The organism is Paenibacillus sp. Negev47 (genome assembly GCF_058313655.1).
On record NZ_CM177754.1, the window covers coordinates 519,045 to 634,387 of the forward strand.

The following is a 115,343-nucleotide window of genomic DNA, read 5'->3' on the forward strand; positions in this document are numbered from 1 at the left end:
CCTGTGCTCATGCCGAGCGGAGGAATAAGGATTTTGCGAATGGTCACCGGTCTGTGACTGGCTTTCATGCGGATGAAGATGGCAAGCAGGGCCATGACGAGCATACCCACGGTTGCCCCGATTTGCAGGTAGTACGGACTGATTTGAGCCACGTAGAACTCCCTCTTTCTGGAATAATATGTTATCCGGAGATCCGGAAACCAGTACGAATTGCCGGAATTTTCAGTTCCTATTATATCACAAACGCAGAAAGCCGATAGAAAGCTTAGTGTATCATATACCCGATCTATATTCACAGGGTGTATTTGAAAATTTTGTATTATTGTGCCCGTTGTAAGGCCGTTTATTCGATTAAGGGGAAATCGTGCAATGATTGGGCAAAAATGGATATCTATTAAACTCATCGGTTCACATCATAGAGGGATTCTGGGTATTCAAAAAGAACCGGGTTATGGAAGTCGGCGTTTACAAGCGCCATGACCAAGAACAGCAGAAATGGATTGGGCTGATCTATCCGCCGATCCTGGCAATATACCTTGGAACAGAGCAAGGAGGAAGGTGCTTCATGAAAAAAAATTACAGGCCAGTCACGATGTGGACGTTGGCTTGTTTTACAGTGGTATCGGTGGTGCTGGTTGTCCCCTGGATTATGTGGCAATCCCAGGCCCCGGTTCCGCTTAATATCATGATTATTGACAAGAGCAGACCGGACTTGTCCTATCAGGGACACAAGGGATTGGTCTGGCTTCTGAATCAACAGAAGATCGTACAACATACAGGGGAACACTACTCGTATGAAGAGGATTATTATGGCTATGACATTCAGGATGGACTTATTCAGATGAAGCGATTGCTGCCTGATGAGGTGACGGACACGGATCTGATCTATCTGACGGCGAATCGGAGTAGCCTGTCTACACCGAAGAATGAACGGAGACAAGATGCAATCTATGAAGGATTAACGATATATGATGTGCAGAAGATTCGCGAAGCGGCTTATAAAGGTGTAACGATTGTCGCCGAATACAGCGCATTAGCGAATACAGCTTCCAAGATGACAAGGGAGCAATTGTATCCCACCTTGGGAGTGGGTAGCAGTGGATGGCAAGGAAAGTCGGTATCTAATCTGCAAAGTAAGGGCGAAGTACCTCGGTGGGTTCGGACGAACTATGAGAAGCGAGAGAAGAAAAAGTGGCCTTATCACGGGGCTGGCATTCTGCTGGCGCATGTGGATGGACAGGTCATGGTGCTGGAGAAAGGCCCAGATGTGAAGACAAGCAATATACAGGTTGCATTTACACCGGAAGGCAGAGATTTGAGCGGCATAACGCAGGATATTCATTACACTGGCTGGTTCGATATCATTGTGCCGCAAGAGAAGAATTCCATACTGGCCTGGTATAAGACCGATCTGACGGAGACAGGCAAGCAGAAGCTGGGGGATGCTGGGATACCCGCGGAATTTGCTGCACTTGTCCGATCCGATGACTATAATCGATCGTACTACATGGCAGGGTCCTTCGGAGAGATGAAGCATTATTCTTTCTGGCGCCGAATCCGAGGCTGGGATGTTATCCGGGCCAAGCTTACGCCAGATCAGAAAGATATTCCTGACATGTTCTACTGGAAGGTGTATGTGCCAGTGATGAAGCATATTTTGCAGGAGGTAGAGGAAGGTCGGCAGCAGTGGCCGTAGGGTGGTTGTAGAGAAACCGTTCCGATGGAGAGGAACGGGAGATGTACATAATAGAGAAGTGCGTAGTTGTGAGTGGCAGGCGACAGACGCAAGACGAATAACAGAAAACGGATAATAGATATCAAATAACGAATATCACAATCGATTTGAATGTGAGGAAGATACAACATCTGGGACGGTTATGTAAAAAGGACTGCAGAGGAGCTGCAGTCCTTTTCGTGATGCAATGCTTGCCTTATTAGTCTTCGTGGAGATGATGGAGTCCATGCAGAAATGCAGATACGGTCAGACGTAGACTTTCGTCTGGATCAAAGTTCATGCCGAAGCCGCCTTGTGCCTCAATGGAGGCAAACCCATGGCAGAGGCTGCGCAAACCACGAACGGCATGCAATGCTTCCGCTTCGGTTAGCGGGTAGGGCTGCAAGGTATGAAGCAGCAGTTCCAGCGTGGCTGTGCTGGCCGCGGCGAGTTGTGGCTCCTCGCGGTCCGGGGCATGAAATGAGGCTTCGTACAGCCCAGGGTGCTCGCGGACGAAGCCGATGTATGCCGCGGCGACGTCCTGAATGGCTTCGTCGCCGGTACGGTCTGCCTTAGCCGCCGTTAGTGCACGGCTAAGCTGTTGTACGGACATCAGCGCCATATCCTGGCGAAGCCCGGGCAGTCCGCTGATGTGGTTGTAGAGCGACGGCGAGCGCACATCCAGCCGCTGGGCCAACGCGGCCAGTGTCAGAGCCTGAAAGCCGTCGCTGTCAGCAAGCTGGGCGGCGGCGCTGAGCAGAGCGCCGCGATCCAGCCCTTGCCGGGGGCTCACAGTTGCCCCCCGGCAAAGCCGAGCCGCTGCTGTGCATCAGCGGTTGCCGCGCGCATGGCGGCAGCGGGCTGGCGCAGCATCCGTCCGTGGCCTACCGCCAGCACGGACGGTTCCAGCTCCGCCAAGCGCTTCGCGCTGGCCAGAGCCGCTTCGCGGTTCCACGTCGCCAGCGCGGGGAACGGGAAGAGCGGGCGCACGCGGCCGGATACAGCAAGGCCGCCTTGCAGCTGGTACGCGTCGCCGGCGATCAGCACGCGGCTGCGTGTATCCATGAAGGCCATGTGCCCCGGTGTATGGCCTGGTGAGGCAACGGCAACCAGTGAACCAATCCGGTCGCCTTCATCCAGCAAGTGGTCCGGCTGGGTCCGAACCGCTTGAGGTTTGGGCACACCGCCGCGCACCCGGGTCTGTGGCTCACCTGGGAGCAGGGAAGGATCTCCCGCCAGTAGCCGGGCATCCCGTCTGGAGATGAAGACTTCCGCTTGGGGGAGAGCCTCTTTAAGAAGGTCCAGTGCACCGATATGGTCGCTATGAGCATGAGTTAGAATGATTCTGGTGATGGGTTTGCCAAGGGACTGGGCAGTTGCCAAGATCCCCTTGAAACTAAAGGGCATTCCGGCATCAATTAAGGTTAATCCATCTTGCTCTTCAACAAGATATACGTTCACAGGGAAGAGCTTTGGAAGGAATGTAACTTGAATGACATCAAATTCTCGGGTAATGCGCATCGATAAACCCTCCTTAAAACTAATGATATTAGTATTATAACTAATGGCATTAGTTTTAGCAATACCTGTTATTCTTTTTGATCGAATAAAAAAAATTTTAAATAATGATGCACTTTACAAAAAAAGCGTTTTCAAATTGAAGATTACCGATTATAATAATCACGTAAGCCCTTTCATATGTCTATCTTATTGGAGCCCTTCGCGTAGCGAAAGGCTCACTTTTTTGTTCTTTTTAGGTTGAAATGGCGATAGGATGTGTCCTCTTGGCTTGATTTTGTAGAGGGCTGTAAGTATTGGTATAACAGGAAAAAACACGTGTGATTCCATCTTGAGTGAAAGTTGACAAACATAACTGTTATTCATATAATGACAGTTATACTTACCTTGGGTCGAAGTCCATCGGTGTAGTATGCCGGGAAGGGAGTAAGTTATGAACAGTGAATTTACCATTGCGGTGCATTGTCTTGTTTTTCTCTCAATGAGAGATGAGTGTATGGCCAATAGTGAAGACTTGTCCCAGAGTGTGGGTACGCATCCGGCCAGAGTCCGCAAGGTACTTAGTGTTCTGCGCAAGCATGGTTACCTCACAACGAAGGAAGGTGCTCATGGCGGGTACTTGCTTAGCCGTCCAAGTGAGGAGATTAAGCTTGGAGAACTGTACAGACTCGTTGCTGGCGGTTCACTTGGTCCGAACTGGTGTTCAGGGGAGTCCGGGTCATCGTGCGTGGTATCTTCCAATATGCAGGCCGTGATGGGGAACATTTACGACGGAGGCGAAGAGGCACTGAGCGCCTATTTTGATCGTATATCCATAGAGGATGTGAAGCAGCGTATAGGTCATGGAGAAGCATGTAACTTGTCGCTGGATGGATTGCCTGGCAAAGAGAAGTCCTGACAGATTCCACAACCAATGGTCCTCTCTGATGTGACCTTGGTTTAGTCAGGCATGGTGGACAGGTTCGTGATCGACTGGTTATGGAATGGGCGTATGCTCCGGTGAAAGATCCATTGAATGGTTTCAAGCGATTCCGGGCATAACGTGAACACAGATGAGGAGAGGTCGTCTGCGCTGATGTTATTTTCGGAAGGCAAGTCTTTGGTAGAGTTGGTATCAAAATCGCCTTGCGAATGTAAAAGAGAAAAACAAACAAAATAGAGTCTGGGGAGTGGAACACATGTCAGGCATTGAAAAAAATGAAACACTTCGCGTTATTAGCGAACGTCATGCGGTCAAAAAATACGAAAAAGGTTTTGAATTGCCTGAAGCTGATCTAAACGCAATCTTGACAGCAGCTGGGGAAGCACCGTCTTCATGGAACCTGCAACATTGGAGATTCCTCGTGATTGAATCCGAAGCGGACAAAGCTAAATTGCTGCCAGTTGCTTATGGACAAAGTCAAATCACAGACAGTTCCGTTACAATTGCTGTTCTCGGAGATCTCGAAGCGAACCGTAACACGGTGATCTATGATCAAGCTGTGGAAGCTGGCGCATTGACTGCTGAGATTCGCGACGCATTGGTTGGGCAGATCAACGGTGCTTACCAAAGCCCGCAAACGGCTCGCGATGAAGCGATCCGCAATGCTTCCTTTGCATCCCAAAATATTATGCTTGCTGCACGCTCCCTGGGTTACGACACTTGCCCGATCGGTGGATACAATCCGCAGAAATTGATTGAAACCTTCAACATTCCAGCACGTTTTGTGCCAACATTGTTAATTACGGTAGGTAAAGCTGCACAGCCAGCCCACCCATCAGGACGTTTACCGTTGTCCGAAGTTGTAGTTAAAGGTTCTTTCTAAGTTAAAAAGCTAATCTGATGATTACATCAGTCATATAGGTATAATGCAAACAGCCGCACATTCCTGTTAAAGGAAGATGCGGCTGTTTGGCATAGGAGGGTTCTACCGAAGAGGCAGCTTTTTCATAGAAATATTACTTCTCAGGTGTTTCCGGGATTTGCGGTGCATGGAAAGATTCCAGATACTCGATTGCGTTATACATCATAACGGCTGCTTCGGCACGAGTAATCGTTTGTTTGGGATTGAAGTTGCCGTCGGCATCCAGTGCATTGATTTTGAGAACCAGAGAGCGCTGTATGGCACCTTGATACTCTGGCGTAAGTTCCTGTTCGTCGTTAATGTCCACAGGTTTGATATTAATCATCGGCAGACCGCCTTTGGCTTCAATGCCTTGCATCAGGAACAGGGTGTACTGTTCACGAGTGAGCGCTTTGGACGGATCAATATCCTGTGACATCTGAATTCCATTATATTGGGCGCGGATAAATGCATCACTGTACCATACGCCATCTTTTACATTAGAGAAGTGGTCACTTGGGAGCGGCTGTTTGATAAAACGAATGGTGTCCAGATTCAGATTCAGTCCGTCCGCAATCAATTGGATGCCCTGAGCGGTATTTAACTCCTGTTCAGGCTTGAACAAGCTGTCGCTCACGCCTTTGATGAATCCATCCTGATGAAGCGATTCGATTTTGTCCGCTCCTGCCACGCCTTGAATATCCGTAAATTGGGCTGGCGCCGCGTTCATTGGTCCTGCACTTAGAGAGAGCGTGAGCAGAGCTCCGGCAGTTAATGCAGCAATCATATTTTTTTTCATGATAGGTTCGCCTCACTTTTCCAGAGATAATCCCTTTATATAAAAGTTATTTGCTCCTATAGACGACCCTTCTGTACAAAAGGTTGCTGCAATTTTCCAACTGAATTCATGAGCATTCAGAAAGGGTTAAGTGAAGGCACGGCCTCTAACCTTTGGATTTATTTCGATAATCCGTGGGTGAACGTCCCATCATTTTGCTGAACAGACGGGAGAAGTAGTAGGGGTCCTTGAAACCAAGCTCGGAACTGATCTGCTTCACGGTCCAATCGGTAAAGTCCAGATAGCGGCAGGAATGCTGGATCTTGAGCCGCAGAAAATAATCGATGGGCGAATGACCGGTAGCTTGCTTGAACAACTGTGAGTAATGAGGGACAGACAGCCGCGCGTGTGCCGCCAGTTCCTTGAGGGTGATTCCGTTCTCCAGATGCTCCAGCATATACTGAACAGATTGTTCAGCCGCACGTTTGCTGCTGACGACCCCGCCATCTGTTCCTGTCGTTTCCGGCCCATAAGCAAGCATACCAAGCATATAACCAATAATCTGGGAGGCATAAGTCATTGTCTGTATGGAGTAACCCGTCTCTAACGCGCCGTAACATTCATGGAAAAGCTCAAGCCATTTCTGAGCCTTGGCCGGTGGCATAGTAGAAATATGATGGGTCAACAATGGTTCTATGTAGGATAAAGCGTGATCGCCGCGTAGATGAATCCAGAAGATGCTCCATGGTTCAGCTGCGTTGGCACCATACACATGAGGAATATGTGCTGGCAATATGGTGAGGTTTCCCGGGCGGACTTCATACGTCTTGCCGCCATCTATCGTATACCAGCCTGTGCCTTGGGAACAGTACATCAGAATATGTGATTCACAACCATCGGGACGGTCACGGTAATGATGTTCTGCTTCGTGAAAGTAACCGATATCCGTAACGTATAACCCCGACGTGACTGGATAAGCTGCGGCTTCTTGCAGCAGCGGGTCCGGAAGCACAATGAGTTTTTGCATACGAAATCCGTCTGATTTACGCAGTAGGGGTGGTCTGTTGTTAGGTCTCATACTCTGTATTATGGTGAGAGGGGATAAGGGAGTCAATGACAGAATGAGAACGCTCACTGGTTATGATCTAATTTAGAAAGCCACGTTACAGGAAGTGAAGCAGTTGCCCGTGAATTGGGTAAGTACATACCAGTGGGAAGAATCAGACCAATGAAAATACAGGATAAGGGAGAGATTAGATATGGAACCAGTCACAACTCAGGAAACGTTTTTCTATACAGGTACGTATGCTTCAGCGGATGAACCGGGCATATTCCTATGTGCGCTGAATACGGATACAGGAGAGATGCGAATCGTGAATCACATGGAGGGTGTGAGCAATCCTTCTTATCTGGCGCTATGCCCGGACGCAAACTGTCTATATGTGGCGAGTGAGACAGACGAGGGAGAAGTGTTGGTTTATCGGAGAGATGCGGCAACGAGTGAACTGCACCTGATGGATCGAAAGCAGACCAGAGGGGCTTCCCCATGTTATGTGTCTGTCTCGAAGGATGGTCAATGGGTATTCACATCCAACTATAGTAGCGGCAGTGTCAATGTATTCCCGGTAGGCGATCAGGGGACGCTCGGTGAGATGAGTGCATGGGTGGAGCACACGGGAAGTGGAATCAACGAAGAACGCCAGGAAGGGCCACATGCACACTCCATCCAGCCAGATCCCTCCGGACAGTATGCTGTCGTGTGTGACCTTGGCCTGGATCAGATTATTGTGTATCGCTTGGAAGAAGGACGTCTGGTTACGCATCGTGAGACGAATCAGCGGCCAGGCGCTGGCCCAAGGCATCTTGTGTTCCATCCCAACTCCAAGTGGGCTTATGTAATCAATGAATTGGACAACACGGTTACGGCATTCCTGTACGATGAGCGCAGAGGTGAGTTCACTACGTTGCAGCACATCTCGACACTTCCAGAAGGGCATAAGGGAGAAGGTACGGCCGCAGACATCCGTGTATCTCCATGTGGTCGTTTCCTGTATGCATCGAATCGGGGAGATGACAGCATCGTGCTCTATCACATTGATCAGGAGAGCGGTAAGTTGGAAGCCGTAGAGTGGACGTCCACGATTGGGCAGACACCGCGTAACTTCAATCTGCTTCCAGGTGGCATTCTAGTGGTGGCGAACCAGGATAGCAATAACCTCGTAGGTTTCCAGATCAGTGAAGAAGACGGGCGTCTGACGCATAACGGGTTCAAGCTGGAACTGCCTCGTCCGGTATGTATTGCGCCTGTGGTATGAGTTGTAATACGGTGAATTGAGAAGTGTAAGTGGAATATTACATCTGAAAAGTGATCTATAAGCTGTGAAATCATGGAGGAACGCATGGTTTTACAGCTTTTTTTAGTATTTTTAAGGGATTAACTTGAAAATAGTGGCAATTATCACATTTTTTTATTGACCATCGTTCGAACGTTCATTATGATCAGAATATATGGTGATGAAACCTAAAATCTGGATGTTGCACGAAGGGTGGTGCTTTCCTTGGAACCTGCAAATTCAATTCGGGAGCAATTAACCCAGTTTATCGATAAGAACAGCATGACGCTCTCCCGATTCTCAGAAGTATCTGGCATTAATACAGGCACAATTAGTCGTATTTTACATGGGAATCGTCCCATATCCGTGAGCCAGTTAATAGCGATCTCATCAGGAATGGGCGTGGCAGCGGATCATTTTTTTGCCGACTATGTGGAAGAATGTTTCGCTTATTCTGTATCCATGCGGCGGATCAGACCGTTCATTCTCCGAAGTGCCGAACTGAATCGGCTGGACTGCATTGAGCAGATTCTCCATCGGCTACTGGACGACTTGGATTATGCGACAGAACTATTTGAGATGGCAGAACAATTATTTGAACGAAATCAGTGGTCTAGCGCGGCATTGTTATATAAGAGTGTGAGTGAGGTTGAGAAATATCAGCATTCCGAACGGCTTGCCATGTGTCAGTATCGCATGTTTTTAATTGGACAAGGTGAGAATCTGGAGGAAAATCTAAGGATGGCTATCTTGTTCGAGCCCTATGTGGATCGACTGGATGAGTCGTATCAACTGGATGCGCTGAAACATTTGATTCATGTGTTTATGGCAGTTCATAAATGGAATAAGGTTAGCGAGCTTTCTGACAAGATGTTGCTTTTAGCCCAGATACAGTATGAGGCAAGTAACAACCGTAAACGTAAGAATCAGGAGATGAAACGGACAGAGCGTCCCCTATATTTTTATATACTATACTCCTGGCTGATCCAATCCACTGTATATGAGGAACACAGGGACTATGTTCGAGCACTCGACTTTGTGAAGTTATATGCTGACGGACAAAGCTGGGTGAAAGAGGACGATGAAGAATCCCGTCGTATCTTGAAGCAGTTTGAAGAGTGGGCTGTAGCCAATACGTATCTCTATCGTTTAATGTCTGGAGAAGTGGATGTTATTCCCGATTATGCGAATTATATTGAGGGACGTAAAGACGAAATCTTCATGGCCCTTCGATATATAGTACGAGCTGCAAATAAATTTGGCGTAAACATTGATCACATTTTGGATCGTTTCTCCGACTATATCCCCTTACGTACATACAAGACTGAATTTGGGGAGTACAATCATTCAATTATGGGCGAGAGTTACGCACAGTTTTTAAGTGATTTAGGAGTATATAATCTTACAAAACATCGTCATGATGCAATTAATCTAATTTTGGAAGGTTTGCATTTTTCAGTTAAAATAAATAGTGATCGGAATATTATTACGTGTATGACCTTGTTTGAGCAATACAGGGATCGGGCCGATTCAGTTGCAAAACAAAAATTCAAATTATTATCAAGCGAGGTGCAGCGGATCAATGCAGAAAAAAGTATCGTTTTTGTTGACTCTATGTAGTGTTTCAATCGTAATGAACCCAATAATCTATACATTAATGGGACATGGAGCAGGTGGCGGCTAATTGTAGTAGTAAATGAAAATCGTGTATTCAAGGGGTTTAAACAGCATTCTCAAATTTATTGAGAGTGCTGTTTTTTATGAAAATCTATTATTTACATCAAATTATTCTTTAAATTACTAAATTAGACCTATAGATGGAATTAAATGTTTAATTTAAAATGGATGTATTAAAGCGCTTACATAAAAGATGGCGCTACAAGGGCATCGGGCTTACCAATACAATTGGGGAGGCAATTGTTTATGGGAAATCGATCATCACTGTGGAAGCGCGCATTACGTACAGCCGGAGTATCGTTGTTGAGTTCCGCGTTGTTGGTTACTTCGCTTGGCCTGGGCAACACGCCAGTAACACATGCAGCGGGTGCAAGGCAGATGGAATTTCTGGATCGCGGTGTGGTGGCTATAAAGACCGGGACAGGTGTGTTTGTCAGTTGGCGACTCTTGGGAACGGAAGGTTCGAATGTATCGTTTAACGTCTATCGGGATGGAACCAAGGTGAACGCATCGCCCATAACGAACAGCACCAACCTTCAGGATGCAAGCGGGACAAGCAGTTCCAAATACACGGTTCGCGCTGTAGTCAGTGGAACGGAGCAGGCTGCTTCAACGGCAGCGAGCGTATGGGGCAACAACTATCTGTCTGTACCGCTTAATGTACCCGCAGGTGGGACAACGCCCGATGGAGTAGCCTATACCTACAGTGCCAATGATGCCAGTGCAGGTGACCTGGATGGTGATGGTGAGTATGAATTGATCGTGAAGTGGGACCCCTCCAACGCCAAGGATAACTCCCAGAGCGGTTATACGGGGGAAGTGTTTATCGATGCCTACAAATTGAACGGAACACGCCTCTGGCGGATTAGTCTGGGCAAAAATATTCGCGCGGGTGCTCACTACACCCAGTTTATGGTCTACGATCTGGACGGTGACGGCAAAGCCGAGGTCGCGATGAAAACAGCCGATGGCACCAAGGATGGCACTGGCGTGGTCATCGGGGATGCAAGCAAGGATTACCGCAATTCCAGCGGTTATGTATTGTCTGGCCCCGAATTCCTGACGGTATTCAATGGGCAGACTGGCAAAGCGCTCTCCACGGTGAACTACGAACCGGCGCGTGGCAATGTATCCAGTTGGGGAGACAACTACGGCAATCGGGTGGACCGATTCCTTGCTGCCATTGCTTACCTTGATGGAGAGCGTCCAAGTCTGGTGATGGCTCGCGGGTATTATACGCGCAGTGTGCTTGTGGCCTATAACTGGCGGAATGGACAGCTGACCAAACAATGGACATTTGATTCCAATACATCTGGCAATTCCGGTTATGCTGGGCAAGGCAATCACAATCTGAGTGTGGCGGACGTAGATGGAGATGGGAAAGACGAGATCGTCTATGGTGCCATGGCGGTGGATGACAACGGCAAAGGATTGTACACGACAGGACTTCATCATGGCGATGCCATGCATCTGAGTGACCTGGACCCGGATCGCCCCGGACTTGAGGTATTTCAGGTTCATGAGACGCCATCCAATGCCGGAGTAGAATTCCGTGATGCAGGTACTGGCCAGTTAATCTGGGGAGTCAAAACAACGAAGGATATTGGACGCGGCATGGCGGCGGATATCGATCCAAGATATAAAGGCGCCGAAGTATGGGCAGACGGCAGCCTGTACACGGCCAAAGGGCAGAAACTCGGAACAACCCTACCTTCTTCCACGAATTTTGGTATCTGGTGGGATGGTGACTTGCTCCGTGAACTGCTGGACAGCAACCGAATCGACAAGTGGAACTATGCCAACAGCACGACGGTGAACCTGCTCACTGCATCCGGCGTATCTTCCAATAACGGAACCAAGTCTACGCCGAATCTGCAGGCCGATCTGTTCGGGGACTGGAGAGAGGAAGTGGTATGGCGGACGAATGACAGCTCAGCGCTGCGGATCTATACCACAACAGCAGTTACGGACAAACGCATCTACACGCTGATGCATGATCCAGTGTACCGTCTTGGCGTCGCTTGGCAAAATGTAGCCTACAATCAACCGCCGCACACCGGCTTTTATCTCGGAGAAGGAATGAGCACACCACCGGTACCCAATATCCGGTATGCGGGCAGATGAGGAATGGACTAGGCGTGGCAGTCCAATTCCGTTCATGTTTACAATAGACAGTGAAGGATAAGAATCGCTGAGGGGATCAACGGACGTTGGTTCGTTGTTCCTCTTTTATTTGCCAATGGTGCAAAAATCCGGTAAAAATCGGAAAAAACGTTTGACAGGTATATAGACTGCCTTTATTATACATATATAACTTACTAAACAGGTAGGAATAATAAAAATGAATCTGTTTTCATTGTGAAAGCGGTCATTTTACAGACACATGCAACAATGCAATCTGAACAGAATAACGTTCTCACCGTATAGACGGAGGAACACCGCAGCGCATCCTTTCCGGATGGAGCATGCACGGCCTTAAGCCGGCATGACTTTATGGGGAGAAGTGCGCGGGGGTTCCTCCGTCTTCTTGTTTTTATATGGGGCGTTCCATCCTGTTCAGCCGGCCTGAGGTAGTCATGCAGATCTATATCGGGGGAGTGTTATTTAATGAAAAAGAGAATTCACAAGGGTATTCTGGTTGGTCTGGCACTGGTGTTAACAGGAGTTCTGGCAGCATGCGGATCGGATAGCGGCGGGTCCAGTGCGGCAGGAACATCAGGGGGAGAGGAAGGCGGCACAGAAGGGGCCAAGGCCATCGAACTGCTGAATGTTTCCTATGACCCAACGCGGGAACTCTATGAGCAATATAACAAAGCGTTTGCGGCGCATTGGCTGAAAGAGAAAGGTCAGGAAGTGACCATCAAGCAATCCCACGGGGGCTCGGGTAAGCAGAGTCGTTCTGTCATTGACGGACTGGATGCGGATGTGGTGACGCTGGCATTGGGATACGACATTGATGCGATTGAAGATAAAGGTCTGATTAACGAAGGCTGGCAGGATAAATACGAGCATAACAGCGCGCCGTATACCTCTACGATTGTATTCCTTGTACGTAAAGGCAATCCAAAAGGCATCAAGGACTGGGATGATCTGATCAAAGGGGATACACAAGTCATCACCCCGAACCCCAAAACGTCCGGTGGAGCACGTTGGAACTATTTGGCGGCATGGGGATATGCCCTCAAGCAAAACAACAATGACGAAGAGAAGGCGAAGGAATTCGTTGGAGAATTGTTCAAGCATGCGCCTGTACTGGATTCGGGTGCGCGCGGGTCTACGACGACGTTTGTTGAACGTGGCATCGGTGATGTGCTGCTTGCCTGGGAGAATGAAGCTTTCCTATCGGTAAAAGAGTTGGGTCCGGACAAATTCGATATTGTTGTGCCTTCCGTCAGTATTTTGGCTGAACCACCGGTTGCGATTGTGGACAAAAATACAGACAAAAAAGGAAGCCGCGACGTGGCGGATGCCTATCTGAAATATTTGTACAGTGAAGAGGGACAGACGATTGCTGCTGAAAATTATTACCGCCCAACGCTGGATAGCGTGGAGGAAAAATTCAAGGATCAGTTCCCGGCGCTTGAACTGTTCACATTGAATGATGTATTTGGAACATGGCGGGATACCCAAGCCAAACATTTCAATGACGGTGGTATCTTCGACCAGATCTATGTTCCAGGCAGCTAAGGTTGCTCTGTTCAATGGACACCTGATCAATCGCGCTGTGAGCGGCCAACCAGCCTTACCGGCTGAAGGCAGAGAGGATGAACGTGCATGAGCAAGGTGATGGTGGCGCGGAGACGCACATTGCCGGGATTCGGATTAACGATGGGTTACAGTGTACTCTACCTGAGCCTGGTTGTACTTATTCCATTGGCTGCGCTGTTGTTTAACTCCACAGGGCTGACGTGGGCAACCATGATTGAGGTTGCGACCAACCCCAGGGTGCTAGCTTCCTTCCAAGTCAGCTTCCTGACCGCAGGTGCAGCGGCCCTGATTGATCTCGTGCTGGGGCTACTCCTGGCATGGGTGCTTGTTCGGTATGAATTCCCGGGCAAAAGGCTGTTTGATGCGGTCATTGATCTGCCCTTTGCCTTGCCGACGGCAGTAGCAGGGGTTGCCCTTACGGCGATCTATGCCGGCAATGGCTGGATTGGACAATTTGTAGAGCCTTTGGGTATTAAGCTGGCCTATTCACAGGCCGGGATTACGCTGGCACTGATGTTTATCGGAATTCCATTTGTGGTACGTACAGTGCAGCCTGTGCTGGAGGAACTGGAGGCGGAGGTAGAAGAGGCGGCTGCCACACTGGGAGCAGGGCGATGGCGGATATTCCGTACCATTCTGCTGCCGGATCTGATTCCGCCGCTGCTGACCGGGTTTGCTCTGGCTTTTGCCCGGGGCATTGGCGAATATGGCTCCGTTGTATTTATCTCAGGCAATATGCCGATGAAAACGGAAATTGCCCCCTTGCTGATCATGGCCAAGCTGGAGCAGTTCGATTATGCAGGTGCTACAGCTGTTGCTTTGCTGCTGCTGATGGTTTCTTTCATCCTCTTGCTGATTATTAATTCCTTGCAGCGTTGGAGCCGGAAGGCGGGCAGAGCATGACGATGAAGCAAGATGGAATAAGGGTACAAACAGATGTCACTCACCCAAACCAAAGGAGGTGCAGCATATGGCGGGTTCCGTCCCACTGAGCCCTGTTCCACCCATAAAGACCAGCCGTGGAACGAACCGTGCAACGACGGAAGCTCCATGGGTCAAATGGTTGTTAATCGGATTGGCAAGTCTGGTGTTGATATGGCTGTTGATTCTACCGTTGGTAATCGTGCTCATGGAGGCGTTGAAGCAAGGCTGGGGCGTATATATCGCGGCTCTTACCGAACCGGATGCCATGTCTGCGCTGAAGCTTACGTTATTGGTTGCGGCGATTACGGTACCGTTGAATACGGTATTTGGCGTGGCCGCTGCCTGGGTCATTACCAAGTTCCAGTTCAAAGGCAAGGGGCTCATGATCACCCTGATTGATCTTCCCTTTTCGATTTCGCCTGTGGTGGGCGGGTTGATTTTTGTATTGGTCTTTGGTTCGAATGGGTGGTTTGGGCCGTGGCTGTCCGAGCATGATATCAAAATCATTTTTGCGCTGCCGGGCATTGTCATTGCAACGTTGTTTATTACCTTCCCCTTCGTAGCGAGGGAGCTGATTCCACTGATGGAGGACCAGGGAACCAGGGAAGAGGAAGCAGCGGTTACGCTGGGTGCTTCCGGGTGGCGAATCTTCTGGAGTGTAACTTTGCCCAACATCAAATGGGGGCTGCTGTACGGTATTATTCTGTGTAATGCCCGTGCTATGGGCGAGTTCGGAGCCGTATCTGTGGTATCAGGACATATCCGCGGAGAGACGAATACGCTGCCGCTGCATGTGGAGATTTTGTATAACGAATATCAATTCTCGGCTTCGTTTGCCGTGGCGTCCTTATTACTTATTCTGGCTCTCGCCACGTTGCTGCTCAAGAGCTGGCTTGGACACAAAGCGGTTTCAGAAAAGTGATTATGAGAAGAAGAAAATACAGATTGACAGCTACTGGAAGCCCTGCTAATGTATAAACCAAGTATATAGGTTGGATAAGAATGAATTATAAATCAGTTGGATGACAACGCATCGAGGACTATAGCGGGCAGTAGCCCGAGAAGAGGAGGCGGCTCTATGGCTAAGCCGTTAAAAGTGGATGAGGTATGGTTGGACCGAATTGCCGGACAGCTGAATGACATGGAGTTTGGTTCATTGCACATCGTGGTACACGAAGGTCAGATTGTGCAGATGGAGCGGACCGAGCGCAAGCGTTTTGAAAATACGCCCTCAGGTAGCACCTCCAAATCCGGCAGCACTGCACGAAGCACTTCACCCCGATCCCTGCGCGGATCGAATGCGAGTGCGAAGGGATAGAGAGTGACGTCGCTTCCAATACGTCCCGCCTATTGGGCAGGATTTGTCTCCAAATTCTCCTTAGACCATTTATTCGCTTCAAGTAGCACCTGTTGCCCACCTGCATCCATGAATTCTTCCACAAAGGTATCGAAATACCCCACAGGCTGATCGCCAGTGATGATGGAGATGTACGCTCTGTCTCTCATGCGAATCAACTCAGATGAATATTGAATCAGAGCAGGGGTTGCAACCTCCAGGCGATTATAGATACCATGCTCCGTCAACCCTGCAGATGCAGCCCACTGTTCACGTTTGTCCGAAGGCGTACCTGGAACCATCATGCCGATACTTGAGCCAATCATATTGGTGTAATTCTCCATACTGCTATATGGAGGAAGTAAATGAAATGATCTTGATGGTTCAGCGCTCCAGTCCCAGTGCTTTCCTGGAAGGCCATACTCCATTTTGATCTGCTCGACCGGATCGGGGTTGGCACTTACATAATCCAGTATCTCCAAAATTTTCTCCAGTTTCCCCGGCTCTTTCGCAGCCTCAGCTCCAATAGCAATAAAATTCATCAGCAGATTATTTCCTTTAGAACCGCTATGTCCATCCGGACCAATAACAGGAGAACCAAATACAATCTCTGCAGCTGCGTTCTTCTGTAGCAGCTCATTCACATTAAACGAGGCTTTCACTGGGGTTTCTTGGCCATTTTCGTTGGGGACACTGTAATCTCCTGCTTGATTCCAATGATAGTAGTTACCCATCGAGGTCATCCCAATTTTGCCATTAATAAAAGCATGGGATAGATGCTTATAGCCGCCTTTATTCTCGCCGGTTATAAATTCAGGGTCGATAATCCCGTCCTGATACCACTTTTGCATATAAGTCAGGGCCTTTTTCATCTCAGGCTCCAAAGCACCGATTACGAGTTGGTTGTTTTTCTCATTAAAGTACAGCTGCTCGGTAAAAACGGATTGTCCAAACGCGCCAAATACAACATTTAAGCCCTCCTTGGATAGGCCATACGTATCCTGTTTACCATTTCCGTCCGGATCATCTTTGGCAAAAGCATACATAACCGTTTCGAATTCATCTAATGTCTTCGGAACGTCCAGACCAAGCCGCGTAAGCCAGTCCTCTCGGTATACGACAGGGGTTTGATAGATGTTAGTCTGATTGATGACCGGAATCCCATATAATCTGTCGTTTATTTTTCCATACTCCAAGTAACGTGAATCATAATCGCGAATTCGCTTTACAATATTCGGTGCATGTTCTTCAAGAACATCCGATGGAATTTCTGCTAATACCCCTTGCATCTGATACTTGAGCAGATCATGCGGCTGTCTGATTCGGAACAGATCCGGTATCTTCCCTTGAACCAGCTCCAGTTCCATCAGCTCTTCATAGCGCTTGTTCTCAAGGTTCCACACCTCCAGATTGACATCAAACTGATCCTCAATATAGGTAATCATCTCAGCGTTCTCAGGAACAGGGACATTTTGATGCATGGTCCAGGAAATCGTGTATTCCGGTGCTGTGTCCTTCTCAGAGCTTGCTGAATGTTCCTGCTGTTGCACTTGTGCTGATTCCCTGTTTAGAACGGTACAACCGCTCATCAATCCAATAAGAATAGATGTAGCAAACAATAGATATAGTTTTTTTGAAAGGTTGAGGTTCATAGCAGTTCCTTTCTTAATTATAAATTGAACCTATATAGATCCTTGTTCCATTAGACTGCGCATGAAGTTTTTCGGTGTACAGCCGTGAATTTCTTTGAACTTCTTAATGAAATAAGCAGGGGTACGGTAACCAACCGTATTTGCGACCTGCTCAACCGTAATTTCGCGTTGTGTCATGAGTTCCCGTGCACGTTCCATCCTCTGGTTCGTAACATATTCGGAATAGACAATCCCGGTTTCCTCCTTGAAGAGTTTACTGAGATATTTAGGGCTGATGAATACTTGTTCTGAGACATGATCCAGCGTGAGATCGCCCGATAAGTTCTCGTGAATATAGGCTTTGACCGCCGAGATGGTATCCACACTCCGTACCTCGCTTCGCTTCTCCATATGCATCACAAATTCGGTCACGAGATGGATCATCCATTTCGAATAGCGGTTGATATTGTAGAACGATGCAAATTGCTTGTACAAATTCAATGAGCTGGCATCGGTGGGTTGCCAACGCACCTGACTGATACACTCAGAGTAAATGGAGACCGTTTTTAGTAATATGATCCGACTGTATTCGGCTGAATACATGCCTTCCTTTATCGTCGCGACCAACTCCTGAATGGCCTGAACTGTGCCGTGCACATCACGAGTCTGCAATTTTTTCTCAAAGTTTACGAGGTATATGTCCGGAATTTCCAAGCTGCTGGTTTCCCTGTTCAGAAGATCAAGATCCTGAATGGCAGACTGATCGGGAAAGAAATAGCTGTATCGAATCAAGGTATTCGCCTGATGATAGCTGGTGTGGATCTTCGTGAAATGCTCTACCCATCCGCCCAGTGATAATACGAAATCCAGACCGAACCTGTTTCTTGCCTCAGTGTGAATAAAGTCCACAATGTGATCAGAGAGAGGTTCTTCGGGTTGGTTGGTACAGATGATTACTGCTATTTTGTGATCCTGCAATTCCTCTGCCAGCAGTTGAGTTCCGTCCATTTCTGCGATCTCCAGTTGCTGGATCATCGTATACAACGTATGCTGCAACTGTCGTGGCTGCAGATCCTTCCATTTCTCATTGACGGGGTCAATGATGATGCAACGGAAGCGAGAGTAGGTCATTGAAATGTGAACAGACTGCAGTTGCTCCGTAAGTTCCTCGGGTGTGAATCGATTATTTAACATATTGAGCATGATGCTATGCTTAATCATTTTGTGATTGGCTTGCAGTGTTTCCTCCAGACTATCCACTTTGTTGGACAGACTGTTAATTGCCGTATCAATGAAGCGATATTCATCCTGTTTGAGGCTGGTGGGGCTATCCATCCGGCTCTTGATATTATTCAGGATTCGCTTTAGAGGACTATAATTGGCGGTCGTAAAGATGGACGACATCGCAATCCCAACCGCGATAGCTAACAAGCAAAGAAGAATCGAGATTTCCTTCAAACTATCCAATTTATTATAAAAACTTTTATTGGGTGTGGTGGTGTAAATCCGCCATCCATTTCCTTTGAATTGATCTTGGGACACGACATAAGATCCATGGTTAAATACAGGCGTGAAGCTCTCATTTGAAGAATGAATGGAGAGCAACGACTGAGATAAATTCTCCTCCGTGGAGCTACCTAACAAGGATTTGTCTGCGGCAGAAATGACGGTCCCGTCCTGATCTACGATTAATGTACTATCATAGTCAGAAGGAATCATATTTTTAATGATCTGACTGATCGCTGATTCTTTGATATCAATTGCTATCATGACCTTACTGTCTTGTCCAGAAGATTGAAACGGGTAGCTGTGAACATAGGAAATCAAAGGGCTCACGTTGGTCTGCTCAGGCGATTCAATATACGCATCCTGAGGAACCATGCGAGTTTGCATCCATAAGGAGCTTTCTTCAGTCTCTTTCATCGCAACAATCCAATCCGTAGTATGATCCGCACTCGAAGGCGTGTCCTCATAGAGCAACAGCCCATATACAGATGAGATCATCCAATGGTTCTTCGCATCGTACACATGAATGGCTTCAATGAGGTCGGAATAATTTTGCACCTTACTTTTGAGTAATTGTTCGATGTCCAGAATCTTGCCATGGTTTCCTTTTATGCTATCTAAATCAATATTGATGGAGCTACCCAAAGCCAGAGACAGATAGACCTGATTCACCTTCTGGATGACGGAGCTTTCAATATAATTGACGGTATTTTTCAGCGACAGCTGATTATTGATTCGAATTTCTTTGCTGTATTGATGGGAGAAGAAGAGATATAAAATGGAACCGAAAAGAAGCGAGATGACAAGGACGACAGCGAGATAGGAAAAAACCATCCTGGATCTCACAGACTGAAATGGCTTACGCATCTTTTTTCCCCCTTCACTTCTCATGTCTAAACAACTTCATCATTATATAGTAGGCCGAGGACTAGAAATCATGTTGACCGAAATTTAACAAACTTAACCTGAATAATTTACTTTCAGTTAATGAAACGTTTACAAAAAAAGATATTCTAATTGACGAATATAGTATTCCCTCCATTTTTCTTGGCATAAAAGCTCCAGAACGTACGATTTTGATATAAAACGGAATTTGTTCTATAGATACCAATCGCCCCCTAATGCTACAGTAACGGCAGATCAGACATCTGGATAGAGACTTTCTTACTCATTTGCTGACGCAGAAGCAAAAAAATTAATTTACGATAATGGGAGCGTGTATTTGCAAGCCATGAGAAAACCACTTAAAAAGTCACTGGCACTACTTCTAATGTTGTCTATGGTAGGTCCGACGTTTGCAGAGAAAAGTTTTGCAGCCGATCAGAAGATTCAGTTCTCTGATATTAAGGGACACTGGGCGGAAGCAAATATTCAAGCATGGGGTGATGAAGGATTAATTCGAGGCTACCTGGATCGTTCATTTAAACCGAACACGTATATCACCAGAGCAGAATTTATGAACTTGGTAAACGGTGCTTTTGGATATTCAGGACAAGCTAAAATTACCTTTAACGATGTGTCTGAGAGTGCATGGTATTACGAAGCAATTTCTATTGCAAATGCGAATGGATATATAGATGGATACACCGATGGCACAATGAAGCCGCAAGATCCGATCACACGTCAGGAAGCAGCTAAAGTGATCGCTGGCATTCTTAATTTGGAGTTAAATGAAACAGCAGCGAATGTGTTTAGTGATTCATCCTCTATTGCGGCGTGGAGCAAGGGAGCTGTAGGTGGAGCGGCAGCAGCGAAAATTATCGCCGGATATGCAGATGGAAGCTTCAAACCGCTTAATTCAATTACTCGTGCCGAAGCAGTGTCTGCACTCGTTAAGGCTGTAGAAACAGATTCTACGACAGCTGCCAAACCAGCTAAGCCAACAGGAACGGCAACCGTACTGAATGTTAATCCCCTAGCAGATGAAGCTCGTTTATCTGCCGTGGAGCATGGAGCCAATGCTGGAGACGACACCTTGAAAAATATTGCGGAAACCAATCCGTTTATTGATATTTTGGACGGTTTCGAACAAGTATGGTCCATGAACCAACCGGAATGGAGAGATGGAACAGCGGCAACTACACCTGGAGTTAATGATAAGGTTGCAAAGTATGGCGATGGACCGTCCCCATATTATGACGGCTTTAAGAACGATCCAACAGTAGCAGTTGCCGATCAGAAAACATTTGCGAATGCAGAGATCCGAAATAAAGCGACTTGGGAAGCCAATATCAAATATGTAGAAGATGTCACGCAAAACCGCACGGGTGAAGAGGCTTTGGCAGCCTACTACGATGACCAAAGAGATAAGATCTATAGCATGATCGAAGCCTTTGGTCCGTTGGCTAACACGTATGTAGATATCGTTAAGCCACAGACAAACGTTGAACGAAGTGTGGAAGAGATGAGTATTTTATTGACAGAAGAAACGACGGAAGATGAAAGTCAGGGTATCGGAAGCGACTGGGCTAAAACGGAGCTTGCAGACATGGTCGCTTTAGTTGATCTGGTTCGATTCAAAATCCCTGCTTCATCTAACCCTGCGAAATACTTCTACTCTTCCCCAAGACCATGGAGAATGAATTCAAACGGAGAAGTGAAAGAGGTTGTTGATAGCAAAGGACTGCCTGTGTGGGAAACATTGGGTGAAGGTGAGACGAAAGAAGTACCTTTGGCTTCGGGAGGAAAGAAAACAACAGGTGAAAAACAGTACCAACAATATGAAACGAACGTTGAACTTATTCCTGCATTAAGCTATGTCAAACGAATCGCTGAGGATGGAAGAGGAAAAGACGGCGGATATCCAAGCGGTCATACAAGTGCATCATACTTATCCGTGCTTCCTTTTGCTTATGCTACGCCAGAACGATTCTCTGAATTCTTAACCAGAGCAGCTCAGATGGGTGAGAATCGAATTGTAGCTGGGATGCACTCACCGCTTGATGTGATAGGTGCAAGAATACAAGCAACAGCGATGACTGCATTTGCATTCAATCAGGCCGACAACAAAGAATTGTTAGAGAAGGCCTATGAAAATGCAGGAGAGGTATTTGGAGCAGAAGCCAAGGAAAAAAATATGAGTTTGTATGAATATGCACACACGGTAACAGAGGATTATAATTTCAAAAGTGCATACGATGAGAATAAATGGGAAGATCACGACGCCAATAAAGCCTTCTATAGAGAAAAGCTGACGTACGGTCTACCACAAACAGGAACCAAAGGTTTGGCTCCAGTTGTACCGCAAGGAGCAGAAGCTCTGTTAGAAACACGACAACCGTATTTAACAGATGAGCAACGCAGAGAAGTGTTGTATACAACATCCATTGATTCCGGTTATCCTGTCTTGGACGAATCCAAAGGTTGGGGTAGATTGGATCTGGTATCAGCAGCGGATGGATACGGTGCATTCTTGAACAATGTAACTGTAGATATGGACGCTTCCAAAGGGCGCTTCAATGCACAAGACTGGTGGAGAAATGATATCACTGGTACTGGAATGCTCACGAAAAAAGGAACAGGAACACTTACATTGACAGGGAAAAATAGCTACACAGGCGGAACATTGCTGCAAGCCGGAACGCTGGTAGCAGAATCTGCAACTGCTTTTGGTTCGGGTGATCTGTATGTAGAAAATGGAACGGTTGTCGTCGATGTCGACGGAGCATTAAACTTGAATAGAAACTTTACTATGGATAAGGGTACGTTGGAATTGGTTGTGGCTGATGGCAACAATCAACTGAATGTCGGCAGAAAACTCTACATTGATGGAGGGAGTCTGAATCTGGACTTGTCCAACTATAAGATTGAAGGTTCCAAAGATATTACGTTAATCACGGCTAATGGAATTACAGGTGAATTCGACAGTGTAACTGCAGAGGGTTATGACGTTAGTGTCACGTACGAAAAGGGTCGTATCATTGCACATGTTGTAGCCAAATAAGTGAAGTAATTATCCATTATATAAAATGAACTCAAGACCGTTACACATGCCACTTCGATGACAGAATAACCTTCCGATCATTCTTCGCAAGAAAAGATCAGTATATAGAAAAGGGCTGAACTACATTGTAGTTTCAGCCCTTTTTTACGTGGTAAGAGACACGCAGGATATAATTAATGAAAGTCCAGCCTCTAAAGTCAAAAAATGGAGGTGCTAAGCATAAGTTATTCACCAGTATGATTACCTGGTTTACGTAATGGACTCACTACAATCTCCGTAGAGACTTCCTTCGCTGGTTCCAGTTCGGTATGCCCTACATAAGGGCGATCACTGCGAGAACGGGTTCCAGTCAGTCCGAAACCTGTGGTGAATAAAATCAGTTGTAGTCCAAGGGCATAAGGGGCGGCAACAAGTCCAATCAGATGGAGCAAGGAGCATAGCGCAATTAGCAAAGAAAGCGTTTTGGTGATTGTACCCGATGTATCCTGACGTGGGCTGGCCCAGAGCAGATATCCATACATTATTGTGATCATCAGGGAAACCGCGCGAATCCATGGCAAGATGCTGTCCCATGAGTCCACAGGAACGTCCAACATCCGCTGACGAAATAACAGATCTGCGACCAGAAACCCTGTGGCTGCTACTGCCGCTGGTTCGGCTATGGGCCGAAGGATCGTCCAGATTGCTGTGCCCCAATGGTCTGCTTGTGTATCCCGGCTGAGTTCATCTGATAATACGGTGCATTCTCGTTCCAGTGCTCTGTGCATGAGTCCGAGTTTGGCAGGGTCATGTTCCTTGATACAGTCACGGATCTGATCCTGTAGTTGAGGGGATAGGTAAGATGCAGCTTTGCAGGCTAACATTGCCGTTATCAGACCGTTATGTTCATGTTCCGACTGTTCATATTTCCGATTTTCCTGGATGGTAAGTTGTCCCAAGAGGGCTGTACTTATGTATAATGTATCTCGTATCCTTCTCATTCGCCTTTCGTGGCTACGGCGAACTTCAGTGGCAGACCATATGTATATCCCCAGAAGCAGAGCTATAATTCCGATTAGCACAGCCACAGCACCTGAGTTCGATGTTAGATCTTCAATCCAGCGTTGTAACACACCTTTTCCTCCTTTGCACCAACTTCACGTATCATGAAACACGCTTCACGTAAGCTTTCTCTCACTATTACACAGGAAGTAGATGAATTCAAGCAGAAAGGGGCACAATTCATGGATCATGTGAATATTGAACACACACCACCCGCAGCAGTGGAGTATCTTGCCCTGCGGCAGATTGCCGGCCTAAGTCCAATGAGCAGGGAGGGGGCTGAGATTGGTCTACCGAATAGCCTATTTGCCGTATGTCTGCGTGAAGAAGATATGCTGGTAGGCATGGGGCGAGTGATTGGAGATGGCGGTTGTTTCTTTCAGGTCGTCGATATAGCTGTACACCCGGATGTTCAGGGAATGGGGTATGGAAAACTAATCATGAGCGAGATTATGAACTACCTACGTGAAGCAGTACCTGCCCGTGGTTTGGTCAGTCTGCTGGCGGATGTTCCGGCTGATCGCTTGTATGCTCAATTTGGATTTGAATACACCAGCCCAAAATCGGAGGGCATGTGGTGGAGGCAGGGAGAAGAAGGATCGACTACCTAGCGAAACGGAAACTGAATTATTGGTGTGAGACTAAATTGCATATCATTATGAAATCATCTCAGTATAGCCGCATTAGCGGCTTTTTTTCATGATCCATGTTGCTTGATTGTGGGGAGAGGGATACTTCTGAGTGTCGGTGTTTCATCCGGTAGAGAAGTGAAGATTGGTTTTCTACATATCAGCTGTAAGAGATAGGTTTACAAGTTGTTCACATCCGGTTTAAGATGGCGTGAGCCGTTTAAGGTATATAACAATAGGATTAAGTATTAAAATAACGGTAAGTTGATGAGATGATATTTACAGAAAAGAGGGATTTAATATGAAAGTTGCAATTTTTGGAGCAACCGGAGCGATTGGCAAGACGATACTTTGGGAGTTGATGGATCGTGGTCATGAAGTGACTGCGGTAGTACGTGATCCGTCGAAGATTGAGATGGTACATGAGCGGTTGCGTGTAGAACAGGGAGATCTGCTTAACCCGGATCAGGTGGCAGATTTTGCAGCAGGACAAGAAGTGGTAGTGAGTGCGTATGGACCGAGGTTCGGTGGAGAAGAAGAGATGCTGGAAGTAACACGTTCATTAATTGAGGGTGTGCGCCGTGCAAAAGCAGGACGTCTGGTTGTGGTTGGTGGAGCAGGAAGCTTGCTGACTGATTCCGGTGATATGCTGATGGATACGCCGGGATTCCCGGAGGAAGTCAAGCCTCTGGCGAAAGCTCATGCAGAAGCATATGATCTGATTGAAGCATCGGATATTCAATGGACGTATATGAGTCCTGCTGCAACGATCACAACAGGACGGCGGACAGGCCAGTTCCGGGTTGGCATGAACCGGGTGATTACGGATGATATCGGGGAGAGCTCCATTTCCGTTGGTGACTTTGCAGCGGCTTTGGTGGACGAACTGGACGATCCGCAGTTTATCCAATCGCGATTTACGGTCGGTTATTAAGCGTAGACAGGCTTTGGAAGGTTGAATGACTAGGTCTCATATACGGGGATCGATAGAGCTTCCAATGATACATGGAGCGTATCATGATAACTGGATGTGGCAAGGTAAAGATGGCGATACACGTGTAGGATGCAGCGTTTAGGTGCGAAGTTGTTGCTTTTAGATATTAGATGAGCTTGCCTCCGGGGAGGGATGAACGTTGTTTATCGTAACGGCTGAACAGATGAGGGCTGTAGACGAGTATACCATTCAAAAGTTGGGTATTCCTGCTGCGAGTCTGATGGAGAATGCAGGTCGGGCCATTGCTGAGGAAGTGATCAAGCTGTGCCGGGAAGAGCAGGAAGAAGGCTGGCTTTCGGATTCAGGGCATATTGGCTATAGCAGCAAGACAGATGTGCGGCGGGCACACACCGGGCCCGGCGATCGGCAAGGTTATGGTGGCGACATCATCGCCGATCCGGCGCTGGTGATGGAGCGCCCTGGTGATCAGCAGTGGTACATGCTGATCGGCAAGGGCAATAATGGCGGCGACGGACTGGTGGCCGCGCGCCATTTGGTTGAAGCAGGGCTTGGCGTGACATTGGTCTACGCCGATGCCCCGGAGGCACTGCGGGGCGAAGCCGCTGTGCAACGGGATGCCGCTGCGCAGCTCGGCATCCCTGTTGTTGTCCACGGGCGCGAAGCCGTGGACTTCAGCCGGTGCACAGGCATCGTGGATGCGCTGCTGGGCACCGGCTCGCGGGGGGCGCCGCGAGGAGCTTACGCGGCGCTGATTGAGGCGGCGAACGACAGCGGCAAGCCGGTCGTGTCCGCCGATGTGCCAAGCGGGCTGAACGCCGACACTGGAGAGGTGTACGAGCCCTGCATTCAAGCCCGGGTGACCGTATGCCTTGCGCTGCTTAAGCGCGGGCTTGTGCAGTACCCGGGCGCTTCTGCCGCGGGGCGCATCGTAGTGCGCGCCATCGGCATTCCCGCGCGCCTTGCGCCAGAGCATGGCCCCTCGGTCCGTCTGCTGACGGACGAGGTGCTGCGCGGTGCGCTGCGCGTGGACACAGGCCGTCTCCGGGCACCGGACGGCCACAAAGGCACCTACGGCCACGTATTGCTGGCCGCAGGAAGTCTGCCGATGAGCGGCGCAGGCCTGCTCTCGGCCGAGGCCGCGCTGCGCGCAGGCTGCGGGCTCGCCACATGGGCGCTGCCCGCGGCACTGTTGCCGCATGTCATCGGCACCGTGCCCGAGCTCATGCTGGCCGCCGCCGCCGATGGCGACAGCGGCGAATGGAACGCGGCTTCCGCGGGCGTCGTGCTGCGTCTCGCGGAGAGCCGCGACGTGCTCGCGACCGGCCCGGGCCTCGGCCGCTTCAAGGGCGACACAGACTGGCTGCGCCGTCTGTGGCAACAAACGGATCGTCCGCTCGTCATCGACGCGGACGCCCTCAACATGCTGGCAGACGCTGGCCCACATGGGCCTCGCGACTGGGGCCAGCGAAGTGCGGCGACAATCCTGACGCCGCACCCTGGCGAGATGGGCCGACTGCTGGGCATGTCGACCCCGGAGGTGCAGCGTGACCGGATTGGGCACGCTGCAAGATACGCCCGCGAGCAGGGCGTGACCCTTGTGCTCAAAGGAGCACGAACGGTCATCGCAACGCCATCCGGCGAGGCGTACATCAACACCACCGGGCACGCCGGCATGGCGACGGGCGGTGCCGGAGACGTATTGACCGGCATCATCGCCGGTCTGCTTGCCCAAGGGCTCAGCGCGGAGCAAGCCGCCGCGTTCGGCGTATATCTCCACGGACAGGCTGCCGAACGAGCAGCCCTGCTGCGAGGCGATCCATCATCCCTGCTGGCTGGAGACATTATCGACGCACTATGAGGACGGGCAGGTATTGGACAAGCTCTCGGTTTTGGGCTGCTTCCTATGACGATTCATTTTCAAACTGCAAGTTATCCAACGAACCAGCGCACCAAAAATTGATGAGTGAACGTTGTCCATTGTTCATTGTTCATTGCTCAGTACTCAATGCTCAATGCTCTAACGAACCTGATACACCTTATGCCACGGTTTACATCGAGGAGCAAAAGCTAACGAATCTCATCCACCTTATTTCTGTGTATTTCAGATAAAACACCTGAAAAACCGGGATGAATTAGGGAATAGAGTGCCTGAGATTCGTTAGTTTTTATAATCTGCAATTAGTGGCCCAATAAGATTTGCTCAGTTCGTTAAACGTTTGGATCTGAAACGCTGATGCCTTGTTATCAACTTTCGTGTCTGGTTACCGACTTGTGCGTGTCTTGGGGACAATGGTTAGATGAAACAACGATTAGTTACTGAAAAAGGGAGCCCTGTCATGATTCATGACGGAGGCTCCCCTTTTATTTGTTGTATGTTCATGCTGCCTGATCTTGGCTAGCCTATAACCTGTATCTAACCTGCATCTAAACTACATCCCAACTACGTCCGGCCCGAAAATTCTCCGGTATCCTGCTTACAGCCGGAAACGCAGCAATTCCTGATGCATCTCTGCACTGATATCACGCAGTGACTTGACCTTAATACTCGCATCGGCGAAGGAACGTTGTTGTTCCGCCGTGGAGGCTGTAATCTCTTCACTGCTGGCGGCTGACTGCTCAGTGATGGCACTGATATTTTCGATGGCCTGCTGCACCTGTGTACTGAGCTCGTTCGAATGCTGCATATCCTCCGCAAGCTGGTGGATGCCGGTGCTAATGCGCTCTACACTTTCACGAATGGCGGAGAAGGATTCCCGGGTCTGGCCGGTAGCTTGTTCCTGTTCGCCGAATAGCTGCATGCTCTGCGCTACCGAGTTCTTCACCTTGTCCATGGAGGTTGTAATCTCGCCAACAGCCGCATAGATATGCTTGACCGATTGCGCAGACTGTTCCGCGAGCTTATTTACCTCTCCTGCCACGACAGCGAAGCCGCGCCCGGCTTCTCCGGCACGAGCAGCCTCAATGGAGGCATTTAACGAGAGCATGGTCGTCTGCTTGGCAATTTCCGATACATATGCGGTCATCGTGGTGATTCGAACCGCGCTGTCTTCCAGTTCCCGGACCGTCTGCTCCACCTCTGACATCGCCAGACGGTTCACTTCGGCCAGGCGGAGTTGTTCCGCGACGGCTTTATTACCTTCTTCAACGGTAGTTAATACTTCACGACCATCGATCACGGATTGGGAAGTAGCCTTCAGATTACTATTGAAGGTAGATTGCATCTTGTCCACAACGATGACCGTTTCACTCAGGTCCTCGGCAATCTTCTGACTGCCAACCGCAAGTTCCTCGGTTGTACGGGATACTTGCTGCACAATCGCTTGAGACGTATCATTCCCACGGTCAATGTCTTGCGCCATCAGATCGACACGATGACCGGCTGCGCCAATCGATTGAATAATGCCCCGGATATTATGAGTCATGATACGGAATGAACGGCTCAGGTCATCGAGTTCATCTTTGCCCCGAGCTTCCGGTAATTGCAGGGTAAGGTCACCATCCGCAATCTGTCCTGCGGCGTCTTTGAGCGTGCGAATGCGCTTGGCGATCTGACGTGAAGTATACATATTGAACAACATCACGGCGACGAGCAGCACGATGGCTCCGCCGAGAGCGACTTGCCACGTTTGCTGGATGTCACGCTCCAAATCGACGGTATACTGATCATATCGATCTCGCGTTATTTCATCCAACGAATAGATATCGTTCTGTATGCCCCGAACCCGAGTGCTGTAACGTTTGGCTTCCGCACTGTTCATTTTGGTCATCGCTTCGGTGGCTCCCTGGTTCAGAGCTTGTAGTTTCGTCTGGATGGACTGAATCAGCTGCAACTGCTGATCCGTTTCCAGCAATCCATCCGTAAGCTCCTGGATCATCGTTTGGCCTTCATCCAGCAAGCGGAGTACGGCGTCCTGATTTCCTGCTGTCATGGAGAATGAATAGACGTCCAGTGCCTGCTGGGTCTGAATCTGATTGGCGTTCAGTTCACTCACCTTGAGCATGGCAGGGACCAGATTTTGATTTTTGGCATTCATACCGAGCAACTCCATGATGATATAGGCTACCAGCGCAAGGCATAGAAGTAGCGAGATCAGAGCATTAAGTATCAGTTTTCCCTGTAGTTTCATATGCGTACCTCCTCGAATCCGATGGGTTATTGATCAAGCATAATTGTGATTTGACCGGAAGAGATCTGTGTTTTCAGATCATCGAAGGTTTTCTGTTGTTCATCACTAAGCGTAATATTATGTAGAGCGGTCAGACCTACGGCGTTCTCTGCCAGCCCCTCCACGATTTCCTTTTGAGGGAAGGTGTGATTGTTTTGAATGAACGAGTTAACGGCATTATAGATCGATACATCCACATTTTTCAGCATGGATGTCAGAATGGCTTTTTCCGCTAAAAAGAACTGATCGGTATCTACGCCGATGGCGTATTTCCCTAATTTCTGAATCTCCGTCAGTGCGCCCACGCCTGTGAGACCGGCAGCTACGTAGATCACGTCAGCCCCTTTTTCCTGAATCATCTGTGCAGCGAGCTGTTCACCCAGATCGGCATTACCGAAGTTCCCTGCGTAGACGACATCCACTGTTGCATTCGGCTTGACAGCGAGGACACCTTGCTCAAAACCCTGCTCGAAATTGCGAAGGACCGGTATCTCCATGCCACCCAAGAAACCGACACGATCTTCTGTTGAAGCCATAGCGGCAATAACGCCTGCCAGATAACTTCCTTCTTCCGCCCGGAATGAGATGGAAGCAATATTGGGTAACTCGGACTGACTGTCAATCAACAGGAATTGCCGATCGGGATATTTGGCAGCGATCTTCTCCATGTCGGCTTGGACCGTATCACTCAGACCAATAATCAGATCGAATTTGGCTACCGCAAATTCCTCAAATGCAGCTTCAGCAGATCCATTCTCTCCCGGTTCGCGATAGTCAAATACAATACTTTTCTCGTCTCTGGCCTGAACCAGCCCATCAAAAGCAGCATCATTAAAGGAGCGATCACCCAGGCCAACCTCCGTAAGAACAATACCGACTTTCGTTCTGGTATCTGTTGTCGTTGTTGTATTATTGGCTGAACAAGCCCCCAGCATCAGCACCGTCAGGATCATCATTAGAGTGAGACCTGCGCGGGTGCTCTTGTTTGTTTTCATGTGTGTTGTATACCCTCATTTCTGTAGTTGCTTTTTGCTAATTTGAAATGTTCTTCAGATGTGGAGAAATACGCATATATGGGTGACATATGTGGTGAGATTCCCCTTTATCTTTATCGGACAGAAGGGTACTGTGATTTATGGTTTACATTGAAAATTTACGCAAATCTTAATATGTTTCATGAATTGTACATGGGTTTTACATTTATCTGGTTAAAGGGGGCGCATATGACTTCAGTCTGTTGTTTGCCGATGTTCAAAATAAAAAAGACACAGCAGAGATGATTCATCTCTGTTGTGTCTTTGAATTTGAATAGCAGATACGTGAAGCACATCGGGATATTTTTAACCGTCCTTATAATAGAAGTTACGCGAGTTTTACCAAGCCGCAATGGAGCCATCGGCTCGCGTTTCCGTACCGCCGCATAATACGCCATTGTCCGGGTTCCGCCAGATGATCTGACCGCGTCCAAACTGGGATGGATCGAGCGCCACTTGAATATCATGTCCTTTTCGGGCAAGTGCCTGTGCAATATGTTGCGGGAAACCGGGTTCCACAAGAATCGTTTTGCCCTTCGTCCACTGCCAGCGTGGAGAATCCAGTGCAGCCTGTGGGTTCAGGTGATAATCAATCGTATTCATGACCACCTGCACATGACCTTGCGGTTGCATGAAACCGCCCATGACGCCAAATGGACCGACCGCTTCGCTGCCGCGGGTGAGGAACCCCGGAATGATGGTGTGATACGTTCGTTTACCCGGTTCCAGAGCGTTTGCATGATTCGGGTCCAGTGAGAAGTTGTGTCCGCGATTTTGCAATGCAATGCCTGTCCCTGGAACAACCAGTCCGGACCCGAAGCCCATATAGTTGCTTTGGATAAAGGAAACCATGTTGCCTTCACCGTCCGCTGTTGCCAGATAGACCGTTCCACTTGCGCGTGGATCGCCTGCCTCAGGTGCACGTGCGGTATCACCAATGAGTTTGAGCCGTTTTTCCGCGTAGGCCTCGGACAGCAGTTCCTCCACAATCACGCCCATGTTGCGTTCTTCGGTAATATATTTCTCCCCATCGGCAAATGCCAGCTTCATGGTTTCGAGCTGCCGATGATACGCCAGAACGGATTCTTTCTCGTTGAATGCGTAACCTTTCAGCAGATTAAGCGCCGCCAGAGCAATCAATCCTTGTCCGTTCGGCGGAATCTCCCATACATCGTATCCACGATAGGAGACGGAGATGGGATCAACCCACTCCGGCTGAAAAGCCTTCAGATCTTCGCGAGTCAGATAACCACCGTGTTCTGCCATAAAGGAATGAATGCGTTCGGCCAGTTCTCCTTCGTAAAAGTCTCGCGCTTCGCTCTCGCCAATCTGGCGCAAAGTCGCCGCATGATCCGGCGAGCGCCACATCTCTCCAGCTGCGGGAACACGCCCGCCTGGAGCAAATGTCTCAAACCACGCACGCCCTGCTTCCGCATCACCCTGGCGTGCATAGATCTCGGCTGCCCTTGCCCAGTGGCGGGCCAGCCCTGGCGCAAGCGGGTAACCTTCCTCCGCATAGCGGATGGCCGGTTTCAGCGCTTCCGCCAGCGTGAGCCGCCCAAAGCGGCGACTCAGCTCGGCCCAACCCGCCGGTGCGCCAGGCACCGTCACCGGAACAACTCCCAGCTTCGGCATCTCCGTATGGCCTGCTGTTTGAAGCGCCTCAATGGATATGCCCTGAGGCGCAGGGCCGCTGGCATTCAGGCCATGCAGTTTGCCCTCGGTCCAGACGAGGGCAAAAGCATCGCCTCCAATGCCATTGGACGTGGGCTCCAGCACCGTCAGTGCTGCCGCAGTTGCAATGGCGGCGTCAATGGCGTTGCCGCCTTTTTTCAATACATCCAGACCTGCCTGTGCAGCCAGTGGCTGTGAAGTGGCAACCATGCCTTGCTTGGCATACACGGGCACGCGGTAAGAGGGGTACGGTTGGTAGAGTGGATCAAAGTTCATCTGGGCGTTCAGCTCCTTGTCGCAAGATGTCAGGCTCCGGGATCACCGGATCTACTCCTAACCTTCTTCGCAACCGGACAACCGATATCCTGTCACACTTGCCAAATCCAACCTGACATCAGCAGCACATCGTTCAGAAATGTTTTTGCCAAGTGGAGTGACATCAATTAACGATATCACCCTAAGTTGTTACCATATCGCCGCCGTTCACATGAATGCATTCACCTGTGACGTAGGATGAATCGCGGGAAGCGAGATAGACGTAGGCTGCCGCCAGTTCGTAAGGCTGACCAGCCCGACCCATAGGCGTATCTGTTCCAAATACCTGCACATCCTCAGCAGAGAAACTGGCAGGAATGAGCGGGGTCCAGATAGGTCCCGGGGCGATGGAATTCACGCGAATCCCCTGTGCAGCGAGCGACTGGGCGAGTACACGAGTCAGCGACACGACAGCTCCTTTGGTGGAGGAGTAGTCGATTAATTGGGTGTTGCCTTTGTATGCTGTAACGGAAGCTGTATTGATGATGGAAGCGCCTTTGCACAGATGCGGGAGAGCGGCCTGGATCAAAAAGAAATAGGCGAACACATTCGTCTGAAAGGTGTGATACAGCTGTTCTTCTGTAATATCAACGATGCTTGGCTGCACATACTGTACGCCATGGTTGTTGACCAGAATATCGATCTTCCCGTAGGTTTCCATGGTCGTGCGAATGACAGCATCACAGTTTTTCTTTAAGCGGAGATCAATTTCGATTAACAGACAGCGCTGCCCCAATTCTTCGATTCGCTCGCGAGTCCTTTCGGCATCTGTCCGTTCATATAGATAAGCAATGACGATATCCGCCCCTTCTTTTGCAAAAGCGATGGCGGCCGCCCGGCCGATTCCACTGTCACCACCCGTAATAATGGCAACCTTTCCTTCAAGTTTGCAGCTACCGATATAGGCAGGGTCTTCACTGATCGGTTCAGGTACCATCAGGGTCTCCAGTCCGGGTTGCTGGTCCTGATGCTGGGGCGGGAATGCGAGCTTTTGCTCCTTGCACACCGTTTTCTCACCATAAAAAGGATAAACAGGATTCATGAGCTTTACATCCTCCTCGAACGTTCATTGATACGGATAAACTATGCATTCGCCCAAAAGAAGGTGCAGGAGGAAGCAGCAGAGCGGTTGTTTTTTGCACAAAATATACCATAATAAGGATAGATCCTAAAATTGATGGAGGTGTCAGGAGCCACATGAATATTCAGGGAATTAATCATTTGTGCTTTTCCGTATCCAATCTGGAGCGGGCCATTACCTTTTATGAGCAGGCTCTCGGGGCCCGAATTCAGGTGAAAGGACGCAAACTGGCTTATTTTGAGCTTGCCGGTCTGTGGATCGCCCTGAATCAGGAGGATGTTATTCGCAACTATACGGAACGAACCTATACCCATATTGCATTTACCGTCAAAGAGGAGGAGTTCGAAGAGTCGGTGCAACATCTGCGAGCAGCCGGAGCTGACATTCTTCCCGGAAGGCCAAGAGATCCGCGGGATGCAGCTTCTGTATATTTCACCGATCCGGATGGTCATCTGTTCGAACTGCATACAGGTACGATGAAGCAAAGGTTGGATTATTACCGTGAAGACAAAGCTCATATGACCTTTTATCCATGAGTTTGATGTGCAAATGGAGAAAATCCAGAATTATAACTCACATATCTATTGTCTAAACATTGGCATTACCTATAATATGGACAAATAGTACCTTAATTTACCAATGTTAAATTCATTGGTTCAATCCAAGGAGGTTTGTCATGATTCAGTTCCCGAAACCAGATGTCGAGCAATATTTTCAGACGTATCGAATTTCGCATTTTGCCGTATCGGCTGACGAGAAACGTTTGTTCATGGACAGTAATCTGAACGGTCAGCCGAATATTTGGGCGATGGATTTGCCCGGGGGGTACCCGTATCCTTTAACCTACTTGAATCAGAGCAGTCAATTTATCAAAGCAGACCCGCAAGGGCGTCATCTTCTTACCGCGTTTGATCGGGATGGTGATGAGAACTATCATCTGTATGCACTCCAACCGGAAGGTGGCGTTCCACTGCCCGTTGTGAAGGCCGAGCCGAATGATCGTTGTTATTACGCCCACTTATCGGAAGATGGAGAGCGATTGTATTATATAACCAGCGCAGGTAACCCGAACTATCTCAATTCGCGCCGACTTCATCTGGAGACGGGAGAGGATGAGCTTCTGCATCAGGGGGAAGAGGCCACCAGCCAGCTGGTTGCTGTAAGCGCGGATGAACAGGCCTATGTTATCTTGAAAGTATATTCGAATACCTACCAGAAGGCCTATCTGTATCGGAATGGTGAGCCCGAGTTAATTGTGCCCGTTTCAGATCGGCAGAGTCAGATTCCATATGTACTTTTTGCAGATGATAATCGCCTTCTGCTGATTACGAATGATGACTCGGCATATTCCTATGTGGCTGAGTACCGTATCGATACCCGTGAGTTCCGTCCATTGTGCAGAATCGAAGGGGAAGATGTGGAGATCATCCGCTGGCATCAGGCTTCCGAGACATTATACTTCTGGACACTTACAGGGCCAGAGAATCGCATGTATGCATTATACAAAAATGCGGATCAGCCTCGGCGCGTAGATATGCCGCTGGATACAGTCGAGCAGGTGACCGTTACCAAGGCTGGCAATGTGTATATTTTGGGGCGTGGGGCAATTGAGCCGCATAACATTTATCGTAAAATGGCGGGTGTTGAGTCCTGGGAGCCGCTGACTGCCAATCGGGTGACCGGACTGGACCCAAGTGATCTCGTGTACCCTGACGTCATTCGGTATAACTCCTACGACGGACTGGAGATTGAAGCTCTTTTGTTCAAAGCAAAACCGGAGCAGGCCAATGGCTACACCGTATTTTGGCCGCATGGCGGGCCACAAGCATCGGAAGCGAAGTTTTTCCGGCCGATGTTCCAGATGATGCTTGCTCAGGGCTATCATATTTTTGCTCCGAACTTCCGGGGCAGTACCGGATATGGCGCGGAATTCGTCAAGATGGTTGAGCGGGATTGGGGCGAAGGCCCAAGGCTGGACTGTGTTGCCGGGATCCAATGGCTGTTTGACCAGGGAATTACCTCGCCGGAGCGCTTGTTTGTGGTAGGTGGAAGTTATGGGGGGTATATGACCCTGTTGCTGGCAGGACGCCATCCGGAGCTGTTCCGGGCTGCGGTCGATATTTTTGGGCCATGCAACCTGTTCACGTTCCTGGATTCCGTGCCGGAAGACTGGAAGCCGATGATGGATAACTGGCTGGGGGATCCGGTCCGTGACCGCGAACGGTTAACGAAGGATTCACCAATCACGTATCTGGATCAGATGGTGAATCCGATGCTGGTTATTCAAGGGGCGAATGATCCAAGGGTGGTAAAGGCTGAATCTGATCAGATTGTGGCTGCGCTCCAGTCAAAGGGACTTGATGTGGAATATATCGTTCTGGACGATGAGGGCCACGGTTTCTCCAGAAAGGCAAATGAGATTCTCGTATACCGCCGGATGTTGGCGTTTTTGCAAAAACATCAGGAGGCATCAGTCGCACAAGCTTAAGCCGTGTGAGATTCCATCGTTGACTGAGATATATCGTGGTATGACAAAAGCCGCCAGAGATCATCATTGATCTTTGGCGGCTTTATGACGTGAGCCCGGATGTGTGGAGTTGATGCATCCGAACCTCTTAATCCAGCAATGCGAGAATCGAATCGATGTCCTGCTCCGCCCACTGGGCAAAAGGTAATTCCTCGGACCACGTCACTTGTCCTGTCGCTTTGGCTTCACCCCACCACAAGACACGTTGATAGAGCAGATGCACACTCAGACGTGAACGGAATTGTTCGCATTTTTCCACATCCGCCGTGCAGACCAGATCCCGGTAACAGCGAAGGAACTGTGCGGCGAGCTCTGGTTGACCCTCACGAATATATCTGGTGGACATTTTGGTTAAGTCGGCTGTGCCATCTCCGAAATAGGAGGTTGTGAAATCAAAAAGACCACTAATCTGCCAGTCTGCAGAAGGGGAATCCATTTTTTGAATCAGAACATTCTCGACCTTGAAGTCTCCCATGACAAACCCGGGAACGGTCATGGACTCGAACGCCGATTCCGCATTCTTGAATTGCTCGTCCACCCACTGAACATCTTCATCCGTAATCACAGAGTACTTCTCAGCATCATGTAACCAGTGCCGAATGGTTCCGTACAACCAGTCCAGATAATTACCTGCAAAAGAAACAATCTGCTTCGCTACAGGATCATATTCTCCCGCATCAGGCACCTTCCAGCGGTGCAGTTCAGCCAAAGTATGAGCAAACATACAGGCGATCGCTTCCTGATCTTGCTCTGTTAGCGTAGCTTGGAATGATGGATCATATAGGTGATTGCCTGGCAGGCGGGGCATCAGAGCATAACTCCAGCCCAGAAGATCGGTATCTTTATTTAATAAATAGGGGTCAGGGACGGGAGTGGAAGTGTGTTTCGCCAGTTGTTCTACGAAAAATTTTTCTTCCTCTAGTTGTCCTGGATATAAAGGGTTACCTTTCAGAATGTATTCTCCGCTAGAAGAACGAATGAGCAGTGTCTGGCCCATAACTCCCTTTTCTGTTCGTCGATAATCTTCAAGGGTTCCCAGATCGAACTCATTCAGCGCATCTTGCAATGAAGCTGCTGTCACTTCACCGAGTTGATTGGAACCAAAATATATACGGGTTGTCATACGGCTCGACCCTCCTGGATTATTTAGTCCTCATCCTCTTCATCAGACAGGTCATACGTATCCTCATCGACCAATCCACGGATGAAAGCTTCAAAATTTGGCGCAAGATATGTAATTTCATAATCATTTTCCTGATCCACATGAACAACACAGGGTTCACCTTCAGGACCACAGAATCGATAATCCAGCATGACGACATCATGACCTGCGGATGGACAATCACAGATCACAATTCCCAGATCCGGGTATCCCCAATCTTCAATCATGAACCGGCTTCCCAGCTCACCACCGAGCGCGTATATTTTATCGTGTCCAATCCCCATCAGGCTTGAAATGGCAATGTGATCCTCAGCCCAGGAAGTCGCTTCTTGGGTGGGGAAAACCGTGAGTGCGGGGATACCGCCGTTTTGGGTATTCATCAGTTGAATATAGGAAGCGGGCAGCTTGTAGCCCAATTCCTTCTCAATGGACAGAATTTGTTCTTCGTCAAAAGGTTCCGAGACATGATTTTCCTGCGCATAATCGCTTTGTACCCAGAACGTTGCTGGAGCGTAAGTTCCTGATGCGGCTCTTAGATGATTCTGTGTACCACTCTGCTCCAATGCTGCAAGATTCTCTTCATGACGTTGGCGATCCAGCCGCATCTTCTCTGCTCTGGGACGAATCTGGTGAAGGAATTCAAGCGTAGATTCATCATGGGGCAGGAGTTCGTCAGCTCTTTCAAAAGCGAGTAGTGCATGTTCATAGCTTGCTATGTGACAGTATGCGTAACCCAAACGGTATTGCCAGAGTGGATCGTTTGCTCCTCGCTCCTGGACAGACAACAAATGTTGAATAGCTTCACGGTAGCGTGCGTCATTGTTATAGGCTCTGGCAAGTTGGCCGATCAGATTATAATCCCGCTCTGAGGCAGGGATACTTTCAATACGTTCAATAATGAGACTGAATTGGTCCTGCTCATGCCATAAGTTGAGTTGTTCCATCAGTTCTTTTTCCATGAATAGGCCTCACTTCCGTAGGAGGGATGCGAATCTCTTCCAAACTATCTTACAAGGTTAAGAGACAAAAAAACACTCCCGCATGCAGATAGCCATGAAGGCGTTCCATCGAAGGGAGTGTTTTATTTTGTACTTATTTATATCGGAAATACTGAATCTGCAGGGTTTTACAAATCGTCAAATCCGTTATCGTCGCCGACTTTACCGTAGTTACGGGATTTGGCTTCGAAGAAGTCTGTTTTGGTTGCATTCAACGCTTCATCGGAGAATGGTTTAATCCAAGGCATGCAGTTTACGTCCACACCTTCATATGCTTTTTCCATACCCATCAGACGCAGACGTTTGTTGGCGATGTACTTGATGTAATCTTCCAACTCGTTCAGGTCAATGCCGCGTACGTTGCTGAGCGTGTAGTGTGCCCAGTTAGTTTCGAGCTCAACAGCACGATGGATTGTTTTGTATACGTAGTCCATGTTCTCAGGTGTGTTCAATTCAGGGAAGTCTACCAGCAGCTGTTTGTACACTTCAGCGAAGAAGTAACAGTGTTGGTTTTCATCGCGCTGGATATAAGAGATCATCTGGCTGGTTGCCATCATTTTCTGGTCACGGGCCAGATTGTAGAAGAACGCAAACGTACTATAGAAGAAGATGCCTTCGAGTACCAGATCGGCTACCATAGCTTGGAAGAACGTCTGTGGAGATGGCTCGTCCCGGAAAGTTTGGTAGATGTCTGCGATGAAACGGTTACGGTCAAGCAGGACTGGATCATGTTTCCAGTATTCAAAAATTTCCTTTTGCTCCCGATCAGATACGATCGAAGACAGGACGTAGGAGTACGATTGGTTATGAACGACTTCCTGTTGTCCGATAATGGCCGAGATCGCTTCGAGTGAAGAATCGGTAAAGTAACGTTTTACGTCACCGACAAACATCGTCTGCATGGAATCAAGTACCGCGAGCAGAGAGATGTTGACTTTAAACGTACGTTGTTCTTCCTCGTCCAATTGGGCAAACTGGGAAGCATCTTTGGACATTGGAATTTCGTCTGCGATCCAGTGGTTGAGCAGCAATACTTTGTACAATTTGTACATATGAGGCATGCGGATGTCATTCCAGTTCAGGATACCGGAGCATTCACCTTCAATAATACGGGTCGATTGGTTAGGGGCTTCGGTGTTGAAAATTTTCTGTACTTGCATAGTCCGTTCACTCCTTGAATGAATTTACACTGTATAACTACGATGACAGAACAACCTTCCGATCGCTGTTATCCCCTGATTTTTTTGATTTCCTCTTTCAAAGGGAAAAATCCGGTGATAAAGGCGAAGTGTGTGCTTCCGAAATAGCTTTCTTTCAGAAAGCTTTTAGCTTCGCTTCTCCAGCTTTGTTCTGTCCTCTTCGTTATCGTGTAATCATTAATTCTTTTATTTATAATGTGGCATCTATATCAACATCTTGCGATGCTGTGATCGTGTTTTAGGCAAAAAAGAACCAGGGCAACGCCATTTTGCAATCAAAACAGGATGCCCTGGTGGTCATCGTGGATCTAGTCAATCTTCTCTATTACGGACAAAACTTAGCTTGAGCATGAATCACATTCTTCAATGGTTAATGCCCGGCTTCGGACATAATAAGTCGACTTCATGCCGGCTCTCCAGGCATGCAAGTGCAGTTCCAGGAATTCCGTTGCTTTGATATCCGGACGAACATACAGGTTGAAGCTCTGTCCCTGATCGACATGGCGCTGACGGGCAGCAGCCATATTGATGGAAGCATGTTGATCGACCATGAATGCCGTTTTGTAATACCAGATCGTTTTTTCGGACAGATCAGGTGCCGGATTGGCAATCTTGTATGTTGTTTTCTCTTCATAAGATAACAGCTCATAGAGCGGATCAATGCTGGCTGTTGAACCTGCAATGATGGACGTGGAACCGTTAGGCGCAATGGCGAACAACCAGGCATTACGTACACCGTTTTGCCGTACTTCGGCTTGCAGTTCTTTCCATTGTTCAGTTGTTACGAACTCGCCTACGCGCTCACCTGATGTGTATTCGCGTTGGTCGAAGTAGTGACCACTCTCCCAATCGGAACCTTTGAATTTCGGATAATGTCCTTTTTCTTTGGACAGCTCCATGCTGGCTTTCACGAGCAGGTAGTTAATTTTTTCGTACAGATTATCGTTATACGTTACCGCTTCATCGGACTCCCAGCGAATGCCTTCGAGGGCAAGCAGGTGGTGAAGTCCGAACGTTCCCAGACCGACTGCACGATATTGGCTGTTGGTATATTGGGCTTGCAGCACTTCAATATTATTAATGTCGATGACGTTGTCCAGCATACGTACCTGAATTGGTACCAGACGCTCCAGTACATTGTGAGGCACGGCACGTGCCAAGTGAATGGAGTTCAGGTTGCAGACAACGAAGTCGCCAGGCACTTTGGAAATCACGATGCGAGTCTGTCCATCTTTGGTTACGAGTTCTTCCTTTTCTACCACAGTGGCAGATTGGTTCTGCATGATCTCGGTACAAAGGTTGGAAGAGTAGACCATACCGTGTGCACGGTTCGGGTTCGCACGGTTAACGGTATCCCGGTAGAACATGTACGGCGTACCTGTTTCCAGCTGGGATTTCATCACACGTTTCATAATATCAATCGCCTGAACTGTGATACGGGACAATAGCGGGTGGTTGACCGCCTCTTCGTATTTATCACGGAACGCACCTGCGCCAAAGGACTCATCGTAGAAATCTTCCAGTCCGAGTGCACGACCGTTCTCGTCTTTCCAACCCATCACTTTCTTCGTTTCGTGCGGGCAGAACAAGCTCCATTCGCCGCGGCTGGATACCCGTTCCATGAACAAGTCAGGCAGACAGATGCCGTGGAATACGTCATGCGCACGCATCCGCTCATCCCCGTTATTTAGCTTCAGATCGAGGAACGCCAGAATGTCTTTGTGGAAAACATCCAGATATACGGCAATAGCACCTTTACGTGTTCCGAGCTGATCTACGCTGACTGCTGTATTATTTAGTTGGCGAATCCAAGGGATTACACCGGAACTTGTGTTTTTGTGACCACGGATATCCGATCCACGTGCTCTGACTTTGCCAAGGTACACGCCGATGCCGCCGCCCATTTTGCTCAGACGCGCTACATCGGTATTGGAATCGAAGATACCTTCAAGTGAGTCGTCAACGGTATCGATGAAGCAACTGGAGAGTTGTCCAGCCACTTTTTTGCCTGCATTGGACATCGTAGGTGTAGCTGCTGTCATATACATGTTGCTCATCGCCCAGTAAGCTTCCTTGACGAGATCCATACGTTTCTCAGCAGGCTCCTGATGCATCAGATACATGGCAATAACCATGTAACGCTCTTGTGGCAACTCCATTACTTTTCCGTCAAAATCGTGAGCGAGGTAACGTTCTGCCAGTGTGAGCAAGCCGATGTAATCGAAGAGCAGATCGTTGCGGTAGTCAATGCACTCAGCAAGTTCGTCGATCTGTTCTTTGGTGTAACATTCCAGCAATTCTTCGCGGTAGATCCCTTTCTTCACGAGATCTACAAGAAGAGGATGGAATGCCCCATAAGGCTCGTCCGGGTAAGACTTGTATCTGCGGTTGGTAGCCGCTTTTTTGTACAGGGAAGTGAGCAGGGATCTTGCCGCTGCAAATTTCCAGTTGGGCTCCTCTTTGGTTACCAGTTCCAGTGCGCTCATCATAAAAGCGTTGCTGATCTCGTCACCGGTAACTTCATCACGGCGGAGCTTGCTGTTTACCCCACGTACCAGACGTTCCTTGTCCAGCATATCCAGTCCTTCCAGAATACGGTCGGCATATACCGAGATGCGCATATCATCAAAGGCAAGCTGGCGATTGTTCGGCTTGGTCACAACTTGTGGCATGAATATTCCTCGCTTTCGCATGTTTAAGAGATAAATTGGAGAAATTCTTTATATAAAGAATTGAGTGTCTTCTTACGGTGAGAAAAAGATACAGGTTGCGTATTGCGGACTGAAACGGCGGTGACAGGTCATGTCTTAAATCGCTCAACTTGAGGAGCACAAAGCAGCACAACGCAGAACATGCTCATATAAAAAGCATTCTCCCGCCTCGCGGCTGAAAATGCCCATGGATGCTCTGGCTTCCTCACTGTCTTAGTGTTCAGGATATCGACAGAAAAGGGTGCTTATGTAAGCTTTTGTCTATTGCAGATGTACCTGTGGTTTTGAGGATACCGGATGCAGTCCAAACAGCCCCGTTAACCTCCATGTCAACTCTGTTTCGAGAAAGCGATTTACACCTACAGGGACGTGCCTTTGAAGGTGATTTCATCCTGTTTTTCACGAGATTGCAGAAGGTGACTAATAGAAGCGGAGAAATCTAGTGTTACTACATTTTGTAGCTGTCAACATACTGTAACCCAACATATTGTGTTTGTAAAGTGGGCCGATACAGTAAAACGTAATTCCGAGTATACCATTTAAGCCGGGAATCCGCAAAGGAAAAGGACTGGAAGATTTGAAGATTTATCAAAAAAAATTTTTGGGCAATTCCAATGACGTCTTCACGTCAGTTTGAATTATGACGTATTGAACTGGTAGAATAAAAATAGTCAAAAATCGACTAAAAAATAAGCGGCAGCGGTTGTTCACGGGGCCCAGAGGAGGCGGAGCACAATGGCAATAGCAGAAGTGACTGTCATTCCAATTGGAACAGCAACGACCAGTCTGAGCAGTTATGTGGCAGACATGCAGAAGGTATTGGAACATCAACGGGGTATTACATATCAGTTAACTTCCATGAGCACTATTATTGAGGGTCCGCTTCACGAGATTTTTACAGCAATTGCGGCTCTGCATGAAGCGCCGTTTCTGTCAGGAGCTCAGCGTGTCTCCACATCCGTCAAGATCGACGACCGTCGTGATAGACCAGATGCCTCAAGCGTACAGAAGTTACAATCGGTTCAGGACAAACTGACATCGCTCCAGGCGCATCCGAATTAACAGAATTGATCTACACAAGAGAAGGGAATTATTCACATATTAGAAAAGTAACTGTACTTTTTGGAGAATAATAACAAACAATCCTCGCTGAAATTCTTCCAACGAGGATTGTTTTGGTTTAAGTAAATTATTGGATCAAGCCAGCCTTTTTTAGGTCCCCACGATTCAGAACTAGAGAACCCTGTAGTTTTTTGTAGCGAATTGTTTTACCCGATGGATCTGCCACAACCTTTTCCTCGTTTTCCTTAAGACCATTGGCGTTAACACTAAGGATGGTTTTTAGATTTTTTGAGACGTTATAAACATCCGCCGAATCACCTTTTAGAGCAACTTGATATCCATTAGATGCGGATAAATCAATCAGGCTAATCCAATCTGCTTGAGATTGACTCTTTGCAGAAAACTCAATGGAACGGGACGCACTTTTGTAATTAACTTCATAGCCAAGAATCTTTGCAGCTTCACGAAGTTGTAGATACGTATTTCCCCTATAAAGCAATTGATCTGACGTGACAGTTTTGGACTGGCCGTTAACAATAACTTTAAAGTTTGCCAAAGTTGCTTGAACTTTTTGTGAGGTAGCAGCTACAGCCATTGAAGAAGAACCAACCAACAACCCAATGGATAAAGCAACAATAACCTTTTTCATTTTCACCTAGATCATCAACTCCTATGTAAATGTGTTGTACCTGAGAATAATACCCTAATTAGAAAGCTTTGACACGGGTGGAAACTATTATTTTTTTGCTTCTTACGAATCAAAAAACTTTACTGAACCACAGTTAATTTGAACTATTAATATGGAATTACAAAGGATATATAAATAAATATATTTTTTTACTTATGGATCTCGATTATTAATAGGGATTAAGGAATAATAGCGAAGACACGCTTCACGAGATTTTTACAGCAATTGCGGCTCTGCATGAAGCGCCGTTTCTGTCAGGAGCTCAGGGTGTCTCCACATCCGTCAAGATCGACGACCGTCGTGATAGACCAGATGCCTCAAGCGTACAGAAGTTACAATCGGTTCAGGACAAACTGACATCGCTCCAGGCGCAACCGAATTAATGGTTTAGTGTAAACATCCATATATTCGGTTATTGAGTATTTTATAAGTCATCAATCAAAGCTTAGATTGTGTATATGTGTAGTTAACGTGAATTTCTGACATTTATAAACTGAAAGACAAAAAGACCAGCTTAGCGTTCATAAGCTGGTCCTTTTTGTACACACACTTATCATCAATTAATCTACAGCTACCAACGAGGCGCCAATCAACGTGGCGTTGGTGTAACCGCCACCGACATTTTCGAAAGAGAAGTTGGCAATTGGTGCACCGGTAACCGTAGCGTAATCACCGTCAAGCAGATCTCCGGTCGTTGCAGGATATATCGCTATAATATCGTTCCCGTTCTCATCCATCACATGAACAACTGAGAAGGTCGATCCGAGAGAGCTATCTTCTTCAACGGAGATGACCTCTCCATTGATTTGTACGAACGTATCATAATAGTTGGCCACATTTTTATTTAAATGTCGGGTCGTTACATTGGAGTCAACGAGGCCCTGTGCTTTTTTGCGAAGTTCTGCCGTATTGGCAGGAAATACATCGCTGTGCTTGCCAAAGAAATCGTAAGAGGCTTGCTCCATGAAGGCTGTATTTTCCGTAATGAACGGAGTTAACTCATTAAAGAAATCGGCAGCTGATGCATCGGCAGATGAATGTTCAGTAGCTGCAGCTTGAGTTGTTTGCTCTAGAGGAGCAGTAATGCTCAGGGAATTAAGGATATCGTTGATCTCGTCTTGATTATAAGTATCTTTGGCATAGGTTAACGTCATGCTATAGAGTTCAGTATTGGTCGGGATCAGATACTGGACAAGAACAACATCTGTACCCGAGGAGTGTTTATATGACCCTTCCAAGACACCGGCGTTATATTCTTTATAAGGTTTGTTTGTGTAACTGGTTTTTTTATAATCGGAGATACCGATATTTTCACCGCTTTGTGCGTAATAGTCAACCACACTATTAGCGAACTCTTCAGGATTGATTGAACCTGTAGGGCTGGCCTCAATCGTCAGGTTAATATTATCTGCAAATGTTGCTGATGAGGATTGATCTGAAAAGGCAGCTTTAAGTGCTGGAACGTTCATTTGACTGGTATCTACACTTTTCCAGGATTCTGGATATGCAAATGAAAATCCTTCTCCACTATATGTAGTGTATGTAGTCGTTGTAGCTTCAGCTGATACAGTCTCTGTTGTATTGGTTGCTTCCGAAGTTGAGGTGTCTACTGTTTTGTTTGTTTCTGAATTTCCACAAGCACTGAGCAATGCCGCTAGGGCCAAAATCGTAATAAGTTTCTTCATTATGTCTAATTTCTCCTAATGTGCTTCCCATCGGTTGGGATTTTTTCTAAGGTCATCATTTCGTTTGGGATAATCAAGTTTAGGGGTTCGTGATTGCTCCCTAATAAAATTAAAAAACTGCCTGGTTTCATTCTTGAGCTGATCCGGGGCATGAAGATACTCTCTGAAGAAGGCTCCATGTACAGGATGTTGTAAATCAATATGAATGTGTTCATCCCGATCTGGGGAGACATCAGAAAAAGGATTTTGGGTAAGACCGATAAGGTAATCAGCAGTTGTTCCCAAAACATTCACTAGGCGAACCAAAGCATCCGGGTCAGGTTTCCTGTGATTGGTTTCATACCGGGACAATTGGACTACAGTAAGATCGGTTAATAGTGATAATTCTTTTTGTGATAACCCCTTTAATTCCCGTAAGTACTTCATGCGTTCACCAAGAGTGGGCATAGTAACTCCTTTCTACTTTATTAGTAAAATAATAACATTAATAAAGATTTCAGTATTCATAATTACCAAAAAGGTAATTTGTCTGAATTTAACACGCATGATTCTAATAATATACCGTATTGGTATCGTTATTGAGCAATAGTACACTCATTTTACATATATAACTGTGAGATTTTTTATGACTTTAACATATTTGAACATAGCGGACAGACTTAAGAACTAATCCTGTAAATATGCGCAATGCGAGAATAATCTGTGGAAAAAGAATAGCCCATTTTCGAGCTGAGCCCGGTCCCATATGGGATTGATGCATATAGTGAACTGTACCTCAAATCAAAGGAGGGGTTTACATGAGTGGAGTAGTAGGTGGATACGGCGGCGCATGGACATCGACTGGCGCGATTCTGGTTCTTTTCATCTTGTTGGTCATCATCTCTAAAGCATTCCTGATCTAATAAACCGTTTGGACCCTAATATATCGGTAAAGGAGGGTTCTGTATGAGTGAAGTAGTTGGAGGCGCAGGATACGGCGGCTGGACATCGACTGGAGCAATCCTGGTTCTGTTCATTCTGCTCGTAATTATCACTAAATCTTTCTGGGTATAATATGGCGAGCTCTGCCGGGCAACCGGTAGGGTTTTTTTGGTTATGGACAAGCATGGGGGGGAGAGCCACGGTGATATAGACTGCGGAAGACGGAGGATGCGGCGATAATGGGGAAGCTCGTCCAATGGCTAAACGCCCATTTTATCAAAATGAGGGCCATAGCCCGGTCCAGAGGTAGGCAGAATACATAGCTTAGGGGTGTAGGCAAATGTTAAGGAGGAATGAACAATGAGCGAAGTAAAACCAAACTCACCGAACGGACATGGGCATGTATACGGACATATGGGAGGTAATGAACACATGTATGGATATCAATACACAGGTCACACTATGCACGGTTATGGTTGCGGTACAATGCCGATGGGCTACGGTTACGGACATCAGCCTAATCAGGCTCCAATGATGCATGGTTATAGCCAGGGTTGTGGAGTATCCTATGGTCATGGTGGCTCAAGCTGGGGTTCGATGGGTACGATCCTCGTACTGTTCATCTTGCTGGTGATTATCTCCAAAACAATGTTCATCTAATTAGTTGTGAGTCAAGAAAGCTTTGCTGAATGTGGAGCGTTACAATGGGGCTGGTTCAAAAAGCTCTAAACCTTGAGATTAATGAAAGGCGTAACGCTCTTATAATCAGATTGGGACAGCGTAGGAATTCATCCTGCGGTGTCCCTTTTTTTATTTTTTATAAGTGATGGAAGGGTATGTAGACATAGATAAACACCCGGAACCCAATTCCGGGTGCTTTGTGTATGTTTTCAATCTTCTCAAGAATAAGTGATATCCAAAACAACAAAAGCCCTACCTCTCTTTTGTCCTTGCGGCTCCGATGACCGCGCCAGTGTGAATGGGAACATCTTGTGAAACTCTGTAATACCGGGTTATTGTGATTCAGGTTCTTCAATCTTCATAGGTTGATTGTACTTAATTCGCTGCGGTCGCAGCATGAAGAAAATATTCCGGGGTTTAAGAAGACAGAAATCATATGAGGTTGTTTAATACAACTTTTATATTATACCACAGGCTGTAATTATTTGCAATAAAAAGGAAAGGCGTAAGCGGAACAACATGTTCATGGGCTTTCAGGCGAGGCAATGAAGCGTTCCAGGTCTGGCGGCCTTTTTGTTTTTTCAGAGTACCACCAAGTTACTGCGGAATGGGGCGGTTTTTTAAACGATTCGATAGGTAGAGCTTCAGCATCTGATCAGGGGATTTTATTAATTTTTTTAGTCGGAGTAACCGATAAACAAATAGAAGGTAATACCCTTAATCTCCCCGTGTCTTAAGGGAGAACGGGTTGCACATAGAGAGTGAGGGGTTCAGTTGGAAGTATACCGTTCATTTATCTTTCGCCTGATACGCAATTATCTGATCGGTTCGCTGGCAGCTGTTTTTGTTGTCGGTACAGTGGCTATGGTATCTACCTTACAGATACCCAATATTCAATTTTTCCGACTCATTGTCATTGTGTTGATATCGATCCTGTTCATGCTGGTCGCAGAATTGATTACGCTGTGGGTACAGTTGGGCCCTATAAGGCAATTTTTTGCTTCAGAGCATCATGAAAAAGATGACTTGAATCGCATGTATGAGAGTATTCATCGTTTTCCGGGACAGACCATATATCGGATTATGGGTCCGCACATGCTTGGTTTTTCACTTCCGGCAGCTGGATTAACAATTTGGATGATATCCACAGGGTGGCTTGAGTTCCCTTACGGGTATATTGTGGTGGCCGCAGCGTGCGCCTTTCTGATTGCCATCATGCATGCGCTGATTGAGTATTACCTAACGGTACGGGCGATTAGACCCCTGTTGCTTGAAATTCGTCATCGAGGCAAAACCCAATATGGGATGGAACCCTCACTGGGAGGGCGCATCCTGGTATCGATCCAGCGTAAATTTCAGCTAAGTACGGCACTGATCGGCTTATTTCCTCTGTTTTTATTTTTCTTGGCTACATATATTCGGCTTCAGTATATGGACAAAGAATTTGCGAAAGAGTACATTCTGTGGGGAATTCTCATCGTTGTTCTGGGCGCAGGGTTTGCGCTGGTGGGAAGCTGGCTGTTGATTCGTGATGTTCGTGATCCAGTTGCTGAGCTGACGCATGAAATGAACCGCATTCAGGGGGGAGATCTTGGCAGAAGAGCTCCGGATTTGTATGCGGATGAATTCTCTGCACTGATCTCCGGTTTCAATATGATGATTAATCGGCTTGAGATGAGACAGGAACGTAATCGGCAGCTACTGCAAAGTTATTTTTCTACGCTGGCGGCAGCATTGGACGCCCGAGATAAATACACGGCAGGGCATTCCATGCGTGTAGCAGAGTATTCGCTGATGATCGGCAAGTTGAGCGGAATGAATGAAGAACAGGCGGATTTATTGTACAAATCAGCCCTGCTCCATGATATTGGGAAAATTGGCATACCTGATGAGGTGTTGTTGAAGGATGGGAAGCTAAGCGATGAAGAATTCGCGATCATTCGTACACATCCCGTGCAGGGAGAAAGTATTTTGTTACAAATAGAACCCATTGATGCCATGGCGGACTTCTTGCCAGGAGTAAGATCTCACCATGAGAGATATGATGGCAAAGGATACCCGGATGGGATGGCTGGCGATGATATTCCGCTTTTTGGCCGCATCATTGCGGTGGCGGATGCCTTTGATGCCATGACGTCTGATCGACCATACCGGAATGGGATGAGTCACGAGAAAGCGCTAACGATTTTGGAAGAAGGAAAAGGGACCCAATGGGATCCCTATTTTGCAGGCTTATTTATTGATGAATGGAGACGACAACAGCATCTGCAGAAATCGTCGAAGTGAGGGATCAGCTGATCCCCTCGGTCCACTTCGATTCTTTTCTGCGTCTCCGATATAGAGCCAGTCCGGTTACAATAGTAAGAACGCATTCGCCAAGTATGACTGCACCCAGCGCGTCATAGATCACATGTTGTTTGATCATTAGCGTGGATACTATTATGGTTGCTGCACCGGCAACTACCAACAGCTTGATGGGTTTGCGGATGCTTGGAACCGAGAGAACAGCACGCATCACGAGATATGAGTGCAGGGAATGAATACTTGGAAAACAATTATAAGGACGATCCTGACTGTAGAGCCAACCAAGAACAGATGCCCCCAACCCTGTACCTGTTAATTCCGGGCGCGGTACCATGGTCTGAAAATTGAAGTAGATCAGATAACAGATCCAGACACAGATATTCATGGATAACAAGACGCGGTAATACGTCAGTCGATCCTTAGCACACAGGTAAGCGAGCACACCGAATACAAACGGGTACCAGCCCAAATATGGAATGGACATGGCAGGTACGTAGGGGATGATCCGATCAAGTGACGAATCAAGTATAACGAACCCGCGTTCCGGACTATTAAGAATATCATAGAACATCCCCATAACGGCCAAGGACAGCATCAGACTCAATGACAGCCAATAGGATTTATTTTTTAACAATTGCACAACACCTTTTCTCCTTTCATCCATGTTCCGACGAACATGACCCTAGCAATTAAATTGTTCAAAATTTAAACAACAATATATTTTACTACGTCCAGCACACAAATTGAATCCTGATTTGTGTATTTTTGTGTATTTTTTTGACGAAGAAGGAATGCCGAAGTTTCAATGGGCATGATATGATAGAAACCATACGGACGAAGGTAATTGGCCAGTAAAGTCGGACAACAGGAGTGGTTGAATGCAATTTTCAAAAATGTTCGTATTGAATATGGGAATGCTTATAACGATAGCCTATCTTGCTAGTGTGTTCTATAAATATATCGTAATACGTACCTCGTCCCGAGTGAAACAGATCAGTTCAGTGCTTGTCCTTATTTTTGCAGGCTGGATCAGCACAGTTTTTGGCTTTCAACTCACCGATGAAGTGGTCTTTGATCTTCGTTATGTCCCTTTAATTGTTGCCGTTCTGACGTATAGACAACCTTATAGCGTGATCCTCGTGGGTGTTGGAATTGGGTTGTCCAGGCTGACTTTTGGCATCACGGATGCTACATTGGCGGCAGTGCTCAACATGTCTTTGCTGGGCGTGATCTGTGCTGGTCTAAATATATGGATGAGGCGCAGCAATTATAGACTAATTATTAAAGGAATACTCGTTACAGTTATCGTCAATGTGGTCAATAGTGTAAATATTGCTATCTTTGGTGTGATCCCGGCTACATATTTCTTTTCACATATTATGCCTTATACACTCCCTACAGGCATTGTATTGAGTCTTATTTTTGCATTTATTCTACGTGATTTTCAGAATGAACAGAATCGAATATTGTTGATACAGAGCACAAACCGACTATTATCTGTGCAGAAGGAAGAATTGCAGAAAGCTCAGATTGTGCTGGAGGATCGAGCGAAACAATTGATGATTGCCTCACAGTACAAATCGGAATTTCTCGCCAATATGTCACATGAGTTGCGTACGCCACTGAATAGCGTCATTAACTTTGCCCAGATGATCAGTGAGAACGCTGATACGATGGATCAGGAGGATATTGTACGTTTTGCCAATATGATCGACCACTCCGGGCAGGAACTGCTTACGCTCATTAACGATATTCTGGATCTATCCAAAGTAGAAGCGGGGCGACTGGATATTGCACTCGAGGATATCAGTGTGGCACAACTTACAGAAGATGCCATGAACCATTTTCAGCTCCTTGCTGAGAAAAAGGGAATTCAGTTGGTTCTGGACAAAAAACAAGGACTACCCGAGATGCTCTGGTCTGATCCCCAGCGGGTTCAGCAGATTTTACGGAATTTGATGTCCAATGCCATTAAGTTTACTCACCGGGGAAAGGTCACGCTGACCGTAAGCACCAAACAGATCAAAAATGCAGGCATTCAGAGTCGATGGCTCGTTTTCTCCGTTCAGGATACAGGTATTGGTATTCCCGAGGACAAGCATCATTCTATATTTGAAGCCTTTCAGCAGGCAGACGGATCGATTAGCCGCAAGTTTGGTGGAACCGGACTTGGTCTCTCGATCAGTCGGGATCTGGCCAGATTACTGGGAGGATCGATTGAACTTGAGAGCGCTGAAGGCAAGGGAAGCACCTTCCATCTCTATCTTCCATTGAACCGTGAAAAAATGAGTTGACAACCTTCGTGCCGCGAGTAGAATTTGGGGTGACAACTAGCATCGACCGGCTTTCGAAACCCGGTCTAAGGAGTGTATCCCCATACAGAAGACGGTCAACGTTAACCCTCCCCCGTTAGCAAGCAAACCACGGCGCAAGGGTTCGACACAACGCACTAACTTATCGATTGCAACATGGGAGGGTGTACCGGCAATTATTTTACAGACATTGCTGGGAGGCCCGTTCTTAACCGGGTTTCTGTTGTACCTTGGGGCCGGGTCGAGACATATTGGCTTTGTGCTCGCGATTACCACATTCGTGAACATTGCGCAGATCGGAGCAGCTTACTGGATGCAGCGCATTCGGAGCCGTAAACGCATGCTGCTGCTGTTCGTGGGCACACATCGTATCTTGTGGAGTGCAACGGGACTGATCCCGTTCATTTTCCCCAAAGAGTGGTGGGTAAGCGTATATATTGGTGTATATACGATTGCTTTTATATCGAATACCATCGGCGGCATGATCTGGACTTCACTCATTGGCGACATCGTACCTGCCAAGGTGAGAGGGCGTTATTTTGGAATTCGAAATACGATTCTGAATGCACTTGGAAGCGTATGCTTATTCGCAGGCGGCATTATTTTGGACCGTTACCCCGGAGAAATGGGTTTCCTAATCCTGTTTATTCCCGTATGGATCTGTGCCATTGCCAACACAGTCATCTATTTCTTCTATCCGGACGTGCCTTTTGAACGTTCTACCGAAAAGGTTTTCTGGCGTATGTTTATCAAGCCGTTTCAGGATCGTTCTTTCCTGAAAGCCACGCTGTTCCTGGCTGCCTGGTTATTGATCCAGACCTTGATTGTTCCCCTCTATTCCTATGTGATGCTGGATCTGCTGAACATCAATTACCAGACCGTATCCCTGATCACGGTAGTCCAGACGCTGGTCATGATGGCCGGGTTCTATGTCTGGGGCAATCTGAATGCCAGATTCAGTAACAAAACCCTGTTGTTTTGGACATTGCCCGTCATCGCACTTTCCTGTCTATCGTGGGGGTTAATGTCGTTCATGCCCGTGTTGATTGCGCTCTTTCTATCTCATATCTTCCTTGGGATCGGTGTGGGTGGATTCAATCAGCTGGCATTTAACTTTACGATCGGAGACACACCCAAAAGTGAAAGACCGATGTTTGTCGCCGTCTATTCGGCGCTAACCGGAGTAACCTCTTTTCTTGGGCCGCTGATGGGTGGCTGGTTGTATGAAAAGATGGAAACCTGGTCCGATGCACTGTCCTGGATCTCTGCCTACGGATTTCAGGTGGGAGTTGGTGTAGTGATGCTGATCCTTACATTTACCCTTGGACGTCGTGTACTGTTAAGATAGATATTGAATCGGTTGACTTCAAAAAAGGTAGCGAAGTGGAGGGATGTATATGAATCGTCTCGAACGGAAAGCCATGGTGCTTGGAGCCACCGGACTTGTAGGCGAATTGTTGGTTCATAACCTGCTGAATCACCCGGCATACAGCCTGGTTCGCATACTGGTTAGACGTCCACTTGAGCTACAGCATCCCAAATTGGAACAGCATGTGGTGGACTGGGAGCAGTTGGAGAGCCAAGACCACTTATTTGACGGGATCGATGACCTGTACTGTTGTTTGGGTACAACGATTAAAAAAGCAGGCAGTCAGGAGAACTTCCGCCAGGTGGATTACCATTACCCGGTTCGTGCAGCTACACTTGCAAAGCAGCATGAAGTACCACAGATGCTTGTGATCTCCTCCATGGGAGCAAGCGCAGGTTCCCGTGTCTTCTACAGTCGGACCAAGGGGGAAATGGAGGATGTACTGTCCGATATCGGTTTTCAGTCATTGCATATCTTCCGCCCTTCCTTAATCCTGGGAGATCGAAACGAGAAGCGGTTCGGTGAGCAGATGGCTGCTCATGCCATGAAGTTTCTGGATCGCTGGATGAAAGGCAGAGCGGACAAATACCGGGCGATCCACGCCGGAACCATTGCACAGGCCATGACGAATATTGCGCTGGTGCAGGCCAAGGGAAACCATGTTTACCCGAATGAAGTCATTCATGTCCTTGGCGCGGACGGGGGTTAAGAACCTTTGAACGAGTTGTTGCTTTATGTGGCTAGGGAGGAGCGTTTCTCGCTTGAGGTAGATCGTGGTATAATAGGCAACAAAAATGAGTTCGAACCCTGACTCCTTGTGGCAGCAGGATAACGAACATGAAGGAGAACTCGTCCATGAAAAAACCAATCTCTACCGATCAGGCGCCAGGCGCCATTGGTCCATACAGTCAAGCCGTTGATGCGGGCGATTTCATCTATACTTCCGGACAGCTCGGCCTGAATCCCCAAACGGGAGAATTCGGTGCAGATGTACAGGAGCAGACACGTCTGTCTTTGAGTAATGTGAAGGCTATTCTTGAAGCAGCAGGTACAAGTATGGATAAAATCGTGAAAACGACGGTGTTCCTGAAGGATATGAACGACTTCGTTCCTGTGAATGAAGTGTATAGCACATTCTTTGAACAGCCTTATCCTGCACGCAGTGCAGTGGAAGTTGCTCGTTTGCCAAAAGATGCACTGGTGGAGATTGAGGTTATTGCCCTGAAATAGGACAACCTTCATGCGCTACGGTATACATAAAAAGCCGATTTCAGGTCAAATGACCAGAATCGGCTTTTTGCTTTTGCGCTATGTTCTTGCATTATAATGGAGGAAATCGCTCAATCGCGATCCTGATTGCGGGCGAAGAATAACCATACCGCATAGATGGCCAATACGATCGCAATAATGATTGCCGTGTAATATACGGAAGTGACATCCTTTTGTTTGAGTGCAATGGCGATATAGGCCCATGTAAATACAAGTGGGTACACACTGTCGCGATAACGGAAGCTAACGAGTACAGCCAGCATCATGCCCACAATCAGCATAATGATCGTCCAGGTCGGTTCGCTGATACCAAAACCATCCCAGCCAATTTTATATAACAGGACAGCTGCATTGACAATCGTTGCCACGCTAATCCATCCGAGATAGATGCTGAATGGCAGCTTCACAAGCCAGATCTCAGCAGTGGTTGGCACGGTAATTGTACGTGTTTTTACATATAGCATGATCAAGGACAACAGAAGCAGTACAATGATTAGTAAGGCGAGACCAGTCTGCAAGTTTTGAAAAGCAAAAATCCATGCTACGTTGAAGGCACAGCTTGCCAGGAACCAATACCCGAGACGAGTAATCGAATCCCTTTTCCAGGAAGCGGGCACGAACTGATAGATCACGAATCCTGCAAGCAGCAGGTAGATGAGACCCCATATAGAGAAGGCATAGCCAGAAGGTGTAAGCAGCACAGGGTACATATCCGATACTTCTTTGTTGGTCTTGCCTCCGATCGGCAGAGCGTTGGAAAGGTAGTTCACGATAATTACAACGATAAAACCAATGGCATTTAACCACTTGTACGGATTGTTACGTGACATTGTGTTTCCTCCTTGGATTAACGAAATGAATGAACCACGGGTCAGTCTACAATGAATATACCCAGTTCTTGCACACTCTAATAACACCCGCAAAAAATTCACATGTTGCACTCTGTCCCAATGTACGCGTAATGAAGCAGGAATATGTCCATGCCCGCGATGTCCAACCAGAGGAGGGGAAGAAAAGAATGTTTTCAAGAGAAATGATGGAGAAACAACAGACTTGGTTCTATGTCATTGCGTTATTCGCAGGAGCAGCGATAGGACTGGGCAATCCTGAATGGGGAAATGCTTTGCACTACACCGTGTCTCCCATACTTGCTGTTCTGTTATATAGCATGTTCGTACAGATTCCTTTTCTACAGATAAAAGAGTCTTGGTCCAATCTGCGATTTATGGGCGCGTTGCTGGTAGCTAATTTTATCGTTGTGCCTGTGGTTGTATGGTTGCTTACACTGGTATTTCCGCAATCACCAGGCGTTCTGATCGGAGTCTATCTGGTACTGTTAACGCCCTGTATTGATTATGTCATTGTCTTTACGCAGCTCGGCAGGGGCAATGAGAAACTGATGCTCGCCGCAACACCCCTTTTATTTGTTGTACAAATGATCCTGTTGCCGTTTTATTTATGGCTATTGATGGGTGCTGAGGTAGCACAGGTCATGCAGGTAGGTCCGTTCGTGGAGGCTTTTCTGTTCCTGATCGTTATTCCACTGCTGCTCGCAGTCGTTACACAAGTTCTCTCTAGAGGTAAAACGAGCGGGGAGCGGGTCATGAACGCCACGGCATGGCTCCCGGTTCCAATGATGGCACTCGCGCTGATCGTGGTTGTCGCCTCCCAGATTGGCAAAGTCTATAATGATATGGCGATCATCGTGAACGTGATCCCGATCTACGTTGCTTTTCTAATCCTGATGCCTTGGATATCACGTGTTATTGCTAATGGGTTTCGATTGAACACAGGTGCAGGGCGGGCGTTGATTTTCAGTTCAGCTACACGGAATTCGTTGGTTGTTCTGCCACTGGCGTTGGCACTTCCGCCAGAATGGGCAACTATAGCTGCGGCAGTCATCGTTACACAGACGATGGTGGAGCTTGCAGGTGAACTGATCTACATACGACTTGTACCTGAAGTGATTTTACGGGGTAGATGACTGTAGCCTCAATCTTTCGGATCGTATCCTATCTTAGAAAAGAAAGAGCCAAACCGTCGTCATGAGCTATCTTATATTTCTGATTCCAAAATAAAGTGCAAAAAAGGACTCCGTTAGGGGTCCTTTTGAGTTGAAGCTCTTACGTTCCAGCCTGCAATAATGTTTTGCGGTATTCCGCTGGCGTGATGCCCTCCATTTTTTTGAATACTTTGCTAAAATACTTTTCGTCCTGAAATCCAACCATCTCCGAGATTTTGGCGACTCGCAGAGAAGGATTTTGCAGTAGCAGTTTGGCGTTGTTGATTCGCAGTTTGCCCAGATATTCCGACCAGTTCAGACCAAATTGCTGTTTGAATTTGCGTGAGATATACTCCCGGCTCAAGTAGAAACGCGCGGCAATCTGCTGTAAGGACAGGTCCTCCTGATAATGGGTTTCCATATAGCGCGCAATCTCGCTCATAGGGTCAGGATTGGCGTGGTGATGAGTGGTCAGCGCCTTTCCAGCCGCAAGCAACCGTTGCTCCAACAATGAACGAAGCAGGGGCAAGGATAACATTCCTTCAGGGTCAAAAGGTAATTCGGCAAAGGGGATAGACTGTTCTTCCGTCACTTCTTCTGCTTTGGGAGGTGAGCTTGCCGTATCATCAAGCCAGCGGCTCAGCATCCATTCCAGCTCATCGATCCATTGCTGAATCTGCTCGGCACTGACAACATCAAGCTCAGTGATCGGATCAAGCCATTCGGCGACCGCAGCAGATACACTGGAAGCCCGGCAGCTCATGGCCGCCATACGCATGGACTCTTCATGGGCGGTTAAACGCCGACTTTTAAGCCCGCCAGATGATTCCATTGAAGCATGGATTCTCTGCTTGATTTGCAATGCATTACGTCGCCATAACCTGGAACTTGCCTCCAGATAGGCTGCTGAGATTCCGCTAGGGTAGGATTCACAGGTGGAGATGCCGAAATGAAGCCGACGCTGAATCGTCTGCTCCAATCCATGATTGACCTTGTCCAGAATATGTTCCAATGATGCGGGTGGGCCCCAATGCAGCAGAACAATCTCGTCAGGTTGATCCAACTGGCGAAACATTACGCCTTCGTCCGGTGTGGATAACATCTCCGCACAGATATTGAGCACCGAGAACACAAGCAGGTCCGGTTGACTGCGGTATTTTGCCAGACAGTCTGCATCCAGATGGGACAGACTCGTGACAGCGACACTACAGACAGGGACTAGACTGGGGAGATTCAACTCATCCTGTAATCTCTGCATATGTGATGGGCTGCTGCCTCTTCCACCGGCAAGTTCGGTTAACAGACGATCCTGATAATGAGGCCGCATCCGATTAACCACAATGGATTGCCTTGTGGATTGCATCCGAACAGCATCCTCCTCTTCCCAGGCTGTGATTGCTTTCAATAGGGATGCGTTCAGTTCGGCTGCTTCCACAGGTTTCAGCAGGTAGTCCATGCCTCCATGTCTGATTGCATGTCTCACGAGTTCAAAATCATCATATCCACTAATGACCAGCACCTTGCTGTGTGTGGCATGAACCGATATCCATTCAAGTAATGCCATACCGTCCTTGCCCGGCATACGCATGTCACTGAGTATGATTTGAGGTTGATGTGCTGTGATGGCAGCTATGGCTTCATCTCCGTCTGCCGCTTCAAGTAACGTATCAATACCAAACTCTTCCCAATGACCAAGCAACCTTATGGCATCGCGGACATGTTTTTCATCATCTACAAGCAGCGCCTTCATGTTGTTCACTCTCCCGCGTATAGTTTAACCATGATCTTCACACCATTTGGTTCCCGATTACTGATCTCAAGCCTGGCTGAGTGACCGGGATGTGAGTTCAATTGAAGTCGGCGTATCACATTTCGTAGACCGATGGATTCAGACTCGTCGGATTCCTGCGTGGATAACCCGGTTGCTGTGTGACTTTGATGGAACCATCCCTGGATCTCCAGTAACTTATCTTCAGGTATGGAGGGGCCGTTATTGTTCAGTTCTATTTCAATCCAATGTTCGTTGATCCGGCGGCTGGATAGGGATATGTGTCCTTTGCCAGGCTGAATATCTGCTCCATGTTTGAAATAGTTCTCAATTAAAGGTTGTAACGTCATTCTTGGCATTTCGACAGATAGCGTATCTTCGGCAAAATCCAAATTCACCTCAAGGCGGTCACCGAACCGCTCCTGTTGCAGTTCCAGATATAATCGGGCATGCTCCGCCTCTTCGCGTAATGTCACACAGGTCTGATCCCGCATGCTGTATCGCAGCATTTTCGATAGGGAAGAGAGCAGTGTATATGCCCGCTGACCTTGCTGTTGAAGGGCAAGTGTACCGATGGATTGCAATGTATTATACAGAAAATGCGGATGAATCTGCGCTTGCAACGCTTTAAGCTGATTGGTCTTATTGGCGATTTCCAGTCGATATTCCCGTAGAATCAGGTTATTTACCGTATCCATCATATCTCGGAAATGACGAGCGAGCACCCCGAATTCATCTCGGCTGGATAGATGGATATCCACATGCAGACGCCCCGCTTGAATCTGGTTCATATACCGCATGAGCTGCTTGAGCGGACCCGTGATTCGAATGGAAATGAACAAGGTTGCGACAATGACCAATACAAGTGCCGCAATGGCAATCATCGCGTTATTCCACGTGAGTGTGGTCGCTCTGGCGTATAACGTCTCATTCGGGATCTGTTTGACGATGGTCCAATCGGCATATGAGCTGCCGAGCTGCTGATATACATACATGGAACGATCCTGTTCAAAATGTCCTGCGACATTCTGGGCTGTACCACCGCTAGATCGTGCAATAGTCAGTTCACTAGCCGTTTCCTCTCGTAATGCATCGGTATGATTGACCTCGGACCGTCCCTGATAAATGATCTGATTCTGTCCATCCACAACATAGATCTGTTCCTTAGCCGGATCATACAACCTGCGACAGATTGCTGCAATGGTATTCATATTCAGATCAATGGCGAGCACACCCAGACGCTCGGTGGACGGAATATCCTTGATCACCCGATGCAAGGTAATGACTGTCCTTGCAGGGTCATCGGCGGAGGCGGCCTTGAATCCGTAAGTGTGACTCATATGGGCCGATTCCACCCAGATATCCGAGTTGTCACCGCCCATTCTTCCATGAAGCGAGTCGGAATAAGCTTGTTTGCGTTCCTCCCGTTTCGGAAAGGGGCTCATAATTAAGGTCGATTGATCAGCGGCAAAAGAGTGCAAATACAGCTGGAATACATCCGGCACAGCAGCGCGTATCGTCTGCAAAGTAGTGTACACCTCGGCAACCGCACGATAATCACCAGGAATTTTTGCCAGGTTACGCAGAAAGTTCGGATCGTTATACACAGCGAGCGACGCTCTGGCCACGTTATCCACATAGTTGTTGAGATTGGTGGACGCTTGATAGATCAGGCGTTTGTTCTCTTCGACAGCCTGTTCCCGCAGGGCCGTCTTGGTCTGAATAAACGTCATGCTGATTGATGCGAGCAGTGGAAGTGTGGTAGCAATCAGCATAAAAGCAATTAATTTGGTGCGTATACTGTAGTATCTGGACATCGGAACACCCCTTCTGGTTGCAGGTTAAGAAAGGACAATATTTTACCCCCAACTGTTCACAAGGGTCGGTGTTTCCCTAGGCGATATTGGGGTTTAATAGAAAAAGAGACTAATTTCATCCATCTATAGAAGGGGAGAACGATATGAAGCATCGCAAATCTTCACAGCTGTTACAGCAGCTCGTGTTCGTGGGTCCCTCCATCGTGTTTTTTATTCTCATCATCGTGGTCCCTTTCCTGCTTGGCATGGTGTATTCCTTCACGGACTGGAACGGGGTATCCGAGAACATTAATTGGGTAGGGTTCGATAACTTCGTGCATGTTTTTGCGAATGATCCCAAGTTCCAAACGGCGTTTTGGTTTACGGTACGCTTTACCGTGGTTGGTGTAGTACTGACCAATGTGATCGGTTTTTTCCTGGCGTATTTCCTGACCAAACCGCTTAAGACGAGAAACATTCTGCGTACGATCTTTTTTATGCCGAACGTGATCGGTGGGTTGTTGCTCGGCTTTATCTGGCAGTTCATATTTGTGAAAGGGTTTTCAGCAGTAGGCGATGTGACCGGCTGGTCCTTCTTCAACCTTCCATGGCTGGGAGACGAACCGACCGCCTTCTGGGGTATTGTTATTGTATTTGTGTGGCAGACCGCAGGATATCTGATGGTCATCTACATCTCATCCCTGACGAATGTATCCCCTGATCTGCTGGAAGCCGCCGAGATTGATGGCGCAAGTCGCTGGCAGGTATTGCGGAGCATCATTCTTCCGCTCATTATGCCGGGTGTGACAATCTGTCTGTTCCTGGCAATCTCGTGGTCGTTCAAAATGTTCGATCTCAATCTGTCGCTAACCAAAGGCGGACCATTCGGATCGACAGAGTCGGTTGCACTCAATATTTACAATGAAGCTTTTGTGAATAACAGATATGGCATCGGAACCGCCAAAGCGCTCGTGTTCTTCGTAATCGTTGCCATCATCACCATGATTCAGGTACGTCTGACGAAGAGCAAGGAGGTAGAAGCCTAATGGAGACGACGAAAAATTACCGCTTCAGTACCATTCTAACCGAAATTGTCATGGTACTCATTGGACTTTTATTCCTGGTTCCGTTCTACTTCCTGTTTGTGAATTCGGTCAAAACCTTCGGTGATCTGCTCACCAATTCGGCTGCATGGCCAGAAGTATTCCAGTGGGGCAACTATGCGAACGCCTGGGGGAAAATTAACTTCCCGTCTGCGCTAATGAACTCGCTTATCGTTACCGTGGTCAGCAATCTGTTGCTTGTGCTGATCAGTTCCATGGCCGCGTACCGGATGGTTCGCAGCAATACCCGGTTCAACCGGATTTTGTTCGGCATGTTCATTGCCGCCATGGTGATTCCGTTCCAGTCTATCATGATTCCACTCGTTACTGTAACCAGTAATCTGGGCCTGATCGATAGCCTTGGCGGACTCATCATCTGTTATCTCGGTTTCGGGGCACCGATGTCAGTCTTTCTGTTCCACGGATTCGTGAAATCCGTCCCACTGGAGATTGAGGAGGCAGCCCGGGTGGACGGAAGCTCGGTCTATGGGGTGTTCTTCCGGATTGTATTTCCACTCATGAAGCCGATGTATGTAACCGTCATTATTCTGAACACACTCTGGATCTGGAATGATTATCTGCTTCCATCCCTGATCTTGCAAAGCTCCAACCTGCGTACAATCCCGATTGCGACCTTTGCACTCTTCGGTCAGTACACGAAGCAATGGGATCTGGCCTTGCCAGCACTTGTACTTGGCATTATGCCGATCATTATTTTCTTCCTGCTGATGCAGAAGTATATCATTCAAGGGATTACCGCTGGATCAGTTAAAGGGTGAGGGTTGCTAGGCAGGGTCGCTGGCGGGATCAAGCGGGGAATGCGAGTGCAGGTCGCTGCCGGGATCAAGTTGCGCTTTCGGTCGTTGTTGCTCCTCGGTGGCCTGAATGTATTAGGGAAAGGAAGCCACCGAGTATCAAAGGCGAACGCTCCGCTCCTGCATCGCATCCTGATCCCTTTGCTCCCGCCTCGCACGGAGGTTTGCAAAGGGAGTCATACCCGCATAGCTTGGGCATGACTCTTGAAGAGAAAGATGCCCAGATAACAGCGATCGGTCATCGGAGTGCCAGTGTAAATATTCATTAGTGGAACTGTTATACTGAAACTACTATAGGGAGAGTGTATGTATGAAAAGAATGACAAAGTTGACGTTGCTTATGCTGATTGCTTTTTCGGTAATGCTTGCGGGTTGTGGCAACGGGGATAAAAGCGGCAGTCCGGTCAACACGGATGCTCAAGGTGGTGGCGAAGCTGCTGCCGGGGACAAAACGATTAAAATTTTCCAATTCAAAGTTGAAATTGCGGAAGCACTTAATCGCCTTAAGGCGGAATATGAATCCTCCCATCCAGGCGTGAAACTGGACATTCAAACCGTGGGTGGCGGTAGTGACTACGGCGCTGCGCTAAAAGCCAAGTTTGCCGCAGGCGAACAACCGGATATTTTCAACGTAGGTGGTTATCGTGAGCTGGATACATGGCTTGAATATCTGGAAGATCTGTCTGGAGAATCATGGGCGAAGGATGCGCTCGAAGTGGCCAAAGAGCCAATGACCAAAGACGGCAAGCTCTACGGGCAGCCACTCGCGCTGGAGGGTTATGGTTTTATTTATAACAAAGACCTCTTCCAAAAAGCAGGCATCACTGAAATTCCAACGACACTGGAACAATTGGATCAGGCCGCACAGAAACTTCAGGCCGCAGGCATTACGCCTTTCTCGAACGGATATCAGGAGTGGTGGGTGCTGGGTAACCATAACGTAAACGTGGCATTTGCGAATCAGGCAGATCCGGTGAAATTCATCCAGGGGCTCAACGAAAGCGCGGAGAAAATTCCTGGCAACCAGGTGTTCACCGACTGGATCAACTTGCTCGACTTAACGTTGAAATATAGCAACAAAAACCCGCTGACAACCGACTACAATACGCAAGTAACGCTGTTTGCGAGTGGAGAAGCAGCGATGATGCAACAAGGAAACTGGACTCAAGTACAGATCGATGGAATCGATCCAAATCTGAATCTGGGTATCCTGCCAATGCCAATTAACAATGAACCGAATGACAAATTGTTTGTCGGCGTGCCGAACTACTGGGTTGTGAATAAGAATTCCCAAGTGAAACCGGAAGCGAAAGAGTTTCTGGAGTGGCTCGTAACCTCGGATATCGGGAAACAGTACATGACGAAAGAATTCAAGTTCATCCCGGCGTTCAGTTCTATCACGGCATCCGAAGAGGATCTGGGTGACCTCGCCACTGAAATTATGAAATACAGTCAGGAAAATAAAACACTCAGCTGGAACTTCAACCGTTTCCCTGAAGGCGTTCCACAGGAGTACGGTAGCACCATTCAAGCTTACGTTGCAGGCAAATCGGATAAAGCCGGATTGCTTGATGCATTACAACAGAACTGGGATAGTCTGAAAAAATAACAGAATCCCATTCATTCATTCATTTATTTAATGAATGTGGGAATAAGAAAAAACATAAAAAAGGTGACTCCAGATTAAACTGTACCCTATGTAAAGGACATTTCTAAAAAAAACTATACGGCTTCAAGAAGATGATCTCTGTATTGTACAGGGGTCATCCTTTTTAGGTTCCACTGGTATCTATAGTGATTATAGTAGGTCATATAGGATTTAACTTCTCGTTTGACTTCGTCTAACGTGGCATAGCTCTTTAAGGAAGTTTCGTCCTTAAAATGACCGAAAAACGACTCCTGTGGTGCGTTATCCCAACAATTTCCTCGTCTGGACATGGATTGCCCAAGCCCCATCCGTTTCACTTTCTTCTGAAAATCTGGATGAGTGTAGTGCGTACCTTGATCGGAATGAATGAAGGCATCATGACTCTTCTTGAATTTGCGATTTTTCTGTAAGTGGAGCAACGTGTTTGTCGCCAGATCCATCGTCATTCGCTCCGACACATGATAAGCCAAAATTTCATTGGTTGAACTATCCTTGATGGTGGACAGATAGGCGCGTTTCCCTTGGCCGTAACTTAAGTATGTAATATCTGTTAGAAGTACTTTGCCCGGGATGCCTTGTTTGAAGTTGCGTTGTAACAGGTTAGGCATGGTTCGATGTTCATGGGTTGCCTTCATCATTCGTTTGTAGGGATTAGTTCGTCGATGAGGACATACAATATCGTATTTTTTCATGATTCTTCGGATGCGCTTGAGATTCCAGATGATCTGAAATTGTCCTTGCAGCGTCATCTTAATGGAGCGAGCGCCCTTGTTACGTTTCTTAAACTGGAAGGCTTGACGGATGTACACACCTATTTCCTCATCAACCTGTTCCTTCTTCGTGCGGCTGTGAATGGCTGAAGTGCTCCAGTATCGGTAATATCCGCTTTTGGAGACCCCGGCAGTCTCACACAGAACACTTACCATTCGCTGAAGATGGTATTTCTCAATCACGGTTCGGATTAACCTGTATCGAAGACCAGGCGTTAGTTTTACTCGTGGTTCCACCCCCGTTCGGCCAGGCGAATCTTTTTTAAGAGTTCATTCTCTGCTTGGAGCAGGTGAATCTGTGCTTCGAGTTTCGCGTTCTTTTCTGCCAAGGTTAACTCTCGTTTTAGAGACTCTCCTGAATGTTTGCCTCGTGTATCTTGTAAGCCTAGAGCCCCTTGCTCGTTGTAACTGGCTCTCCATCGGTCAGCTGCGGCTTTGACCCGAGTCATTCCAATGATCTGAACGTCAAATCCACAAGTCTCAAAGATCTCTCTAGGCAGCCTTCCTTGCTGATTTAATGTAATAAAGAGTTGTTTGAACTCGTCCGTATAAGTGATTCCCTTGGTCGAAACAGACTTCACATAGGGATTTGTAGCAAATTGCTCTACTTCGCGTGTTGTAAATGTTTTCTTACTCATTAATCGTTCTCCGTCCTCGTCTCGTTCATGGTATACAACAAAAGTACCCCATAGAGAGACTTTTTTAAAGTGTCTACTCTATAGGGTACAGTTTAGATATCGGAGTCACCTTTTTTAATGGGAAAATTTCCAGTCAGAAAGTGCAAATATGAATGAATGGTTCGACTAATACAGAAGGTGGAGGTGTTTGTATAATGTCTACAACCTGTTGTTAGTACACAACATGGCAACAAATAGCCAAAATTTAAATATTTGGAATTTTTAGATTGACAGTCCCATTCAATATCCATATTATAGAAAAATATAGCAGAAAGTAAAGAAATTTGAATTGGAGGTGAAGTTCTTTATGAAGGATATCGTATTCCTGTGTGACAAGCGGATTAACACCAAAACCGGATTTCTCGAAGCCTTGTCCAAAATATCGGATACAACCAACATTTTGTTGGTTGAACAAGGATATGAACAATTTGCCTCATTACCAGAGGGGTTGTTCAGTGCTGTGTTCGAAGTGAACGATATTACTCGGATTGATCAGGTGGAAGAGGTTTTTGAGCGTATTTTGGATGAGTATGATGTGGAACGAGTGATTGCCCCCACTGAGAATGTGGTGGAAACAGGAGGGTATCTCAGAACACGTTTTGGTATCCCTGGCATTCAGAAGAACCAGGCCGAGACAGTGCGGAACAAGTGGATCATGAAGGAGACATTGCGGCAGGCGGGAATCCATACGTCACAGACACGTATAGCATCCAATGCCGTGCAGATCAGAAAGATTGTTGCAGGTATTGGCTTTCCGATCATTATCAAACCGATTAGTGGCTGGGCGACGATCATGACGTACAAGCTTAGCAATCAAGAGGAGCTTGAGCAGTATATCAGCCATTCCTGGAATCGGGAATCGGTGCTCATTGAGGAATTTATCACCGGTAGGGAGTTCCATATAGATTCCATCGTTTCCGAAGGTGAGCTTGTATTTTCCTCCATCTCTGAATATTTGTTTAATTGTCTCGAAATCGTCCAAAATGATCGTCCTTCCGGCACGATCTGTTATCCGGCTAACACCCAATATGAATATGTGGAACGGATGCAGTCGTTTAACGAAGAGATCATACGGACGCTGGGAATACGTAACAGTGTGTTCCATGCAGAGGTATTTCTTCTGCCGAATGGTGAGATCTGCTTTGGAGAGATTGGAGCACGTATTGGAGGTATTGTCATCATTCCGCCAATGGTGTTGAATTCCCATCAGGTTAACCTGTTTGATGCAGCCATTCAAACGGAACTGGGAATATATGAGGCCCCAACCCTTGTTAATTCAGGCAAGTACACCGGTGCGATTAATTTTCCATCTGCTGTGGGCAAGATCGAGAGTATCTCATCAGCAGAAGATTTTAAATCGATGGAGGGACTTATTGATATCCGAATTAACTATACATCGGGTCAGTCCATTTCAGGTGGTCGCGATACGATGTCTAGATCCGGATTTGCCATTGTGGAAGGCCCTGATATTGAATTCGTTAGAAAACAACTTCTAGAACTACATGACAAGTTTGTCCTGGTTCACCAATAAACCATTCTAGGAGGGCTTTGGGTTGTTGCTAGATAACGCTGATGTGAAGAGATTGGATAGTCATGATTGGAGAAAGCAGGAATTTGAGCATTTTGAAAAGGACATGACCGGTGAGAGTCCACGGTTTCCCTGCATATTCGGTTCCATGGGGCTTAATCGCAATGAGCTGCGGTTCTCCTTTTTTGATGATGTAGAAGACGATTCCATAGAAGAGCTTGCAAAGGCCTTGAGAGAATATGTGGAACAGGCAAGGAGCTTTGGAAACTACACTTCCATGGTTACATTCTTTAATATTGACAAGGATTTATCCATCCATGAATATCAGCATACATTTTGGTCCATCCTGACCCGGCTGCACACCATCGACTTGAAAGAATGGCCAGAATCCATACCGAATGAAGAGAACGATCCTTTGTGGGAATTTTGTTTTCATGGGGAACCCATTTTTGTCGTTTGTAACACACCAGCACATGAGATCAGAAGGAGCAGACGTGCGAATACATACATGATTACCTTTCAGCCCCGATGGGTCTTTGATTCGATTGGCTTGGGAACACCAAAAGGAGATAAATCCAAGGATTTGGTGCGAAGCTTGCTTCGGCAATACGATGCAATTGATCCATTCCCGCATCTAGGGATCTACGGAAGTCCGAATAATCGGGAGTGGCTGCAATATTTTATTCCAGATACCAACGAAGTTTCTGCTACAGCGCAATGCCCATTTCATCATATGAGGAGGAATAGTATGAGTTCAGTTCAATATATCCAAGGGTCTGACGTCACACTTGAAGAAGCTGTAATGCAATTGCTGCCTGTAACCGGTTCGGTCGAGGTTCAAAGAGATACCCCATTCAGGGAGCACAAATCCCATACCCATCCTACAGACGAAACCCTTTTAATCATAAGTGGAGATATTACTTTCTATACAGAAGAAGGGGAGCTGTATTGCACGCCTGGTGACCGCATTCTGCTTCCGGCTAACACGGTGCACTCCTCCAAGGCTGGAGAGAATGGAACGTTGTATATTATTGCTTTGGAGTTCGTGGAGCAGCCGAAAGAAGAGGTTCTGGCATGAGTCGGTCCTCCGTTGGTCTGCTCATGAGAAAAGGTTTTTCCCTGCACGGGGATCATATTGAAGCTCTGGGGAGAATTTTTGAGGAGGTCCATTTATGGACCTCTGTTCCTGGGTATGAACAAGATCCGCGCTTTCGGTCCGTTCAGCTTCTTCCCAAGTATGAGAATGTGGAAGAGATGATCGAGCAGGCGAGAGAAAAGGGAGTTCCGTTTTTTGTTACCTGGCAGGAGACGGATATTGTACTGAATGCCAGATTGAATGAAGGATTGGGAAGACAGGATATCCCTGTTCAGGCAGCTGAAATTGCCAGAGACAAGTCCAGACAACGTCAGTTTTTGCAGCAGCAGAATACAGCTTGTCCGATATTTCATGCTGTAAATACGATGGATGAGGCCGTTTCGGCAGCAGCAAGTGTAGGCTATCCGGTTATTATCAAACCGACACTGGCGGCATCCAGCAGCCATGTAGCACTCGTTCATTCTCTTTCCGAATTGAAGCAGGCCTTTGATAGCATATCGCAACTTGCCGTTTCGCAATCGGGACTGTATTTCGATGATGAATGTCCTGCAATAGCACTGATTGAAGAGTTTCTTCCGGGTGAGGAGATCACGCTGGATGGGGTAGTTGTCAACGGAAGGTTTTATCTGGGGGGAGTACATAACAAACTCAGAATGCCAGGTCCTTATTTTGAAGAGGACGAATATACCCTGCCCTTTCAGGGAGAATCCAATGTGGAACAAGACCTTTGTGAGATGGCTCGGCAAATATGCACAGGTCTGAAGCTTGAAAATGGACTGTTTAACGTTGAAGCCAGACAAAACGCAAACGGGGAGTACAAAGTGGTGGAATTCAGCTGTCGTATCAGTGGTGGGCATGTCTATCGCAATATCCGCGATGTGTACGGGACCGATCTGGTGACCGCCCATGCTTACGGTCTTCTGGGCGAGGATGCGCTTGCTGCCCATTTTGCGAAACGAACGGCTCCGAAGTGTGCAACCTGTATCAAATTTGTCTACCGTGACGGGAAGGTATTGAATAATACCAGCGGTGAGGCAGCAGGCGATGTCAGATACCGGGCTTATTATCCGGTTGCTGCCAAAGGCAGAGTGGTCCACTCTGCTCCAAAAGGATTCGACATCACAGGTCTGCTGTCTGTGCGTACCCAATATGAGGGTCCTGAGGACATTGAAGCGGTAAAACAGGCCGCAAGAGTTCTGGAACAAAAGCTTGATTTGCAAGTTGCTGAGGTGAGACAGCTGCAATGATGCAGACCATTCTGTTCATCCTCTTCCTGTCTATTACCTTATGTGGAGATACCATATTGAATATTACCCTGATCTGGTCTGTACTGGAACAGGGCGGGTCGATTACTCATCTGAGTATCATTATTACGATAATGAGTTTGGTGCCTATTTTATTGCAAAAGTATAGCTTTTTCCTTAAAACGGCCCTTAAAGAACGACCATTGCTGATTTTCAGCTTGGCCCGTATTCTGGGTATTGTGTTTCTGCTTGTGTTTTTGATTCAATTTTCAGGCAATACCAATGTGTATGGTTTATACCTGATTGGCGGCATTTTCTCCGTGATTCTGTTTTTGTCCAATCAGAGCCTGGAAATCTACATGTCCCAGATGGTATTGGACGGGAAAATCAAATCACACAAGGCCTCGCATGACTTGCAGACGGCGATTCAGATTGGTGCATTTGGAGGGAGCGCAGTAACGGGAATCCTGCTCAGTATAGGTGGATTGCCAATGATCTCAACAGTACTGATGGTGACGCTGGCTGTGGGCATGATGGCTCCTTGGCTCATTCCGATTCTGTCCCGATCCGGTCAAGTGGAGCAGAACGTACAGAAAGCAACAACGGAGGCTCCGCAGATTACGTACTCCGACGCCATTAGGAAAAAAGTTCTGAACATGACCATACTGGCAGTAGTTGTATTAACCGTACAATTGGGAGCAATTAATTTTATCGTACCGATTTTGTTCCATGATATCTATAACTGGGATTCATCCCGGTATGGGGCCATGGGTGCAGCGATGGGTCTGGGTGCCTTTCTCGCAACGCTGATTCGTAAATGGGAACACCGAATTCCTATGTATTTATTTATACTGATTGGCGTGATCGATATCATCATTGGCACGGTTCAAGTGTTTGCAGTGTCGTTGATCTGTGGATTCATGCTTGGGTTTGTGTTTAACCGGACACGTATTATGCAAAGATCGGTTATGTTTGATAACTTGCGCAGCCGCGAAGAGACCATGAAGTGGTCGGGAAGATCAACGTTCGCCACTCAATTTACAAGATCTGTTGTCCCACTGGTGCTGGCACTTCCGCTGTCCCTGATGGGGCAGGAGAACACGGGTGTGCTGCTAGGAACACTTGGTGTTACGGTGACGATAATCCTGTTTGTCGCCATCCGACTGGAGAACAGATTGCCGCTTCAAGGCACGGAATCGATCATTGCTGGTGACAGTAAACCTTCGATTTGAAGCAGACACTCCGTTAGTAACGGTTGGGATATAAAGTGTAAGGAAGGTCCGCCAGATACATTCTGGTTGGCCTTTTTTGTTGTATCAAAGCGGAAGACATGTGGATAACCTGGAACGGGTTAATGATCCCATGACGTATTTAATCTAGAGTTAATACTATATGTGGATATCTTGTGTATATAATTTTCTAAATGTGGACAAGTGAGTGGAACTTAAAACAAGAGAGTATCTTTTGTTAACAGAAAACTTGTTTTTATTTAATTAGTACTATATAGTTCTAATTATGACAAATCAAAAATCGACTAATGGATCTGCCAAATCAAAAAGTTCCAATCCGGTGAACCGGACGAAGGCAGTTGAAGTGGCTGCACAGTTATTCCTGCGTCAGGGATACAGCTACGTCAGCATGGATGAGGTCGTACGCGTGAGTGGAGTATCCAAGTCCAACATTTATTATCATTTTAAAAACAAGGAGGAATTGCTTCAGGCCGTGGTGCAATACTGGATTGCCCAGTATGAATCGGAGTTGTACTTGCTGCTCAGTCAGCGTGAGCGAGGGGTGGAAGAACGCATCTACTCATTCATGGCATTGCTGTCGGCAGGCATTGAAGGCCGAAATTACGAAGGGAGCTGTCCGTTCGTTACGCTATATATGCAGACACCCGATACTGCACCCCAAGTGAAGGAGAGCATATCCAGATTCTTTCGTGAGCTTAGGCCTATGGTGGAAAAGCTGTTTCAGCAAGGTTTGGATCGGGGTGAATTTCGCCAAGGAATCGAGCCAGGACCGGCCGCTTTGTTATTTATTGCTGCCCTGGAAGGTTCACTTATTCTTGCGGGAACTGCCCGTGATGTAGGGATCATAGAACAATCGGCACGTACGTTTTGTCAGATGCTTCGTTAATCGAAGCTCTTTTTTTGAGTATAACTAGTACTATATAGTACTAAAAGGAGCCGTAATAGAATGAGTGTACATACAACAAAAATAAATCAGGTAGGGAGCAAGTCTGATATTTCACAACGATCATTTTCATGACAGGCAGCACAGGTTTTATTGGCAAAGAAACGGTCAAACAACTCACGCAGGGAGACGCACAATTGCTCTTGTTGGTTCGTTCGGAACATCGAGCGAGAACGGTGCTGAAGGCTTACGGAGTGAAGAATTTCGACCAAATTACATTTATTACGGGTGATTTATCCCATTCGGGTCTTGGAATGACTACAGTGGATCGGGAGCGTGCTCTTGAAGCAAATGTAATCATGCATGCGGGTGGAACCATGGACGTTACCTTGGACCGAAAAGTAGCAGAGCAGATATTTATGAACGGAGCCAGAGAAGTGGCACAGCTAGCACAGGAAATCCACCGTACTCATGGATTGGGACACTTTATCCACGTTGTTGGTTATATGAGTCCTTATGGAGAGCGAAATGAACAGGGGAATTATCTACAGGTTGAGCATGTGGATAACGATGAAAGTGCGTATGAAGAGATGAAGTTTCATGCCGATCTTCATATTCGCGAGCATGCAGTGCAGCATAACTATCCCTTATCCGTTGTGAATCCAAGTACAGTGGTTGGACCGCGTCCCACCGGTGAAACCGAGCAAACAGGCGGGATTGGGCTGCTCATTCAGGCGATTCAGAAAGGACTTATGCCGGTCGTGCCGGGAGGTTCATCCTATTGGTTACCGCTTGTGGAGAATGACATTGTTGCACAGACGCTTGTATTTCTATCCAGGGAAACCGCTCCAGTTGGAGGTACCTATCCACTATTGGCGCGGAAGGAAGACAGCCCCAATATGAAGGAACTGCTGCAACTTCTGGCGCAGCAACTGGACGTACCCAAGCCCAAAGGGGCTGTGCCATTACCATGGATTCAATGGATCATGAAATCTGGGGGTACACGCATCAGTGGTGTTCCAGCGGAGTCGGTTGCTTTTATTACCAACAGGTCATTCCCGGTTGAAGAGACGGAGGCACTGTTCACACGCATGGGGCAATCCTGGCCGGACATCCGGGAACAGCTTCCGCTGGTTACAGCCGATCTGGACTATCGTCTTCGTTATACGCCGTTACCTGAGGGTTTTCCGACAGATTATATTCGGTCACGGAGCGGAAATATGGCTATGCTTGGTTGGGAGGGTGAGGGAGAGCCTTGGATTATTGTACATGGTTTGCTTCAATCTGCGGATGAGATGTTACCTTTGGGACAACAGCTTAGGGAACGGACCGGGAACCCGGTATGGCTAATCGATCTCGCTGGATTCGGACGGTCTCCCGTGCATCAGGTGGATGAAGCATTTGAGGGTCAGGTGGATGCATTGCTTCAGGCGCTCGGTGAGTTTGAAGGTCCGGTGAAGCTGGTTGGTCATTCGATCGGGGCAGCTATTGCAGCTGCGGCACATATGCGTAGCGGGCGGACAGACATTCGGTTGGGGTTGCTTCAGCCAGTGGCTAACAATTCGAATCCGAATGTGCTGAGATGGATTTCCCGTTTGCCAAGAGGGCTGATGCGCTCTCTGCTGCGTGGCAGATCGGAGAAAAGTTGGATTCAAATGTTCAGTGCCTATAGCGGCGTAGGCGACGGCAGTGTTATCGCCCCTACAATGGGCAAGAGAATACGCTCCAGTCTCCAATCTCCTCGCATTGCAGGAGCGCATGCAGACCTGTTGCGGTGGATCCACTCGGGTCAGAGGAAAGGCGCCAGTTCAACGTTGTGGGCGAAAATGGGAAGTCAGCATTATGCCAAGAATGCGCTGGTCGTATGGGCCAAGGAAGATCCGGAATATCACTATCCCCGGGATATGAACCCGCAGATCCAACAGATAAATGTGCCCTATGGACATTACTTTCCGACGTTTCAGTATAAGGAAACAGCTGCAATCCTCGTCGAATGGTCTGATAACGTGAGATGAGTTCAGCTTCGGACTTGCAGGAATCCCGTGCCAACTGTCGAAAGGGTCAAGTCGAGCTGTACCAAAGACAGGAGGGATGAATGTATGAGTCAGCAACGTGTGGAGATCAGTAAAAATGTGCTAATCGAGTGTCTGGGGCTGCGCAGCGGAGAGAATCTGGTGGTTGTCGCAGACGATATGAAACGGGATTTGGCCGAATCCATCTATGAGGCAGGCAAAGCACTTGGAGCAGAATCCGTCCTCTTAATCATGAAGGAACGCAGCAGATCCGGCGAAGAGCCACCTGCGCCAATCGCGGATGCCATGATTCGGGCAGATGTAGCCGTGTGTGTAACGCGATATTCATTAACCCATACCCAGGCACGCAAACAAGCCGCTGCATCAGGAACCCGAGTGGCAACAATGCCTGGTATGACAGAGGATATGTTTATGAACGGAGCAATTACGGCTGAATACTCACAAGTAAAGGCATTAACCGAGAAGGTGACAGCTCTATTAACTGCAGGTCGTCATGTACGAATAGAGAAGCAGGGCCATAGTCTTTCCTTCTCCATTGAAGATCGTAACGGTGTACCGAGCACAGGCATGTACTTGAACCCCGGTGAATCAGGCAATTTGCCATCTGGAGAAGCCTATATTGCTCCGGTTGAGGGTAAAGGCGAAGGCCGTATTGTTGTAGATGGCTCCGTTGCTGGAATCGGTGCACTTCGTGAACCGATGATATTAACGGTCAAGGAAGGACGTTTGGTTTCAGCTGAAGGCCCGGATGGGGCTCAATTACTGGCAACACTTGGCGAGGGGGATGGTCGCTTTCTCGGCGAATTTGGAATTGGGACCAATAACAAGGCGAGAATTACGGGTGTAGTGCTGGAAGATGAGAAAGTGTATGGTACGATTCATGTGGCTTTTGGCAGCAATAATACATTCGGTGGAACGATTGCTGCCGGTGTGCATATCGATGCAGTTGTGCAAAAGCCGGATGTGTATATCGATGATAAGCTGATTATGAGTCAGGGTGAACTGGCGGAATAACCAGAGTGAAGGAAATCGGGCATGTCCACAACGTGTCCACAGTAATGGATAACTGGGGCGAAAATTCAGATTTTACGTCAGATTTACAAACAAATACACAACATGTCCACATTAAAATAATGAATATCCACATGAAACACTAATGATATCCACAGCATGTGTGCAATATGTGCACAACTTATCCACAAATCAGGTATAACTCATGTTTTCACTCGACAAAACAACTCTTTTGGAGTGAAAATATAAGTTATCCACAGAAATCCCGTTTTTTTGTTCCAAGTATTTGAAAACATAGAAACAGATCCATAAATATGGGGATAAAAAAGACCAGAGATCAGCTTCATGCCGATCTTTGGTCTTTTTTTGCAACTAAAATGATGAGATTGATGTCAGGTTTACTTACTCTCCGTATTGAAACGACTGACTTCCAAGAGCAATAGGGGGAATTCCATAAACCCCTGTATATATTATTTATATCGGTAGTTTATGTTGTAATTTTACCTGGCCTTTGGTAGAGGAAGTGAACAGATCAGAACCAAGTCGCTGCATGGGCACAAACAAATGAGCAGAGCGAAGACAGCAACCGGTAATGCAACGTCTGCTGAAGTTGGCAAAATTGATCTGAAGCCTAAACATTTGCTTGAAAATAACCGATACACCAAAGTAACAACTAATGGGACGAAATTACCTGTGGTGACTTGGTGAATGTGAACCACAAGCAGGTCACTTTGCCAAATAAAGTGCTCTTCTTGTAGTTTTATTTTAATATTTTACATGGATCTGATTATACGGAATGAGAGGGTATGGGGATATTTATGGATGAGGGAATGCAATATATTAATTTTTCGGTAGGAGACCAGATCTTTGCACTTCGAATTGATGAAGTTCATGAGATCATCAGAATGGTGCAGGTAACAACAGTTCCATTTGGAAGTCCGGAGATCCGGGGCTTTGCTTCGTTGTACGGTAAGGTCGTTTCGGTTGTGAGTCTTCGTGTATTGTTAGGCATGCCGGACCAGGAGGATACCTCTTCTACTCGTATTATTGTGGTGCCTTACAAAGGTGGATTCGTACCGCTGATCGTAGATATGGTCGATTCTGTTGTAAGTTACGATCGTTTCGAGGAACCGGCTGAGGAACACCGCCGTTTCATGCTTGGTGTTTTTGACAAAATCGGGTTCTGTGAAGACCATCGTGCAGGCATTTTGAACCTGGATGTACTGCTGGGCAGCTTGATCAGATCATCGTAATGTAACGATCCGTAATTCTTTCAATATTCAGTATTATCCTTCGGTTGACCTCAAATGTTCCTCATCCGCTTTTCGGGAGAAGGGACATTTTTTTGTGCCGCTATGGCGTGTCTGGAAAACTCCGAAGGAAGCAGATTTTGCCGAATTTCCGTTCCAAGCAAGAAAGTTTTCCGCAGGCGTGCCGGGGCACGTCAAGGGAAAGTGACGCAGCAGGGGGCGAAAAGGGGGTAAAAGATGCACTTCAGCGAGTTTTGAGACACGCCCTAACCATCGAAATAACCACTTTTTATGGGTAAAGGTTTTTAAATCCGGTCATTTTCGTATATGATGGAGAGTAACAATGCGAAGGGATGACGGGAGACTTTAATGATGCAATCGCTGTATGGAGTATGGCTTGGTGACGTATTTTTTTGTTTTTCCGGTGAAACATCGGAACCGCGTGTGGATGCATGGAGCCACGTGGTAAGAAGGTTGAATTTTGACGACGGGGGTCGTCTGTTTCAGCCTGCAGCTCTGCGTCTTGCAGAGCTGCGCTGGCCAAATCCGCTGAGGAACACGGCTGAAGCCAAGAACACGAAGCGGCGTCAACTGCTGGGACGCACATTGGAAGGCTTGGCAGTCTTGCCCAAGGATGCCTTCAGGTTGCTGCTGCAATGGGATGACCGTTTGTTCAATGCAGCCGGAATTCAGGTGGGAGAAGAGATGCGTTACTGGATCAAAGCGGCGCAGTTCACACAGGAGCTGCTGTTGCGGGGGGCAATTGCTCCATCGGCTGAATTCGCAGCCAGGACGGGCGCACGTCGACGGACTGGGCAAGAGACATTGACCGGAGTATGGCGGCCACGCTTGCAGTCAGAGGAGGACATTGAACGCTTCCGCGATCTCGCTGAAGCGATGCCTCCTATTGGATTAGCTGCTCCCGGGGCCTATGCTTCATTGGAACCGGAAACACGTGAGGAAGCAGGGGCGGCGGTATTATTTTCATTTATGAGTGGCATGATTCATGCTGTAGTGACGAGTGAGCTGGAGGGGATGGACAGTGAGCTGTCCCGTTACCGCACGCCATACCGACGTGGATCTTCCCCGGTAGCTGAGCTCTGGTGGAACAGTCTTATATCGATGTTCCGTCCTGTAACGGTGCAAGGGCCTACGGACGATATGACAGCCTTTATTCATACGTTACAGGATGCCGGTGGAACCACGATGCCGATCGTAGGAGCAGAAGAAATGGCGCCTGCCGAAGGCCAATTGAAGCTGGTACTCCGGCTGGAGCCGCCGCTGGGTGAGCATGAAACGATCTGGGGAATCAGCTTTTGGGTGGACAGTGAGCAGGAAACGAGCCTGAGGTTGCCTGTACGTACCATCTGGGCACATCCGGAGCGTGATCTCGACCGTGGGAAAGTGTTATATGCCTCGGCGGCAGAACAGTTGTTCATGGCACTCGGGCATGCAGCAGAACTGGCACCTGAACTGGAGACGGCACTGCTCATCGCTCGTCCAGAGGGTATCAAGCTGGAGCAGCAGGGTTTCTTTGAATTTCTTACACATGCCGTTCCGCGTCTGCAAAAGGCCGGGATAACTGTTCTCATGCCTTCCAAATGGAGTCGTGCCGGGAAACGTCGTGCGGGACTGCGTCTGCAGATGTTGAATCGGGGAACAGAGCGTTTGCCTGGAGCCACATCGGCACTTGGCATGGAACAACTGGTTGCTTTCAAGGCGGAGCCCATGCTGGATGGTAAACCGGTCACGGCGGAGGAACTGGCAGCGCTCGCTGAATCGACTGTTCCATATGTCATGTTCCGCGGTGAATGGATTGAAGTGGATACGAAAGAGATTCGCCAAGTCCTGCGTTATATGAAAAAAGAAGAAGAACAATATATGCCTCTCTCCGAATGGCTGCATCTGGCTGCGGATGAAGGGGAGGATTCCGCATGGAAGGGTCTTTCCGTCTTCGGTGCAGAATCCGATGGATTGCTCGCTTTCCTGCTCGATGGACAGGTGCTTCGCAGTATTGAGCCCCGTCAGGTTCCGGCAGAATTGCATGGTGAATTACGACCTTATCAGGAACGGGGTTACCAATGGTTATCCGCTATGCGTGAGCTGGGCTTCGGCGTATGTCTCGCGGACGATATGGGACTAGGAAAGACAATTCAGGTAATCACCTGTCTGCTGGATCGAAAACACGAGGAACGTCAGGCAGCCGAAGAGGAAGCACGTGAGAATGACATGCTGAACGAAGCAGATGATTCATTCACGGCGGCTGAGCACACGAATGTGCAGCCTGTTCATCTTCCTGCGCTCATTGTGTGTCCCACCTCCTTGCTTGGGAACTGGCAGCGTGAACTGAAACGGTTTGCCCCGGATCTGTCGCTGTACATTCATCATGGCGGACAACGGTTGCACGGGAACGAATTTCAGGCAGAAGCGCAGACGCATGACATTGTACTCACGACCTATCATCTGGCAGGCAGAGATGGGCCGGATCTGGCTTCGTTACACTGGTCCACCATTGTGCTGGATGAGGCGCAATATATTAAGAACTACCGTACCAAGCAAGCGCAAAGTGTGATGCGTCTGTCTACACTTCACCGTATTGCGATGACGGGCACACCTGTAGAGAACCGACTGAGCGAACTCTGGTCCATTTTCCAGTTCCTCAATCCGGGGTATCTGGGCACAGCTTCATCGTTCCGTCAGCGTTATACGGGACTGGGGCCATCCGAAGAAAATGCAGCATCCTTGCGTGAGCTTCATCGACTGGTATCTCCATTCATGCTGCGCAGGTTGAAAAGTGATCCGGATATTCGCAAGGATCTGCCAGAGAAGCTTGAACTGAAATCCTATTGTTCGCTGACGCCGGAGCAGACGGTGTTGTACCAACGCGTGGTAGACGATCTGATGGGGGGCCTGGATGGCAGAAACGGCATTGCCCGGAAGGGGATTGTTCTGTCATCTCTGACCAAGCTCAAGCAGATCTGTGACCATCCAGTGCTGGCGGACAGCAATCGGAAAGACCACGGCAAGGCGGAGGCATCCGGTAAGATGGAACGATTGCTTGAACTGCTGGACGCCATCCGTGATAACGGGGAATCTGCCCTGATCTTCACTCAATATGTTGCTATGGGAGATCTGCTGGTGTCACGATTGAAACAGCGATATGAGGAAGAACCGTATTTCCTGCATGGTGGTGTGTCGAAGGCGCAAAGGGATGATATGGTGGAGACTTTCCAAAAGGGAGAGGGTCCGTCCATGTTTGTTCTATCTCTTCGTGCCGGAGGTGTAGGTCTGAATCTGACACGCGCGAGTCATGTGGTTCACTATGATCGGTGGTGGAATCCCGCGGTCGAGAACCAGGCGACGGACCGTGTCTTCCGAATCGGGCAGAATCGCAACGTGCAGGTGCACAAGCTGATCTGTCAGGGGACGCTGGAGGAACGAATTGATGAACTGATTGAGAGCAAGAAGGCACTATCCGAGCAGGTCGTCGGTTCAGGTGAGAACTGGCTGACAGAGATGTCGGATGATGAGCTGCGTGGTCTGATCTCGCTTCAGGGTGAGACGTGGCTGTGACCTTGAACATTCAGGAGAATATAGATGATGAGAAAGGGGGATTGTTGTGAGCGAAAAATGGAAGATCGAGCTGCATATGTCCCCCGGTGGATGGACAGCAGAAGTAAATACAGCAGCGGATGCAGATCAGAAAGTTTCCGCTTCCGCTGCTGAGGGCAAGACCGGATCAGCCGCAGGCATGTTCATGGTCACGGGAACGCCAGCGCGACTGAGCGAAGCCCAGCGCGAGGCTGTACTGGCTCAGCTGCGCGAGCGCCCGCTGACGCTGTACGCCCTGCTGCGCGGCGGCCCGGCGCCTGAGGAGCTTGCCGGGCTACTGCCGGCAACGCTCGCGCCCGAGGGCTCGCCAGGCGCAGCCACGGCCAGCGCGGCCGTGGCGTGCACCTGCGGCCGCGCTGGCTGCGCGCATGCCGCGGCCGCTGAGCGCGCCGTAGCCGTGCGCCTCGCGGCCGAGTCGCTGCTGCAGCTGGCGCACGCCGGCCTGCCGCGCGAAGCGCTGCTCGCCGGCGTGCTGGGGGCATGGGCGGAGGAACTCGCCCATGATCCCAGCGGCCCCGGCCGCGCAGCGGAAACGGCTGGCCGCCCGCAAGTGCGGGGCGGCGAAGGCGGCGCAGCCGTCGGCGAGTGGATCGCCGAGGCCGCCGCGGACGGCGCCATGCACCAGCCGGGGCCGGGATTTGGCGCCGTTGAGGTGCGCCTCGCGCAGCCGGGCAAGCCCCCGGCGTTGCCGGAGCTGACAGCGCTGCTGCCGGGCGTGCCGGCCACCGCAGGGCTGGACTTGATCCGCGAGCGTGTAGCCGCGCGGATGTGGCAGGCTGTCCAGAAGAAGAAGAAGGACAGCCCGGCAACCAAATGATGCACCCATCAGAGCGGGGGAGATCTTCAGATCACCCCTGCTTGTTTTTATTGCATAATCACTTTTTGCATTTTGCATATTGGAATATGAAGGCGTATTCCCATTTCACTTCTATGGTGTTCAGCACTGAGATGTTGCTCTAAAAGTCCAAAAAACGATCATACAAGCTGTGCAGCCCATATATATTCATCCGGATCTCTTCTAAAGGAGGTCTTTACAGGTGGAGCTTCGCTCCCAATTAAGGTATACTGTCGCAGGGAACACTGCAGGCAGACGACGATATAACATTTATATTATTGCGATAGGAGTTTTTATATGAAATCACGTACAGGAAGACAGCGCCGCATTGTGGTTATGCTGTCCTCATTGATGATATGCGGAGCATTGCTTGCCGCTTGCCAGAATGGCACAGAGGAGAGCCAGGATCCGAATGGAGCAGGTAACACACAACAAGAGTCAGACGGCACAACGGTTCATTTTACGGAGGATAAGGGAACGGACGGCGACAATGCTGGTGGCGATGATACCTCATCTTCGGGCAACAGCGATGAGGGCACAGGCAGTGAGTCAGGTAATGCTTCAGCGGGCGAAGAGCAGGGTTCTTCGGACGATGGGAATGGTGCGACAGCCGAAGATCCATTGCTGGAGAAACGCAGCATCAGCGCACTGCAAACGACAATTGATGCACAATCCGTGGTGACCAATGCCGAGTCTATGACCGTCATTGTCAACAAGCAACGCAGTCTGCCTGAAGGGTACGAGCCGGACGATCTGGTGGAGCCGAATGTACCGTTCTCCTTCGACGAACCACATGAGAAGCGGCATATGCGTAAGGAAGCTGCCGAGGCACTGGAGAAGTTGTTTGCAGGTGCAAAGGAGGATGGCATCGAGCTTCGTGCGGTGTCTGGCTATCGTTCATATCAGCGTCAGGTATCCATCTACAACAACAATGTCAAAACCAAAGGTCAAGAATATACCGATCGTGTGAGCTCTGTACCAGGCAGAAGTGAACATCAGACGGGTCTGGCCATTGATGTATCCAGTCCGAGTGTAGGCAATGTGCTGGAAGAGGTATTTGGCACATCGAAGGAAGGCCAGTGGCTGGCTGAACACGCCGCAGAATATGGATATGTTATCCGTTATCTGCAAGGTGAAGAAGATACAACAGGTTACGTCTATGAGCCATGGCATATCCGGTACATCGGTACGGATTTGGCGTCGGATGTAGCGAAAAGTGGATTAACTCTGGAAGAATACTTCGATGAGGCTAATATCAAGTTGTAATCCGGATGCTTTATCCTTAAAAATAAGATACTAATTTTCCTGAAATCCCCGAAAAAACCGTCCTTGATCTATACAATGGGCAGTCATTCAGGGGATTTTTTTCTGTTCAAAAATGATGTTGGAATTAAGATGAAATTAAACTTCATTCCATTGTTTTAGATGATGATAGACTGATATAATTCATGTTTAATCCGAAGAGACAAATACAACCAAAGCGAGGGACGAGAGAATGAGCAGACAGCAGGTTTTTACGGGCTCCCCATGGGAACCGTTGGTGGGATATTGCCGTGCCATCCGTGTAGGTAACCGAATTGAAGTGGCAGGGACAACGGCGATGCAAGAGGGTGTGGTTGTTGGTGCAGGTGATCCTTATGCACAGACGAGGTTCATTTTGCAGACGATTGAGAACGCACTAAGAGAGTTGGGTGCTGACATGTCACATGTGGTGAGAACCCGGATGTTTGTGACCGATATCTCCAGATGGGAGGAAGTTGGCAAGGCGCACGGTGAATTTTTTGGACGGATCCAGCCTGTAGCCACCATGGTTGAAGTTAGCGCACTCATTGATCCTTTGTTGATGGTTGAGATTGAAGTGGAAGCGATTGTTGAAGATGAAGGTAAGCCGGAATAATCGTATCGCTCTAAATAGTCACAAAAAATAACTCCATAAACAAAAAAACAACCTTATCCATGACTGTCAGAAGACAGGCGGATAAGGTTGTTTTGATAGGCTAGCCGTATAGTTGCAGGCTGGTAATCGTGATGCGTCACACTCAATACGACACATGCGAGAAGATACATGCGGTTTGCAGTATACAACACATGCATAGTCTGCTCTTTTCACAAACCGTATTATTTCGCTTCCAGCTCTGCTACAGGTGCTTCCACAACCACTTTCCATGCCGTTCCGATTGGAGGCAGGCTGCGTGTCAGCAAAGGGCTATAAAAGCCGATAACTTTGGCATCTTTGGTCAGTTCTTCAGCTTTTACCGTTTTACCTTCGTGGTTCACGATCAGTGTGTCTTTGTCGATGTTCAGCACGACATGGTCAGGAGCTGTTTCTGTTAACCGTGTACCTGTGATCTCAATCTGTGAGATAAGGCCTTCTGCAGTTTTTACATTTTCAATTGTACCCGCTGTACCTAGAACCTCTTTAGGTTGTGCCTCAGATGTTGCATCCGCATCCAGTACAGTGACTTTATAGGTCGGCGTTTGTGGTGGCAGACTGCGGGTAGTGATCTGGGAATGCTCAGCTTCCACGTTCATGCCAATGGCCAGATCAGTCAGTGCAATCTCTTTCCCCTTCACTGAGATGAATTTCGTATCATCGCTCAGATTGAGTACAATACCATCCATACCCGCACCACCAATCTGGATGGACTTATAGTCATCTTGGTTCGAGATTCTGGTAATTACACCGCGTTCAGTAACCGTATTCACTTCCTCTTCACTGGAGATGGTCACCTGATTCCCCGTTGTATTCACTTGTCCATGCAGAGCTTTTTCAGCAAAAGATAGCGGTACATACAATTTGCCGCCTGTGATTTCGGGCGCTGTGCCCAGCGTGAGCAGCATTTTATTCACGGAATATTGATCCTTGCCTGTGATTACCTGAGTCCAGAGAGCACCTCGGGTCAGCTCTGCAGTTTTAGTTTCTTTATTCCATTCCAGTTCAATACCCAGTGCTTCGGTAAGATCACGCAGTGGGATCATGGCTACTTTGCCATCCTTGTTCCAATAACCATCGGAGATGGACGCACCATTCACGGATACATTTACTGCATCAGCTGCGTTATTATTAGCTGAAACGGATGTTTGATGGACTGGCTGTGTGTTGTCCAGTGTTGCTGCATAAGCGGCTCCACCGCCCAGTGCCATGGATAGGGCCATCAGGGCACTTACTTTTTTCATGTTGTTATTCATCAAAAATCATCCCTTCTAATCTGTGTACTGTCGCGGTAAAATCTTCCTTAAGGCCGCGTTACATGTTTATAGACGGGACAACTTGATCCATTGTTGCAGTTGGGATGCAATGAATGTAAGCAGCATGTTAGTTTAGTTTTGAAAGTTCGCATGTATTCCAGGTTATCAGCAGCAGGATCAGGTTAATTTCAGGTATGTGGCCTAACCTTTGTCCCATATTTCACATTCAAGTACGAGGAGGAACGGATTAGATGAGTGATATGTTGGTAGCGCTCTATCGTTTGCCGGAACAAGAGAGTGGACTGAGAACGCTGGAGGAATCCTCCATTGTGATTCGAAGAGCCATTGCCCCAGAGAAACAGCTTGTACTGGATTGGGTAAGGTCACATTTTAGTCAGGCTTGGGTGGATGAATGTGATGTCGCTTTTGCACGTCAGCCCGTGTCTTGTTATATTGCGGTTGAGCATGGGAAAATGATTGGTTTTGCCTGTTACGAAGCGACATGCCGCAACTTCTTCGGCCCGACAGGTGTGAGCCAGGATGCACGGGGCAAAGGTGTAGGCACAGCCTTGTTACTGGCCTGTATGCATGCGATGAAGGCGGACGGATACGGATATGCCATTATCGGATCAGCGGGACCTGTGGATTTCTATGCCCGAACGCTGGGTGCCGTGAAGATCGAAAATTCGACGCCGGGTATTTACGAAGGCATGCTGCGGGCAGACTAGACGATAATAATGTTCTGGAAGTTGTGTAAAAGGAAGGGAGGACGATGATGAGCACGAAACAAATGCTACACATTGGAATGATCGGTACAGGATCAATCTCGGATCTTCATATGAGGTGTTACGCCAAAAATGAGGATGCTGTCATCTATGCGATCTGCGATCTGAACGAAGAACGGGCTAAGGCTGCTGCACAGAAGTATGATGCTCAATCCGTGTACACCGATTATCGGGAGATGCTGGAGGACCCGCATGTGGATGCTGTCAGTATCTGTACCTGGAATAATACACACGCCGAGTTTGCCATTGCTGCTCTGGAGGCAGGCAAGCATGTACTGCTGGAGAAACCGGTCGCAACCAATGTGGAAGATGCACTGCGGATTGAAGAAGCGGTGAAGAAGAGTGGACGTACGTTTATCGTTGGATTTGTGCGGCGTTATGATAACAATATGCAGATGATGCGCAGATTCATTGATGCCGGGGAGTTTGGTGAACTGTATTATGCCAAAGCTTCCATTCTGCGGCGTCACGGCAATCCAGGCGGTTGGTTCGCTGACAAAAGCCGTTCCGGCGGAGGCCCCCTAATTGATCTGGGCGTACATATTATCGACCAATGCTGGTATCTGATGGGCAGACCGAAACCTGTTTCGGTCAGTGGTAATACGTATCGGAAGCTGGGCAATCGTGCCCATATCGAACATCTTTCTTTTTACAAGGCGGCCGACTACAGCGCAGCTGTGAATGATGTGGAAGATATGGCGAATGCGCTCATTCGGTTTGAGAACGGGGCTTCGCTGGCAGTGGATGTGAGCTTTACCCTGCATGCACGTGAGGATGAGTCTTCCGTGAAGTTATACGGCGAGCACGGGGGATTTGAACTGGAGCCAGAGACGCTGATCGTCACGGAGAAAAATAATACCATTCTGAATATTGAACCCCAGACGGATAATACGGGTCTCCATATTCATAGTGCATTCCAGAACCAGATTGACCACTTTGTGGATTGTTGTCTGAACGGTACAGAGCCAATCAGTCCAATCGCGGACGGTGTGACTTCCACGCGCATGCTGTGCGGAATCTACGAATCGGCTGAGAAAGGGCAGGAGATTCGTCTGGATTAACTCCATTTCACGTTCCTGTTGTGCTTTATATAACAAAAGCATGCGTCTTCCGCGTGTTCTGCGGCTGCGCATGCTTTTTGGCATCCTGTTATTTGTTCAGTGGTGAATTCTCGTACCCCGGGTCATCGTAATCCGTATTCTCCAGCCTCGGAAGCACGTTCATGCTCTCGATTGCCTGCCGGGTGTCCGGCGTGCCATGGTCATACAGAAAAGTGTACAGCAAGGTCATGCCATCCGAAAATTGTTCCGTTGCCTCATCATGGTCTGCCGACTTGTAGGGTACCGGAGCACGTTGCAAGGTATAGGCATCATCATCCTCAAGCACCTTCATCAGATCTTTCAATCGGCCCAACTGTTCGTCGTCCACCAACACTTCAAAGGATGTAGATTCGTTCTGTGTTTGCTCAATAAGATTATGTGTTACTGATACATACAGATGTTGTTTGCCGTCCTGCATAATCCAACCTCCATTCTGAAATGGAAAATAGACGCTTCTACTGTTAATAAACAGCAAAAAGCGCCCTGAAACGAGCCATAACGGTATCCTGTTTCGTTTATTTCCCAAATCTCCCCGTTACGGGGACCTGACGCGTACCAGCCTCCATCGATCCTGAACACAGGGGACAGGCGGGAGGGCCCGATGATGCCTTCTTGGTTGCTTTTGAAGGCACAGCCGGCTTCTGTCTTAGCCACGCTTTGCACGTGGATGAACTGCATTTCCAGATCGCAACGGTCTCCGTACGCTCAGCATTACCTGAACCTGAAGTATGCGACTGTGAACTGGAGGAGGTCGCAGCTGTCGGACTCACACCTGTGGTGCTGAACGCCTTATGGTTGCGGATTTCACCACTGCCACGCCGTTCACCAAGGCGATCCTCGTCACGTTCGTTGTGGACCTCGAAGTCACGACGGTCACTGTGGTTGATAGCACGGCGCTGTGCCGCATCCCGTCCTTCGGAACGGGCACCCGAGCCCGAGCGGGCATACTGTCCATTGCCTTTGCCATATGAAGTCTGACCGCTCGTCCGGCTCTCCTCACGAGGTTTGCGTTTGTCCGGAACTTCCATGCCGAAGGCTTCAAGCAGGAAGCGGGACACATCCGCTGGTTTTCCGTGATGGCTCGCGGGTGAGGTAACATACAAGTACTGCTTGGCCCTTGTGATGGCAACATAGGCGAGTCTGCGTTCTTCTTCCAGCGCCATGTCCAGCTCTGCGTCTGTCTGCTGCATAGCAAGTGCAGCTTTCTGATCTTCAGGAATATCCTGGCGCAGTGCTGTACTGTGAGGCACAATACCTTCACTGGCTCCAATCCAGTATACACAGGGGAACTCCAATCCTTTGGCCCGGTGAATGGTCATCAGCTGTACCGCGTCACTGTCCTGTGCACGGCGCAGAGATTCCATCTCGCGGTGTCTGCGGGAGAGCTCATCCGCGAATTGAATGAACTCTTCCACCGTTTCGAATTTTTTGACAGCAGCTTCGAATTCATCCAGGGTTTCCAGCATCGTTTCCTTATAATGGGTGAAGATGCTGGGATCACCGCTTTCCATATACTTGTCGTAGAACTGCCTGCGCATCTCCTGAATGGCGATGATGGGCTTCAGTTTGTGCAGTGATTTGATCAGCTTAATGCGTTCCTTGACCTGTTCCTGCTGGAACGGTTTCAGCTTGTCCCATTTCACCAGATGGATGAGCGGATATTTTTTCGCCTGTTGTTGTTCACAGCGCTGAATCCACTCCAGACCCGCATCACGTGATACATAGAGCGGTCCCAATGCACTGGGGAGAGCATCCATGGCGCGTGGATCAAGGGACAGACGCAGATGATCCATCAGGGGTCTGATGAGAGACTGGTCATAGAAGACCGGAGAAGCACCATGCTGTACAAAAGGCACATCTTTCAACACAAGCTGCTCAAATACAGCCCGGCTGCTGCTGGCTGTCCGGTGCAGAATTGCAATGTCACGATAGGTGTGTTGCCCTTCTTCAACCTGCTGACACAGCTGGTTTACGACCCACGCCGCTTCTTCTTCCGCATTGGAAGGTGTAGCGAAACGGGGCGCATCGCCGCGGTTTCCAGCGGCACGCAGCCGTTTGTCACGTCTGCGTTTATTGCGGGCGACCAGTTCGCTTCCGAGTCCCAGAATGCGTGCATCACTGCGATAATTAATATCCAGCGTCACGATGCGTGCACCCGGGTATACTTTATCGAATTCCAAAATCGATTCCTGGCGTGCGCCATTAAAGGTATAGATCGTCTGGTCGTCGTCTCCCACAACCATCAGGTTGCGGTGGGCGGAAGCCAGTTTTTGTACAATCTCATATTGCAGATGATTGGTATCCTGGAACTCATCGACCATAATATACTGGAAACGCTTCTGAAGTGGCCCCAGAACAGCAGGATCACGAAGCAGCGCAGCTGCGCGTAGCAAAATATCATCAAAATCCATTTTGCCCCGATCCTGCTTCCAGGCTTCGTAACCTAGCAGGACACGCTTGGCATCGCGTTCTTCCTGCGATTTTTCAGGCAGGTCGGTTGTTTCCGATCCTTGCATCTTCCATGCCGACAGCATGGCCAGCAGACTTTCAGGTTGGAAGGCTTCACTCATGCCATTTTGGCGAAGAAGCATCTTCAGCACCGTATGCTGGGCTCGCGACTCGCCAAAGATCTCTTCCTGCACACCGTAATGACGCAGCAATGTCAGGGCAAAAGAGTGGAAGGTGCGAGCCTGGACAGCTCTTGCCGCTGCTGGGCGTATTCCTGGCAAAGCCGCGATCCGGTCTTTCATCTCGGTGGCGGCCTTATTGGTGAACGTCACGAGCAGGATACTGCCTGCATGTACGCCACTGACCTCTATGAGGTAGCCAGCTCTTGCAGCCAGCACAGTCGTTTTGCCACAACCGGCTCCGGCAAGTGTCAGAATGGGTCCTCTGCCGTGACGGACTGCCGAGATTTGTGGTGCGTTTAACTTGATGCCTGCCTCTTCCAAAGAGCGAAAGTAAAAGGCATCCTGTTGATCATTGCCCACGAGTTGCCGACTGGTCTCCAGCGGAGCAGACGGGGACTGGGGCAGGGACGCCGCCGGGGTAACCCCGAGCGGGCGGGGGTAGAACGTTGAGTTCGGACTTAACATGTTTCATCCACCTCTGTATGCATTCAGGGATAGGACTATCCCGGTTAAAAGTAAACCATTTGCCCTTTTCACAATCGCATTGTAAATTGGTATGATAGAGTTAGTTGCCTAATCAGGCGGTTAAGTATGGCCAAAGCTTCATTATACCCGAACGTATGGTCTTGACGAAAGCCCCCGATTTCATCCAGTATCGGTATAAAACGGGCACCTGCACGAGATTACGCAACTTTTTGGCATGATATCGTATAAGTTATAGGCCTGAGCATTTTGCATGAAGGATGTAATATGCTAATCTACTAAAAATTTTGAAATGATAATATTGGTTTTGACGGGACAGAGGAGGAATGGTCATGAAACTGCTTCAGCGCATCAAAGACGGAGCGAACAAAGCAACAGAGCGTGCCCAGCATGCCGTTGAGATTGGGAAACTGAACAACCAGATTGTGGGCTTGCAACAGGAACAGGAAGTCCATTTTACAGATATGGGTCGCATCTTCTATGAGGGTTATCGGGCACAGGATATGACGCGTGCAGAAAAAGAGATGGTGGATCTGTCGCAGCTGTGCGACGAATTGCAGGACGAGATTGATGGGCTTCGCAACAAGATTGCACAGCTTAAGAATGAACGGTTGTGCGAGTGTGGACACGTTGCTTCCCTGGATGCTAACTTCTGCCCTAAATGCGGACGCAAGTTGGGTGAATTCAAGACACCAGCACCTACAGTAGGAGCTGCAGGAGTGTCAGGAGCCACCACAGCCGCGAGACAGGAAGCAGCTGTAGCTCAGACTCAGGCCCATAATCCGGAGCCGGACTTCTACGATGCGCCACCTGAAGTGGAGCTGGAGGAAGATGAGCCGTATCACACAGTCATTCCGTCCATAGCCGATCTGGAGACGGAATCGGAATATAACAGTACGGAGTTTACCCAGGAAGAGAAGGAAGCGTTCGATGCGGAGTGGGAACGTCGCAGAGATGAAGAGATGCAACGGGAACGTGAGCGTCAGCAGGAACTGGACGAACGCATCCGCTACTGGAAAGAAAATAATCCGATTGTGAACACGGTGGACGTACAGACCGAAGTGTCACGCGAAATGGTGAATTGTCAGATTTGTGCAGCCGAGCTGCCCAAAGGTTCGAAATGGTGCCCGCGCTGTGGTGCGGAACAGATCTGATCTGATGCAGTAGAAGCCCTGCCGGATCAATGTGAGGCAGTGCGGGTTGGCTGACAGCATGGGGGGACGGGAATATGGACCAACTGCTGCATCATTTGCGTCATCTCGGGTTTACCGAGATGGAATCTAAAATTATGGTGGAACTCGCCCGCCAGGGATCAGCCTCAGGATATGAGGTTGCGAAGCGTCTGGGCGTGTCCCGTTCCAATGTATATGCGACCCTGCAACGGCTCGAACAGCGTGGATTCTTGCGGTGTAGTCCGGGGGAACCGGCGAAGTATAGTGTACTGAAGCCTGAGGAGATGACCCGCATGATCTCCGATCAAATGCGTACCTCTCTGGATTATGTCCAGAGCAGCATGCCCAAGAGTGAACCGGAGAAGCCTGTCTTCTATAACATCGAAGGTGACAAAAACGTGTTTGAGAATCTGAGCCGTGAATTGGCCGGGGCTCAGCATGAGATTGTCGTAGACGTTTGGCGTGAAGAGGCGGAGCTACTGCGTAATGACTTACAGCAGGCTGAGGCTCGCGGTGTGCGGCTGTTATGGTCGTGTGATGGTGGGGAAGGTATGCTGGATCAGCCCGTACCTTGGCCGGGTTTGCCTTTGTATGGCACAGGTAATGGTCGGAAATTCTCCTTGGTGGTGGATCGCCGCTGGTGCATGCTGGGCATGCGCGGGGAATCATGCGCCACACAGGCCGTAGTTACGGAGCATCCGGTGATGACCGGACTGCTGCTGAATCATTTTGCTCAAGAGCTGGTGTTGTATGAATTGGAACAGGATATGGGTGAGGAACTGGAGTCCCGCTATGGACATCGGTACGGCGAACTCTCTGCACGTTACTGGTCTTCTCCTCCTTCAGGAGAGGATGACAAGAGCTAGGGTACATATAACAGGCGCTGCCCCAGAGGCAGACGCCTGTTTGTGCTGGTTTGAGATATGACAGTGATGTTCGTCACAGCATCTGTTTTCAGTCAAGTCGATAGTAAGGGTATGAAGTTATGCTATTTTTGAGAAAATGAAGCTATGAACATATTCGATTGTACTGGATCGGGTTGAACAGGACTCTACGTGATCAATCTTTGGGCACATGATACAAAGCTTCCAGCACATCCGTATAATAAGCTGTACCGTGGGGCACGAACTCCGTCGCCCGAATCTGGCGAACGATACGCTCTGCTTCATAAGCTGCATGATCGCCGCTTGACGGGTCCTTATGACCGATGGAATGTGGCGGTGATGTCAACGGCTGGGTCTGAACTCCGGTAGCTTGGATCACGTCGATCTCATTACGAAACAAGGCGAGCAGATCATCCAGGGGCACTTCATACAGGCTGTCCACCTCGCTGGTCTGCAGAACATAAGCTTCGAGAGACTGGTTGAGACATAGTCCATAGACCGCACTGAATTCCCGATCTACGAATGGAACACCACGGACCTCTCCTTGGAGCTGCTGTGTAGCCGTAAATAGATAGGTAAGTGCCTCGAATGGAGCATTCACACCCAGTTCTTCCTCCAGCTCACGACTGGCGTCTTGCAGTTGTTCACCTGCGGTGAGATGACCTGCTGCTGTAATGTCGTAACATCCGGGGAAGGTATCCTTAATATCACGCCGCCGCTGAAAAAGAACCCGTCGTTGCTCGCCTTCGTCACGCACGATCCAGCAGTGGAATGAACGGTGCCAATATCCTTTGGCATGGACCTCACTGCGTAGTGCTGTACCGATCCAATGTTGCTGATCGTCATAAATGTCGAAACGTTCTGGGGTCATGAAACGTATCTCCTTATATAGCAGTTTTTAAAGTTCAAAATTTCACAAAGTATGTTTTAAACGAAAGGGGAACGATCGTATGGAATGCATTGTACACTTTCAGGTGATTTATCCGCAACCTCAGGAACGTAAAAGCCTTAGAGGACTTATATTTGTAGGGCAAGGTCAAGAACCTGCTAACAGTCAGTTAACCACCATGTTTAAGGATATGGGATTCAATGTACGCTTGGAAGATGAGGCCCAATTGTTGTTCAAGCCAGTGGATGCTTCGGCAAACTTTGAATATATTCGTGTTACAGAGCTTGATACCGGGGAAGAAGTTTACAAAGAAGATAAGGATCTGAAGTCGATTCTGGAGCATTTGCTGCCACGCCGTTTCTAGTTCACGAGCATGGATGCGAATGACATTCATGGGGGAGTACATGTAACACATGTATGTTAGGCATAAAAAAGGCCCCACCTTTACGGTGGAACCTTCAACCTTTAAGATACGCAATAAATTGTTAATTAAGCCCATATGTTTAGCTTTTCATACATAAATCCTAGCAAGTGAGAGGTTGCCCCCGCAACAAAATTTTTATATCGGAAATTCAATGCGGTGCGTCTTTAAACGTTCATCGTGATTACGCCGGAGCGCCGCTGCCTTCTGCTTCGAGTTCTGAAGTACAGTGCGAGCAGCGGGTAGCCGCAACCGGAACTTCGGATAGGCAATACTTGCAAGCCTTGGTCGTTTTTTTCGGCTCGGGCTTTTTGTGTTCTTTGCTTTTGAGATAATTGATGCCCTTCACGAGCATGAAAATACAGAACGCAACGATGAGGAAATCAATCATGACGTTAATGAACTGACCGTAAGCAATCACCGTAGCGCCAGCTTCATTGGCTTGAGCAAGTGTGGTGATGTCCTGTCCGTTTGCTGTTTTGATATCCCCGTCCAGGTTGAAGATTTTCTGGCTGAAGTCGATTCCACCCATCAGTTTTCCAACCGGAGGCATAATGATATCATTCACAAGGGACGTGACGATTTTACCAAAAGCAGCCCCGATAATGACACCGACCGCCAGATCGATGACGTTGCCGCGGACGGCAAACTCTTTGAATTCGTTAAGTACGCCTTTCATGTCTGCATATCTCCTTTGATCATTAATTGATGATGTAGGCCGCGTCTCTATGCATTATCCGTTCAGATCCGCGCTTCCGTCCTCATATTGTACATAAAAAACACATTCCAATCACCCTTTGTTTGCAAATTTAGACAAGTTTCCGCAATTTCCATGAAAATACTTCTTTATTTCACGCCGTCGATTCGGTATACTTCTAACATTGTCAGTTATGTTTAACCATTTATATTCAGGTTCGCGATCATACATTGTAACGAATCATGGAGCCAAAAATTAAATATGCCGTTACTCGTATATGTGCAGGAATAGGCCTGCATGTCTCTACCCGATCACCGGAATGATCGGACTACGGGAAAGATGCTGCAACATTTTGTATGGTTGGAATGAGATCATTCTCAGACAGTTTGATTGAAAAGCAGGGTCGGGTAGCTTCACATCTGATCCTGAATAGACTGTTTGGCGTTTGACGTGTCAGAGTGACATCTTGTTTATTTCTGTCCTTCAAGGCACTTGCAGCATCCATACGGCTTGTCCATATACGTACAAGTCCGTCTTTCCCGTCTCCGGTTTTTCCGCAGCGTGTGAAAAGGCGGATTTTTTGTTTTTTACCGTGTGATTGGATTGGCATGTAGGTTTCTGTGTAGAGGGCATTCAGGGGGAAGAATTGCATGCAATTGTTAAAAGACAAGGTAAGACAGGAAGGCATTGTCCTGTCCGAGCAAGTACTCAAAGTGGATTCATTCCTGAACCACCAGATGGACCCGGTTCTGATGAAGGAAGTGGGCAAGGAATTCATTCGCCGCTTTGAAGGCGAGAATATTACTCGTGTGCTGACGATTGAGTCGTCAGGAATTGCACCAGGCATCATGACCGCGTTGGAACTGAATGTACCGCTGATTTTTGCACGGAAGCAGAAGTCACTCACACTGACGGAAGACATTCTGGTGGAGAAAGTATACTCTTTCACCAAGCAGGAGACGAATGAAATTACCGTAGCCAAGAAATTCATGAAGCCTGGTGATCGCGTGCTGATCATTGATGATTTTCTGGCAAATGGTGAAGCGGCATTTGGTCTGGCCCGCATTGTGGAGCAGGTCGGAGCAGAAGTGGTTGGTATCGGTATCGTTATTGAAAAAGCATTCCAGCCAGGAGGTCGCTTGCTGAAAGAAGCAGGATACCGTGTGGAATCGCTGGTTCGCATCGGGGCCCTGTCGGATGGACAGGTTACATTTGCGGACGAGGAGGGCATGAACTAATATGGCACGCGAACGTATTTTTCAGCGGCATCGGCATCCAATCAAAACGTTCTCCCTCGGACTTCAACACGTGCTTGCGATGTATGCAGGAGCCGTCGTTGTCCCATTGATCGTCAGTAACGCATTGGGCTTTACACAGGAACAACTAACCTATCTTATTGCCATTGACCTGCTCGCATGTGGTGTGGCTACACTGCTTCAGGTATGGGGAAATAAATATTTCGGCGTAGGGCTGCCCGTCATGCTCGGTTGTGCATTCCAGGCCGTGTCTCCGATGATCCTAATCGGGATGAACAGTGGAGTATCTGCCATTTACGGAGCGATTATTGCCTCCGGGCTGTTCGTATTGATCTTCTCCGGAATCTTTGGGAAGCTTATTCGGCTCTTTCCACCCGTGGTCACGGGTTCGGTGGTTACGATTATCGGTCTAACCTTGATTCCGGTTGCTTTCCACGATCTGGGCGGCGGTCAGGGGTCGGAAGATTTCGGCAGTGGAGTGAACTTGTTACTCGGTTTCGGCGTGCTGCTCTTTATCATTCTAATGACTCGATTCACTACAGGTTTTATCCGTTCCATCTCGGTACTGATTGGCCTGCTGGTAGGTACAGTGGCAGCAGGGTTTATGGGTGAAGTGAACTTTGCCCCTATTCGCGATGCAAGTTGGTTCCATGTTGTTCAGCCGTTTTACTTCGGCAGACCGACATTTGAGATTGTACCGATCCTGACGATGATTCTGGTGGCGATTGTCAGCGTGGCCGAGTCCACAGGTGTATTTATGGCTCTGGGCAAAATCCTGGACAAGGACCTGTCTTCCAAGGATCTGGCCCGCGGTTATCGTGCAGAGGGTCTGGCCATTGTGTTAGGTGGTATTTTCAACTCGTTCCCATATACAACGTATTCGCAAAATGTAGGACTGGTACAGATGACACGTGTGAAAACGCGTGATGTCATTGTGGTGGCTGGTGGAATCCTGGTGGTCATTGGATTTGTACCGAAGATTGCGGCGCTCGCACAGCTCGTTCCAGGGGCAGTTCTTGGCGGAGCCATGGTGGCCTTGTTCGGCATGGTGGTATCATCAGGCATTCGGATTATCGGCAGTCAGGTCGATCTGAACCGACATGAGAATCTGTTTGTCATCGCTTGTTCTGTAGGTATGGGACTTGGAGTTACCGTTGTACCTGAGTTGTTCGCAGGTGCACCCGCCTGGGCTCAGATTATGCTCGGCAATGGTATCATCGCAGGCAGCTTCACGGCGATCTTCATGAACCTGCTCTTTAATGGTCTGGGCACCAAGGAAACAGCCGCCAAGATGGCTGAACAACAGGCAGATGCCATCCTTGGAGAAACAGGCAAGTCAGCTTAATTAGCCGAATTAGGTTAGGCTTATCGTTCAGCAGGATTGTTATGTTAACTGTTATAAATAGACAATTCACAAGATGAATATTGAAGCAGGTTAACCATGATGATATACAGCATGAATAGTTAATGACATACATCGTTTATGCTATGAATGTTCAATCACATGAACAAATGAAAGAGAAACTTTTAGATGCGAAACACCGAAAACAGGCTCAGCAGAGTCGTGTTTTCGGTGTTTTTTGTTTTATTTAACTATGATGAGCGGGGATTACAGATGACGTAACTGTTTCTCTGCAAAATCCCCAACCCACGGCAGCTTCAGCCATTTCCCCTGTAGACTGGTGACGACCATAATAAGCCAGACCACCACACCAAGCAGGGATAATAGCGATGCCACGAGGGGCCCGAACAACGGAAGGAAAGCCGACAATACATGCCCGACCATAATGATGCCAAAGACCGTTACAGATTGCAGCGCATGGAATAGCACAAACCGACTCCGTTTCTCCACAGCGAGAAAGACAATTCCTCCTACAAAGGTAAACAGATAACAGAGCATGCCAGCAATATTTTCATCCAGACCGCTAGATGATTTCATGGGGGACATCCGGCCCAGCCTCCTTTGACCTTTTTAACTAGGTTATGAGGGAGGTGGACAGAACTGAACCGGTGAATTTATTTACCTACTAGGATCAAGTGAAAGAACAATCAAAAACATGAAACAGGGACGGATCAGCTGAGTTACAGCATGACCTGCCCCTGTCCGGATGAAGAATTCAGCACTTCAAACGAAAATAATCACTACCCGCCCTGAAACTGTCTGCGTGGGCTGTTGATCTTGCCGTTTTTGTCGGTATCGTCTTCTTTGGGAACCAAACGTTCATCGGTTCGTCCTTCGTGGTGATTATCATATGCATATTCGGTCAGTTTCCATTCCGACTTGCCTAGAACGGGGTCAGCCGGGAAGTGTTGTCCCCGGTGCAGATGTTCCTCACGTCCGGCTTCGTTGATGTAAACACCGTCTACTTCCACCTTTTCATGCGAAAGGGGCAGCATATCCTGTTCTTTGCGGTCCATGAGACGACGCCTCCTTTGGATGCCAGTAATTTAACTGTATGGGTTGTCCGTGATAATATCCCCCGAATAGTTCAGTGTTATGCTGGATATATTAATTCCGTATAGAATGCTCGTAATCACTACATATGATTCGGAATTAAACTTTTTGGGCATAAGAACCGTTATATTTATTAGAGGAAATCGTCAAGTCGTAAGATACTTCCGAATATGCTACAATAAGATTATGATTCATTCCGAATCATATCGGGTATTTATAGTGTCAGGTACTTGCTTTCTGCGAGGTTCCCGACCTAAAGCTTGCTTTAAGCCGCGCACACAACTTCATGGATGGCATTTAAGACTTATTCGGCATTCTCTAAACGGAGCATTCACTTTCAACGTTTTGGGAGGGAATTACAATGGCAACGAAAGGTCACAATGAGGTCAAAGAAAGTTTGAGGGAAATGACTCGGATTTTCCGTCCTAAGGATCCAAAAAAATTCGTGAAGGAGTACGTGAGAAAATACCGGATTACGGGTGGATATGAGGAAGAATTGACTTCTGTGGTGGAGCATGAGCTTGTCAAGATGGATTCTTCCGTGTCCTGAAACAACACACAACTCTGATTATACTGTTCCGATAATGAATAGAACCGTCTCCCGGGCGTTAAGCTCCGGCAGGCGGTTTTTTTTGCGTTCCTGCTGCATATATATGAGAGTACACCTACAGCGGGAAGGATGAATGCATGTGGACCCTATTTTGAAAACCAAAGAAGAGATTGGCTACATGCGGGAAGCAGGACGAATTTTGCGAAGCTGTCACCAACATATTGAGCAATGGATGGTCCCCGGCATCACAACAGCAGAGATCAACGAGCGTGTTGAAGATTTCCTCGCAGAACATGGGGCAACGCCAGAGCAAAAAGGGTATAAAGGATATCCATACGCGACTTGTGCCTCCGTCAATGAAGTGGTGTGCCACGGATTTCCGAGCAATGAGGAGCTGGCAAGCGGGGATGTGGTGACCATCGATATGGTGGTGAACAAAGACACCTGGCTTGCTGACTCAGCCTGGACATATGGAATTGGTGAACCAAGCAGATCCATTCGCAAGTTGATGAGGCGTACGGAGAAAGCACTTGAGCGAGCCATAGCACAGGCAGTCCCAGGCAATACGCTCGGAGATATTGGAAGCGCCATTGAACGAACAGCCCGACTATATCGGTACGGGATTGTGAAGCCCCTCATCGGTCATGGGATCGGCCAGTATATTCATGAGCCGCCGAATGTACTGCCTTATGGCAAACGCAGAACGGGCATGCTGCTCACCGAGGGGATGGTCATTACGATTGAACCGATCTTTACGAAAGGCAGGTCCGGAGCCGTTATATGGGATGAGGATGGATGGACGGTGAGAACGGTAGATGGCAGTTGGGGAGTTCAGTATGAACACACGGTTGCCATAACTGGGGATGGGCCTTTGATCCTGACCAATGGCACGTGAGATAAGGTCAGTGAAGATGATAACTTGAGTTGAACTTCTCAGAAATGCTCCATGCTGTTTTTGGACTTAATTAAGGCAGTATGGAGCGGTATGTATGGCTTCTGGATTGATATGGAAGATGTTTTCCATAAAAACGAACCTTTCTTTTGCATAATACCGCATGTTTTCAATGTGAGAAAAATCGCCAATAAATCAAGTTTTATCACCGAAATTTGGCAAAAATTTTCAAATGTAGAGTGTAATATTTTTAACTGAAATCGTTTACAAATCAAGTTGCAGAGCGGTTTTTTACATAAAGTGAACAATTTGTGAACATGTGTCCAAAGATTGACAAAATCATACCCTCAACTTATATTTAATAAGTGATTGAAGCATATAGAATGAATTGGAAGAATGCGCAGACATGCCCTGAGCAGGAAATGACGGGAGTACTGGAAGCGTTATTTTTGTAAGCGTTCTGTATGACGAAGAGGATTATGCGTATCGTGCTGAAACGTACCTTTTGTTGCCTTTCTACCGAACGACAACGGTAATCTACGAAAACGTAAAAAAGTGGGGTAGATCAATGATGAAACAGTGGCAGGTTGCAAAGCGAATTCTCCCCTTGCTGGCGGTGTTCTCTTTGCTGCTATCCGCATGCGGGCGGGAAGACTTGTCGGTAATGAAACCTCAGGGTCCTGTGGCGCAAGGCCAATACGATCTGATGAAGCTATCCATCGCGATTATGATCGTGGTGCTCATCATTGTATTCGCCATAGCGGCCTATGTCCTGATCCGGTTTCGCAGACGAGCCGGGCAGACTGAGATGCCCGAACAGGTTGAAGGTAATTTCAAGCTGGAAGTAATATGGACAGCCATTCCGTTATTGCTGGTTATTGTTCTGGCAGTACCGACGGTACAAACGATTTTTGCCCAAGGCGAAGATCTGTCTAATGACAAAAATGCACTTAAGGTCCAAGTCACCTCGCATCAGTATTGGTGGGAATTCACTTATCCTCAATATGACGTAACCACCGCTCAAGATCTCATCATCCCGACCGGAACCAAAATCGCATTTGAATTGAAAACCGCTGACGTGCTTCACTCCTTCTGGGTGCCGTCACTGGCGGGCAAAATGGACACAAACCCGGATGGAACGCTTAACAAGTTCAGTTTCTCCGCACCAAATGAAGGCGTTTACCGCGGTAAATGTGCCGAATTATGTGGCAGATCGCATGCTTTCATGGAATTCAAGGTAAAAGCAGTGAGTCAGGAAGCCTTTGACAGATGGGTGAATCAAATGAAAGCACCCGCAGTCCTTCCTGAAGATGCTCAATTGGCCGAAAAGTTCAAAACAAACTGTCTTTCTTGCCACGCTGTTGGCGATCAAGGTGGACCTGTTGCACCTGACCTGACGGGAATCGGCGGCAAAGAATCTGTCGCAGGCATTCTGCTGAATTATCGTGAGGGGCAGGAAGAAGGTAATCCGGTACTGGATAACATGAAAGAATGGCTCCATGATCCACAATCCGTGAAGCCGGGTAACACCATGCCGAATCCCAAAGATCTTGGGTTGACGGATGAAGAAATCGACGGAATTGCCGAATATCTGGCCAACTACAAATTGGACTATGAATAGAACAGCAAGGACGAAGAAGGGGGTACACAACCTTGGCTCATGCGCATAGCGTCAAGAGGTACAGGGGCTTGATGGATTGGATCACCACCGTCGATCACAAAAAAATTGCCATTCTCTATTTGGTTGCGGGTGGATTTTTCTTTGGAATCGGCGGCATTGAAGCCATTTTGATTCGGATTCAATTGATGAAACCGATGAATGATTTTGTATCAGCACAGGTCTTCAACGAATTGATTACCATGCACGGAACAACGATGATTTTCCTTGGTGTCATGCCGCTTATTTTTGCCATTATGAATGCTGTTGTGCCTTTACAGATCGGGGCACGGGACGTTGCTTTTCCGTTTCTTAACGCGCTTGGTTTCTGGACATTCCTGTTTGGTGGACTGTTACTGAACCTGAGCTGGGTTATGGGCGGAGCACCGGATGCGGGCTGGACTTCATATACGCCGCTTTCGGGCAGTGAATATAGTGGAACACATGGCGTGGATTTCTACACCATAGGCCTTCAGATCGCGGGTCTGGGAACACTTATTGGGGGCATTAACTTCCTCGCGACAATTATTACAATGCGTGCTCCAGGCATGTCTTACATGCGGATGCCGATGTTTACATGGACGACATTTATTACATCTGCTATTATCCTTTTTGCTTTTCCTGCAATCACGGTAGGGCTTGTACTCTTAACGTTTGACCGTATTCTGGGAGCGAATTTCTTCGATGTCGCAGGTGGCGGTAACCCGGTACTCTGGCAGCACATCTTCTGGATCTTCGGACACCCGGAGGTATACATTCTTATCTTGCCGGCATTTGGTATTATCTCGGAGGTTATTCCGACCTTCTCGCGTAAACGGTTGTTCGGATACAGCTCCATGGTATTTGCTACCATCCTGATTGCTTTCCTGGGCTTCATGGTATGGGCGCATCACATGTTTACAACGGGTCTGGGTAATGTAGCCAACGCGCTTTTCTCCATCTCCACGATGTTGATCGCCGTACCTACAGGGATCAAGATTTTTAACTGGCTCTTTACGATGTGGGGTGGGCAGATCCGTTTTACAGCGGCAAACCTGTTCGCAGTTGGATTCGTCCCAACCTTCGTTATGGGTGGCGTTACAGGCGTTATGCTGGCATCTGCTCCGGCAGACTTCCAGTTCCATGATACGTACTTTGTTGTAGCCCATTTCCACTACGTTATTGTTGGGGGACTCGTACTTGGATTGTTCTCAGGATTACATTACTGGTGGCCGAAGATGTTCGGACGTATTCTCAGCGAAACACTGGGCAAATGGACATTCTGGACATTTATGATCGGTTTCCAATTAACGTTCTTTGTACAGCATTTCCTCGGTCTGATGGGGATGCAGCGCCGGATTGTTACATACTTGCCGAATCAGGACTTTGACCTGCTCAATCTGGTCAGCTCCGTCGGTGCATTTCTGATGGGTGTTGGGGTTATCATGTTCCTCGTGAACATCGTGATCACAACGAGAAAACCGGCTGGTGCACCGAATGATCCGTGGGAAGACGGCCGTACACTGGAATGGTCCATTCCATCTCCACCGCCGGAATATAACTTCAAGCAGACTCCGCTGGTACGCGGAATTGATGCTTATTGGAAGGAAAAGATGGCAGGACATACGGAGATGACACCGGCAGAACCTGTAGGTTCGATTCATATGCCTTCAGCAACGCCGCTGCCGTTTGTGATGTCAGTAGGTATCTTTATTGCAGGACTTGGCTTGATGTTCAGCAACGATGAATTTGGAAACGCGTTTATGAATGCCATTTTCAACAATTATATTGTAGTTATTATTGGTCTCGTAATCACATTCGGCGCAATGGCACTTCGTTCACTTTATGATGATCATGGCTGGCATATTGAACCGGAGGATCAGGATGAGAAGGGGGCTAGAACATGACAACCTCACATGCCGAACCGGTGAACGACAAATTGCCGCATGAACCGGAGAAAGCAACGCTGGAAGGACGTAACAAGCTTATTGCCTTCTGGCTGTTCCTTGGCGGCGAGACGGTACTGTTCGGTACACTCTTTGCTACCTTCCTGGCTCTTCGTGGCCAAACCAATGATGGACCTACGGCGAATGAACTGTTCCACCTGCCACTCGTGGCAGCTGCAACGTTCATTCTCCTGGTCAGTAGTTTGACGAGTGTATTTGCCATTCAGGCCATGCATAAGGGCAAACGAGATGCATTGGCATTGTGGCTGGGCATCACAGTGGTACTGGGAATGGGATTTCTCGCACTGGAAATATACGAGTTCTATGAGTATGTGAAACATAAAGAGTTCGGTATGACTACAAGTGCATTCAGTTCAGCATTTTACACACTGGTCGGATTCCACGGAGCCCACGTTGCTTTCGGTATTGTGTGGATCGGAATCATTATCGGGCAGCTGTTCAAAAAAGGATTGACGGTCGTAACTGCACCTAAAGTATACGTCTCCGCAATGTACTGGCACTTTATTGACGTGGTCTGGGTGTTCATCTTTACGGTCGTGTACCTGCTCGGAAAGGTGGGCTAATATATGTCGGCACAGGATAAGACAGATCAACAACCTGTGAAACACCGTCACCGGACGGAAGGGCCACAGAAACACGTCGTAGTGTTTATTTTCTCCATTATTCTCACGCTGATTGCATTTGCGGCCGCTTCTGCCGGAGGGGTCAACACGACCTTTACGATTATTATTTTGCTCGTCATGGCTATTCTTCAGGTATTCGTTCAATTAGGTTACTGGATGCACATGAAGGACAAAGGGCATTTGATGCCGATTCTGTTCATGGCCTTTGGTTTTTTCGTAGCCTTTACGTGCATTATTATGGCACTCTATTGGGTCTGGTGGTAAAAGAGATGGCGGCGGCGCATTGCCGCCGTCTTTTCCCCTTTTTGGCGAACGGATCTTATTCAAGGAATGCTGGCAACAATCAAATTAGGTCACGGGGAGGTTTCCCGTATGCTCGGGTTGCAATACTTTAGCTTCAACGACTTGTGGAGTCCGCTTATATTGGCTTTATTTCTGATCATTGCTGCAGCCTACTTAGTGCTTGTCGGACCGTTAAGCGAGCAAATAAAGGATGCAGAGCCAGCGACTGCTGCACAGAAAATCATGTTTATTACAGGGCTGTTCGTCCTGTATCTGGCCCAAGCGGGGCCCTTTAATCTGCTCGGTCACGTCATGTTTAGCTTCCATATGGTAAGCATGGCGTTCTCTTATCTGGTAGCCCCGCCGCTGATGATGAAAGGATTGCCAATCTGGGTATGGCGGAGAATCGTGCGCTGGTTGCCAACACGTCAGCTATCGTTTCTCGCTCATCCGATCGTTGCGGCAGTGCTCTTTAACGGGCTGTTCTCGCTGTATCACCTGCCGATTGTACATGACTACGTTATGCTGAATTTTACCGTTCACCGGTTGTATTACATTGCACTGTTCATTACTTCCATGCTCATGTGGTGGACATTGCTGAATCCGTTACCAGAAGGCAGACAAGCATCGGGGTTATCCAAGATCGGTTTTATTTTCTTGAATATGGTGCTGCTTACGCCTGCGTGTGGATTGATTATCTTTGCGTCCGAGCCGTTGTATCAGACGTACAGCAACCCGGCAGTATGGGCTGAAGCCATGCGTTATTGTGTGTCCGGAGATTCCACGGCGTTACTTCGCTCATTCGGTGGGCCTGCCTTCTTCAACTTTTTGTCTTCGGCGAAAGAAGATCAGCAAGTTGGTGGCATTGTGATGAAGTTTATTCAGGAGGGGATTTTTGCCTCCATGCTGGCCTATGTCTTTTTCCAATGGTATCGGAAAGAGAAACAGGAAGATGACGATGATTCATATCCCGCAGGAGACACAGGAGGGCCGCTCAATCCGGCTGCCAAATAATTAAGGCAATGTTCTGACAAGAGGGGGAACACACGATGGATATGTATTTTTGGCTACCCACGATCAGCACTTCTTTCATTGTGATTAGTGCAGTACTGGTTGGAATTGGGTGGGCACTGATTATTCGGGGCAAACGTGAGGCACACCAGTCCGCCATGGTCGCAGGAGCGATTGCGGCTCTGATCTTCTTTGTGATCTATATGTCGCGCACGGTATTCGTGGGCAATACAGCTTGGGGCGGGGACCCGGATCTGGAGATCTTTTACCGGATATTTCTGATCTTTCATATCATTCTGGCTACTGTGGCTGCCATATTCGGGATCTCCACACTGGTGCTGGGATTCAAAAAGAAGTTCGGAACGCATCGCCGCTGGGGCAAGTTCACTTCCATGATCTGGTTCGGCTCGGCGCTGACAGGTGTTATCGTGTATGTCCTGTTGTACCTGTTATATCCTGGTGGCCATACACGTCCGGTATGGGAAGCCATTCTCGGCGTATAAAGAAGACATCTCACTATCGGCTTTCTTGGGTGCAAGCTACTCATTTCTTCTGAAAATATGAAAATGGACGAATCTAGCAGATAATTCGTCCACGCTTCCTCTCTCATTCATTCATAGAATGAGTTCGAGAGGGGGGAACAAAATGAAAAAGACAGTCAACGTCAGTCAAACGTATCCACGTCTTACGGTGTATTCAGAAGAGAACTACAGAGGGAGAAGCCGCATCTATCGTGGCAACACGGGTCTTCGTAACCTGGACAATATTTTGGACGGGGTGGAGAGTCTGCGCTTCTTCTCTACAAGTTCGAATGCAACGCTGGTTGTGTTTACGCGCCCTAACTTTCAAGGTGGGTTCCGAGTCTTCCGAGGCAATACCAACTTGAGAGATTTGGATGATCTGATCCGAGGTAATGACGTGGAATCCCTGATCTCTACGAATCAGCGGTTGACTCTGGCCGAGATTCGTGCGATCCGCGCCAACCGCAGTCTGCCTAGTGGTTATAACCTCGTTTAATCCCAAGGCCTCTTCTTCTAACAGGTGCTAGAGAACGGCAAAAGGCTGTATCCGAAATTGTGTTTACGCACAATAACGGGTACAGCTCTTTTTTTGTTTTTGGCTTGGTGACGACGAGGTTCATCCTGGAGGATCAACCAGCCAATCCATATCTGGAACCTTCTTTATTCGAATCAGTATTGTGTTTTATTTTAACGTAAATTAGAACGATGTCCCATCTCGTCTTCCTGATTAAGGAAAATTAGGGGTTGACGGGATCAGAAATGGGTCTGTATACTGTGTATATTGATATATACAGTAATCACAGTAAGCAACATGAGTGAATGACAGGTGAAAGGCAGGCATGCATATGAACGAATGGAAGCAGGCATGGTGGTTGACCCGCAGCCAGATGAGTAAGGATAGACTCCAATGGCTATGGTCTGCAATATTCATGATATACACTGGCGGCATGAGCGGTGTGATGTTAATAGGACAACAACAGACGGATTTCATTAATCCTGTAGTGGATTCCTTCTTTTTGATCATGTTGCCATTTCAAGGGTTCATGTTCTGCAGGCGCTCCTTCCGTTACATACAGGAGGATTCCTATACGCAGATGCTGGCCTACTATCGCAGAATTCCCATCCCTGAACAAACGGTGATGTGGTCCAGACTACAGCAGTCTCTGATGGCGTTTACATATAATGGTATCTTTTTCTACGGATCATTATATGTGGTTGACCTTCATGCCGCAGGATTCCGATGGGATCAATATCTGGCCTTTAGCCTTACCTGTACAGGTTATGGACTTTTGGTAACAGGATTGTATATTTACGGAGAGTTTCTGCACAGTGGCAAGAAATACTTGGTTCTCAGTACGCTTTTTATACCCATCGCGATTGGCATATCCTTACTGATTCGAATGTCAGGCAGTTACGGCTTTCGAATGGTGATGGATGTAAGTAAATCATGGGGTCTTCTTTCCCCAATTATGTGGATTGCTCTGTTGGCTGGCGTAGCGGGATTATGGCTGTTTAGTCGCTTAACGCTAAAGAAGTTGGTTCACCGAGATCTGAGTTAAATGTATGAGATATAAGTTTATGTACGAATACAGGATGAAGCCGGCTCGGTCAGGTAACAGACTGGAGTGTACCGGAGGGCGAGGTGCAAGATGTGAAAATACCCATTCAAATTAATGAAAATAGCGCTGAACCTTTATACCACCAAATTGAAAATCAGTTAAGATCTTTAATTATTACGGGTCAGTTGGGGGAGGGGACACATTTGCCATCCATTCGAGAGTTCGCCGGAGCGCTGAATTGCAGTGTTATTACGGTTAGACGGGTCTATCAGGATCTGGAGAATGAAGGTCTGCTTCGTACGAAGCAGGGGACAGGTACATTTGTGGCCCAGGTAGAAGCCGGCGATAGAGAAAATTATAGATTGAAGGCTGCACAGGAAGCGATGGAAGCAGCGGTGCAGTCCGGGAAAGCGGTAGGATGCACGGAAGAAGAGATGAAGAGTCTTTTCCGGGACGTTCTAAAGGCTGTTTACTCGAAGTGAGGGAGTGATTCATCATGGAACCTATAGCTGTTCAGTTGAACGGCGTATCCAAAATGCGAAAACGCAGAGTCATTGGCCCAATCGATCTGTCTATTCCCGAAGGGTACGTCGTTGCCATTCTGGGGCATAACGGTTCGGGCAAAAGCACGCTTCTCAATATGCTGCAACAAGTGGTACTGCCAGATAGTGGCCAGATCACATGGTTTGGGAAGGAGCATGAGGGAGTGCTCCCCATTGAACTGAGACAGCAAATCGGTTTTGTGGCTGATAATGCCGGGCTCGAAGAGAACCGGATTACTGCACAGGAAGCAGCCGATTTTCGGGCCTACTGGTACCCGCGCTGGGATATGGAGTTGTTTAACCAACTCATGAATGAGATGGATGTGCCGAATGATGTGAAGCTAATCAAGATGTCCAAAGGAGAAAGACGGAAATTCGAGATTGCAGCTGCACTCGCAGCTCGCCCGAGACTATTGCTTTTGGATGAGCCTTCGTCCGGTCTGGACCCCTTTGCCTGGAAGGTCATGGTCGAACAGTTTCGAAGCTTTATGGCAGGAGGAGATACCACGATTCTGATTGCCACGCACATTGCGGATGAAGTCAAGAAGCTTGCGGATTACATCGTATTGATGCACCGTGGTCAGTCGCTGGGGATGGCCGAGAAAGATATCGTGCTCGATCAGTGGAAAGAGATCTGGTATGAAGGGGATCTGCGGCCCGAGAGTATTCCTGGCATTGTAGAGTCGCATCTGGAAGAGAATGGTTTGATTCGCGTGATAACAACCCGCGTCACTGAGGCGCAGGAGAGACTCGAACTTGCAGGCAGCCGGGTATTGAAAATCCGTAACCTGGAATTGGATGAAGTATTGGCATTCTGGATTGCCGGGTATGCACCCGTACAGTGGAAATAACCGAAGGGAGACGATAAATGATGAACCGATTGGAATTGAAGCAAGTCGTCAAGCAATATGCAGACAAAACAGCCGTAAATGGAGTCACGCTCAATGTAAAAGAAGGGGAGATTTACGGACTGCTCGGAGCCAATGGTGCAGGTAAAACAACAACAATGCGTATGGTGCTTGGACTGATCCACCCGGATGGCGGTAGCATCCAGTACAATGGCAAGTCATACAGCACAGAATTACAACAGATTATGGGTTACCTCCCGGAAGAACGCGGATTGTACCCGAAGGTGAAGGTCAGCGAACAGATCAATTATCTGGCCCGGCTTCGTGGGATGAGTGGCAAAGATGCAGACCAGAGTCTCAAATACTGGCTTGAACGGTTCGAAGTACCGGAGTATTACGATAAGAAGATTGAGGAGTTATCCAAAGGAAATCAGCAGAAAATGGGCTTTATCGCCGCCGTAGTTCACAGACCGCAGATTCTTATTCTGGATGAAGCGTTCAGCGGACTTGATCCAGTGAACGTGGAAATACTTAAATCCACTGTCAAGGAATTGCGTGATGAAGGAACAGCGATACTGTTCTCCACACACCGGATGGAGCACGTTGAAGAATTATGCCGTCAGATTACTATTCTGCATCGCTCCAATACCGTAGTGCAAGGAGAGATCAAAGAGATCAAGAGCCGTTATCCGCGTGAGCAAGTGTATCTGAATACGCTTGGAAGTGTGGATGGACTGGAACAATTGCCTGGTGTGAAGAAAGTCGAGCGGAATGAGCGTGGATACCTGATACATATCGGCCAGGTGGAAGCCGCTCAGGAGATTCTGAGAACTGCGATGGCACAGACCACAGTGGAGCACTTTGAGATCAAGGAACCAACGCTTAACCAAATCTTTATTCGTGAGGTAGGTGAGTCGAATGAATAAAATGGGAACGATTACGGGGTTTACTTTTAAAAACAAGGTTAAAACGAAATCATTCATGGTGACGACCATTGTACTTGCACTTTTAATTTCTATAGGACTCAATGTTCCATATTTCATTACCTTATTCAATGGTGGTTCCATTGGTGGGGCTTCTGGTAGCAACCCTGTAAATATTGGTCTTCTGAGTACAGGGCAGCCTGAGGTTTCCGAGAAACTGGAGAGCTTCTCTTCAGCCCAAGGGGATCAGGCCTATCGATTCATTACCAGTGGTGACAAAGATGAGGCGGCTCTCAAAGCAGATGCAGAAGCTGGGCTTACTGATGGCTATCTGAAGTTTGAAACTGTTGCAGGGCAGGAGTTCCCTCAGCCGATTCTCTATTCAACCGAAGAAGTCTCACCTCAGATCATTGCATCCATCGAAGCTGCGTTGCAAAGTGTGAAGCTGGATGTGGTTGTGAAGGATGTGCTCACAGCGGAGCAGAAGGAACTGATTACAACACCTGTGAAGCTCACCGAACAAAGCCTGAGTACAGATGAGAGTGGAGTCGGTACTGAGTCTGAAGGTGCAATGAGCCCGATTAACTATATTGTGGTGTACTTGCTGATCATCCTGCTGTTCACCTCGACTATGATGACGGGTAATATGATTGCTTCTGAGATCACAGCTGAGAAGAGCTCGCGTATTATGGAGATTCTGATTACAAGTGTATCTCCGCTCAGTCAGATGTTTGGTAAAATCATCGGTATCTTCATGGTGGGTATGCTGCAAATCGGGATATTCGGAGCAGTGGTTGCCGGAAATGTCTTGCTGCCACATAACCGTGCAGTGTTAGGTGATTTCAATATGAATGTAAGTGATGTGAATATTGCGGTTATTGTATATGGACTTATATTCTACATTCTGGGTTACTTCTTATATGCCGTGTTGTTCGCTGCCATTGGTTCAATGGTAAGTCGTACTGAAGAACTCGGTCAGGCGGTTCTGCCAATCACGATGCTGTCGCTCGTTTCCTTCTATATTGCGATCTTCAGTATTGCTACACCGAACATTCTGTTGTTGAAAATCGCAAGCTTCATTCCGTTCACGTCGCCGACCGCGATTCTGGTACGAATCGGCGCAGGAGTTGCACCGACTTGGGAGATTCTAACTTCATTAGCGATTCTCATCGTATCCATTATCATCTTCGGATGGCTTGCAGCCAAAATCTATCGCACAGGTGTGCTGATGTACGGTAAACGTCCAACCTTCAAGGAATTATTCAAGGCCATGAAGGCGTATAAGATTTAAGATAGATGGTGCTGTGTGTGTTGTGCGTTGTCATATTAAATCGAGTTCAGGAGAGGGTTAATGATCATGCAGCAGTTAAAAGGGTTCTATATACAGTTTTTGAGGGAACCCCTGTGGTTTAAAGCATTGATTCTGACTACATTGCTACTTTCAATTGTATTTAGCAGTTCAGCCTTTTCCGAGCAGGGCAACTACCAAAGCATCTCTAAATTAGCTATCGCTATTTTCTTCGTCGTATACGGAGTGAAGCTGCGGGGTAATCGGAAGGTTTCTATAGCGTTCTTTTTCCTGGCGCTGATCAGTATCTATTTATCATGGAATAGCTTAAACTTTGCGAATATCTAGCATTGAACCTATATGACGGTTTCATTTTTATTGTTTCTTATCTAATGAGAGATGAAGGGAGAAAGTGCTGCTCCGTTTTTGGAGTGGCACCATTTCCTACCTTTATCCGTAGTATCTAAGTATGTCCTTTCTATTAAAATGATTGGCAACTATATCTATTAAAGGAGAATACATAATATGAAGAATTGGAAACGCACGCTCTTATCTCTTACAATCTCGGTAGGTTTGCTCGCATCTGCAGTGCCGGCAATGGCGGCTCCTCAGGGAACTTCGGTCATGGTCAATGATCAAGCTGTGAAATATGCTACAGGAGCGCCGATCCTGGAGCAAGGCACAACACTGGTTCCGCTGCGCACTACGCTGGATGCCATGGACGTGAAGCTAACGACTGCGACCGATGATACGATCACGGCTGTGGTAGATGGCAAAACAATTACACTCAAAAGCAAACTTACACGCATCAACGGTGTAACGTATGCTCCAATCCGCGTTGTTGGTGATGCAGCGGGTTATGAAGTGCGTTGGGATGCTGCAACGCGCACAGTGTTGTTGGTATCCAAAGACGGAGCAACTGAAACTGCTCAAACCGGTGGACGCGGCTTCATGTGGGAAGTTGAAAGCAATGGAAACACGGTCTATCTGGTAGGTTCAATGCATATTGCGGATGAGAGCTTCTACCCACTGCGTCCAGAGTTCGAAGAGGCTTTTGCTGAAGCTGATTATCTCGGCGTAGAGATTGATATAAGCAAAGCCGCTGATGAAGAGCAGCAAAAGCTGGTTCTGAGTCTGGGTTCGTATCAAGATGGCACAACACTGAAAGATCATATATCAAGTGAAACGTATGCTAAACTGGGCGATGTATTGAAGAAAAATGGTCTGGAGCCTAACGCTTTGGATGCATTTAAGCCTTGGGTAGTAGAAAGTACACTCGCAAGTTTGAAGTCGGCAACGGCAGGATACGAAGCGTCGGCAGGAGTAGATTTGTATTTTATCCAGAAGGCGATCGAGCGCAAACTCCCAGTTATTGAGTTGGAGAGTTATCAATCTCAACTTGGCATGTTTAACGACTTTTCCAAAGAGACACAAGAGGAAACACTAAAAGCGACAATTGAAAACTTCGATATGCTCGATAGCAGTGTGAATGAAATGGCTGAGATGTGGAAAACGGGTAATGACGAGCAACTGCTTGAACTGACAAATAGCTTCTCCACTAACGAGGAGTACAACAAAGCAATGCTGGTTGATCGTAATATCGGTATGGCGGATAAAATTGATGGCTACCTGAAAAACGGCAAAGGCGAGGAGTATTTCATTGTTGTCGGCGCGGCACACTATCTGGGCGATCACGGGATCGTGAAACTGCTTGAGGATAAAGGGTATAAAGTAGAACGTAAATAAATGTAGATTATTTTTAGAAGGTAACCCTTTCGTCTCGAATATGAGAGTTGAGAGGGTTATCTTCTATATATAGAGGAAAGACAGATTAAGTAGAAAAGATTAAGCTGCAAGATAATACAATTGAACCTAAGGTTTCATCCTAGATTCAAGGTCCGTAATACAGTTAAAATATGGATTTGTTATTTTAATAATTATCTCTTTACAAGTACTTGTTCCGCATGGTATATTATTAGTCCGGCCAAGAAAACACGGTTTACACGGTGCGGCAAGCGAATGAAATAAGCTTCGAAAGAAACTTATAAAAAGGGCTTGCAAAGTTGGTTCGGACATGATAATATATAAGAGTTGTTGAAGAGAACAACCTTCGGTAACGAAACAAGTTTGATCTTTGAAAACTGAACAACGAGTGAGTAAACATTCTGCTTGCAGAATGAACGCGAAAGTTTGAAACAAGCCTTGGCTTGGATCGACTGGAGCACAAAAGAGATTTTTAATCTCGTCAGATTCAAAATGAGCTTATCGCTCTTTTCAAATACTTGAGATGATTTTCATAGCGTTTAACCGCGCTACTGAAATTCATCTTTATTGGAGAGTTTGATCCTGGCTCAGGACGAACGCTGGCGGCATGCCTAATACATGCAAGTCGAGCGGAGTTGATAGGAAGCTTGCTTCCTGGATACTTAGCGGCGGACGGGTGAGTAACACGTAGGCAACCTGCCCTCAAGTTTGGGACAACTACCGGAAACGGTAGCTAATACCGAATAGTTGTTTTCTTCGCCTGAAGAGAACTGGAAAGACGGAGCAATCTGTCACTTGGGGATGGGCCTGCGGCGCATTAGCTAGTTGGTGAGGTAACGGCTCACCAAGGCGACGATGCGTAGCCGACCTGAGAGGGTGATCGGCCACACTGGGACTGAGACACGGCCCAGACTCCTACGGGAGGCAGCAGTAGGGAATCTTCCGCAATGGGCGAAAGCCTGACGGAGCAATGCCGCGTGAGTGATGAAGGTTTTCGGATCGTAAAGCTCTGTTGCCAGGGAAGAACGCTTGGGAGAGTAACTGCTCTCAAGGTGACGGTACCTGAGAAGAAAGCCCCGGCTAACTACGTGCCAGCAGCCGCGGTAATACGTAGGGGGCAAGCGTTGTCCGGAATTATTGGGCGTAAAGCGCGCGCAGGCGGTCATTTAAGTCTGGTGTTTAATCCCGGGGCTCAACCCCGGATCGCACTGGAAACTGGGTGACTTGAGTGCAGAAGAGGAGAGTGGAATTCCACGTGTAGCGGTGAAATGCGTAGATATGTGGAGGAACACCAGTGGCGAAGGCGACTCTCTGGGCTGTAACTGACGCTGAGGCGCGAAAGCGTGGGGAGCAAACAGGATTAGATACCCTGGTAGTCCACGCCGTAAACGATGAGTGCTAGGTGTTAGGGGTTTCGATACCCTTGGTGCCGAAGTTAACACATTAAGCACTCCGCCTGGGGAGTACGGTCGCAAGACTGAAACTCAAAGGAATTGACGGGGACCCGCACAAGCAGTGGAGTATGTGGTTTAATTCGAAGCAACGCGAAGAACCTTACCAGGTCTTGACATCCCTCTGACCGGTACAGAGATGTATCTTTCCTTCGGGACAGAGGAGACAGGTGGTGCATGGTTGTCGTCAGCTCGTGTCGTGAGATGTTGGGTTAAGTCCCGCAACGAGCGCAACCCTTATATTTAGTTGCCAGCACTTCGGGTGGGCACTCTAGATAGACTGCCGGTGACAAACCGGAGGAAGGTGGGGATGACGTCAAATCATCATGCCCCTTATGACCTGGGCTACACACGTACTACAATGGCCGGTACAACGGGCTGCGAAATCGCGAGATGGAGCCAATCCCAACAAAGCCGGTCTCAGTTCGGATTGCAGGCTGCAACTCGCCTGCATGAAGTCGGAATTGCTAGTAATCGCGGATCAGCATGCCGCGGTGAATACGTTCCCGGGTCTTGTACACACCGCCCGTCACACCACGAGAGTTTATAACACCCGAAGTCGGTGGGGTAACCGCAAGGAGCCAGCCGCCGAAGGTGGGATAGATGATTGGGGTGAAGTCGTAACAAGGTAGCCGTATCGGAAGGTGCGGCTGGATCACCTCCTTTCTATGGAGAATCGTTTCCTGTAACGGAAACATTCAAATAAGCAGGTTCTTAGAACCTGCGACCGCAATTCATTTCGGTCCTTCACCTTGGTGTGGATGAAATGAAGAGCAAAACACTCACTCGTTGCTCAGTTTTGAGAGCTCAAACTCTCAAACGTTTGGTGGCGATAGCGAAGGGGTTCCACACGTTCCCATCCCGAACACGACCGTTAAGCCCTTCAGCGTCAATGGTACTTGGACCGCAGGGTCCTGGGAGAGTAGAACGCCGCCAAGCGTAACCCATTTTGGGTTCAAATAGTATATATAATGTGGGCCCTTAGCTCAGTTGGTTAGAGCGCACCTCTGATAAGGGTGAGGCCGGTGGTTCGAGTCCACCAGGGCCCACCATCTACACCTTTTAACTTCATATGGGGCCATAGCTCAGCTGGGAGAGCGCCTGCCTTGCAAGCAGGAGGTCAGCGGTTCGATCCCGCTTGGCTCCACCAAAATTGTTTTACAAGTTTGTTCTTTGAAAACTAGATATCGAAACGAAAGTAATGCGAATTAGAACATTCCTTTTTAGCTGAACTTGTGATAAAACAAGTTTCAATAAAAACGGTAGTTAATTGCTTTTGCGATGGTATTGAATGGGAGTGACTTTTGGCTTTGCGCAAGCAAAACAAGGGAAGCGAGCAATCAAAACCGGAGCAATATGGTTAAGCTACTAAGAGCACACGGAGGATGCCTAGGCGCTAGGAGCCGATGAAGGACGTGGCGAACAACGAAACTGCCTCGGGGAGCTGTAAGCAAGCTTTGATCCGGGGGTGTCCGAATGGGGAAACCCAGCTGGGGTAATTTCCAGTTACTCACAACTGAATACATAGGTTGTGCAGAGGCATACCAGGGGAACTGAAACATCTAAGTACCCTGAGGAAGAGAAAACAATAGTGATTCCGTCAGTAGCGGCGAGCGAACGCGGAGAAGCCCAAACCAGAGAGCTTGCTCTTTGGGGTTGTGGGACGTCTCACATGGAGTTACAAAGGAACCGGTTAAACGAAGAGGTCTGGAAAGGCCCGCCAAAGAAGGTAAAAGCCCTGTAATTGAAAGTTGGTTCCCTCCGAGACGGATCCCGAGTAGTGCGGGGCACGTGAAACCCCGTATGAATCCGGCAGGACCATCTGCCAAGGCTAAATACTTCCTAGCGACCGATAGTGAAGCAGTACCGTGAGGGAAAGGTGAAAAGCACCCCGGAAGGGGAGTGAAATAGAACCTGAAACCGTGTGCTTACAAAAAGTCAGAGCCCGTTTTAGGGGTGATGGCGTGCCTTTTGTAGAATGAACCGGCGAGTTACGTTCCCGTGCAAGGTTAAGGTGAAGAGCCGGAGCCGCAGCGAAAGCGAGTCTGAATAGGGCGAATTAGTACGTGGACGTAGACCCGAAACCGGGTGATCTACCCCTGTCCAGGGTGAAGGTGCGGTAACACGCACTGGAGGCCCGAACCCACGCATGTTGAAAAATGCGGGGATGAGGTGGGGGTAGCGGAGAAATTCCAATCGAACTCGGAGATAGCTGGTTCTCCCCGAAATAGCTTTAGGGCTAGCCTCGGAAAACAGAGTCGTGGAGGTAGAGCACTGATTGGGTGCGGGGCCCGCAAGGGTTACCAAGCTCAGTCAAACTCCGAATGCCATAGACTTACTTCCGGGAGTCAGACAGTGAGTGCTAAGATCCATTGTCAAAAGGGAAACAGCCCAGACCATCAGCTAAGGTCCCCAAGTGTGTGTTAAGTGGGAAAGGATGTGGAGTTGCACAGACAACCAGGATGTTGGCTTAGAAGCAGCCATCATTTAAAGAGTGCGTAATAGCTCACTGGTCGAGTGACTCTGCGCCGAAAATGTAACGGGGCTAAACACACCACCGAAGCTATGGCTTGATGCTTTGCATCAGGGGTAGGGGAGCGTTGTATAAGGGTTGAAGGTGTACCGTAAGGAGCGCTGGACATTATACAAGTGAGAATGCCGGTATGAGTAACGAAAAGATCAGTGAGAATCTGATCCGCCGAAAGCCTAAGGGTTCCTGAGGAAGGCTCGTCCGCTCAGGGTAAGTCGGGACCTAAGGCGAGGCCGAAAGGCGTAGTCGAAGGACAACAGGTCGAAATTCCTGTACCACCGTAAGCCGTTATGAGCAATGGGGGGACGCAGTAGGGTAGTGACGCAGACTGATGGATGTCTGTCCAAGCAGTAAGGCTGATGTGTAGGCAAATCCGCACATCGTAAGGCTGAGCTGTGATGGGGAGTGAAAATTACAGTAGCGAAGGTCATGATCTCACACTGCCAAGAAAAGCCTCTAGCCAGGTGATGGTGCCCGTACCGCAAACCGACACAGGTAGGCGAGAAGAGTATTCTAAGGCGCGCGGAAGAACTCTCGTTAAGGAACTCGGCAAAATGACCCCGTAACTTCGGGAGAAGGGGTGCCCCGGTAGTGTGAATAGCACGAGGGGGCCGCAGTGAAAAGGCCCAAGCGACTGTTTAGCAAAAACACAGGTCTGTGCGAAGCCGTAAGGCGAAGTATACGGGCTGACGCCTGCCCGGTGCTGGAAGGTTAAGGGGAGTGGTTAGGGACTAGTCCCGAAGCTTTGAACCGAAGCCCCAGTAAACGGCGGCCGTAACTATAACGGTCCTAAGGTAGCGAAATTCCTTGTCAGGTAAATTCTGACCCGCACGAATGGCGTAACGACTTGGGCGCTGTCTCAACGAGAGATCCGGTGAAATTTTAATACCTGTGAAGATGCAGGTTACCCGCGACAAGACGGAAAGACCCCATGGAGCTTTACTGCAGCTTGATATTGAATTTGGGTACGATCTGTACAGGATAGGTGGGAGCCTTTGAA

General features: G+C 48.1%; 96 protein-coding genes, 2 tRNA genes, 3 rRNA genes, 1 pseudogene and 1 riboswitch (2 of these 103 cut by a window edge). Of the genes and pseudogenes, 71 read left to right on the forward strand and 31 right to left on the reverse strand.

Annotated elements, in window-relative coordinates; all coding sequences use genetic code 11:
* Positions 1–152: the 5' end (the start) of a CcdC family protein gene (locus AC4G47_RS02520; RefSeq protein WP_458125100.1), read on the reverse strand. The gene continues 334 nt to the left of window position 1, outside the view; only the first 152 of its 486 coding nucleotides appear in the window; it begins with the start codon at positions 150–152; its stop codon lies beyond the left edge, outside the window.
* 413 nt (positions 153–565) lie between these two features.
* On the opposite strand from AC4G47_RS02520, the gene AC4G47_RS02525 reads away from it, so the two are divergent.
* The gene (locus AC4G47_RS02525; protein ID WP_491104624.1) at positions 566–1,696 is read left to right on the forward strand and encodes a hypothetical protein; all 1,131 of its coding nucleotides are present in this window, start codon (positions 566–568) and stop codon (positions 1,694–1,696) included.
* 238 nt (positions 1,697–1,934) lie between these two features.
* On the opposite strand, the gene AC4G47_RS02530 is transcribed toward AC4G47_RS02525, so the two are convergent.
* Both AC4G47_RS02530 and AC4G47_RS02535 read right to left on the reverse strand, forming a co-directional pair.
* On the reverse strand, positions 1,935–2,507 hold the full coding sequence (locus AC4G47_RS02530) for a TetR-like C-terminal domain-containing protein (protein ID WP_491104625.1): 573 nt from the start codon (positions 2,505–2,507) through the stop codon (positions 1,935–1,937).
* The gene (locus AC4G47_RS02535; RefSeq protein WP_491104626.1) at positions 2,504–3,235 is read right to left on the reverse strand and encodes an MBL fold metallo-hydrolase; all 732 of its coding nucleotides are present in this window, start codon (positions 3,233–3,235) and stop codon (positions 2,504–2,506) included. Before AC4G47_RS02535 ends, AC4G47_RS02530 begins: the two co-directional genes overlap by 4 nt.
* 430 nt (positions 3,236–3,665) lie before the next feature.
* Here AC4G47_RS02535 and AC4G47_RS02540 point away from each other — a divergent pair, with 430 nt between their 5' ends.
* Together AC4G47_RS02540 and AC4G47_RS02545 are read left to right on the forward strand one after the other, a co-directional pair.
* A complete protein-coding gene (locus tag AC4G47_RS02540; RefSeq protein WP_491104627.1) occupies positions 3,666–4,130 on the forward strand; it encodes an RrF2 family transcriptional regulator in 465 nt (154 codons plus the stop codon).
* Positions 4,131–4,410: 280 nt separating this feature from the next.
* Entirely contained in the window at positions 4,411–5,037 is a 627-nt protein-coding gene (locus tag AC4G47_RS02545) for a nitroreductase family protein (protein WP_458125106.1), read from the forward strand.
* A gap of 133 nt (positions 5,038–5,170) precedes the next feature.
* Here AC4G47_RS02545 and AC4G47_RS02550 read toward each other — a convergent pair whose 3' ends face one another.
* Positions 5,171–5,854 carry an S-layer homology domain-containing protein gene (locus AC4G47_RS02550; protein WP_491104628.1) on the reverse strand — a complete coding sequence of 228 codons (684 nt, stop codon included), beginning with the start codon at positions 5,852–5,854 and terminating at the stop codon, positions 5,171–5,173.
* Between the two features lie 145 nt (positions 5,855–5,999).
* Positions 6,000–6,860 (reverse strand): AraC family transcriptional regulator, encoded by an 861-nt coding sequence (locus AC4G47_RS02555; protein ID WP_491104629.1) that lies wholly within the window; start codon positions 6,858–6,860, stop codon positions 6,000–6,002.
* Between the two features lie 232 nt (positions 6,861–7,092).
* Here AC4G47_RS02555 and AC4G47_RS02560 point away from each other — a divergent pair, with 232 nt between their 5' ends.
* From AC4G47_RS02560 to AC4G47_RS02590, 7 genes are all read left to right on the forward strand, one after another.
* Positions 7,093–8,148, forward strand: coding sequence for a lactonase family protein (locus tag AC4G47_RS02560; protein ID WP_491104631.1), 1,056 nt, complete (start codon positions 7,093–7,095; stop codon positions 8,146–8,148).
* Positions 8,149–8,391: 243 nt separating this feature from the next.
* Positions 8,392–9,786, forward strand: coding sequence for a helix-turn-helix domain-containing protein (locus AC4G47_RS02565; RefSeq protein WP_491104633.1), 1,395 nt, complete (start codon positions 8,392–8,394; stop codon positions 9,784–9,786).
* A gap of 303 nt (positions 9,787–10,089) precedes the next feature.
* Positions 10,090–11,967, forward strand: a complete 1,878-nt coding sequence (locus AC4G47_RS02570; protein WP_491104634.1) for a rhamnogalacturonan lyase — start codon at positions 10,090–10,092, stop codon at positions 11,965–11,967.
* A gap of 483 nt (positions 11,968–12,450) precedes the next feature.
* Positions 12,451–13,530: a sulfate ABC transporter substrate-binding protein gene (locus AC4G47_RS02575; protein ID WP_491104635.1), complete on the forward strand. Its 1,080-nt coding sequence runs from the start codon at positions 12,451–12,453 to the stop codon at positions 13,528–13,530.
* A gap of 87 nt (positions 13,531–13,617) precedes the next feature.
* Positions 13,618–14,454, forward strand: a complete 837-nt coding sequence (cysT, locus tag AC4G47_RS02580; protein ID WP_491104636.1) for a sulfate ABC transporter permease subunit CysT — start codon at positions 13,618–13,620, stop codon at positions 14,452–14,454.
* Between the two features lie 67 nt (positions 14,455–14,521).
* Entirely contained in the window at positions 14,522–15,397 is an 876-nt protein-coding gene (gene cysW, locus AC4G47_RS02585) for a sulfate ABC transporter permease subunit CysW (protein ID WP_491104637.1), read from the forward strand.
* 156 nt (positions 15,398–15,553) lie between these two features.
* Positions 15,554–15,793: a YezD family protein gene (locus tag AC4G47_RS02590; protein WP_458125114.1), complete on the forward strand. Its 240-nt coding sequence runs from the start codon at positions 15,554–15,556 to the stop codon at positions 15,791–15,793.
* A 29-nt stretch (positions 15,794–15,822) separates the two neighbouring features.
* On the opposite strand, the gene AC4G47_RS02595 is transcribed toward AC4G47_RS02590, so the two are convergent.
* Entirely contained in the window at positions 15,823–17,361 is a 1,539-nt protein-coding gene (locus AC4G47_RS02595; protein WP_491104638.1) for an extracellular solute-binding protein, read from the reverse strand.
* Positions 17,362–17,493: 132 nt separating this feature from the next.
* Positions 17,494–19,815, reverse strand: coding sequence for an AraC family transcriptional regulator (locus AC4G47_RS02600; RefSeq protein WP_491104639.1), 2,322 nt, complete (start codon positions 19,813–19,815; stop codon positions 17,494–17,496).
* 364 nt (positions 19,816–20,179) lie between these two features.
* Between AC4G47_RS02600 and AC4G47_RS02605 the strand changes: the two genes are divergently transcribed.
* Positions 20,180–22,891: an S-layer homology domain-containing protein gene (locus AC4G47_RS02605; RefSeq protein WP_491106627.1), complete on the forward strand. Its 2,712-nt coding sequence runs from the start codon at positions 20,180–20,182 to the stop codon at positions 22,889–22,891.
* 224 nt (positions 22,892–23,115) lie between these two features.
* On the opposite strand, the gene AC4G47_RS02610 is transcribed toward AC4G47_RS02605, so the two are convergent.
* Positions 23,116–24,003: a hypothetical protein gene (locus AC4G47_RS02610; protein WP_491104640.1), complete on the reverse strand. Its 888-nt coding sequence runs from the start codon at positions 24,001–24,003 to the stop codon at positions 23,116–23,118.
* Positions 24,004–24,114: 111 nt separating this feature from the next.
* Between AC4G47_RS02610 and AC4G47_RS02615 the strand changes: the two genes are divergently transcribed.
* From AC4G47_RS02615 to AC4G47_RS02625, 3 genes are all read left to right on the forward strand, one after another.
* Positions 24,115–24,543 carry a GNAT family N-acetyltransferase gene (locus AC4G47_RS02615; RefSeq protein WP_458125118.1) on the forward strand — a complete coding sequence of 143 codons (429 nt, stop codon included), beginning with the start codon at positions 24,115–24,117 and terminating at the stop codon, positions 24,541–24,543.
* A 319-nt stretch (positions 24,544–24,862) separates the two neighbouring features.
* Positions 24,863–25,495 carry an NAD(P)-dependent oxidoreductase gene (locus AC4G47_RS02620; RefSeq protein ID WP_458125119.1) on the forward strand — a complete coding sequence of 211 codons (633 nt, stop codon included), beginning with the start codon at positions 24,863–24,865 and terminating at the stop codon, positions 25,493–25,495.
* A 199-nt stretch (positions 25,496–25,694) separates the two neighbouring features.
* On the forward strand, positions 25,695–27,374 hold the full coding sequence (locus tag AC4G47_RS02625; RefSeq protein ID WP_491104642.1) for an NAD(P)H-hydrate dehydratase: 1,680 nt from the start codon (positions 25,695–25,697) through the stop codon (positions 27,372–27,374).
* Between the two features lie 616 nt (positions 27,375–27,990).
* On the opposite strand, the gene AC4G47_RS02630 is transcribed toward AC4G47_RS02625, so the two are convergent.
* The 4 genes from AC4G47_RS02630 to AC4G47_RS02645 all read right to left on the reverse strand — a co-directional run bounded on the left by AC4G47_RS02630 (position 27,991) and on the right by AC4G47_RS02645 (position 33,747).
* Positions 27,991–29,643 (reverse strand): methyl-accepting chemotaxis protein, encoded by a 1,653-nt coding sequence (locus AC4G47_RS02630; RefSeq protein ID WP_491104643.1) that lies wholly within the window; start codon positions 29,641–29,643, stop codon positions 27,991–27,993.
* A gap of 26 nt (positions 29,644–29,669) precedes the next feature.
* Positions 29,670–30,677: a BMP family lipoprotein gene (locus AC4G47_RS02635; RefSeq protein ID WP_491104645.1), complete on the reverse strand. Its 1,008-nt coding sequence runs from the start codon at positions 30,675–30,677 to the stop codon at positions 29,670–29,672.
* Between the two features lie 378 nt (positions 30,678–31,055).
* Positions 31,056–32,666, reverse strand: coding sequence for a gamma-glutamyltransferase family protein (locus AC4G47_RS02640; protein ID WP_491104647.1), 1,611 nt, complete (start codon positions 32,664–32,666; stop codon positions 31,056–31,058).
* 181 nt (positions 32,667–32,847) lie between these two features.
* On the reverse strand, positions 32,848–33,747 hold the full coding sequence (locus tag AC4G47_RS02645; protein ID WP_458125124.1) for a glucose 1-dehydrogenase: 900 nt from the start codon (positions 33,745–33,747) through the stop codon (positions 32,848–32,850).
* A gap of 155 nt (positions 33,748–33,902) precedes the next feature.
* On the opposite strand from AC4G47_RS02645, the gene fosB reads away from it, so the two are divergent.
* Entirely contained in the window at positions 33,903–34,322 is a 420-nt protein-coding gene (gene fosB / locus AC4G47_RS02650) for a metallothiol transferase FosB (RefSeq protein ID WP_145325609.1), read from the forward strand.
* A gap of 140 nt (positions 34,323–34,462) precedes the next feature.
* Complete coding sequence (locus AC4G47_RS02655) at positions 34,463–36,274, forward strand: S9 family peptidase (protein WP_491104648.1); 1,812 nt, start codon at positions 34,463–34,465, stop codon at positions 36,272–36,274.
* A gap of 127 nt (positions 36,275–36,401) precedes the next feature.
* On the opposite strand, the gene AC4G47_RS02660 is transcribed toward AC4G47_RS02655, so the two are convergent.
* The 4 genes from AC4G47_RS02660 to AC4G47_RS02675 all read right to left on the reverse strand — a co-directional run bounded on the left by AC4G47_RS02660 (position 36,402) and on the right by AC4G47_RS02675 (position 42,344).
* Positions 36,402–37,436: a phosphotransferase family protein gene (locus AC4G47_RS02660; protein ID WP_491104649.1), complete on the reverse strand. Its 1,035-nt coding sequence runs from the start codon at positions 37,434–37,436 to the stop codon at positions 36,402–36,404.
* A 23-nt stretch (positions 37,437–37,459) separates the two neighbouring features.
* On the reverse strand, positions 37,460–38,434 hold the full coding sequence (locus AC4G47_RS02665) for an SMI1/KNR4 family protein (protein WP_458125127.1): 975 nt from the start codon (positions 38,432–38,434) through the stop codon (positions 37,460–37,462).
* 167 nt (positions 38,435–38,601) lie between these two features.
* Complete coding sequence (locus tag AC4G47_RS02670) at positions 38,602–39,633, reverse strand: ribonucleotide-diphosphate reductase subunit beta (RefSeq protein WP_458125128.1); 1,032 nt, start codon at positions 39,631–39,633, stop codon at positions 38,602–38,604.
* Positions 39,634–40,010: 377 nt separating this feature from the next.
* On the reverse strand, positions 40,011–42,344 hold the full coding sequence (locus AC4G47_RS02675) for a ribonucleoside-diphosphate reductase subunit alpha (protein ID WP_458125129.1): 2,334 nt from the start codon (positions 42,342–42,344) through the stop codon (positions 40,011–40,013).
* 774 nt (positions 42,345–43,118) lie between these two features.
* Here AC4G47_RS02675 and AC4G47_RS02680 point away from each other — a divergent pair.
* The gene (locus tag AC4G47_RS02680; RefSeq protein ID WP_458125130.1) at positions 43,119–43,445 is read left to right on the forward strand and encodes an MTH1187 family thiamine-binding protein; all 327 of its coding nucleotides are present in this window, start codon (positions 43,119–43,121) and stop codon (positions 43,443–43,445) included.
* Positions 43,446–43,572: 127 nt separating this feature from the next.
* Here the strand turns inward: AC4G47_RS02680 and AC4G47_RS02685 are convergent, their stop codons facing one another.
* Complete coding sequence (locus tag AC4G47_RS02685) at positions 43,573–44,094, reverse strand: stalk domain-containing protein (protein ID WP_491106628.1); 522 nt, start codon at positions 44,092–44,094, stop codon at positions 43,573–43,575.
* A 248-nt stretch (positions 44,095–44,342) separates the two neighbouring features.
* Between AC4G47_RS02685 and AC4G47_RS02690 the strand changes: the two are divergent.
* Positions 44,343–44,516: pseudogene (locus AC4G47_RS02690) on the forward strand (thiamine-binding protein); the annotation flags it as partial.
* A gap of 177 nt (positions 44,517–44,693) precedes the next feature.
* Here the strand turns inward: AC4G47_RS02690 and AC4G47_RS02695 are convergent.
* Both AC4G47_RS02695 and AC4G47_RS02700 read right to left on the reverse strand, forming a co-directional pair.
* Complete coding sequence (locus AC4G47_RS02695) at positions 44,694–45,818, reverse strand: hypothetical protein (protein WP_491104650.1); 1,125 nt, start codon at positions 45,816–45,818, stop codon at positions 44,694–44,696.
* A 15-nt stretch (positions 45,819–45,833) separates the two neighbouring features.
* On the reverse strand, positions 45,834–46,265 hold the full coding sequence (locus AC4G47_RS02700; protein ID WP_491104651.1) for a helix-turn-helix domain-containing protein: 432 nt from the start codon (positions 46,263–46,265) through the stop codon (positions 45,834–45,836).
* Between the two features lie 350 nt (positions 46,266–46,615).
* Here AC4G47_RS02700 and AC4G47_RS02705 point away from each other — a divergent pair, with 350 nt between their 5' ends.
* The 4 genes from AC4G47_RS02705 to AC4G47_RS02720 all read left to right on the forward strand — a co-directional run bounded on the left by AC4G47_RS02705 (position 46,616) and on the right by AC4G47_RS02720 (position 49,706).
* A complete protein-coding gene (locus tag AC4G47_RS02705) occupies positions 46,616–46,720 on the forward strand; it encodes a hypothetical protein (RefSeq protein WP_017690880.1) in 105 nt (34 codons plus the stop codon).
* 43 nt (positions 46,721–46,763) lie between these two features.
* Entirely contained in the window at positions 46,764–46,871 is a 108-nt protein-coding gene (locus tag AC4G47_RS02710) for a YjcZ family sporulation protein (protein ID WP_221825910.1), read from the forward strand.
* Positions 46,872–47,099: 228 nt separating this feature from the next.
* Positions 47,100–47,399 carry a hypothetical protein gene (locus AC4G47_RS02715; RefSeq protein ID WP_491104652.1) on the forward strand — a complete coding sequence of 100 codons (300 nt, stop codon included), beginning with the start codon at positions 47,100–47,102 and terminating at the stop codon, positions 47,397–47,399.
* A 795-nt stretch (positions 47,400–48,194) separates the two neighbouring features.
* Positions 48,195–49,706, forward strand: coding sequence for an HD domain-containing phosphohydrolase (locus AC4G47_RS02720; RefSeq protein ID WP_491104653.1), 1,512 nt, complete (start codon positions 48,195–48,197; stop codon positions 49,704–49,706).
* A 4-nt stretch (positions 49,707–49,710) separates the two neighbouring features.
* Here the strand turns inward: AC4G47_RS02720 and AC4G47_RS02725 are convergent, their stop codons facing one another.
* Complete coding sequence (locus AC4G47_RS02725; RefSeq protein ID WP_458125133.1) at positions 49,711–50,364, reverse strand: phosphatase PAP2 family protein; 654 nt, start codon at positions 50,362–50,364, stop codon at positions 49,711–49,713.
* A gap of 238 nt (positions 50,365–50,602) precedes the next feature.
* Here AC4G47_RS02725 and AC4G47_RS02730 point away from each other — a divergent pair, with 238 nt between their 5' ends.
* From AC4G47_RS02730 to AC4G47_RS02745, 4 genes are all read left to right on the forward strand, one after another.
* Positions 50,603–52,018 (forward strand): sensor histidine kinase, encoded by a 1,416-nt coding sequence (locus tag AC4G47_RS02730; RefSeq protein ID WP_491104654.1) that lies wholly within the window; start codon positions 50,603–50,605, stop codon positions 52,016–52,018.
* A gap of 208 nt (positions 52,019–52,226) precedes the next feature.
* Positions 52,227–53,384 carry an MFS transporter gene (locus AC4G47_RS02735; protein ID WP_458125135.1) on the forward strand — a complete coding sequence of 386 codons (1,158 nt, stop codon included), beginning with the start codon at positions 52,227–52,229 and terminating at the stop codon, positions 53,382–53,384.
* 49 nt (positions 53,385–53,433) lie between these two features.
* The gene (locus AC4G47_RS02740) at positions 53,434–54,114 is read left to right on the forward strand and encodes an oxidoreductase (RefSeq protein ID WP_491104656.1); all 681 of its coding nucleotides are present in this window, start codon (positions 53,434–53,436) and stop codon (positions 54,112–54,114) included.
* A 146-nt stretch (positions 54,115–54,260) separates the two neighbouring features.
* Entirely contained in the window at positions 54,261–54,635 is a 375-nt protein-coding gene (locus tag AC4G47_RS02745) for a RidA family protein (protein ID WP_017690870.1), read from the forward strand.
* A 110-nt stretch (positions 54,636–54,745) separates the two neighbouring features.
* Here the strand turns inward: AC4G47_RS02745 and AC4G47_RS02750 are convergent, their stop codons facing one another.
* On the reverse strand, positions 54,746–55,504 hold the full coding sequence (locus AC4G47_RS02750) for a TspO-related membrane protein (RefSeq protein ID WP_458125137.1): 759 nt from the start codon (positions 55,502–55,504) through the stop codon (positions 54,746–54,748).
* 188 nt (positions 55,505–55,692) lie between these two features.
* On the opposite strand from AC4G47_RS02750, the gene AC4G47_RS02755 reads away from it, so the two are divergent.
* Positions 55,693–56,658 (forward strand): arsenic resistance protein, encoded by a 966-nt coding sequence (locus tag AC4G47_RS02755; RefSeq protein WP_491104659.1) that lies wholly within the window; start codon positions 55,693–55,695, stop codon positions 56,656–56,658.
* A gap of 139 nt (positions 56,659–56,797) precedes the next feature.
* Here the strand turns inward: AC4G47_RS02755 and AC4G47_RS02760 are convergent, their stop codons facing one another.
* Positions 56,798–58,426: a response regulator transcription factor gene (locus AC4G47_RS02760; protein ID WP_491104661.1), complete on the reverse strand. Its 1,629-nt coding sequence runs from the start codon at positions 58,424–58,426 to the stop codon at positions 56,798–56,800.
* A gap of 5 nt (positions 58,427–58,431) precedes the next feature.
* On the reverse strand, positions 58,432–60,261 hold the full coding sequence (locus AC4G47_RS02765) for a cache domain-containing sensor histidine kinase (protein WP_491104663.1): 1,830 nt from the start codon (positions 60,259–60,261) through the stop codon (positions 58,432–58,434).
* A 143-nt stretch (positions 60,262–60,404) separates the two neighbouring features.
* Between AC4G47_RS02765 and AC4G47_RS02770 the strand changes: the two genes are divergently transcribed.
* The 3 genes from AC4G47_RS02770 (at position 60,405) to AC4G47_RS02780 (ending at position 63,767) form a co-directional block, all read left to right on the forward strand.
* Positions 60,405–61,286, forward strand: a complete 882-nt coding sequence (locus AC4G47_RS02770) for a carbohydrate ABC transporter permease (protein ID WP_036607341.1) — start codon at positions 60,405–60,407, stop codon at positions 61,284–61,286.
* Positions 61,286–62,122, forward strand: coding sequence for a carbohydrate ABC transporter permease (locus tag AC4G47_RS02775; protein ID WP_458125141.1), 837 nt, complete (start codon positions 61,286–61,288; stop codon positions 62,120–62,122). The genes AC4G47_RS02770 and AC4G47_RS02775 overlap by 1 nt, the downstream gene beginning before the upstream one ends.
* Positions 62,123–62,468: 346 nt before the next feature.
* Positions 62,469–63,767, forward strand: coding sequence for an ABC transporter substrate-binding protein (locus AC4G47_RS02780; protein WP_458125142.1), 1,299 nt, complete (start codon positions 62,469–62,471; stop codon positions 63,765–63,767).
* A 113-nt stretch (positions 63,768–63,880) separates the two neighbouring features.
* Here AC4G47_RS02780 and AC4G47_RS02785 read toward each other — a convergent pair.
* Positions 63,881–65,214 (reverse strand): IS3 family transposase gene (locus AC4G47_RS02785; protein ID WP_491104448.1). Its coding sequence is split into 2 segments (ribosomal slippage): positions 63,881–64,812 and positions 64,812–65,214, totalling 1,335 coding nucleotides; the frame shifts between segments, so codons are not numbered across the junction.
* A 346-nt stretch (positions 65,215–65,560) separates the two neighbouring features.
* Between AC4G47_RS02785 and AC4G47_RS02790 the strand changes: the two genes are divergently transcribed.
* The 13 genes from AC4G47_RS02790 (at position 65,561) to AC4G47_RS02850 (ending at position 81,892) form a co-directional block, all read left to right on the forward strand.
* Positions 65,561–66,784 carry an ATP-grasp domain-containing protein gene (locus tag AC4G47_RS02790; protein WP_491104666.1) on the forward strand — a complete coding sequence of 408 codons (1,224 nt, stop codon included), beginning with the start codon at positions 65,561–65,563 and terminating at the stop codon, positions 66,782–66,784.
* A gap of 22 nt (positions 66,785–66,806) precedes the next feature.
* Positions 66,807–67,859 (forward strand): YqcI/YcgG family protein, encoded by a 1,053-nt coding sequence (locus tag AC4G47_RS02795; protein WP_491104667.1) that lies wholly within the window; start codon positions 66,807–66,809, stop codon positions 67,857–67,859.
* A complete protein-coding gene (locus AC4G47_RS02800) occupies positions 67,856–69,124 on the forward strand; it encodes an ATP-grasp domain-containing protein (RefSeq protein ID WP_491104668.1) in 1,269 nt (422 codons plus the stop codon). The genes AC4G47_RS02795 and AC4G47_RS02800 overlap by 4 nt, the downstream gene beginning before the upstream one ends.
* Positions 69,121–70,353: an MFS transporter gene (locus AC4G47_RS02805; protein ID WP_458125146.1), complete on the forward strand. Its 1,233-nt coding sequence runs from the start codon at positions 69,121–69,123 to the stop codon at positions 70,351–70,353. Before AC4G47_RS02800 ends, AC4G47_RS02805 begins: the two co-directional genes overlap by 4 nt.
* 337 nt (positions 70,354–70,690) lie before the next feature.
* Positions 70,691–71,257 carry a TetR/AcrR family transcriptional regulator gene (locus AC4G47_RS02810; RefSeq protein ID WP_458127141.1) on the forward strand — a complete coding sequence of 189 codons (567 nt, stop codon included), beginning with the start codon at positions 70,691–70,693 and terminating at the stop codon, positions 71,255–71,257.
* Positions 71,258–71,385: 128 nt separating this feature from the next.
* Positions 71,386–73,269: an alpha/beta fold hydrolase gene (locus tag AC4G47_RS02815; RefSeq protein WP_491104670.1), complete on the forward strand. Its 1,884-nt coding sequence runs from the start codon at positions 71,386–71,388 to the stop codon at positions 73,267–73,269.
* Positions 73,270–73,353: 84 nt separating this feature from the next.
* Positions 73,354–74,301 carry an aminopeptidase gene (locus AC4G47_RS02820; protein WP_491104671.1) on the forward strand — a complete coding sequence of 316 codons (948 nt, stop codon included), beginning with the start codon at positions 73,354–73,356 and terminating at the stop codon, positions 74,299–74,301.
* Between the two features lie 561 nt (positions 74,302–74,862).
* Entirely contained in the window at positions 74,863–75,006 is a 144-nt protein-coding gene (locus AC4G47_RS02825; protein ID WP_491104673.1) for a hypothetical protein, read from the forward strand.
* A gap of 122 nt (positions 75,007–75,128) precedes the next feature.
* Positions 75,129–75,551 carry a chemotaxis protein CheW gene (locus AC4G47_RS02830; protein WP_253429671.1) on the forward strand — a complete coding sequence of 141 codons (423 nt, stop codon included), beginning with the start codon at positions 75,129–75,131 and terminating at the stop codon, positions 75,549–75,551.
* Positions 75,552–75,917: 366 nt separating this feature from the next.
* Positions 75,918–79,121, forward strand: coding sequence for a DEAD/DEAH box helicase (locus AC4G47_RS02835; RefSeq protein ID WP_491104676.1), 3,204 nt, complete (start codon positions 75,918–75,920; stop codon positions 79,119–79,121).
* 46 nt (positions 79,122–79,167) lie between these two features.
* Positions 79,168–79,977 carry a hypothetical protein gene (locus tag AC4G47_RS02840; protein WP_491104678.1) on the forward strand — a complete coding sequence of 270 codons (810 nt, stop codon included), beginning with the start codon at positions 79,168–79,170 and terminating at the stop codon, positions 79,975–79,977.
* A 315-nt stretch (positions 79,978–80,292) separates the two neighbouring features.
* On the forward strand, positions 80,293–81,261 hold the full coding sequence (locus AC4G47_RS02845) for a M15 family metallopeptidase (RefSeq protein WP_491104679.1): 969 nt from the start codon (positions 80,293–80,295) through the stop codon (positions 81,259–81,261).
* A gap of 229 nt (positions 81,262–81,490) precedes the next feature.
* Positions 81,491–81,892 carry a RidA family protein gene (locus AC4G47_RS02850; RefSeq protein WP_491104680.1) on the forward strand — a complete coding sequence of 134 codons (402 nt, stop codon included), beginning with the start codon at positions 81,491–81,493 and terminating at the stop codon, positions 81,890–81,892.
* A 221-nt stretch (positions 81,893–82,113) separates the two neighbouring features.
* Here the strand turns inward: AC4G47_RS02850 and AC4G47_RS02855 are convergent, their stop codons facing one another.
* Positions 82,114–83,184, reverse strand: a complete 1,071-nt coding sequence (locus tag AC4G47_RS02855) for a copper amine oxidase N-terminal domain-containing protein (RefSeq protein ID WP_491104681.1) — start codon at positions 83,182–83,184, stop codon at positions 82,114–82,116.
* 251 nt (positions 83,185–83,435) lie between these two features.
* Here AC4G47_RS02855 and AC4G47_RS02860 point away from each other — a divergent pair, with 251 nt between their 5' ends.
* Both AC4G47_RS02860 and AC4G47_RS02865 read left to right on the forward strand, forming a co-directional pair.
* On the forward strand, positions 83,436–83,912 hold the full coding sequence (locus AC4G47_RS02860) for a GNAT family N-acetyltransferase (protein ID WP_339181627.1): 477 nt from the start codon (positions 83,436–83,438) through the stop codon (positions 83,910–83,912).
* Positions 83,913–83,959: 47 nt separating this feature from the next.
* Positions 83,960–85,030, forward strand: coding sequence for a Gfo/Idh/MocA family protein (locus AC4G47_RS02865; RefSeq protein WP_458127142.1), 1,071 nt, complete (start codon positions 83,960–83,962; stop codon positions 85,028–85,030).
* 88 nt (positions 85,031–85,118) lie between these two features.
* Here AC4G47_RS02865 and AC4G47_RS02870 read toward each other — a convergent pair whose 3' ends face one another.
* Positions 85,119–85,487 (reverse strand): hypothetical protein, encoded by a 369-nt coding sequence (locus AC4G47_RS02870; protein ID WP_458125156.1) that lies wholly within the window; start codon positions 85,485–85,487, stop codon positions 85,119–85,121.
* A gap of 97 nt (positions 85,488–85,584) precedes the next feature.
* Positions 85,585–88,164 carry a UvrD-helicase domain-containing protein gene (locus tag AC4G47_RS02875; protein WP_491104682.1) on the reverse strand — a complete coding sequence of 860 codons (2,580 nt, stop codon included), beginning with the start codon at positions 88,162–88,164 and terminating at the stop codon, positions 85,585–85,587.
* A 350-nt stretch (positions 88,165–88,514) separates the two neighbouring features.
* Between AC4G47_RS02875 and AC4G47_RS02880 the strand changes: the two genes are divergently transcribed.
* Positions 88,515–89,336, forward strand: a complete 822-nt coding sequence (locus AC4G47_RS02880) for a zinc ribbon domain-containing protein (RefSeq protein ID WP_491104683.1) — start codon at positions 88,515–88,517, stop codon at positions 89,334–89,336.
* 74 nt (positions 89,337–89,410) lie between these two features.
* Positions 89,411–90,220, forward strand: coding sequence for a TrmB family transcriptional regulator (locus AC4G47_RS02885; protein ID WP_491104684.1), 810 nt, complete (start codon positions 89,411–89,413; stop codon positions 90,218–90,220).
* 193 nt (positions 90,221–90,413) lie between these two features.
* Here AC4G47_RS02885 and AC4G47_RS02890 read toward each other — a convergent pair whose 3' ends face one another.
* A complete protein-coding gene (locus AC4G47_RS02890) occupies positions 90,414–91,109 on the reverse strand; it encodes an NUDIX hydrolase (RefSeq protein ID WP_491104685.1) in 696 nt (231 codons plus the stop codon).
* Between the two features lie 79 nt (positions 91,110–91,188).
* On the opposite strand from AC4G47_RS02890, the gene AC4G47_RS02895 reads away from it, so the two are divergent.
* The gene (locus AC4G47_RS02895; RefSeq protein ID WP_056695593.1) at positions 91,189–91,491 is read left to right on the forward strand and encodes a hypothetical protein; all 303 of its coding nucleotides are present in this window, start codon (positions 91,189–91,191) and stop codon (positions 91,489–91,491) included.
* A gap of 241 nt (positions 91,492–91,732) precedes the next feature.
* On the opposite strand, the gene mscL is transcribed toward AC4G47_RS02895, so the two are convergent.
* Entirely contained in the window at positions 91,733–92,227 is a 495-nt protein-coding gene (mscL, locus tag AC4G47_RS02900) for a large conductance mechanosensitive channel protein MscL (RefSeq protein WP_491104687.1), read from the reverse strand.
* A gap of 269 nt (positions 92,228–92,496) precedes the next feature.
* Positions 92,497–92,596, forward strand: a riboswitch (purine riboswitch).
* Positions 92,597–92,895: 299 nt separating this feature from the next.
* Here mscL and AC4G47_RS02905 point away from each other — a divergent pair.
* Positions 92,896–93,483 carry a xanthine phosphoribosyltransferase gene (locus tag AC4G47_RS02905; protein WP_307540132.1) on the forward strand — a complete coding sequence of 196 codons (588 nt, stop codon included), beginning with the start codon at positions 92,896–92,898 and terminating at the stop codon, positions 93,481–93,483.
* Between the two features lies 1 nt (position 93,484).
* On the forward strand, positions 93,485–94,846 hold the full coding sequence (locus tag AC4G47_RS02910; RefSeq protein ID WP_289391047.1) for a nucleobase:cation symporter-2 family protein: 1,362 nt from the start codon (positions 93,485–93,487) through the stop codon (positions 94,844–94,846).
* Positions 94,847–95,110: 264 nt separating this feature from the next.
* Here the strand turns inward: AC4G47_RS02910 and AC4G47_RS02915 are convergent, their stop codons facing one another.
* The gene (locus AC4G47_RS02915; RefSeq protein WP_047840268.1) at positions 95,111–95,449 is read right to left on the reverse strand and encodes a DUF4870 domain-containing protein; all 339 of its coding nucleotides are present in this window, start codon (positions 95,447–95,449) and stop codon (positions 95,111–95,113) included.
* Positions 95,450–95,643: 194 nt separating this feature from the next.
* On the reverse strand, positions 95,644–95,919 hold the full coding sequence (locus AC4G47_RS02920; protein WP_458125162.1) for a transposase: 276 nt from the start codon (positions 95,917–95,919) through the stop codon (positions 95,644–95,646).
* Positions 95,920–96,317: 398 nt separating this feature from the next.
* Here AC4G47_RS02920 and AC4G47_RS02925 point away from each other — a divergent pair, with 398 nt between their 5' ends.
* The 21 genes from AC4G47_RS02925 to AC4G47_RS03025 all read left to right on the forward strand — a co-directional run.
* Positions 96,318–96,506 (forward strand): hypothetical protein, encoded by a 189-nt coding sequence (locus tag AC4G47_RS02925; protein WP_017690840.1) that lies wholly within the window; start codon positions 96,318–96,320, stop codon positions 96,504–96,506.
* A gap of 133 nt (positions 96,507–96,639) precedes the next feature.
* The gene (map, locus tag AC4G47_RS02930; RefSeq protein ID WP_458125163.1) at positions 96,640–97,401 is read left to right on the forward strand and encodes a type I methionyl aminopeptidase; all 762 of its coding nucleotides are present in this window, start codon (positions 96,640–96,642) and stop codon (positions 97,399–97,401) included.
* A gap of 565 nt (positions 97,402–97,966) precedes the next feature.
* Complete coding sequence (coxB, locus tag AC4G47_RS02935; RefSeq protein ID WP_491104691.1) at positions 97,967–99,019, forward strand: cytochrome c oxidase subunit II; 1,053 nt, start codon at positions 97,967–97,969, stop codon at positions 99,017–99,019.
* 71 nt (positions 99,020–99,090) lie between these two features.
* The gene (gene ctaD / locus AC4G47_RS02940) at positions 99,091–100,941 is read left to right on the forward strand and encodes a cytochrome c oxidase subunit I (protein WP_458127143.1); all 1,851 of its coding nucleotides are present in this window, start codon (positions 99,091–99,093) and stop codon (positions 100,939–100,941) included.
* Positions 100,938–101,564 (forward strand): cytochrome c oxidase subunit 3, encoded by a 627-nt coding sequence (locus AC4G47_RS02945; RefSeq protein ID WP_047840264.1) that lies wholly within the window; start codon positions 100,938–100,940, stop codon positions 101,562–101,564. The genes ctaD and AC4G47_RS02945 overlap by 4 nt, the downstream gene beginning before the upstream one ends.
* Before the next feature lie 3 nt (positions 101,565–101,567).
* Positions 101,568–101,888: a cytochrome C oxidase subunit IV family protein gene (locus AC4G47_RS02950; protein ID WP_076332731.1), complete on the forward strand. Its 321-nt coding sequence runs from the start codon at positions 101,568–101,570 to the stop codon at positions 101,886–101,888.
* Positions 101,889–101,996: 108 nt separating this feature from the next.
* On the forward strand, positions 101,997–102,920 hold the full coding sequence (gene ctaG / locus AC4G47_RS02955; protein ID WP_458125165.1) for a cytochrome c oxidase assembly factor CtaG: 924 nt from the start codon (positions 101,997–101,999) through the stop codon (positions 102,918–102,920).
* Positions 102,921–102,955: 35 nt separating this feature from the next.
* Positions 102,956–103,420, forward strand: coding sequence for a DUF420 domain-containing protein (locus AC4G47_RS02960; RefSeq protein WP_145325545.1), 465 nt, complete (start codon positions 102,956–102,958; stop codon positions 103,418–103,420).
* Between the two features lie 142 nt (positions 103,421–103,562).
* Complete coding sequence (locus AC4G47_RS02965) at positions 103,563–103,934, forward strand: hypothetical protein (protein WP_074093350.1); 372 nt, start codon at positions 103,563–103,565, stop codon at positions 103,932–103,934.
* 349 nt (positions 103,935–104,283) lie between these two features.
* Positions 104,284–104,997 carry a hypothetical protein gene (locus AC4G47_RS02970; protein WP_491104694.1) on the forward strand — a complete coding sequence of 238 codons (714 nt, stop codon included), beginning with the start codon at positions 104,284–104,286 and terminating at the stop codon, positions 104,995–104,997.
* Between the two features lie 92 nt (positions 104,998–105,089).
* On the forward strand, positions 105,090–105,479 hold the full coding sequence (locus AC4G47_RS02975) for a GntR family transcriptional regulator (protein WP_491106629.1): 390 nt from the start codon (positions 105,090–105,092) through the stop codon (positions 105,477–105,479).
* Between the two features lie 14 nt (positions 105,480–105,493).
* On the forward strand, positions 105,494–106,390 hold the full coding sequence (locus AC4G47_RS02980; protein WP_491104695.1) for an ATP-binding cassette domain-containing protein: 897 nt from the start codon (positions 105,494–105,496) through the stop codon (positions 106,388–106,390).
* Positions 106,391–106,410: 20 nt separating this feature from the next.
* Positions 106,411–107,313, forward strand: a complete 903-nt coding sequence (locus AC4G47_RS02985; protein WP_491106630.1) for an ABC transporter ATP-binding protein — start codon at positions 106,411–106,413, stop codon at positions 107,311–107,313.
* Positions 107,306–108,601: an ABC transporter permease gene (locus AC4G47_RS02990; protein WP_491104696.1), complete on the forward strand. Its 1,296-nt coding sequence runs from the start codon at positions 107,306–107,308 to the stop codon at positions 108,599–108,601. The genes AC4G47_RS02985 and AC4G47_RS02990 overlap by 8 nt, the downstream gene beginning before the upstream one ends.
* Before the next feature lie 60 nt (positions 108,602–108,661).
* Positions 108,662–108,946 carry a hypothetical protein gene (locus AC4G47_RS02995; RefSeq protein ID WP_491104697.1) on the forward strand — a complete coding sequence of 95 codons (285 nt, stop codon included), beginning with the start codon at positions 108,662–108,664 and terminating at the stop codon, positions 108,944–108,946.
* A 177-nt stretch (positions 108,947–109,123) separates the two neighbouring features.
* The gene (locus AC4G47_RS03000) at positions 109,124–110,344 is read left to right on the forward strand and encodes a TraB/GumN family protein (RefSeq protein WP_491104699.1); all 1,221 of its coding nucleotides are present in this window, start codon (positions 109,124–109,126) and stop codon (positions 110,342–110,344) included.
* Between the two features lie 582 nt (positions 110,345–110,926).
* A 16S ribosomal RNA gene (locus AC4G47_RS03005) occupies positions 110,927–112,479 on the forward strand.
* Between the two features lie 156 nt (positions 112,480–112,635).
* Positions 112,636–112,752, forward strand: a 5S ribosomal RNA gene (gene rrf / locus AC4G47_RS03010).
* Between the two features lie 36 nt (positions 112,753–112,788).
* A tRNA-Ile gene (locus tag AC4G47_RS03015) sits at positions 112,789–112,865 on the forward strand.
* 22 nt (positions 112,866–112,887) lie between these two features.
* A tRNA-Ala gene (locus AC4G47_RS03020) sits at positions 112,888–112,963 on the forward strand.
* A gap of 208 nt (positions 112,964–113,171) precedes the next feature.
* Positions 113,172–115,343, forward strand: a 23S ribosomal RNA gene (locus tag AC4G47_RS03025); it runs 756 nt beyond the window's last position.
* The 16S, 23S and 5S rRNA genes sit together here with 2 tRNA genes alongside, the layout of an rRNA operon.

What these genes read in the sequence shown, in the direction of transcription:
- AC4G47_RS02855 (WP_491104681.1), bottom strand. Translation starts at nt 83,184, where the DNA reads ATGAATAACAACATGAAAAAAGTAAGTGCCCTGATGGCCCTATCCATG.
- AC4G47_RS02665 (WP_458125127.1), bottom strand. Translation starts at nt 38,434, where the DNA reads ATGGAAAAAGAACTGATGGAACAACTCAACTTATGGCATGAGCAGGAC.
- AC4G47_RS02845 (WP_491104679.1), top strand. Translation starts at nt 80,293, where the DNA reads ATGAAATCACGTACAGGAAGACAGCGCCGCATTGTGGTTATGCTGTCC.
- AC4G47_RS02635 (WP_491104645.1), bottom strand. Translation starts at nt 30,677, where the DNA reads ATGAAAACAAACAAGAGCACCCGCGCAGGTCTCACTCTAATGATGATC.
- ctaD (WP_458127143.1), top strand. Translation starts at nt 99,091, where the DNA reads ATGGATTGGATCACCACCGTCGATCACAAAAAAATTGCCATTCTCTAT.
- AC4G47_RS02605 (WP_491106627.1), top strand. Translation starts at nt 20,180, where the DNA reads ATGAGAAAACCACTTAAAAAGTCACTGGCACTACTTCTAATGTTGTCT.
- AC4G47_RS02885 (WP_491104684.1), top strand. Translation starts at nt 89,411, where the DNA reads ATGGACCAACTGCTGCATCATTTGCGTCATCTCGGGTTTACCGAGATG.
- AC4G47_RS02835 (WP_491104676.1), top strand. Translation starts at nt 75,918, where the DNA reads ATGATGCAATCGCTGTATGGAGTATGGCTTGGTGACGTATTTTTTTGT.
- AC4G47_RS02850 (WP_491104680.1), top strand. Translation starts at nt 81,491, where the DNA reads ATGAGCAGACAGCAGGTTTTTACGGGCTCCCCATGGGAACCGTTGGTG.
- AC4G47_RS02820 (WP_491104671.1), top strand. Translation starts at nt 73,354, where the DNA reads ATGAGTCAGCAACGTGTGGAGATCAGTAAAAATGTGCTAATCGAGTGT.
- AC4G47_RS02545 (WP_458125106.1), top strand. Translation starts at nt 4,411, where the DNA reads ATGTCAGGCATTGAAAAAAATGAAACACTTCGCGTTATTAGCGAACGT.
- AC4G47_RS03000 (WP_491104699.1), top strand. Translation starts at nt 109,124, where the DNA reads ATGAAGAATTGGAAACGCACGCTCTTATCTCTTACAATCTCGGTAGGT.
- fosB (WP_145325609.1), top strand. Translation starts at nt 33,903, where the DNA reads ATGAATATTCAGGGAATTAATCATTTGTGCTTTTCCGTATCCAATCTG.
- AC4G47_RS02695 (WP_491104650.1), bottom strand. Translation starts at nt 45,818, where the DNA reads ATGAAGAAACTTATTACGATTTTGGCCCTAGCGGCATTGCTCAGTGCT.
- AC4G47_RS02865 (WP_458127142.1), top strand. Translation starts at nt 83,960, where the DNA reads ATGAGCACGAAACAAATGCTACACATTGGAATGATCGGTACAGGATCA.
- AC4G47_RS02765 (WP_491104663.1), bottom strand. Translation starts at nt 60,261, where the DNA reads ATGTCCAGATACTACAGTATACGCACCAAATTAATTGCTTTTATGCTG.
- AC4G47_RS02740 (WP_491104656.1), top strand. Translation starts at nt 53,434, where the DNA reads ATGAATCGTCTCGAACGGAAAGCCATGGTGCTTGGAGCCACCGGACTT.
- AC4G47_RS02890 (WP_491104685.1), bottom strand. Translation starts at nt 91,109, where the DNA reads ATGACCCCAGAACGTTTCGACATTTATGACGATCAGCAACATTGGATC.
- AC4G47_RS02920 (WP_458125162.1), bottom strand. Translation starts at nt 95,919, where the DNA reads ATGGACCGCAAAGAACAGGATATGCTGCCCCTTTCGCATGAAAAGGTG.
- AC4G47_RS02555 (WP_491104629.1), bottom strand. Translation starts at nt 6,860, where the DNA reads ATGCAAAAACTCATTGTGCTTCCGGACCCGCTGCTGCAAGAAGCCGCA.
- AC4G47_RS02780 (WP_458125142.1), top strand. Translation starts at nt 62,469, where the DNA reads ATGAAAAGAATGACAAAGTTGACGTTGCTTATGCTGATTGCTTTTTCG.
- AC4G47_RS02800 (WP_491104668.1), top strand. Translation starts at nt 67,856, where the DNA reads ATGAGTCGGTCCTCCGTTGGTCTGCTCATGAGAAAAGGTTTTTCCCTG.
- AC4G47_RS02680 (WP_458125130.1), top strand. Translation starts at nt 43,119, where the DNA reads ATGGCAATAGCAGAAGTGACTGTCATTCCAATTGGAACAGCAACGACC.
- AC4G47_RS02730 (WP_491104654.1), top strand. Translation starts at nt 50,603, where the DNA reads ATGCAATTTTCAAAAATGTTCGTATTGAATATGGGAATGCTTATAACG.
- AC4G47_RS02540 (WP_491104627.1), top strand. Translation starts at nt 3,666, where the DNA reads ATGAACAGTGAATTTACCATTGCGGTGCATTGTCTTGTTTTTCTCTCA.
- AC4G47_RS02600 (WP_491104639.1), bottom strand. Translation starts at nt 19,815, where the DNA reads ATGCGTAAGCCATTTCAGTCTGTGAGATCCAGGATGGTTTTTTCCTAT.
- AC4G47_RS02615 (WP_458125118.1), top strand. Translation starts at nt 24,115, where the DNA reads ATGGATCATGTGAATATTGAACACACACCACCCGCAGCAGTGGAGTAT.
- AC4G47_RS02550 (WP_491104628.1), bottom strand. Translation starts at nt 5,854, where the DNA reads ATGAAAAAAAATATGATTGCTGCATTAACTGCCGGAGCTCTGCTCACG.
- AC4G47_RS02910 (WP_289391047.1), top strand. Translation starts at nt 93,485, where the DNA reads ATGGCACGCGAACGTATTTTTCAGCGGCATCGGCATCCAATCAAAACG.
- AC4G47_RS02760 (WP_491104661.1), bottom strand. Translation starts at nt 58,426, where the DNA reads ATGAAGGCGCTGCTTGTAGATGATGAAAAACATGTCCGCGATGCCATA.
- AC4G47_RS02980 (WP_491104695.1), top strand. Translation starts at nt 105,494, where the DNA reads ATGGAACCTATAGCTGTTCAGTTGAACGGCGTATCCAAAATGCGAAAA.
- ctaG (WP_458125165.1), top strand. Translation starts at nt 101,997, where the DNA reads ATGCTCGGGTTGCAATACTTTAGCTTCAACGACTTGTGGAGTCCGCTT.
- AC4G47_RS02960 (WP_145325545.1), top strand. Translation starts at nt 102,956, where the DNA reads ATGGATATGTATTTTTGGCTACCCACGATCAGCACTTCTTTCATTGTG.
- cysT (WP_491104636.1), top strand. Translation starts at nt 13,618, where the DNA reads ATGAGCAAGGTGATGGTGGCGCGGAGACGCACATTGCCGGGATTCGGA.
- AC4G47_RS02895 (WP_056695593.1), top strand. Translation starts at nt 91,189, where the DNA reads ATGGAATGCATTGTACACTTTCAGGTGATTTATCCGCAACCTCAGGAA.
- AC4G47_RS02965 (WP_074093350.1), top strand. Translation starts at nt 103,563, where the DNA reads ATGAAAAAGACAGTCAACGTCAGTCAAACGTATCCACGTCTTACGGTG.
- AC4G47_RS02675 (WP_458125129.1), bottom strand. Translation starts at nt 42,344, where the DNA reads ATGCCACAAGTTGTGACCAAGCCGAACAATCGCCAGCTTGCCTTTGAT.
- AC4G47_RS02950 (WP_076332731.1), top strand. Translation starts at nt 101,568, where the DNA reads ATGTCGGCACAGGATAAGACAGATCAACAACCTGTGAAACACCGTCAC.
- AC4G47_RS02700 (WP_491104651.1), bottom strand. Translation starts at nt 46,265, where the DNA reads ATGCCCACTCTTGGTGAACGCATGAAGTACTTACGGGAATTAAAGGGG.
- AC4G47_RS02640 (WP_491104647.1), bottom strand. Translation starts at nt 32,666, where the DNA reads ATGAACTTTGATCCACTCTACCAACCGTACCCCTCTTACCGCGTGCCC.
- AC4G47_RS02620 (WP_458125119.1), top strand. Translation starts at nt 24,863, where the DNA reads ATGAAAGTTGCAATTTTTGGAGCAACCGGAGCGATTGGCAAGACGATA.
- AC4G47_RS02710 (WP_221825910.1), top strand. Translation starts at nt 46,764, where the DNA reads ATGAGTGAAGTAGTTGGAGGCGCAGGATACGGCGGCTGGACATCGACT.
- AC4G47_RS02705 (WP_017690880.1), top strand. Translation starts at nt 46,616, where the DNA reads ATGAGTGGAGTAGTAGGTGGATACGGCGGCGCATGGACATCGACTGGC.
- AC4G47_RS02905 (WP_307540132.1), top strand. Translation starts at nt 92,896, where the DNA reads ATGCAATTGTTAAAAGACAAGGTAAGACAGGAAGGCATTGTCCTGTCC.
- AC4G47_RS02915 (WP_047840268.1), bottom strand. Translation starts at nt 95,449, where the DNA reads ATGTCCCCCATGAAATCATCTAGCGGTCTGGATGAAAATATTGCTGGC.
- cysW (WP_491104637.1), top strand. Translation starts at nt 14,522, where the DNA reads ATGGCGGGTTCCGTCCCACTGAGCCCTGTTCCACCCATAAAGACCAGC.
- AC4G47_RS02590 (WP_458125114.1), top strand. Translation starts at nt 15,554, where the DNA reads ATGGCTAAGCCGTTAAAAGTGGATGAGGTATGGTTGGACCGAATTGCC.
- AC4G47_RS02880 (WP_491104683.1), top strand. Translation starts at nt 88,515, where the DNA reads ATGAAACTGCTTCAGCGCATCAAAGACGGAGCGAACAAAGCAACAGAG.
- AC4G47_RS02715 (WP_491104652.1), top strand. Translation starts at nt 47,100, where the DNA reads ATGAGCGAAGTAAAACCAAACTCACCGAACGGACATGGGCATGTATAC.
- AC4G47_RS02525 (WP_491104624.1), top strand. Translation starts at nt 566, where the DNA reads ATGAAAAAAAATTACAGGCCAGTCACGATGTGGACGTTGGCTTGTTTT.
- AC4G47_RS02925 (WP_017690840.1), top strand. Translation starts at nt 96,318, where the DNA reads ATGGCAACGAAAGGTCACAATGAGGTCAAAGAAAGTTTGAGGGAAATG.
- AC4G47_RS02970 (WP_491104694.1), top strand. Translation starts at nt 104,284, where the DNA reads ATGAACGAATGGAAGCAGGCATGGTGGTTGACCCGCAGCCAGATGAGT.
- AC4G47_RS02830 (WP_253429671.1), top strand. Translation starts at nt 75,129, where the DNA reads ATGCAATATATTAATTTTTCGGTAGGAGACCAGATCTTTGCACTTCGA.
- AC4G47_RS02645 (WP_458125124.1), bottom strand. Translation starts at nt 33,747, where the DNA reads ATGAATCCTGTTTATCCTTTTTATGGTGAGAAAACGGTGTGCAAGGAG.
- AC4G47_RS02990 (WP_491104696.1), top strand. Translation starts at nt 107,306, where the DNA reads ATGAATAAAATGGGAACGATTACGGGGTTTACTTTTAAAAACAAGGTT.
- AC4G47_RS02535 (WP_491104626.1), bottom strand. Translation starts at nt 3,235, where the DNA reads ATGCGCATTACCCGAGAATTTGATGTCATTCAAGTTACATTCCTTCCA.
- AC4G47_RS02995 (WP_491104697.1), top strand. Translation starts at nt 108,662, where the DNA reads ATGATCATGCAGCAGTTAAAAGGGTTCTATATACAGTTTTTGAGGGAA.
- AC4G47_RS02560 (WP_491104631.1), top strand. Translation starts at nt 7,093, where the DNA reads ATGGAACCAGTCACAACTCAGGAAACGTTTTTCTATACAGGTACGTAT.
- AC4G47_RS02985 (WP_491106630.1), top strand. Translation starts at nt 106,411, where the DNA reads ATGAACCGATTGGAATTGAAGCAAGTCGTCAAGCAATATGCAGACAAA.
- AC4G47_RS02745 (WP_017690870.1), top strand. Translation starts at nt 54,261, where the DNA reads ATGAAAAAACCAATCTCTACCGATCAGGCGCCAGGCGCCATTGGTCCA.
- AC4G47_RS02945 (WP_047840264.1), top strand. Translation starts at nt 100,938, where the DNA reads ATGACAACCTCACATGCCGAACCGGTGAACGACAAATTGCCGCATGAA.
- mscL (WP_491104687.1), bottom strand. Translation starts at nt 92,227, where the DNA reads ATGAAAGGCGTACTTAACGAATTCAAAGAGTTTGCCGTCCGCGGCAAC.
- AC4G47_RS02660 (WP_491104649.1), bottom strand. Translation starts at nt 37,436, where the DNA reads ATGACAACCCGTATATATTTTGGTTCCAATCAACTCGGTGAAGTGACA.
- AC4G47_RS02815 (WP_491104670.1), top strand. Translation starts at nt 71,386, where the DNA reads ATGACAGGCAGCACAGGTTTTATTGGCAAAGAAACGGTCAAACAACTC.
- AC4G47_RS02775 (WP_458125141.1), top strand. Translation starts at nt 61,286, where the DNA reads ATGGAGACGACGAAAAATTACCGCTTCAGTACCATTCTAACCGAAATT.
- AC4G47_RS02870 (WP_458125156.1), bottom strand. Translation starts at nt 85,487, where the DNA reads ATGCAGGACGGCAAACAACATCTGTATGTATCAGTAACACATAATCTT.
- AC4G47_RS02860 (WP_339181627.1), top strand. Translation starts at nt 83,436, where the DNA reads ATGAGTGATATGTTGGTAGCGCTCTATCGTTTGCCGGAACAAGAGAGT.
- AC4G47_RS02770 (WP_036607341.1), top strand. Translation starts at nt 60,405, where the DNA reads ATGAAGCATCGCAAATCTTCACAGCTGTTACAGCAGCTCGTGTTCGTG.
- AC4G47_RS02875 (WP_491104682.1), bottom strand. Translation starts at nt 88,164, where the DNA reads ATGTTAAGTCCGAACTCAACGTTCTACCCCCGCCCGCTCGGGGTTACC.
- map (WP_458125163.1), top strand. Translation starts at nt 96,640, where the DNA reads ATGCATGTGGACCCTATTTTGAAAACCAAAGAAGAGATTGGCTACATG.
- AC4G47_RS02655 (WP_491104648.1), top strand. Translation starts at nt 34,463, where the DNA reads ATGATTCAGTTCCCGAAACCAGATGTCGAGCAATATTTTCAGACGTAT.
- AC4G47_RS02575 (WP_491104635.1), top strand. Translation starts at nt 12,451, where the DNA reads ATGAAAAAGAGAATTCACAAGGGTATTCTGGTTGGTCTGGCACTGGTG.
- AC4G47_RS02790 (WP_491104666.1), top strand. Translation starts at nt 65,561, where the DNA reads ATGAAGGATATCGTATTCCTGTGTGACAAGCGGATTAACACCAAAACC.
- AC4G47_RS02630 (WP_491104643.1), bottom strand. Translation starts at nt 29,643, where the DNA reads ATGAAACTACAGGGAAAACTGATACTTAATGCTCTGATCTCGCTACTT.
- AC4G47_RS02755 (WP_491104659.1), top strand. Translation starts at nt 55,693, where the DNA reads ATGTTTTCAAGAGAAATGATGGAGAAACAACAGACTTGGTTCTATGTC.
- AC4G47_RS02570 (WP_491104634.1), top strand. Translation starts at nt 10,090, where the DNA reads ATGGGAAATCGATCATCACTGTGGAAGCGCGCATTACGTACAGCCGGA.
- AC4G47_RS02825 (WP_491104673.1), top strand. Translation starts at nt 74,863, where the DNA reads ATGAGCAGAGCGAAGACAGCAACCGGTAATGCAACGTCTGCTGAAGTT.
- coxB (WP_491104691.1), top strand. Translation starts at nt 97,967, where the DNA reads ATGATGAAACAGTGGCAGGTTGCAAAGCGAATTCTCCCCTTGCTGGCG.
- AC4G47_RS02670 (WP_458125128.1), bottom strand. Translation starts at nt 39,633, where the DNA reads ATGCAAGTACAGAAAATTTTCAACACCGAAGCCCCTAACCAATCGACC.
- AC4G47_RS02750 (WP_458125137.1), bottom strand. Translation starts at nt 55,504, where the DNA reads ATGTCACGTAACAATCCGTACAAGTGGTTAAATGCCATTGGTTTTATC.
- AC4G47_RS02805 (WP_458125146.1), top strand. Translation starts at nt 69,121, where the DNA reads ATGATGCAGACCATTCTGTTCATCCTCTTCCTGTCTATTACCTTATGT.
- AC4G47_RS02685 (WP_491106628.1), bottom strand. Translation starts at nt 44,094, where the DNA reads ATGAAAAAGGTTATTGTTGCTTTATCCATTGGGTTGTTGGTTGGTTCT.